The sequence below is a fragment of the Streptomyces sp. NPDC007945 genome, assembly GCF_042958885.1.
Classification (GTDB): domain Bacteria; phylum Actinomycetota; class Actinomycetes; order Streptomycetales; family Streptomycetaceae; genus Streptomyces.
On sequence record NZ_JBIBJV010000006.1, the window covers coordinates 336191 to 449787 of the forward strand.

Annotated in this window: 96 protein-coding genes, 2 tRNA genes and 1 pseudogene (2 of these 99 running past the window's edge); 52 read left to right on the forward strand and 47 right to left on the reverse strand. The window is 73.6% G+C overall.

The features are described 5' to 3' along the window. Positions 1-295 carry the end of a mannose-6-phosphate isomerase, class I gene (gene manA / locus ACFZCF_RS21240; protein ID WP_391287963.1) on the forward strand. It extends 896 nt beyond the left edge of the window, so only the last 295 of its 1191 coding nucleotides appear in the window; the start codon falls outside the window, past its left edge; its stop codon occupies positions 293-295. Positions 296-638: 343 nt separating this feature from the next. After that, positions 639-1946: a cellulase family glycosylhydrolase gene (locus ACFZCF_RS21245; protein ID WP_391287965.1), complete on the forward strand. Its 1308-nt coding sequence runs from the start codon at positions 639-641 to the stop codon at positions 1944-1946. A 168-nt stretch (positions 1947-2114) separates the two neighbouring features. On the opposite strand, the gene ACFZCF_RS21250 is transcribed toward ACFZCF_RS21245, so the two are convergent. After that, entirely contained in the window at positions 2115-3161 is a 1047-nt protein-coding gene (locus tag ACFZCF_RS21250; protein ID WP_391287967.1) for a substrate-binding domain-containing protein, read from the reverse strand. Beyond that, positions 3158-5557 carry a glycoside hydrolase family 2 protein gene (locus tag ACFZCF_RS21255; protein ID WP_391287969.1) on the reverse strand — a complete coding sequence of 800 codons (2400 nt, stop codon included), beginning with the start codon at positions 5555-5557 and terminating at the stop codon, positions 3158-3160. The genes ACFZCF_RS21250 and ACFZCF_RS21255 overlap by 4 nt, the downstream gene beginning before the upstream one ends. Before the next feature lie 276 nt (positions 5558-5833). Between ACFZCF_RS21255 and ACFZCF_RS21260 the strand changes: the two genes are divergently transcribed. The 3 genes from ACFZCF_RS21260 to ACFZCF_RS21270 all read left to right on the forward strand — a co-directional run bounded on the left by ACFZCF_RS21260 (position 5834) and on the right by ACFZCF_RS21270 (position 9130). Further along, the gene (locus tag ACFZCF_RS21260) at positions 5834-7159 is read left to right on the forward strand and encodes an extracellular solute-binding protein (protein WP_391287971.1); all 1326 of its coding nucleotides are present in this window, start codon (positions 5834-5836) and stop codon (positions 7157-7159) included. A gap of 79 nt (positions 7160-7238) precedes the next feature. Next, a complete protein-coding gene (locus tag ACFZCF_RS21265; RefSeq protein WP_388445829.1) occupies positions 7239-8255 on the forward strand; it encodes a carbohydrate ABC transporter permease in 1017 nt (338 codons plus the stop codon). Between the two features lie 26 nt (positions 8256-8281). After that, positions 8282-9130, forward strand: coding sequence for a carbohydrate ABC transporter permease (locus ACFZCF_RS21270; protein WP_388446337.1), 849 nt, complete (start codon positions 8282-8284; stop codon positions 9128-9130). 76 nt (positions 9131-9206) lie between these two features. Here ACFZCF_RS21270 and ACFZCF_RS21275 read toward each other — a convergent pair whose 3' ends face one another. Beyond that, complete coding sequence (locus tag ACFZCF_RS21275) at positions 9207-10235, reverse strand: LacI family DNA-binding transcriptional regulator (protein WP_388446340.1); 1029 nt, start codon at positions 10233-10235, stop codon at positions 9207-9209. A 329-nt stretch (positions 10236-10564) separates the two neighbouring features. Here ACFZCF_RS21275 and ACFZCF_RS21280 point away from each other — a divergent pair, with 329 nt between their 5' ends. Together ACFZCF_RS21280 and ACFZCF_RS21285 are read left to right on the forward strand one after the other, a co-directional pair. After that, a complete protein-coding gene (locus ACFZCF_RS21280; RefSeq protein WP_391287974.1) occupies positions 10565-12169 on the forward strand; it encodes a cellulose binding domain-containing protein in 1605 nt (534 codons plus the stop codon). Between the two features lie 412 nt (positions 12170-12581). Then, positions 12582-14342, forward strand: a complete 1761-nt coding sequence (locus tag ACFZCF_RS21285; RefSeq protein ID WP_391287976.1) for an ATP-binding cassette domain-containing protein — start codon at positions 12582-12584, stop codon at positions 14340-14342. Positions 14343-14406: 64 nt separating this feature from the next. On the opposite strand, the gene ACFZCF_RS21290 is transcribed toward ACFZCF_RS21285, so the two are convergent. The 5 genes from ACFZCF_RS21290 to ACFZCF_RS21310 form a co-directional block, all read right to left on the reverse strand. Further along, positions 14407-15573, reverse strand: a complete 1167-nt coding sequence (locus ACFZCF_RS21290; protein WP_391287978.1) for a cellulase family glycosylhydrolase — start codon at positions 15571-15573, stop codon at positions 14407-14409. Positions 15574-16047: 474 nt separating this feature from the next. Continuing rightward, a complete protein-coding gene (locus ACFZCF_RS21295) occupies positions 16048-17574 on the reverse strand; it encodes an ATP-binding cassette domain-containing protein (protein ID WP_391288252.1) in 1527 nt (508 codons plus the stop codon). Between the two features lie 5 nt (positions 17575-17579). Beyond that, a complete protein-coding gene (locus tag ACFZCF_RS21300; protein ID WP_391287980.1) occupies positions 17580-18419 on the reverse strand; it encodes an ABC transporter permease subunit in 840 nt (279 codons plus the stop codon). Continuing rightward, entirely contained in the window at positions 18416-19459 is a 1044-nt protein-coding gene (locus ACFZCF_RS21305; RefSeq protein WP_391287982.1) for an ABC transporter permease subunit, read from the reverse strand. The genes ACFZCF_RS21300 and ACFZCF_RS21305 overlap by 4 nt, the downstream gene beginning before the upstream one ends. After that, on the reverse strand, positions 19444-21003 hold the full coding sequence (locus tag ACFZCF_RS21310) for an ABC transporter substrate-binding protein (RefSeq protein ID WP_391287984.1): 1560 nt from the start codon (positions 21001-21003) through the stop codon (positions 19444-19446). Before ACFZCF_RS21310 ends, ACFZCF_RS21305 begins: the two co-directional genes overlap by 16 nt. Positions 21004-21352: 349 nt before the next feature. Between ACFZCF_RS21310 and ACFZCF_RS21315 the strand changes: the two genes are divergently transcribed. From ACFZCF_RS21315 to ACFZCF_RS21345, 7 genes are all read left to right on the forward strand, one after another. Then, positions 21353-22348, forward strand: coding sequence for a TauD/TfdA family dioxygenase (locus tag ACFZCF_RS21315; RefSeq protein ID WP_391287985.1), 996 nt, complete (start codon positions 21353-21355; stop codon positions 22346-22348). A 41-nt stretch (positions 22349-22389) separates the two neighbouring features. Then, positions 22390-23415, forward strand: a complete 1026-nt coding sequence (locus ACFZCF_RS21320; protein WP_391287987.1) for an ornithine cyclodeaminase family protein — start codon at positions 22390-22392, stop codon at positions 23413-23415. 20 nt (positions 23416-23435) lie between these two features. After that, a complete protein-coding gene (locus tag ACFZCF_RS21325) occupies positions 23436-24800 on the forward strand; it encodes a Y4yA family PLP-dependent enzyme (RefSeq protein WP_388445869.1) in 1365 nt (454 codons plus the stop codon). A 27-nt stretch (positions 24801-24827) separates the two neighbouring features. After that, the gene (locus tag ACFZCF_RS21330; RefSeq protein WP_391287990.1) at positions 24828-25856 is read left to right on the forward strand and encodes a pyridoxal-phosphate dependent enzyme; all 1029 of its coding nucleotides are present in this window, start codon (positions 24828-24830) and stop codon (positions 25854-25856) included. Between the two features lie 5 nt (positions 25857-25861). After that, positions 25862-27277, forward strand: coding sequence for an MATE family efflux transporter (locus ACFZCF_RS21335; RefSeq protein WP_391287992.1), 1416 nt, complete (start codon positions 25862-25864; stop codon positions 27275-27277). A 194-nt stretch (positions 27278-27471) separates the two neighbouring features. Then, positions 27472-27651, forward strand: coding sequence for a hypothetical protein (locus tag ACFZCF_RS21340; protein ID WP_391287993.1), 180 nt, complete (start codon positions 27472-27474; stop codon positions 27649-27651). Positions 27652-27838: 187 nt separating this feature from the next. Then, positions 27839-29101 carry a serine hydrolase gene (locus ACFZCF_RS21345; protein ID WP_391287994.1) on the forward strand — a complete coding sequence of 421 codons (1263 nt, stop codon included), beginning with the start codon at positions 27839-27841 and terminating at the stop codon, positions 29099-29101. 34 nt (positions 29102-29135) lie between these two features. On the opposite strand, the gene ACFZCF_RS21350 is transcribed toward ACFZCF_RS21345, so the two are convergent. After that, entirely contained in the window at positions 29136-29531 is a 396-nt protein-coding gene (locus ACFZCF_RS21350) for an NTP pyrophosphohydrolase (protein ID WP_391287995.1), read from the reverse strand. Between the two features lie 458 nt (positions 29532-29989). On the opposite strand from ACFZCF_RS21350, the gene ACFZCF_RS21355 reads away from it, so the two are divergent. Genes ACFZCF_RS21355 through ACFZCF_RS21375 form a run of 5 tightly spaced genes read left to right on the forward strand, consistent with a single transcriptional unit; the run spans position 29990 to position 33796 of the window. Continuing rightward, a complete protein-coding gene (locus ACFZCF_RS21355; protein WP_391287997.1) occupies positions 29990-31810 on the forward strand; it encodes an ATP-binding protein in 1821 nt (606 codons plus the stop codon). Positions 31811-31817: 7 nt separating this feature from the next. Next, complete coding sequence (locus tag ACFZCF_RS21360) at positions 31818-32252, forward strand: roadblock/LC7 domain-containing protein (RefSeq protein WP_388445890.1); 435 nt, start codon at positions 31818-31820, stop codon at positions 32250-32252. Further along, positions 32249-32626, forward strand: coding sequence for a DUF742 domain-containing protein (locus ACFZCF_RS21365; protein ID WP_388445893.1), 378 nt, complete (start codon positions 32249-32251; stop codon positions 32624-32626). The genes ACFZCF_RS21360 and ACFZCF_RS21365 overlap by 4 nt, the downstream gene beginning before the upstream one ends. Then, entirely contained in the window at positions 32604-33227 is a 624-nt protein-coding gene (locus tag ACFZCF_RS21370; protein ID WP_189945511.1) for an ATP/GTP-binding protein, read from the forward strand. The genes ACFZCF_RS21365 and ACFZCF_RS21370 overlap by 23 nt, the downstream gene beginning before the upstream one ends. Then, the gene (locus ACFZCF_RS21375; protein ID WP_388445896.1) at positions 33224-33796 is read left to right on the forward strand and encodes a GAF domain-containing protein; all 573 of its coding nucleotides are present in this window, start codon (positions 33224-33226) and stop codon (positions 33794-33796) included. The genes ACFZCF_RS21370 and ACFZCF_RS21375 overlap by 4 nt, the downstream gene beginning before the upstream one ends. A 62-nt stretch (positions 33797-33858) precedes the next feature. On the opposite strand, the gene ACFZCF_RS21380 is transcribed toward ACFZCF_RS21375, so the two are convergent. After that, positions 33859-35067 (reverse strand): acyl-CoA dehydrogenase family protein, encoded by a 1209-nt coding sequence (locus ACFZCF_RS21380; RefSeq protein WP_391287999.1) that lies wholly within the window; start codon positions 35065-35067, stop codon positions 33859-33861. Positions 35068-35439: 372 nt separating this feature from the next. Here ACFZCF_RS21380 and ACFZCF_RS21385 point away from each other — a divergent pair. Next, positions 35440-35513, forward strand: a tRNA-Pro gene (locus ACFZCF_RS21385). A 112-nt stretch (positions 35514-35625) separates the two neighbouring features. On the opposite strand, the gene ACFZCF_RS21390 is transcribed toward ACFZCF_RS21385, so the two are convergent. The 10 genes from ACFZCF_RS21390 to ACFZCF_RS21435 all read right to left on the reverse strand — a co-directional run bounded on the left by ACFZCF_RS21390 (position 35626) and on the right by ACFZCF_RS21435 (position 46692). After that, complete coding sequence (locus tag ACFZCF_RS21390; protein ID WP_391288001.1) at positions 35626-36423, reverse strand: ABC transporter permease; 798 nt, start codon at positions 36421-36423, stop codon at positions 35626-35628. A 36-nt stretch (positions 36424-36459) separates the two neighbouring features. Then, entirely contained in the window at positions 36460-37161 is a 702-nt protein-coding gene (locus ACFZCF_RS21395; RefSeq protein ID WP_388445905.1) for a DUF2470 domain-containing protein, read from the reverse strand. 107 nt (positions 37162-37268) lie between these two features. Continuing rightward, positions 37269-38270: a hypothetical protein gene (locus tag ACFZCF_RS21400; RefSeq protein ID WP_391288003.1), complete on the reverse strand. Its 1002-nt coding sequence runs from the start codon at positions 38268-38270 to the stop codon at positions 37269-37271. A gap of 3 nt (positions 38271-38273) precedes the next feature. Further along, positions 38274-39551, reverse strand: a complete 1278-nt coding sequence (locus ACFZCF_RS21405) for an MFS transporter (RefSeq protein ID WP_391288005.1) — start codon at positions 39549-39551, stop codon at positions 38274-38276. Further along, positions 39551-40888 carry a discoidin domain-containing protein gene (locus ACFZCF_RS21410; protein WP_391288007.1) on the reverse strand — a complete coding sequence of 446 codons (1338 nt, stop codon included), beginning with the start codon at positions 40886-40888 and terminating at the stop codon, positions 39551-39553. The genes ACFZCF_RS21405 and ACFZCF_RS21410 overlap by 1 nt, the downstream gene beginning before the upstream one ends. A gap of 281 nt (positions 40889-41169) precedes the next feature. After that, complete coding sequence (locus ACFZCF_RS21415) at positions 41170-42801, reverse strand: ATP-binding cassette domain-containing protein (protein WP_391288009.1); 1632 nt, start codon at positions 42799-42801, stop codon at positions 41170-41172. 254 nt (positions 42802-43055) lie between these two features. After that, positions 43056-43427, reverse strand: coding sequence for a hypothetical protein (locus tag ACFZCF_RS21420; RefSeq protein ID WP_391288011.1), 372 nt, complete (start codon positions 43425-43427; stop codon positions 43056-43058). Then, positions 43424-44014, reverse strand: coding sequence for a sigma-70 family RNA polymerase sigma factor (locus ACFZCF_RS21425; RefSeq protein WP_391288013.1), 591 nt, complete (start codon positions 44012-44014; stop codon positions 43424-43426). The genes ACFZCF_RS21420 and ACFZCF_RS21425 overlap by 4 nt, the downstream gene beginning before the upstream one ends. Positions 44015-44293: 279 nt before the next feature. Then, entirely contained in the window at positions 44294-45973 is a 1680-nt protein-coding gene (locus ACFZCF_RS21430; protein WP_391288015.1) for an acyl-CoA dehydrogenase family protein, read from the reverse strand. A gap of 110 nt (positions 45974-46083) precedes the next feature. Further along, positions 46084-46692 (reverse strand): TetR/AcrR family transcriptional regulator, encoded by a 609-nt coding sequence (locus tag ACFZCF_RS21435; RefSeq protein WP_382798698.1) that lies wholly within the window; start codon positions 46690-46692, stop codon positions 46084-46086. Positions 46693-46849: 157 nt separating this feature from the next. On the opposite strand from ACFZCF_RS21435, the gene ACFZCF_RS21440 reads away from it, so the two are divergent. Beyond that, complete coding sequence (locus ACFZCF_RS21440) at positions 46850-47809, forward strand: hypothetical protein (RefSeq protein ID WP_388445927.1); 960 nt, start codon at positions 46850-46852, stop codon at positions 47807-47809. Positions 47810-47968: 159 nt separating this feature from the next. On the opposite strand, the gene ACFZCF_RS21445 is transcribed toward ACFZCF_RS21440, so the two are convergent. Both ACFZCF_RS21445 and ACFZCF_RS21450 read right to left on the reverse strand, forming a co-directional pair. Continuing rightward, the gene (locus ACFZCF_RS21445) at positions 47969-49402 is read right to left on the reverse strand and encodes a hypothetical protein (protein ID WP_391288017.1); all 1434 of its coding nucleotides are present in this window, start codon (positions 49400-49402) and stop codon (positions 47969-47971) included. A 166-nt stretch (positions 49403-49568) separates the two neighbouring features. Further along, positions 49569-51035, reverse strand: coding sequence for a cellulose binding domain-containing protein (locus ACFZCF_RS21450; RefSeq protein WP_388445933.1), 1467 nt, complete (start codon positions 51033-51035; stop codon positions 49569-49571). Between the two features lie 351 nt (positions 51036-51386). On the opposite strand from ACFZCF_RS21450, the gene ACFZCF_RS21455 reads away from it, so the two are divergent. The 7 genes from ACFZCF_RS21455 (at position 51387) to ACFZCF_RS21485 (ending at position 60511) form a co-directional block, all read left to right on the forward strand. Continuing rightward, entirely contained in the window at positions 51387-52694 is a 1308-nt protein-coding gene (locus tag ACFZCF_RS21455) for a cytochrome P450 (protein ID WP_388445936.1), read from the forward strand. 63 nt (positions 52695-52757) lie between these two features. Continuing rightward, on the forward strand, positions 52758-53444 hold the full coding sequence (locus tag ACFZCF_RS21460) for a Crp/Fnr family transcriptional regulator (RefSeq protein ID WP_388445939.1): 687 nt from the start codon (positions 52758-52760) through the stop codon (positions 53442-53444). Positions 53445-53645: 201 nt separating this feature from the next. After that, on the forward strand, positions 53646-54542 hold the full coding sequence (locus tag ACFZCF_RS21465; RefSeq protein ID WP_391288020.1) for a hypothetical protein: 897 nt from the start codon (positions 53646-53648) through the stop codon (positions 54540-54542). Then, a complete protein-coding gene (locus tag ACFZCF_RS21470) occupies positions 54539-56917 on the forward strand; it encodes a hypothetical protein (RefSeq protein ID WP_388445945.1) in 2379 nt (792 codons plus the stop codon). The genes ACFZCF_RS21465 and ACFZCF_RS21470 overlap by 4 nt, the downstream gene beginning before the upstream one ends. Next, complete coding sequence (locus tag ACFZCF_RS21475) at positions 56914-58140, forward strand: PE-PGRS family protein (protein ID WP_382945131.1); 1227 nt, start codon at positions 56914-56916, stop codon at positions 58138-58140. The genes ACFZCF_RS21470 and ACFZCF_RS21475 overlap by 4 nt, the downstream gene beginning before the upstream one ends. Further along, positions 58137-58673 (forward strand): Pycsar system effector family protein, encoded by a 537-nt coding sequence (locus ACFZCF_RS21480; protein ID WP_382945133.1) that lies wholly within the window; start codon positions 58137-58139, stop codon positions 58671-58673. The genes ACFZCF_RS21475 and ACFZCF_RS21480 overlap by 4 nt, the downstream gene beginning before the upstream one ends. Positions 58674-59542: 869 nt before the next feature. Further along, on the forward strand, positions 59543-60511 hold the full coding sequence (locus ACFZCF_RS21485; RefSeq protein ID WP_391288023.1) for a M48 family metalloprotease: 969 nt from the start codon (positions 59543-59545) through the stop codon (positions 60509-60511). A 70-nt stretch (positions 60512-60581) separates the two neighbouring features. Here the strand turns inward: ACFZCF_RS21485 and ACFZCF_RS21490 are convergent, their stop codons facing one another. Next, positions 60582-61058, reverse strand: coding sequence for a hypothetical protein (locus tag ACFZCF_RS21490; protein WP_391288025.1), 477 nt, complete (start codon positions 61056-61058; stop codon positions 60582-60584). A gap of 53 nt (positions 61059-61111) precedes the next feature. Beyond that, positions 61112-62434 carry a hypothetical protein gene (locus tag ACFZCF_RS21495; protein ID WP_388445958.1) on the reverse strand — a complete coding sequence of 441 codons (1323 nt, stop codon included), beginning with the start codon at positions 62432-62434 and terminating at the stop codon, positions 61112-61114. Between the two features lie 166 nt (positions 62435-62600). Between ACFZCF_RS21495 and ACFZCF_RS21500 the strand changes: the two genes are divergently transcribed. Beyond that, a complete protein-coding gene (locus tag ACFZCF_RS21500) occupies positions 62601-63284 on the forward strand; it encodes a 1,4-alpha-glucan branching protein (RefSeq protein WP_391288027.1) in 684 nt (227 codons plus the stop codon). An 18-nt stretch (positions 63285-63302) separates the two neighbouring features. Here the strand turns inward: ACFZCF_RS21500 and ACFZCF_RS21505 are convergent, their stop codons facing one another. From ACFZCF_RS21505 to ACFZCF_RS21535, 7 genes are all read right to left on the reverse strand, one after another. After that, the gene (locus tag ACFZCF_RS21505; RefSeq protein WP_391288029.1) at positions 63303-66326 is read right to left on the reverse strand and encodes an AAA family ATPase; all 3024 of its coding nucleotides are present in this window, start codon (positions 66324-66326) and stop codon (positions 63303-63305) included. Positions 66327-66547: 221 nt separating this feature from the next. Further along, entirely contained in the window at positions 66548-68245 is a 1698-nt protein-coding gene (locus ACFZCF_RS21510) for a S8 family serine peptidase (RefSeq protein ID WP_391288254.1), read from the reverse strand. 722 nt (positions 68246-68967) lie between these two features. After that, positions 68968-69840, reverse strand: a complete 873-nt coding sequence (locus ACFZCF_RS21515; RefSeq protein WP_391288031.1) for a GNAT family N-acetyltransferase — start codon at positions 69838-69840, stop codon at positions 68968-68970. Between the two features lie 184 nt (positions 69841-70024). Next, entirely contained in the window at positions 70025-70936 is a 912-nt protein-coding gene (locus tag ACFZCF_RS21520; RefSeq protein ID WP_391288032.1) for a hypothetical protein, read from the reverse strand. Then, on the reverse strand, positions 70933-71958 hold the full coding sequence (locus ACFZCF_RS21525) for an SPFH domain-containing protein (protein WP_388445974.1): 1026 nt from the start codon (positions 71956-71958) through the stop codon (positions 70933-70935). Before ACFZCF_RS21525 ends, ACFZCF_RS21520 begins: the two co-directional genes overlap by 4 nt. A gap of 86 nt (positions 71959-72044) precedes the next feature. Beyond that, positions 72045-73112, reverse strand: coding sequence for a DMT family transporter (locus ACFZCF_RS21530; RefSeq protein ID WP_391288035.1), 1068 nt, complete (start codon positions 73110-73112; stop codon positions 72045-72047). Next, complete coding sequence (locus ACFZCF_RS21535) at positions 73109-73945, reverse strand: phosphatase PAP2 family protein (protein ID WP_391288037.1); 837 nt, start codon at positions 73943-73945, stop codon at positions 73109-73111. Before ACFZCF_RS21535 ends, ACFZCF_RS21530 begins: the two co-directional genes overlap by 4 nt. A 190-nt stretch (positions 73946-74135) precedes the next feature. Between ACFZCF_RS21535 and ACFZCF_RS21540 the strand changes: the two genes are divergently transcribed. Continuing rightward, on the forward strand, positions 74136-74738 hold the full coding sequence (locus ACFZCF_RS21540) for a TetR/AcrR family transcriptional regulator (protein ID WP_388445986.1): 603 nt from the start codon (positions 74136-74138) through the stop codon (positions 74736-74738). Between the two features lie 29 nt (positions 74739-74767). Then, positions 74768-75136, forward strand: coding sequence for a DUF488 family protein (locus tag ACFZCF_RS21545; RefSeq protein WP_391288039.1), 369 nt, complete (start codon positions 74768-74770; stop codon positions 75134-75136). Positions 75137-75342: 206 nt separating this feature from the next. Here ACFZCF_RS21545 and ACFZCF_RS21550 read toward each other — a convergent pair whose 3' ends face one another. Beyond that, on the reverse strand, positions 75343-75900 hold the full coding sequence (locus ACFZCF_RS21550) for a DUF309 domain-containing protein (RefSeq protein ID WP_391288040.1): 558 nt from the start codon (positions 75898-75900) through the stop codon (positions 75343-75345). 106 nt (positions 75901-76006) lie between these two features. On the opposite strand from ACFZCF_RS21550, the gene ACFZCF_RS21555 reads away from it, so the two are divergent. Both ACFZCF_RS21555 and ACFZCF_RS21560 read left to right on the forward strand, forming a co-directional pair. Beyond that, positions 76007-76083 (forward strand) — tRNA-Pro (locus tag ACFZCF_RS21555). 307 nt (positions 76084-76390) lie between these two features. Beyond that, on the forward strand, positions 76391-77242 hold the full coding sequence (locus tag ACFZCF_RS21560) for a DUF72 domain-containing protein (protein ID WP_391288042.1): 852 nt from the start codon (positions 76391-76393) through the stop codon (positions 77240-77242). Positions 77243-77393: 151 nt separating this feature from the next. On the opposite strand, the gene ACFZCF_RS21565 is transcribed toward ACFZCF_RS21560, so the two are convergent. Beyond that, a complete protein-coding gene (locus tag ACFZCF_RS21565) occupies positions 77394-78344 on the reverse strand; it encodes a glycoside hydrolase family 16 protein (RefSeq protein WP_391288044.1) in 951 nt (316 codons plus the stop codon). A gap of 399 nt (positions 78345-78743) precedes the next feature. On the opposite strand from ACFZCF_RS21565, the gene ACFZCF_RS21570 reads away from it, so the two are divergent. From ACFZCF_RS21570 to ACFZCF_RS21585, 4 genes are all read left to right on the forward strand, one after another. Continuing rightward, entirely contained in the window at positions 78744-78953 is a 210-nt protein-coding gene (locus tag ACFZCF_RS21570) for a hypothetical protein (protein ID WP_388446001.1), read from the forward strand. A gap of 234 nt (positions 78954-79187) precedes the next feature. Beyond that, a complete protein-coding gene (locus tag ACFZCF_RS21575; protein ID WP_388446349.1) occupies positions 79188-81263 on the forward strand; it encodes a bifunctional polysaccharide deacetylase/glycosyltransferase family 2 protein in 2076 nt (691 codons plus the stop codon). A 2-nt stretch (positions 81264-81265) separates the two neighbouring features. After that, entirely contained in the window at positions 81266-82531 is a 1266-nt protein-coding gene (locus ACFZCF_RS21580) for an acyltransferase family protein (RefSeq protein WP_391288045.1), read from the forward strand. Between the two features lie 111 nt (positions 82532-82642). Further along, positions 82643-83218 carry a HutD family protein gene (locus tag ACFZCF_RS21585; protein ID WP_388446007.1) on the forward strand — a complete coding sequence of 192 codons (576 nt, stop codon included), beginning with the start codon at positions 82643-82645 and terminating at the stop codon, positions 83216-83218. Here the strand turns inward: ACFZCF_RS21585 and ACFZCF_RS21590 are convergent. After that, the gene (locus tag ACFZCF_RS21590; RefSeq protein WP_388446010.1) at positions 83212-84423 is read right to left on the reverse strand and encodes a pyridoxal phosphate-dependent aminotransferase; all 1212 of its coding nucleotides are present in this window, start codon (positions 84421-84423) and stop codon (positions 83212-83214) included. The two genes, ACFZCF_RS21585 and ACFZCF_RS21590, sit on opposite strands and share 7 nt — an antisense overlap. A 95-nt stretch (positions 84424-84518) precedes the next feature. Here ACFZCF_RS21590 and ACFZCF_RS21595 point away from each other — a divergent pair. From ACFZCF_RS21595 to ACFZCF_RS21610, 4 genes and pseudogenes are all read left to right on the forward strand, one after another. Then, a pseudogene (locus tag ACFZCF_RS21595) lies at positions 84519-84884 on the forward strand (winged helix-turn-helix transcriptional regulator); the annotation flags it as partial. A gap of 155 nt (positions 84885-85039) precedes the next feature. Beyond that, positions 85040-85258: a hypothetical protein gene (locus ACFZCF_RS21600; RefSeq protein ID WP_391288048.1), complete on the forward strand. Its 219-nt coding sequence runs from the start codon at positions 85040-85042 to the stop codon at positions 85256-85258. Positions 85259-85541: 283 nt separating this feature from the next. Beyond that, a complete protein-coding gene (locus ACFZCF_RS21605) occupies positions 85542-85829 on the forward strand; it encodes a hypothetical protein (RefSeq protein ID WP_391288049.1) in 288 nt (95 codons plus the stop codon). Between the two features lie 297 nt (positions 85830-86126). Beyond that, positions 86127-87332: an MFS transporter gene (locus tag ACFZCF_RS21610; protein WP_388446017.1), complete on the forward strand. Its 1206-nt coding sequence runs from the start codon at positions 86127-86129 to the stop codon at positions 87330-87332. 109 nt (positions 87333-87441) lie between these two features. On the opposite strand, the gene ACFZCF_RS21615 is transcribed toward ACFZCF_RS21610, so the two are convergent. Further along, positions 87442-87885, reverse strand: a complete 444-nt coding sequence (locus ACFZCF_RS21615) for a hypothetical protein (protein ID WP_391288051.1) — start codon at positions 87883-87885, stop codon at positions 87442-87444. Next, positions 87882-88484: an SRPBCC family protein gene (locus ACFZCF_RS21620; protein ID WP_391288053.1), complete on the reverse strand. Its 603-nt coding sequence runs from the start codon at positions 88482-88484 to the stop codon at positions 87882-87884. The genes ACFZCF_RS21615 and ACFZCF_RS21620 overlap by 4 nt, the downstream gene beginning before the upstream one ends. 98 nt (positions 88485-88582) lie before the next feature. Here ACFZCF_RS21620 and ACFZCF_RS21625 point away from each other — a divergent pair, with 98 nt between their 5' ends. Next, positions 88583-89251 carry a DNA alkylation repair protein gene (locus ACFZCF_RS21625; RefSeq protein WP_388446027.1) on the forward strand — a complete coding sequence of 223 codons (669 nt, stop codon included), beginning with the start codon at positions 88583-88585 and terminating at the stop codon, positions 89249-89251. Between the two features lie 16 nt (positions 89252-89267). Here the strand turns inward: ACFZCF_RS21625 and ACFZCF_RS21630 are convergent, their stop codons facing one another. Both ACFZCF_RS21630 and ACFZCF_RS21635 read right to left on the reverse strand, forming a co-directional pair. Further along, positions 89268-90152: an aldo/keto reductase gene (locus ACFZCF_RS21630; RefSeq protein WP_391288054.1), complete on the reverse strand. Its 885-nt coding sequence runs from the start codon at positions 90150-90152 to the stop codon at positions 89268-89270. A 17-nt stretch (positions 90153-90169) separates the two neighbouring features. After that, on the reverse strand, positions 90170-91096 hold the full coding sequence (locus tag ACFZCF_RS21635) for an NAD-dependent epimerase/dehydratase family protein (protein WP_391288056.1): 927 nt from the start codon (positions 91094-91096) through the stop codon (positions 90170-90172). Between the two features lie 70 nt (positions 91097-91166). Between ACFZCF_RS21635 and ACFZCF_RS21640 the strand changes: the two genes are divergently transcribed. Together ACFZCF_RS21640 and ACFZCF_RS21645 are read left to right on the forward strand one after the other, a co-directional pair. Continuing rightward, complete coding sequence (locus ACFZCF_RS21640; protein WP_391288058.1) at positions 91167-92075, forward strand: LysR substrate-binding domain-containing protein; 909 nt, start codon at positions 91167-91169, stop codon at positions 92073-92075. A 184-nt stretch (positions 92076-92259) separates the two neighbouring features. Then, on the forward strand, positions 92260-94500 hold the full coding sequence (locus ACFZCF_RS21645; protein ID WP_391288060.1) for a glycoside hydrolase family 9 protein: 2241 nt from the start codon (positions 92260-92262) through the stop codon (positions 94498-94500). Here the strand turns inward: ACFZCF_RS21645 and ACFZCF_RS21650 are convergent. Next, the gene (locus tag ACFZCF_RS21650) at positions 94497-95519 is read right to left on the reverse strand and encodes a helix-turn-helix domain-containing protein (protein ID WP_391288062.1); all 1023 of its coding nucleotides are present in this window, start codon (positions 95517-95519) and stop codon (positions 94497-94499) included. The two genes, ACFZCF_RS21645 and ACFZCF_RS21650, sit on opposite strands and share 4 nt — an antisense overlap. Positions 95520-95589: 70 nt before the next feature. On the opposite strand from ACFZCF_RS21650, the gene ACFZCF_RS21655 reads away from it, so the two are divergent. Then, entirely contained in the window at positions 95590-96852 is a 1263-nt protein-coding gene (locus ACFZCF_RS21655; RefSeq protein ID WP_391288064.1) for an MFS transporter, read from the forward strand. Positions 96853-96861: 9 nt separating this feature from the next. Here the strand turns inward: ACFZCF_RS21655 and ACFZCF_RS21660 are convergent, their stop codons facing one another. After that, positions 96862-97425 carry an NUDIX domain-containing protein gene (locus ACFZCF_RS21660; protein ID WP_388446046.1) on the reverse strand — a complete coding sequence of 188 codons (564 nt, stop codon included), beginning with the start codon at positions 97423-97425 and terminating at the stop codon, positions 96862-96864. A 166-nt stretch (positions 97426-97591) separates the two neighbouring features. On the opposite strand from ACFZCF_RS21660, the gene ACFZCF_RS21665 reads away from it, so the two are divergent. The 4 genes from ACFZCF_RS21665 to ACFZCF_RS21680 all read left to right on the forward strand — a co-directional run bounded on the left by ACFZCF_RS21665 (position 97592) and on the right by ACFZCF_RS21680 (position 102651). Beyond that, on the forward strand, positions 97592-97933 hold the full coding sequence (locus ACFZCF_RS21665; protein ID WP_388446049.1) for a GNAT family N-acetyltransferase: 342 nt from the start codon (positions 97592-97594) through the stop codon (positions 97931-97933). Positions 97934-99012: 1079 nt separating this feature from the next. Next, a complete protein-coding gene (locus tag ACFZCF_RS21670) occupies positions 99013-100422 on the forward strand; it encodes a family 2B encapsulin nanocompartment shell protein (protein ID WP_388446052.1) in 1410 nt (469 codons plus the stop codon). A gap of 57 nt (positions 100423-100479) precedes the next feature. Next, a complete protein-coding gene (locus tag ACFZCF_RS21675; RefSeq protein WP_391288067.1) occupies positions 100480-101742 on the forward strand; it encodes a family 2 encapsulin nanocompartment cargo protein terpene cyclase in 1263 nt (420 codons plus the stop codon). Between the two features lie 30 nt (positions 101743-101772). Then, a complete protein-coding gene (locus ACFZCF_RS21680) occupies positions 101773-102651 on the forward strand; it encodes a geranyl diphosphate 2-C-methyltransferase (RefSeq protein WP_388446058.1) in 879 nt (292 codons plus the stop codon). A gap of 55 nt (positions 102652-102706) precedes the next feature. On the opposite strand, the gene ACFZCF_RS21685 is transcribed toward ACFZCF_RS21680, so the two are convergent. Next, a complete protein-coding gene (locus tag ACFZCF_RS21685; protein ID WP_391288069.1) occupies positions 102707-103543 on the reverse strand; it encodes a glycerophosphodiester phosphodiesterase family protein in 837 nt (278 codons plus the stop codon). A 158-nt stretch (positions 103544-103701) separates the two neighbouring features. Here ACFZCF_RS21685 and ACFZCF_RS21690 point away from each other — a divergent pair, with 158 nt between their 5' ends. Next, positions 103702-104433 (forward strand): helix-turn-helix domain-containing protein, encoded by a 732-nt coding sequence (locus tag ACFZCF_RS21690; RefSeq protein WP_391288071.1) that lies wholly within the window; start codon positions 103702-103704, stop codon positions 104431-104433. 121 nt (positions 104434-104554) lie between these two features. Beyond that, positions 104555-105025, forward strand: coding sequence for a hypothetical protein (locus tag ACFZCF_RS21695; RefSeq protein ID WP_388446067.1), 471 nt, complete (start codon positions 104555-104557; stop codon positions 105023-105025). 64 nt (positions 105026-105089) lie between these two features. Here ACFZCF_RS21695 and ACFZCF_RS21700 read toward each other — a convergent pair whose 3' ends face one another. From ACFZCF_RS21700 to ACFZCF_RS21715, 4 genes are all read right to left on the reverse strand, one after another. Beyond that, positions 105090-106532, reverse strand: a complete 1443-nt coding sequence (locus ACFZCF_RS21700) for a GH1 family beta-glucosidase (RefSeq protein WP_391288074.1) — start codon at positions 106530-106532, stop codon at positions 105090-105092. 126 nt (positions 106533-106658) lie between these two features. Continuing rightward, a complete protein-coding gene (locus ACFZCF_RS21705; protein WP_391288075.1) occupies positions 106659-107573 on the reverse strand; it encodes an ABC transporter permease subunit in 915 nt (304 codons plus the stop codon). Between the two features lie 3 nt (positions 107574-107576). Further along, on the reverse strand, positions 107577-108584 hold the full coding sequence (locus tag ACFZCF_RS21710) for a carbohydrate ABC transporter permease (protein ID WP_388446076.1): 1008 nt from the start codon (positions 108582-108584) through the stop codon (positions 107577-107579). 91 nt (positions 108585-108675) lie between these two features. Continuing rightward, positions 108676-110013 (reverse strand): ABC transporter substrate-binding protein, encoded by a 1338-nt coding sequence (locus tag ACFZCF_RS21715; RefSeq protein WP_388446079.1) that lies wholly within the window; start codon positions 110011-110013, stop codon positions 108676-108678. 357 nt (positions 110014-110370) lie between these two features. Between ACFZCF_RS21715 and ACFZCF_RS21720 the strand changes: the two genes are divergently transcribed. Continuing rightward, positions 110371-111393, forward strand: coding sequence for a LacI family DNA-binding transcriptional regulator (locus ACFZCF_RS21720; protein WP_388446352.1), 1023 nt, complete (start codon positions 110371-110373; stop codon positions 111391-111393). 151 nt (positions 111394-111544) lie between these two features. On the opposite strand, the gene ACFZCF_RS21725 is transcribed toward ACFZCF_RS21720, so the two are convergent. Both ACFZCF_RS21725 and ACFZCF_RS21730 read right to left on the reverse strand, forming a co-directional pair. Continuing rightward, positions 111545-113281, reverse strand: a complete 1737-nt coding sequence (locus ACFZCF_RS21725; RefSeq protein ID WP_388446082.1) for a glycoside hydrolase family 6 protein — start codon at positions 113279-113281, stop codon at positions 111545-111547. Between the two features lie 53 nt (positions 113282-113334). Continuing rightward, positions 113335-113597, reverse strand: the 3' end of a protein-coding gene (locus ACFZCF_RS21730; RefSeq protein WP_391288078.1) for a cellulase family glycosylhydrolase. The gene runs 1303 nt beyond the window's last position; the window shows 263 of its 1566 coding nt (coding positions 1304-1566); its start codon lies off the right edge, out of view; its stop codon occupies positions 113335-113337.

Below are 113597 nucleotides of genomic sequence, written 5' to 3' on the forward strand. Positions count from 1 at the left end.
CCGCGTGCTGACTCCCCGGGACGAGGAGGGCGAGGAGGTGTACCCGGCGCCGGTGGACGACTTCCGCCTGTCGCGGTACCTCCTGCGGGCCGGCGAGCCGCGGCGGCGCCTCACTCTGGACGCCCCGCAGATCCTCCTCTGCACCGCCGGGACCGTGACCGTCACCTCCTCCGGGCAGGGCCTCGGCATCGGCCCGGGACGGGCCGTGTACGTGGCGGCGGGCGTCGAGGCGCGGCTGGAAGGGAGCGGGACGGTGTTCCGCGCCACGACGGGCACCGTGGAACGCCTCGGCTGAACGGTCGGGCCGGTCCACGAAACCCTTATGGACCTTAACCGGTTATGTCCCAGCTCTTGTGATCGGCCAAGACGGCCCCTAGCCTCCAATCGACCGCCGGGAATCGGCAGGAGAAATCGCCGACCGATCGAGGCGACGACCTGAACCGCACCCGCGGAGAATCCCCACCGCCCGGAATCGAGCCGCAGCACCATCCGGGCGGTGGGGCCCGGCGGCTGTCCGCCCGCCACGCGCGGGCCCTTCCCGGGGCCACCGGCCCCCGGTCGGCCGCGATCTCACTCCATGTCAGGCAGCACCGCGCCCGCTCCCCTCGCGGGACGCGGTACCGAATTGGGAGCACCACATGAACAGGACACGGGTCCTCTCGGCGGCGACGCTGCTCGCCCTCGCCGCCACGATCACCTCGATCCCCGCCACCGCCCAGGCCGCCGAGCGCGCGGACGGCTTCCGTGTCGTGGACGGACGACTCGTCGACGCCACCGGCAAGGACTTCGTCCTGCGCGGCGTCAACCACGCCCACACCTGGTACACGGACCGCACCGGACGGTCCCTCGCCGACGTCAAGGCACTCGGCGCCAACTCGGTCCGGGTGGTGCTCTCCACCGGCGCCCGCTGGACGAAGAACGACGCCGCCGACGTCGCGGACGTCGTCGCCCGGTGCAAGGCCAACCGGCTCGTCTGCGTCCTGGAGGCCCACGACACCACCGGCTACGGCGAGCAGAGCGACGCGGCCTCTCTCTCCGAGGCCGTGGACTACTGGCTGGAGGTGGCGGACGCCCTCAAGGGGCAGGAGAAGTACGTCATCGTCAACCTCGGCAACGAGCCGCACGGAAACGCCGGCTACACCGCCTGGCCGCAGGACACCAAGGACGCCATCGGCCGGCTGCGCGCGGCCGGCTTCGACCACACCCTGATGGTCGACGCTCCCAACTGGGGGCAGGACTGGTCCGGCACCATGCGCGAGAACGCCCCCGCCGTCTTCGCCTCCGACCCCGACCGCAACACCGTCTTCTCCATCCACATGTACGGCGTGTACGACACCGCCGCCGAGGTCGAGGAGTACCTCGGCAGCTTCGTCGACCGCGGCCTGCCCATCGTCGTGGGCGAGTTCGGCCACGACCACTCGGACGGCAACCCCGACGAGGACGCCATCATGGCCACCGCCCGCCGACTCGACCTCGGCTACCTCGGCTGGTCCTGGAGCGGCAACGGCGGCGGCGTCGAATACCTCGACCTCGCCACCGGCTTCGACGCCGACCAGCTCACCGGGTGGGGCGAGCGCCTCTTCCACGGTCCCGACGGCATCCGTCAGACCTCCCAGGAGGCCGGCGTGTACCGGCGCGGCTGCTCGGTCGCCTACCGCCTCGACGACTGGGGCACCGGCTTCAACGCCGACGTCAGCGTCCGCAACACCGGCGAACAGCCCCTCAAGGGCTGGAAGCTCGACTTCGCCCTCCCGGAGGGCGCCACGGTGAACTCCGCCTGGAACGCCTCCGTCACCCAGGACGGCCGCCAGGTCCGCGCCACCAGCGAGTCCTGGACCGCGTCCGTCCCGGTCGGCGGGGCCGTGAGCTTCGGCGTCAACGTCACGGGCCCCGGCGCCGTGCCCGCCTCCTTCAGCCTCGACGGCGTCCCCTGCGCCAAGGGCTGACCCCGTACCGCATCCGCCGCACCGGGTGCGAGAGGAGCGGGTTCCGCCGGCACGTCCCTGCCCCGGAACCCGCTCCTCACCCGCTTCCGCCGCCTCCTGAGGGAGGAGGGAGACGACGTTGAGGGGCATACCCGTACGGGTATGCCCCTCAACGTCGTGCGCGACCGCCTACGTGCGGCGAGGCGGCCCCGTCGACCCCCTCGGCGTCAGGGACGGGGTGGGCACCTGGAGGGAGCCGGCACGGGTCCCCTCGATCACCCCGAACAGAGTCCGGGCGACCTCCTCGCCGAAGTGGTGGACGTCGTGGCTCATCGCGGACATCGGCGGATGCGTCAGCCGGCACAGCTGCGAGTCGTCCCAGGCGAGGAGGGAGACGTCGTCGGGGACCGAGAGGCCCATCTCGGAGGCGACCGCCGCTCCGGCGACGGCCATGATGTCGTTGTCGTACAGGATCGCCGTCGGCCGGTCCGGGGACATCAGGAGGCTGCGGGTGGCCCGTGCGCCCTCCTCCCCGACGAAGCCGGTCGCCACCTGCCGCCGTCCGTCCAGGCCCAGTTCGGCCATGGTCGCCTCGAAGGCGGCGGCTCGGATGCCGCTGTGGCCGAGGCCGGCGGGCCCGCCGACCCGGGCGATCCGCCGGTGGCCGAGGGCCGCCAGGTAGCGCACGGCCTCGGCCGCCGCGGAGGCGTCGTCCGTCCAGACGGACGGGAAGCCACCGGTCAGGGACGGGTGGCCGACGGCCACCGCGGGCATGCCGAGCGCCCGCAGTGGCGGGATGCGCGGGTCGTCCCGGTGGAAGTCGACGAGGATCGCCCCGCCGACCGTCCTGCTGCGCCACCACTCCCGGTAGAGGTCGCTCTCCTCGGCCAGGTCGCGGACCAGGCGGAGGAGGAGGGAGCAGGAGCGCTCGGCGAGGACGTCCTCGATGCCGGAGATGAACTCCATGTAGAAGGGTTCGAGGCCGAGGAGCCGGGCGGGGCGGCAGATCGCCAGGCCGATGATGCCCGTCCGCCGGCCGGAGAGGTTCCGCGCCGTCTGGTTCGGGCTCCAGCCGAGCTCCTCGGCGGCCGTGAAGATGCGCTCCCGGGTCGCCGGGGACACCCCGGGCCGGTTGTTGAAGGCGAGGGAGACGGCGCCTTTGGACACCCCGGCCCGCGCGGCGACATCGGTGATCGTGACGCGCGGGCCGGGGAGACGGGGGGAAGGGACGCTCACGCCGCTCCCACGCTGAACAGGGCCGCCCGTACGGCTTCCGGGTCGTCGCCCGCCCAGCCGCGCACCGTGATCCGGACCTCCTCGTCCGGCAGCAGCGTGACCAGTCCGCGGTCGGCGCTCGCCCGCGGGGCGAGGCGGTCGGCCTGGAGCAGGAGGTCGCGCACGACGGTGCGGGCGGTGACGGTCACGACCGAGTCGCCGTCGCCCGCCGGTTCGACCAGGACGTCGTAGATGGGCGCGGGGTAGGCGAACTCCTTCTCGTACACGGGGAGATGGACCGCACGCAGACCGTCCGCGTCGGCGACCAGGAGCTCCTTCGCCGAGGCCGCGTCCGGGAGCAGCGCGCCCGGGACGTCCAGCCGCACCACCGTCCGCGCGGCGGCCTCCACCTCCAGCGCGGCCTCCTTCACCACGGTGCCGTCGGCGGCGACGCGGCGAAGGGCGACGGTGGTGCGCCAGGTGGTGCCGGACTGGTTGTCGACGGCGAGGACCGGACCGTCCGCGGTGGGCACGAGGCTGAGGAGCCGGTCGGCGTAGACGCGGCGCAGCTCGTGGTAGAGCGGCTTGAGCCGGCCGTCGCCGTCGATGGCGGCCCAACTGCTGACCGGCCAGCAGTCGTTGAGCTGCCAGACGACGGTGCCCGCGCAGACCGGCCAGTGGGAGCGCCAGTGCTCGATGCCGGCGGCCACCGCCCGGGCCTGGACGACCTGGGCGAGGTAGTGCCAGCGGTCGAAGTCGCCCTCGGGCAGGCCGAAGTGGCGGTCGATGCCGCGGTTCAGCTTGCCGTTGCCGTCCTCGGCCTTCTGGTGGTGCAGCATGCCGGGGGAGTCCGGGGCCAGTTCCTCGCCGGGCAGGGCGCGCCGCAGGGTGCTGATCGCCGGCGGGGCCTGCCAGCCGAACTCGGCGCAGAAGCGGGGGACGTCGGCGCGGTACTCGGCGTAGTCCTGCCGGTTCCATACCTCCCAGGAGTGGTGGGTGCCGTGCCGGGGGTCGTTGGGGTGGTGGTCCCAGGAGCCGGACCAGGGGCTGCCGGCGGTGTAGGGGCGGGTCGGGTCGAGCTCGGCGACGATCCGGGGCAGGACGCCGAGGTAGTAGCCCTCGCCCCAGGAGTCGCCGGCGAGCGGCCCCTCCCACTCCCAGTCGCGGAAGCCCCAGAGGTTCTCGTTGTTGCCGTTCCAGAGGACGAGGCTGGCGTGCGGCATCAGCCGGACAACGTTGTCGCGCGCCTCCGCCTCCACTTCTCCGCGCAGCGGCTGCTCCTCGGGGTAGGCGGCGCAGGCGAAGAGGAAGTCCTGCCAGACCATCAGGCCCAGCTCGTCGCAGGCGTCGTAGAAGGCGTCGTCCTCGTAGATGCCGCCGCCCCAGATGCGGACGAGGTCGATGTTGGCCTCGGCGGCCTGGGTGAGACGGGCGCGGTAGCGCTCGGGGGTGACGCGGGACGGCAGGACGTCGTCGGGGATCCAGTTGACGCCGCGCGCGAAGATCCGCGTGCCGTTGACGACGAAGGTGAAGCCGGTGCCGTGCTCGTCGGCGGAGCGGTCGACGGTGACGGTGCGGAAGCCGATCCGCCGCGACCAGGAGTCGAGCGGTGCGCCGTCCTCGTCCAGGAGGTCGACGTCGAGCCCGTACAGCGGCTGGGCACCGTAGCCCCGGGGCCACCACAGCTGCGGCTCGGGCACCTCCAGGCGGAGCACGGTTTCCGCGCCCGCGAAGGAGGTCTCGGCGACCACGCCGGCGACCGTGGCGCGCAGGGTGAGTGGGCGGTCCGTGCCGCTCGCGGTCCGGGCGGCCCGGACGCGCAGCTCGACGTGGCCGGTGGGGCCGTCGAGGGTGACCAGCGGGCGGACCTCCGCGAGCCGGGCGGTCGACCAGCGCTCGATCCGCACCGGCCGCCACATGCCGGCGGTGACCACGGTCGGGCCCCAGTCCCAGCCGAAGGAGCAGGCCATCTTGCGGATGTACTGGAACGGCTCGGGGTAGACGTTCGGCCGGTCGCCGGTGAGCGCGCGGACCCGCTCGGCCTCGTCGTACGCCGAGTCGAAGCGCACCTCCAGGCGGCCGCTCCGCCCCGTCACGTCGAAGCGGTGGGCGCGGTGCATGTTCCGGGTCGAGCCGAGCGACTCGCCGGCGACCAGGACCTCCGCGGCGGTGTCCAGTCCCTCGAAGACCAGCTCGCTCCGCTCGTGCCCGCCGTCGGCGGCGGTGAGTTCGGTCTCGTACGACCACGAGCGGCGCCCGACCCAGGCGGTCTCCGTCTCGTTCAGTCCGAGGAACGGGTCCGGGATCACCCCGGCGGCGAGCAGGTCGGTGTGGACACAACCGGGCACCTGCGCGGGGAGCAGCGCGTCCTCGTGGCGCAGGCTCCACCCCTCGTGCAGTCGGGTGACGTCCTTCATGGTGTGCGGCTCCAATCGCCTGGCAGCGGGCGGGATGCGTGTACGGGCCGACAAGCTAGCCGTACATTCACTTAACTGTCCATGAACCGGTGAAGCTCAGGCAGGATGAGGGAGAGCGGATCGAGTGCGTGACGTCATCGGACCCGCGAATGTCGACTGCTCGGAGTAACGATTGGGCATCACGCTGGAAACCAGTACTTTACCGGTTCACGGCTGGCTGACATAGTGCCGTCATCCCACCGATGACCTGAGCCGTGACTTTGAAGGAGTTGGGCCATGGGGAACACGAAGACGACCGCGCTCTCGGGCGCTGTGCTGGCCGCCGTGATGCTCGCGCTGTCGGCGTGCGGCGGCGGAGGCGGTGGTGCCACCGGAGAGGTGGCCGCCCCGCCGTCCGACCCGAAGGAGGTCTCGGGCGAGATCAAGGTCCTCACGCAGCGGACCGACCTGGTGCAGAACGGGACGCTCCAGAAGTACGCGGCGGAGTTCAACAAGATCTACCCCAAGGTGAAGGTGAAGTTCGACGGCATCACCGACTACGAGGGGGAGGTGAAGATCCGCATGAACACCAACGCGTACGGTGACGTGCTCTTCATCCCCGGCGCGGTGGCCAAGAGCGACTACCCGAAGTTCTTCGCCCCCCTCGGCACCACCGCCGAGCTGTCGAAGTACCGCTTCAGCGACAAGGCCGAGGTGGATGGCAAGGTCTACGGCATCGCCCAGTTCGGCACCGCCAACGGCTTCGTCTACAACAAGAAGCTCTGGAAGCGGGCCGGCGTCACCAGCTGGCCGAAGACCCCGGACGAGTTCCTGGCCGGCCTGAAGGCGGTCAAGGAGAAGACCGGCGCCACGCCGTACTACACCAACTTCAAGGACGGCTGGCCGATGGTCCAGTGGACCAGCAACCTCGGCGTCGTCGGCTGCGACGCCCAGGCGGGCAACGCCCTCGCCGGCCCGGTCTCGCCCTGGAAGGCCGGGAGCGAGCTCAACACCATCGACACCCTCCTGTACGACATCGTGAAGCAGGGCCTGTCGGAGAAGGACCCGACCACCACCAACTGGGAGACCTCCAAGGCGCTCCTCGGTGAGGGTGAGATCGCCACGATGATGCTCGGCTCCTGGTCGATCACGCAGATGCGGGACGCGGCGGAGAAGGCCGGCGGCGCGCCGGAGGACATCGGCTTCATGCCCTTCCCGGTCCAGAAGGACGGCAAGCACTGCGCCGGCCTGGTGTCCGACTACCAGCAGGCCGTGAGCATCCACTCGCACAACAAGCCCGCGGCACGCGCCTGGGTGGACTGGTTCACCGAGAAGTCCGGCTTCGCGGAGAAGGAGGGCGTGGTCTCCGCGGTGAAGTCCGCCCCGATGCCCGCCACGCTGAAGGAGTTCGTTGACAACGATGTCAGATTCTTCGACCGCTCCGAGGCGAAGACCGCGGCCGTCAACGACATCGACGAGGCGGCCGAGATCGGCCTCAACAAGCCGGACTACCGCCAGAAGCTGATCGACACGGCCCGCGGCGCCGCCAAGGGCAGCCTGGAGGACTTCTTCGCCGACCTGAACAAGAGGTGGGACGAGGCGGCGAAGACCGGCGGTAGCTGATACCGGCGGAGTGGCCCCGGCCGCACGACACCGGCCGGGGCCCCTGGACCTTCCGCAGCCGCGGACACGAAAGGCCGACATGACCCAGACCACCGACACCGCACCAGAGGGCGCCGCCATGACAGGGCGATCCAGCACGGACAAGGCCGAGGCCGATACGCAGGGGAGGCGGTCTCGCCCGGCGGGCCGCCGGCGCGGCCCCACCGCCGGACGGACGAGATCCTGGCGGGATTCGCCGCTGCGGCGGATCACGCCCTGGCTCTTCCTGGCGGCCCCGCTCGCCCTGCTGATCACGTTCACCTACGTCCCCGTCGCGAGCATGATCTCGTACAGCTTCACCGACTGGGACGGCGTGAGTCCGGACCGGGAGTACGTGGGATTCGACAACTACGTCCGGATCTTCACCCGCCCCGAGCTCTTCCGCGTCTTCTTCGTCAGCGGCTACTACCTCGCGGCCTCCGTGGTCCAGATCGCCGTCGCCCTGTACTTCGCGGTGATCCTCAGTTTCAACCTGCGGTTCCGCAACTTCTTCAAGGGGATCCTCTTCTTCCCCTACCTGATCAACGGCGTCGCGATCGGCTTCGTCTTCCTGTACTTCTTCCAGGACGGCGGCACCCTCGACTCCGTGCTCGCCTGGCTCGGCGTGACCACCGACCATCCCTGGCTCGGTGACCCGACCTCCGCGAACGTCTCCCTCGCGGGCGTCTCCGTCTGGCGGTTCACCGGACTGAACTTCGTCCTCTTCCTCGGCGCGATCCAGTCCATCCCGGGCGAGCTGTACGAGGCGGCGGAGCTGGACGGGGCGGGGAAGTGGAAACAGTTCCGGCACATCATCGCCCCCAGCATCAAGCCCGTCATCAGCCTCAGCGCGATCCTGGCGATCTCCGGCTCGCTGTCGGTCTTCGAGATCCCCTACATCATGACCGGCGGCGCCACCGGCACCCAGACCTTCGTGATCCAGACGATCAAACTCGCCTTCCAGTTCAACAAGACCGGCCTGGCCTCGGCCGCGGCCGTGGTGCTGCTCCTGATCATCCTGCTGATCACCTGGATCCAGCGCCGGCTCGTGCCCGACGACAAGGTGGACCTCGTATGACCTCCTCCGACCTCACCCCCGCCACCATGAAGGGGCCGCGCACCTCCCGCCGCCGGCTGCCCGTCGGAGGCGCCCTGACCTACCTGTCGCTGATCGTGGCGTCCGCGGTCGTCCTGATCCCGCTGGCCGTCGTCTTTCTCACCTCGCTCAAGACGTCGGAGGAGGTCGGCTCGGGCGGTGCGTTCTCCCTGCCCGGGAACTGGTTCAACTTCGAGAACTACGTCACCGCGTTCAACGACGGCAAGATGCTGACGGCGTTCGGGAACACCGCGTTCATCCTCGTCTTCTCGATCGGCGGGACGGTGATCATCGGCTCCATGACCGCGTACGCCGTCGACCGCTTCGACTTCCGGGGCAAGAAGCTCGTCATGGCCGGCTTCCTGACCGCCACCCTCGTGCCCAGCGTCACCACCCAGGTCGCGACCTTCCAGGTGATCAACAGCTTCAGCCTCGTCGACACCCGCTGGGCCCCGATCCTGCTCTACATGGGCACCGACATCGTCTCGGTCTACATCTTCCTGCAGTTCATCCGGGGCATCCCCGTCTCGCTGGACGAAGCCGCCCGGCTCGACGGGGCCAACGCCTTCACGATCTACCGGAAGATCATCTTCCCGCTGCTCAAGCCCGCGATCGCCACCGTCGTCATCATCAAGGGGATCACCACCTACAACGACTTCTACATCCCCTTCCTCTACATGCACTCCGAGGACCTGGGGACGATCTCCACCGCGCTCTTCCGCTTCAAGGGACCCTTCGGGGCGCACTGGGAGGCCATCTCGGCCGGCGCGATCCTCGTCATCGTCCCGACGCTGGTGGTCTTCCTGCTCCTCCAGCGCTGGATCTACAACGGCTTCGCCCAGGGAGCCACCAAGTAGGGAGTGCCATGAAGCGGGGGCCGGGCCGTACGGGGGAGCGGACCGGCTCCCGCACGGTCTCCCCGTGGACGGGCGGTCAGCGGCGGCCGGGCTCCGGCGGCGGAGCCGTACTGCCCCGGGGCACGAAGTGCGCGTACCCCTCGCGGATGCTGTCGATGTCCTCCCCGTCGATCAGGGCGAGCAGCGCGGTCGCGGAGCGGGCCCCGTACGTCGGGATGTCGCGGCTGACGGCCGACAGCGTCGGGCGCACCACCTGCGTCAGCGGCGACTCGTCCCAGGCCACCACCGACAGGTCGGCGGGGATCGACAGGCCCAGTTCCTGGGCCACGGACAGCGCGGCGACCGCCATGATGTCGTTGTCGAACACGATCGCCGTCGGCCGCTCGGGGGCGATCAGCAGGGCCCGCGCGGCCCGCGCGCCCTCGTCCCCGGTGTAGTCGGTGTGCACCACGGTCGCCGCGGGGACGCCTGCCTCCCGGCAGACCTCCGCGAGCGCGGCGTCGCGGACGGCGGTGTGCGCGAGCGCGGCGGGGCCCGCCACCCGCGCGATCCGCCGGTGTCCCAGCGCCGCCAGGTAGCGCACGATCTCGCGCACGCTCTCGCCGTCGTCCGACCAGACGGCCGGCAGTCCCCCGGCGACGTCCGGCGGCCCGATGGCCACCGCGGGCAGCCCCATCTCCCGCACGGCGCCGACCCGGACGTCATCGGTCTGCAGGTCCATGAGGAAGACGCCGTCGACCCGCCGCTCGCCCCACCAGCGCCGGCAGATCTCGATCTCCTGCTCCTGGTCCGTCACCATCTGGAGCATCAGCGCGTACGCGTGCTCGGCGAGCACCGTCTCCACGCCGCTGATGAACTCCATGAAGAACGGCTCGACCCCCAGCGTCCGTGCCGGCCGCCGGACCACCAGCCCGACCGCCTGCGCACGCCCGCCGGTCAGCGCCCGGGCGGCGCTGTTCGGGCGCCAGCCCAGCTCCTCGGCGATGCTCTTGATCGAGGCGCGGGTGGCCTCCGACACTCCGGGCTGGTCGTTGAGCGCGTACGAGACCGCCACCTTCGACACACCCGCCCGACGTGCGATGTCCGCCATCGTCGGCCGTTTCACTGCCACCCCAGCTCCATCCTGAACCCTCGACACCCCGACCCTACCGCCAGGACGCGCCGCGGGCGGCAGAGGTGTGCGGGCACGACGTGAGGCGGGTCCGACCGCGGGTGGGGTGCGGTGGTGCATTTCTCGTCCCAACAGGCGTGCGGGGAAGGTCAGTTGAATCCATTGACATGCACCCGTCTCGTCTCTACGGTTCCCCTCAATCGAGTTAACCGGTTAATTAAAGCTCCGGGTGAGCCGCCCCGGGCCAACCGGTTCCTCCACTCCCTCCAGACGAAAGGGAACCCAGGAGCAGGTCCTCCCACGCCGTTCCACGGGCGGGACGGGTGGGGCCGACGGCCCTCCTCCTCGCGGTGGTCCTGGCCCTCGCCGGCCTCCTCGCCGCCCGCCCCGCACCCGCCGTCGCCGATGACGCCGACTCCTTCGTCACCCGCTGCGGTATCCGCTTCTGCCTCGACGGCAAGGAGTACTTCTTCGCCGGCGCCAACGCCTACGACATGTTCACCTTCGGGTCGGAATCCGGTGACACCGAGACCCAGTACATGGACAAGGCCCGCATCGACGCCCATTTCGCCCGCATGGCGGCCGACGGCGTCGACGTCGCCCGCGTCTGGATGTTCAGCCACGAGAGCTGGCACGGCTTCGAGGAGCGCGAGGGCGAGTTCAACGAGCAGCAGTACGCCGCCTTCGACTACGTCATCGAGTCGGCGAAGGCCCACGGCCTGCGCCTGATCCCCGTCTTCGAGAACTACTGGGAGGCGTACGGGGGCATCGACACCCGCCTGCGCTGGGAGGGCCTCTCCGGCGGCCACCCGGCCCGCGCCGCCTTCTTCGACAAGAACCGCTGCCCGGGCTGCTTCACCTCGTACAAGAACTCCGTCTCCCACGCCCTCAACCGCACCAACCACTACAGCGGCGTGAAGTACAAGGACGAGCCGGCGATCTTCGCCTGGGAGCTCATGAACGAGCCCCGCTACGAAGGCCAGAGCGCCGCCGAGAACGTCGACGGCACGACCCTGCGAGCCTGGGTCGACGAGATGGGCGCCTTCGTGAAGTCCATCGACCCGAACCACCTCCTCGGCGCCGGGATCGAGGGCCACGGCACGAAGTACGGCTTCGGCGGCGACTCGGGCAACCCCTTCGTCCACACCCAGAAGTCCCCGTACATCGATTTCACCTCCGCCCACCCCTACCCGACCGAGCACTGGGCGGACCTGAGCATCGAGGAGACCCAGGATCTCGTCCGCGCCTGGATCCGCGACTCCCACGAGGTCGTCGGCAAGCCCTTCTTCATGGGCGAGTTCAATGTCCACAACGTCGACCGCGCCCTGTGGTGGCGGGAGATCTACACCGCCTTCGAAGAGGCGGGCGGCGACGGCAGCGCCTTCTGGTGGTACCAGGACCGCGGCATCGACGGGAAGTTCGGCGTCTCCCAGGGCGCGCCCGAACTCGCCGTCTTCCGCGCCCACTCCGATCGCATGGCCGCGAAGAGCGGCCTCCCCGGCTCCACGCCGTCCCCCACCCCGACCGACCCGACCACGCCGCCCACCCCCCGTCCGACGGACCCCACGACCCCGCCCACGACTCCGTCCACCACCCCCGCCCCCACCGGCTGCGCCGTCACCTACACGCTCTCCGACTGGGGCGCCACCTTCAACGGCAGCGTGACGATCCGCAACACCGGCTCCACCCCCGTCGAAGGCTGGCAGCTCGTCTTCGCCTTCCCCGGTGACCAGCGGATCACCCAGATGTGGAACGCCGTACCCGCCCAGGACGGCCGGACCGTCACCGCGAGCAACCCGTCCGGCTACAACGTCACCATCGCCCCGGGAGCCGACGTGGACTTCGGTTTCAGCGGCACGTCGGTGGCCGGCACCAACGGGGCGCCGGCCGCGTTCACCCTCAACGGGAAGACCTGCGCGACCGCCTGACCGCACACACCGCAGTGAGGGGTGCCCGCACACGCGGGCACCCCGCTTCGGCATCTCCGCACTCGATGCCCTCCACGGGCGTTTCCGCTCCCGGGCTTCTCCGGTACCGCGGTCCTCCGGCCCGAGACCCCGGACCGGGGCGGACCCGCGAGGGGCCACGGTGGTTTAACCAGGGTTTCGCAAATCTTCCGAGCGTCCCCGCCGGCGCTGGAATCGAGGGGCCCGCGCGCCGCATGCTTCTACGAGAGCACGCCGCCGTCCTCGCCCCAGGGGGACTCCGGCCGTCCCACGGCCGCGGATCCGGGCCGCCCTCGTACGCGTCGGGCCTCCGCCCCTGGCCCACGCGCCGCCACCGGACGCGCGCCACGGCGAGAGGCGCGGCCGGCCCCGACGAAGGAAGCCCGCAGAAACCATGAATCACAGTCCGCTCGACCACCGTTACCGGGACGAACACCCGATCCGTACGGTCCACTACCTCTTCCGGCCCGACCGGACACGGCTCGCCGGGGCCGTCGCGGTCTTCTTCGTCAAGCACGCGCCCGTCTGGCTGCTCCCACCGGTGACGGCGAACGTCATCGACGTCGTCGTCGAGCACCGGCCGATCGCCGAACTGTGGTGGAACTGCGCCGTGATGCTCACGGTCCTCCTCCTGAACCCACCCCTGCACCTGCTGTACGTCCGCTGGACGCACGGGGCGATCCGCCGACTCGGCCGCGACCTCCGGTCCGCCCTCGTGACCCGGATGCAGCAGCTCTCCATCGGCTTCCACAGCCGCACCAGCTCGTCCGTGCTGCACGCCAAGGTGGTCCGGGACGTCGAGACGCTGGAGACGGGACTCCAGCAGACCGCGGACAACGGCCTCACCGCCGTCGCGACCCTGGCGGGCGGCCTCGCCGTCATCGCCGTCGTCACCCCGGTCTTCCTGCCGGTCTTCCTCGTCCTCGTCCCCGTCGCAGTGCTGCTGATCGGCGCCCTGCGCGCGAGGCTGGGCGAGGGGAACACCTCGTACCGCCGCTCGGTCGAGCGCATGTCCGCCTCGGTCAGCGACATGACCACCCTCATCCCCATCACCCGCGCCCACGCCCTGGAGCGCACGGCCCTGGGCCGCGTCGGACGCGAGCTCGACCGGGTGCAGCGGGAGGGGACGCGGCTCGACCTGCTCAACGCCCGCTTCGGCTCCCTGTCCTGGGTCGTCTTCAACGGACTCGGCACGGCCTGCCTCGCGGGCGCGGCGCTCGTCGCGTACTACGGGTGGACGTCGGTGACCCCGGGCGAGGTCGTCATGCTCAGCGCCTACTTCTCCACCCTCACCGGCGCCGTCACGAGCCTGCTCGCGCTGGCCCCCGTCGTGGGCAAGGGAGTGGAGTCCCTCAAGTCCGTCGGCGAGGTCCTCCAGGCGCCCGACCTGGAGGTCAACGACGGCAAGCGGCGGGTGGACGCGGTCGCCGGGGCGTTCCGCTTCGAGGGCGCGGGCCTCACGCACGGGGGCGGCGACGAGCCCGCCCTGCGCGACGTGGACCTGGACGTGCCGGTCGGCACCACCCTCGCGATCGTCGGCGGCTCCGGCGCGGGGAAGTCCACCCTGCTCAACCTGGTGCTCGGCTTCCACCGCCCCACGGCGGGCCGGGTCCTCCTGGACGGCCAGGACATGGCCGACCTCGACCTGCGGAGCTTCCGCAGGTTCGTCTCCGTCGTCCCCCAGGAGTCCGTCCTCTTCGAGGGGAGCGTCCGGGAGAACATCACGTACGGGATGGAGCGCGTCGACGAGGAGACGCTGCGGCGCGCCCTGCGCGACGCCAACGCCGCCGAGTTCGTCGACGCGCTGCCGGACGGCCTCGACACCGTGGTCGGTGAGCGCGGCACCCGGCTCTCGGGCGGCCAGCGCCAGCGGCTCGCCATCGCCCGCGCCCTCATCCGCGACCCCCGGGTGCTGGTGCTCGACGAGGCCACGTCGGCGCTCGACGCCCGCTCCGAGGCGCAGGTCCAGGAGGCGCTCGGGCGTCTCGTCGCCGGCCGGACGGTCTTCGTCGTGGCGCACCGCCTCTCCACCATCAGGCGGGCCGACCGCATCGTGGTGTTGGAGCGGGGGCGGGTGGTCGAGTCTGGAAGCCACCGGGAACTGCTCGGCCGCGACTCGGCCTACGCGCGCCTGCAGGCGACCCAGCTGGCCTGATCCGGAGTACGACGCGGGACGCCCTCCCGCCGGTCGGGACGGGAGGGCGCCTTTCGGGGAGCGGTCAGCGGTCGGCGGCGCTGCCGCGTACGACGCAGGAGCGCTGGTTCTCCCAGCCCCAGCCGTCGCCATCGGGGTCGGAGGAGGAGCCGTTGGCGCAGTACGGATAGCCGTTCGGGGCCGTACCGCCTTCGTTGCCGCCACCCTCGTTGCCGCCGCCTCCGAAGATCGTGGCGCGGGTGGAAGTGGTGGAGATGCCGTCGGCGCCGTTGAAGAACCGGTTGCCCCAGGCGGTCAGGGAGCCCGCGTCGAAGCCGTTGACCATGTCGAGGTACTCGACGCCACTGCCGTTGCCGCTCCAGGACCAGCCGAGGTAGCCGACGCGCAGCGAGCGGGCGGTCGCCATGATGGCGTTCTCGTCGGGGTTGCCGTCGCTGTGGTTGTCGCCGAACTCGCCGACCACGATGGGCAGTTTGTTGGTCACGAAGTGGTTCAGGTAGTCCTGGACCTCGGCGGCCGTGTCGTACACGCCGTACATGTGGATGGAGAAGATGGTGTTGCGGCGGGGGTCGGCGGCGAAGACCGAGGCTGCGTTGGAGCGCATGGTGTTCGACCAGTCCTGACCCCAATTGGGGGCGTCGACCATGAGCGCGTTCTCGATGCCGGCGTTCCGGAGCTTCACGATCGCGTTCTTGGTCGCGTCGGTCCAGGCGGTGTAACCGCTGTTGCCGTAGGGCTCATTGCCGATGTTGACGACGACGTAGTCTTCCTGGCCCTGGAGGGCGCCCTTGATGCCCACCCAGTAGTCGGCGGCCTGAGCGAGGGACGCGGCGGCGCCGTCCTCCCCGTACCCGGTGGTGTCGTGCACCTCCAGGACGCAGATGACCTTGGCGGCCTTGCAGTCGCCGATGATCGAGGACACGTGCGAGGCGCTCGTCTCCGTCCAGCGGTCGCCGCTGGAGAGCACGACGCGGACGGTGTTGGCGCCCTTGGCGGAGATGTCCGCGATGGCGCCGGTCTCGGTCGGGTACCAGGTGTGCGCGTGGTTGACCCCGCGCATCACGAACTCGGTGTTGTTGGCCTCGTAGATCCGGCCGTCGCTGACGTGGATGCCGCCTTCGGCGGCCTGGGCGGCTCCGGCGGTGCCGAAGACGGGCAGCAGCAGGCCCGCGATGCCGGCGAGGGCGCTGCCGGCGGCCGTGAGCCACGTCCTGCGCGGTGACTTGGTCATGCCTCTCCTCGTGAGGAATGGGGAAGGAGCCCCGTTCGCGCAGAACTCCGATGAAGTGGACAACGTTGTCATCGGAGTTCGATGACCGAGCCGCTGGTCTGCTCGCCGGGGGTGTGCACTATGAGGCACCCGTGGCCTGATCTGTGTCAAGCGTGAAGGACGTTTTGATAACGAGGAGAGAGATGGTGGAGTCGGTTCAGCAAAATTGAGCTGAACGTTCGGGCGCTCCTGTGGATCTGTTGCCGATTGACGATGTCCACCTCGTGGTCCAGGCGCTGCTCGATCTCCCAGACCTCCCGGCGCGACCTCGACCTGGCGGGCGACCGGTGGCGTCGGCCGAGGACGGGCTGGGCGTCGGGTGAGGAGGAGCCGGGCAGGGGCGTGGCCCTGCGCGTTCCTCTCTCCGGTGAGGACCGCGACCGCGTGGTGCGCGTGAGCGGCGGGTCGTCGTGGTGGGATCTCGTTCCGAGAGGTTCAGTCGGCCGGTGCCATCGCTCCCAGGAGGGCGGCGGTGGCCGGGTGGGTGGGGCGGGAGAAGAGACGGGACGTGGGGCCGTGTTCGACGGCGTGGCCCTCTGCCAGGACGAGGAGCGTGGCCGTCCGGTCGGCGACCAGGCGGAGGTCGTGGCTGATGAGGACGAGGGCGAGGTTCCGCTTGGTGCGGAGGTCGTCGAGCAGGTTCATGACGGCCTCGGCGGTGTCGGCGTCGAGGGCGGAGGTCACCTCGTCGCAGACGAGGACGTCCGGTTCGGCGGCGAGGGCGCGGGCGATGGACGCGCGCTGGCGCTGGCCGCCCGAGAGCTCGTGGGGGTAGCGGGTCGCGAAGTCGGCGGGGAGGCCGACGTGATCGAGGAGTTCCAGGACGCGCTCGTCCCGCTGGGCGCGGGGGGTGCGGTCGTGGAGGGCGAGCGGGCGGCGGATGGCCGCGCCGACGGTGCGGCTGGGGTTGAGGGTGCCCAGGGGGTTCTGGGGGATGAGCTGCACGCGGCGGCGTTGTTCGCGGCTGCGGCGGGTGGCGGTGGCGTGCAGGGCGGTGCCGTCGAGGGCGACGGTGCCGCCGGTCGCGCGGTGCAGGCCGACGACCGTGCGCATGAGGGTGGTCTTGCCGGATCCCGAGGCGCCGACCACGCCGAGGCTGCCGCCGGCGGGCAGCGCGAAGTCGATGCCGTGCAGGGCGGGGATCCGGCGGCCGCGGTGGGTGAAGGCCGCGGTGAGCCCGGTGACGGAGAGCACCGCGGGCCCGTCGGCGGGGGCGGCCTCCGCGGAGCGGGCCGCGGGGACGGCGGCGGGGCTCGTGGTGAGCCGGGGACGCAGTTCCACGACGTCGTCGGCGAGCCTGCGGACGAGGCCGGCGTCGTGGCAGGACAGGGCGATCGCGATGTGGTGCCGCTCGGCCAGGTGACGAAGGAGTTCGCCGATCTCGTCGCGGACGTGCGCGTCGAGTCCGGCGGTCGGTTCGTCGAGGAGGAGGACGGTGGGGCGGCGGGCCAGCGCGCGGGCGAGGGCGACCCGCCGCTGCTGGCCGCCGGACAGGCCGCCGGGGCGGCGGTCGGCGAGGTCTCCGTCGGTGGGGAGCCGTACCTCGTCGAGGAGCGCGGTGAGCGCCTCAAGGCCGCGGTCCACGGCGATTTCGGCGAGCAGACGGCGGACCTTCATGCGGGGGTTGAGGCCGGAGCCGGGGTCCTGGCCGACGTAGGCGAGGCGGTGGCGGCGCAGCGCGCGCAGCTCCGTGTCGGGCAGGGCGAAGGGGTCGCTGCCGAGGACGTCGACCGTGCCTGCCGTGCGGGCCGCGCCCGGCGGCAGGACGCCGGCGACCGCCCGCAGCAGCGTCGTCTTGCCGCAGCCGGAGGGGCCGGTGAGGGCGGTGACCCGGCCCGTGCGGAGTGCCAGGCCGCCGTTCTCCAGAAGCAGGCGGCCGTCCGGTCCGGCGATGGTGAGGCCGTCGACGCGTACGACGGTCCCGTCCTCGGGTGTCTGCTGGTCCGCGTACCAGCGGGGCATGTGGTTCACAGTGCGGTCACCGCCTTGCGGCCGCCGGGCGGGACGAGCGCCGAGGCGGCCAGGTTGACGCTCATGGCCAGCAGGCCGATGGCGATGCCGGGGGCCAGGACGGCCCAGGGGTTGAGGAGGATGCCGCCGGCGTTCTCCCGGATCATCAGCGCCCAGTCGGCCTCCGGCGGCTGGGGCCCGACCTGGAGGAATCCGGCGGTGGCGACGACGTAGACGGCGGCGACGAACCGCAGTCCGAACAGGGCGAGGAGGGTGGACCGCAGGTTGGGCAGGACCTCTCTGACCACGAGGTGTCCGAGGCGCTCGCCTCCGGCCGCCGCCGCTTCGACGTAGCCGGTCGCCACGACGGGTGCGGCGGCCGCGGCCACCAGTCGCACGGCGTAGGGCACGCCCAGCACGTACGCGGCGGCGATCAGGGCGAGGCGTCCGCCGGCCGGCCAGGACAGGGCGACGAGGAGGATCCCGAGGACGGGGGGCAGCAGCATGAGGACATCGGCGGAACGGTCGATGAGGCGCCCGACGCGGGGGCGCAGCGCCGCGACCGTACCGAGGGCGGCGGCCGTCACGGTGACGAGCGCGGCCACGACGAGGGAGGTGGCGATGAGTTCGCGGCCGCCGGCCAGGAGTCGGGTCCGGACGTCGCGGCCGAGCTGGTCGCCGCCGAGCGGTGCGCCGTCCCCCGCTTCCGCGTACGGGGCGGTGATCGGCGCGTCGATGGCGTGCGGGGCGAGCCAGGGGCCGGCGACGGCGAGGAGGAGCAGGAGCAGTGCCGGGAGGGTGCGCAGCAGCGTGCCGCTCAGGGAGCGGGTGCGGCGTGCGGGGGGTGCGGTGGTCACGGGCGGCCTCCGGATGCCCAGGCCCGGACGAGGTCGGCGAGCAGGAGTACGACGGTGATGACGGCGCCGGTGACGGCGACGACGCCGGCGATGACGGGGCCGTCGCGGTCGGTGACGGCCCCGGCGAGGACGGCGCCGAGTCCGGGGTGGTTGAAGACGGTCTCCACGACGACCGCGCCGCCCAGGAGCATGCCGGTGGAGGTGGCGAGACCGGCGGCGACGGCGGGCAGGGCGCCCGGCAGCACGTGGTGGAGGAGGACGCGGTGGCTGGGCAGGCCGTCGAGGACGGCGGTCTCCACGTGCGGGGCCCGGGCTTCGTCGGCGAGGGCGGCCCGGACGATCCGGGTGTTCCAGCCGATCTGCGGGATCGACAGCGCGACCACCGGAAGGACGAGCATCTGCCAGGACGCGGGGGCGCCTTCGCTGTCGGCCAGGGTGACGGCGGGCAGCCACTCCAGCCACTGGGCGAAGATCAGGACGAGGGCGATCCCGACGACGAACTCGGGCAGCGCGAGTACGGCCGTCGCACTGCCGGAGATCGCCCGGTCCGTCCTGCCGCCGGGCCTGAGAGCGGCCCAGCCGCCGAGGGCCAGTGAGGCGAGGAGCGTGACGAGGAGGGCGAGTCCGCCGAGCAGGAGCGTGTTGGGGAAGGGGCGGGAGAGCAGGTCGGCGACCTCCTCCCCGCGTGCCGACGTCCCCAGGTCGCCGGTGGGCAGGCCGGTCATCCATTCCGCGAAGCGTTCGAGGACCGGCCGGTCGAGGCCGAGCAGTGCGCGTCGCTCGGCGATGTCGGCCGCGCTCTCGCCGCGTTCGGCGGTGGCCGTCGCGGCGTCGCCGGGCAGCAGTTCGACGGCGGCGAAGAGGGTGGCCAGGAGGACGGCGAGCATCAGGGCCCGGCGCGCGAGGAGGCCGAGGAGACGGAGGAGAGGAAAGAGGAGGCGGACATCCGCGAACGGCCGGGGCCGGGACGGCGGGGAGGTCTTCCCTCCGGTCGTCCCGGCGCGCGGCCGTTCGGCGGTGTCCGTCAGCGGTTCAGCCATGCCCGTTCGAGCTGGACCCGGCCGTAGCCGGGGAGGGTGGGCAGGCCACGCACGGCGGCGCCGGCGAGGTCGATGCCGTCGGCCATGCCCCACAGCAGGTAGCCGGAGGCGTCGTACTGGAGCTTCTGCACCTCGTGCAGCAGCTTGGCGCGGGCCGCGGGGTCCTTGGTGGCCATGGCGGTGCGGTAGGCGGTGTCGAAGGCGGGGTTCTTCCAGCCGGTCTCGTTCTGGCCGCTCTCGGAGACGAGGACCTTGCTGGCGAAGAAGACGACGGAGTCGTTGGTGCCCCAGTAGGTGCTGTAGAGGTCGCCCTTGAGCCAGGTCTTGTCCCAGAAGGTGCCGGACTCCTGCTTGACCACCTTGATCTTGACGTCGGCCTCGCGGACCTGGGTGGCGAAGAGGGTGGCCATCTCGGCGAGGCCGGGGATGTCCTCGGTGGTCATGAGTTCGTACGTCTTCGACAGGTCGAAACCGGCCTCCTGGAGCAGCGACTTGGCCTTGGCCAGGTCACGGGCGCGCTGGGGGAGGTCCTTGGCGTAACCGGGGTCGCCGGTGCCGAGGACGTCGTTGGCGACCGTGCCGTATCCGGAGAGCACCTGCTTGACCATGGCCTCCCGGTCGACGGCCAGGCGCAGGGCCTCGCGGACCTTCGGGTCGGCGAAGGGAGAGCCGGCCGCCGTGCGCATGACGATGGGCATCGCCATGTCGTTGGGGCGGCGGACGACCTGGACGTCCTTGCGCTTCTCGGCGGTGCGGGCGGCGACGGCGCCGACGTTGGAGGCGACGTCGATCTGGCCGGCGAGCAGCGCGTTCGCCATGGCCTGCGGGGACTCGAAGATCTTGACCTCGATGGCGTCGAGGAGGACCTTGCCGCCGTACCAGTCGTCGTTGCGGACGAGGCGGGCGTTGCCGCCGCGGAACCACTCCAGCTTGAACGGGCCGGTGCCGGGGGCCTTCTCGATCTCCTTGTCCGTCGTGCCGTTCTTGACGACGAAGGTCGTCAGGCGCATGAGTAGCGGGAGTTCGGCGTTGGCGTAGTCGGAGACGAGGACGACGGTGCCGGTGCCCTCGGCCTTGATGTTCTCGGCCTCGATGCCCGGCAGCCGGGAGGCGCCCGACGGGGTGCCGCGCAGCCGGCGGAGCGAGTAGACGACGTCCTCGGCGGTGACGGGCGTGCCGTCGTGGAACGTCGCGCCCTCGGCGAGGGTGAAGCGCCAGGTCTTCATGTCGTCCGAGGACGTCCAGGAGGACGCGAGGCGGGGGAGGGTGTTGGGCTTGGCGCCGGGGATGGTGAGGGTGTCGTGGACGAGCGAGAGGATCAGGTAGTCGCTCTCGTTGGCCTGGCTGCCGTGCGGGTCGCGGGTGATGGCGTTCGCCCGGCCGAGCGCGCCGACGCGCAGCGTGCCACCGTACCTGGGCTTGGCGGTGCTGTTGTTCGCGGCGTCGGGGGACGACGTGTCGCCGTCGGCTCCGCAGGCGGCGAGCAGGGCGGCGGCACCGATGCCGCCGCCGGCCCACAGCACCTGTCGTCGATTCAGTTCCACGCGTCCGCCCTTGCTCGTTCAGACCGAAAATCCTAAGTACTTAGGTGTGCCTACCCTAAGAATTGTGCCCGTGGCAAGGGGGTACGCGCTTACCGTTCGCAATGTCCGCGACGTCCCGTGCATTGGTCTCGGCCAGGCGATTCAACGGTGAACTAGCCTTCGGTGAAGGTGACTTGATGCTCGTAAGTAAGGGTTGCCTTACCTAAGAAGCGCTGCTACGTTCCGTTCGGCAGCTGACGCGGCCACGTCATTCGCCCTCCCTTTCCCGGGGGCCCTCTACGCATGCGCCCTTCCGGCCCCGCGCCGGCCTCCTCCCGCTCGCCCGCAACGGAAACGGAACACCTCAGCCATGACTTCGGCGCCCGCACCCGCCCCTGTCCGTGCGCTCGATGCCGACACCGTCGACGAACTGACCCGAGCGGCGCGGAAGATCCTCGACGAGTTCGGCGGCTCGGCCACCCGGCCGGAGCTCCTCGGGCGCGTCGCCGAGACCGCGGCCGACCTGAGCGAAACGATCCGTCACCAGTGCCGCCCGGTCGACACCGCCGACGGCCTCTTCGTGCTGCGCGGTCTGCCCCTCGACGACGCCGCGATCGGCTCCACCCCGCTGAGCTGGGCCACCGCCGGCGAGAGCGCGGCAGTGTGGGACGTGCTGCTGCTCCTGCTCGCCACCGTGATGGGCAACCCCATCGCCTGGCCCGGCCAGCAGGACGGCCGGTTCGTCCACAACATCGTCCCCAGCCCCGGCCACGAGCAGGAGCAGACCGGCGCCAGCAGCGCCGTCCTGCTCAGCCCGCACACCGAGGACGCCTTCCACCCCGGCCGCGCCCACCTGCTGATGCTCGGCTGCATGCGCAACCACGACCGGATCGCCACCACCGCGGCCAGCATCCGCAAGGCGCACCTCGCGGACGAGGACGTGGCACTGCTGTCCCGCCCCGAGCTGCCGATCCTGCCGGACGACGCGTACGCCGAGGCCCAGGGCTTCGACGGCCTGCCGCCGAAGGTGCCCACCCTCTGGGAGTCCGAGGACGGCCTCACCCTCCGCTTCGACCCCGCCTACACGCCGCTCGGCGACGCCACCCCCGAACACCGCGCCGCCTACGGCCGACTTCAGGACGAACTCACCCGCGTCTCCGTCGCCGTCAGCCTGGAGCCCGGCGACGTCCTGGTCGTCGACAACGACCTCGTCGTCCACGGCCGCGTGCCCTTCCAGGCCCGCTACGACGGCACCGACCGCTGGCTCAAGCGCGCCTCCGTACGCGTGCCCGACCGCGGCACCCGGCCCGCCGCCGAGGCGAACGAGCACGGCTACGGCCAGGCCGCGATCCAGGCGTACGCGTGATCCGCACGCGCCTTCCCACCACCGGACGAAGGGGGAACCCCATGACCGACCGCACCACGCTCACCGAACCCACCGCGCCGCCCGCCGACGACAAGAGCCTGTGCGTGCTCGGCACCAGCGACATCGCGGGCATCGACATCACGCCGACCGACGTCGTCGACGTCGTCGAGCAGGCGTACCGCACCCTCGCCGACGGCCGGTCGGACAACCCCCGCAAACTGACGGTCAAGCCCGCCGACGGCCACTCCGTCTCGTACGCGATGCTCGGCCGCGACGGCGTCCGCAACGTCGTCGCCATCAAGACCTCGTACAAGCACGGCCTGCACGAGGAGCGCGACAAACAGCACTACTACACCGCGCTCACGATCTACGACGACGTGACCGGCCTGCCCGTCGCCATGATGGACTGCGGCCGCATCGGGGCCCTGCGCACCCCGGCCGTCTCCGCCCTCCTCGCCCGCGAACTCGCCGCCCCCGGCAGCCGCAGCGCGCTCGTCATCGGCACCGGCACACAGGGCCGCCTCGCCCTGCCGTTCCTGCTCACCACGATGCCCGAGCTGGACCGGCTGATGGTCTTCGGCACCCACCCCGACGGCATACGCGCCGTCCGTGAGCAGCTCCACGCCCACTTCCCGGACCGCGAGGCGGAGTTCGTCGACGACCTGCGCGCCGCGGCCGGCGCGGCCGACGTGGTCGTCGCCACCGCCGGTCCCCACACCCCGGCCGAGGTCGAGGCCGACTGGCTCAAGCCCGCCTCCCTCTGCGTCCTCGTCGGGCACGGCATCGGGCCCTCCACGCTCCACCGCGCCGACCGGGTCATCGCCACCAGCGCCGCGCAGATGAAGGTCACCGGCACCGACATGGCCGACGAGCACGGCGAACTCCGGGAAGTGGACGCCGAGTTCCCCGACGTCCTCGCGGGCCGCGCCTCCGGGCGTACCGACGCCGGCCAGAGCGTCTTCGCGTACAACAGCGGGCTCGTCGTCACCGACATCGCGCTCGGCCACCGCTTCGCCCAGCTCGCCCTCGCCCAGGGCGCGGGAACGCGGGTGCCACTGTGGCAGTGACGCCCTCGACGAAGCCCCCCGTGACGCTCCCGCCGAGCCTGCCGGCCCACCCGGATCCGCAGCTCGACGCGATCCTGGCCGGCGACCTGCCGCACGAGCTGGCGTACGCGTTCGGCGGCCCCTTCCACCTGCTGCTGCCCGAACGCTTCGACGCCAACGTCGCCGCCTTCCGGGCCGCCCTCGAAGAGACCGGCGTCGACGGCCGCGTCTACTACGCCAAGAAGGCCAACAAGGCGGCCGCGTGGATCGAGCGGTGCGCCGTGAACGGCACGGGGGTCGACGTGGCCTCCCTCGGCGAGCTGCGCGAAGCGCTGGGCCACGGCGTGCGCGGCGAGAACATCGTGGTCACCGGCCCGGCGAAGGCCGACGACCTGCTGCGCGTCGCCGTCCTCCAGGGCTGCCTGATCGCCGTCGACGCCCTCGACGAACTGGAGCGGGTCATCGCGCCGGCGGCATCCACCCGACCGGCCCGGCTGCTCCTCCGCCGCCTGCCCCCGGCCCAGCCGCACAGCCGCTTCGGCCTGGACGACGCCGAGCTGGCCACGGCGCTCCAGCGGTGCGCGGACGCCGCCGACTCCGTACGGATGGAGGGCTTCTCCTTCCACCTGTCCGGTTACGCCGTCCAGCCCCGCGCCGACCTCGCGGGCGAGCTCGTCGAGCTGTGCCTCAAGGCCCGCGTCATGGGCCTGCAGGCCGACCGGATCAGCATCGGCGGCGGCTTCGCCGTCGACTACGCGGCGGCCGAGGACTGGGAGCGGTTCCTCGCGGAGCAGGGCCCCGCCGACTACCACGCGGGCAAGTCCTTCACGCAGGCCGACTTCTACCCGTACCACTCGCCCGTCGCCGGCGCCGACGCGCTGCGGGCGATCCTCGCCGCCCGGCCGTCCGGGGACGGCGCGCCGCTCGCCGACCGGCTCCGCGAGGCGGGGGTCATGCTGCTGATGGAGCCCGGCCGCGCCCTGCTCGACCGGGCCGGTTGCACGGTCTTCCGCGTCCGGGGCTTCAAGGAGCGCGACGGCTACGGGATCCTCACGGTGGACGGCACCAGCCTGAGCCTGTCCGAGCAGTGGTTCGACAGCGAGTACCTGCCCGACCCGGTACTGCTCGGCGCGGCATCGCCCCGCACGCGGGAACCGGCCGGCGGACCCGTCCGCGCCTGCGTCGGCGGGGCGACCTGCCTGGAGTCGGACATGCTCACCTGGCGCAAGGTGGCCTTCCCCGCACGCCCCCGCACCGGCGACCTGCTCGTCTACCCCAACACCGCCGGGTACCAGATGGACTCCAACGAGTCGCCCTTCCACGACCTGCCGCTGCCACCGAAGGTCGTCGTCGACGAAGCGGACGGGCGCATCCGCTGGCGGCTCGACCGCCGCCAGCCCTCCTGACCTTCCCCCTCACTCCTGGAGCCCCTCATGCACAAGGCCCTGACGCGCCCCGCCGTCGTCAGCCGCGTCTCCGACCTCATCGGCCACACGCCGCTCTTCGAGCTGTGCCGCACCGAGAACGGCAGCCGGCTGCTGCTCAAGCTGGAGCAGTTCAACCCGACCGGCACCGCGAAGATCCGGATGGCCCGCGCCATGGTCGACGCGGCCGAGGAGGCCGGAGAGCTCCGCCCAGGCGGCCGCATCATCGAGTCGACCTCCGGCAACACCGGCCTGGGCCTCGCCGTGATCGCCGCCGAGCGCGGCTACACCTTCACCGCCGTCGTCGACAACCACGCCGCCGCCGACAAGCTGCGCGGCATGAAGGCCATGGGCACCGAGCTCGTCCACGTCGTCGCCGACGGCACCGAGGAGCTCGCCACCGCCGCCCGCGAGGACCTCGCCGAGAAGATGGCCGACGAGGACGACAACGCCGTCTTCACCGAGCAGCACAACAACCCGGCCAACGCCGTCGGCTACTACGCCGTCGGACGTGAACTGGCCGCCGCCCTCGACGGCCGCGTCGACGTCCTGATCGGCGCCGTCGGCACCGGCGGCGGCCTGTGCGGCACCGGCCTCGAACTGCGCCGCACCGTCCCCGACGTCCGCATCGTGGGCGTCGAGCCGAAGGGCTCCATCGCCTTCGGCGGCCCGGCCCACGACTACTACCAGTCCGGTACGGGCACTCCCGAGGGTGCCACCATCGGCGCCCTGGTCGACTTCGACCTCATCGACGAGGGCGTCAAGGTCGGCGACGTCGAAGCCTTCGCCACCGCCCGCGTCGTCGCCCGCAAGACCGGCCTCCTCATCGGCGGCTCCGCCGGCGGCGTCGTGTACGAGGCGCTGACCCGCATGGCGGCCCTCCCTCCCGAGACCACTATGGTCGCCTTCGTCAACGACGGCGGCGAGAAGTACATGGACACCGTCTTCAACGACGACTGGATGCACGCTCGCGACCTCATCGACCCCCGGGCCGAGCGCGAGATCGACGAACTGCTCACCAAGCTCCGCGGGAACTGACACTGATGCCGACACCCCTACGCACCCTGCTGACCGACAGTCGGGCCCTCGCCACCCTGGCCGTACCGCTCGCCCTCACCCAGTTCGCCCAGGTCGCGCTCACCACCACCGACACGGTGATGATGGGCCTCATGGGCGCCGAGGCGCTCGCGGCCGGCGGCCTCGCCATGGTGATCTTCAACCAGCTCCGCACCATGGGCGTCGGCATGGTCACCGCCGTCGGCAACCAGGTCGCCGCCGCGGCCGCCCGCGCCGAGGCGGCCGACACCGACGAGGCACGGGCCGAGGCCGACGAGGACGTACGCGACCTGGTCCGCGCCGCCCTCGCCCTCGCCACCCTCGCCGGCCTCGCCGGCGCGGTCCTCATGGTCGCCATCGGCCACGCCGTCGCCTGGCTCGGCCAGGACGCCTCCGTCGTCGACGCGGCCAAGCCCGTCCTCCACGCCATGGCCCCCGGCCTGATCCCCTGCCTGTGGTTCCAGGCCATCCGGCAGTTCACCGTCGGCATGCGCCGCCCCCAGGCCCTGCTCCAGATCACGATCGCGTCCATCGCCGTCAACGCCGCCCTCAACTGGGGCCTCGTCCACGGCACCTGGATCCTCCCCGAGCTGGGCCTGCCCGGCATCGGCGTCGCCACCTCCCTGGTGTACCTGCTGACCTGCCTGGCCCTCTACGCCTTCACGGCCCGGGACGCCACCCTCGCCCCCCTCCTCGACATCCGCGTCTGGAAGACCCGCCCGGCCACGCTCCGCCGCCTCACCGGTCTGGGCACCCCGATCGCGGCCACCTACGGCTCCGAAGCGGGCTTCTTCTTCGTCGTCGCCCTCATCGTCGGCACCTTCGGCAGCGCCGCCCTCGCCGCCCACACCGCCGTCAACCAACTCGTCTACCTCGTCTTCCAGATAGCCGTCGGGCTCTCCCACGCCGCGTCCATCAACGTCAGCCGGGAGCTGGCCCTCGGCCGGATCGACGCCGCCCGCCGCCTGAAGAACACCGCACTGGCCTGCGCCGCCGCCGTCATGGCCGTCGTCGGCACCGTCTACCTCCTCCTCCCCGAGCTGGTCCTGCGCCCCTTCCTCGCCCCGGACGAGACCCAGGCCCTCGCGATCGCCACCGACCTCCTCCTCATCGCCGCCGTCCTGCAGTTCTTCGACTGCGCCCAGAACATCGGCGTCGGCCTGCTGCGCGGCCTGGACGACACCAAGGGCGGCTTCCACGTCACCCTCGTCGGCTACTGGCTGATCGGCCTCCCGGCCACCTGGATCCTCGGCCGCTTCACCGGCCTCGACAGCACCGGCGTCTGGCTCGGCCTCCTCACCGGCCTCGCCGCCACCGCCCTCCTCCTCCTGCGCCGCTACCACCACGGCCTCGCGGCCCGCGCCGCCTCCTCGGCCGCCGAGGAGGCACCGGCAGCGGTCTGACGAGGTCTGTACGCCGGAACCCTGGCGGGCGCGGGGCACTCGCGTGACGCCCGCGTCCCGGCGAGCCGTTCGCGCCCGCGGGGGAGGCCTCGGTGAAGGTCTGGCACCGAACGTGCTCCGTTCTTCCGTGAGTTGGGTAGGAACGGGGCAGGGGAACGAAGGCACCGTGCGGCAAGGGGGAGACCGTGGGTGAAGTGGTGTTGATCATCGTGGGGATCGTGCTCGTCTGCGCGTTCCTGGGGACCGTCTTCGACTCGTCGTCCGGCAGCACGTCGGCCGCGGAGAAGGACAAGGACGGCGGAGCCGGGAGCGGCGGGAGCGGCGGGAGCAGCTGCGGCGGCTGCGGGGGAGGGTGCGGCGGTTGCGGCGGCTGAGGTCCGTCCGGCGCGTCCGTTCGGTCGAATCCGGCCGGGGCGGGAACCTTTCGGTGCCCGGGGCCCTCATGATCGGTGGGCGGGGGCGCGGCCGCGGTGTTCGTACGCGTGCCGCCGGCCCGCCCCGTCAGCGGGCACCGAGGGGGTGCGCCGCGTCGAGACCCACCCGAGCAGCCGAGGAACCACCTTGTCCCTGACCTCCCGCCGACGCCGGACCGCCGGTGTCGCCGCCGCCCTGATCGCCGCCGTCGTGGCCGGCCCGGCCACCGCCGGTACCGCCGCCGCCGCCGCGCCCGCGCCGGCGTCCGCGTCCGTACCCGCGCCCGACCGGGCCGGCATCGTCGCCGCGCTGAACTCCGCGATGGCCAACGGCGCTCCGGGGGCGATGGCCCGGTTCTCCGGTCCCGGCGGGGTCGAGAGCCTGACCGTCGGCGTCCGGGACCGCGCCTCCGGCGCCCCGATGGACATCCACGCCCGCTTCCGGATCGGCAGCGTCAGCAAGACGTTCTCGACCGTCGTCCTGCTCCAGCTGGTGGAGGAGGGGCGGCTGGAGCTGGACGCGCCGGTCGACCGCTACCTGCCGGGGCTGCTGCCCGACGAGCGGATCACGGTCCGGCACCTCCTCACCCACCGCAGCGGCCTCGCGGACTACACGAACGCCATGTTCGCCGACACGGTGCCCGGCTTCGAGGCCGTCCGGAACCGGGTGTTCAGCTACCAGGAGCTGGTCGACCTCTCCCTGAGCGAGCCGCGCACCACCGAGCCCGGCGTCGCCTACCGCTACTCGAACGCGAACTTCGTGGTCGTCGGCATGCTGATCGAGAAGCTCACCGGACAGCCGGTGGACCGCGCCTACGAGCGGCGGATCTTCAAGCCGCTGAAGCTGCGCGACACCTCCTACGTGCACCCCGACACCCGCATCAAGGGGCTGCGCGTCCGCGGCTATCTCCACCCGGACGCGGCCGGCGAGCCGCTGGTGGACTCCACCGAGCAGACCGTCTCCTGGGCGCAGTCCGCCGGGGCGGTGATCTCCAGCCCCGCCGACCTCAACACCTTCACCAGCGCCCTCATGCGCGGCCGGCTGCTCTCCCCGGCGATGCTGGAGGAGATGACCACGGTCACCCCGACCGACGCCACGAACACCCGCTTCTATGGGCTCGGGCTGCGCCGTTACGACCTCTCCTGCGGCGCCCAGGTGTTCGGCCACACCGGCACGGTGCAGGGCTACTACACGTACGCGTTCTCGACCCGCGACGGCCGGCGCAGCCTGTCGGCGGTCGCCAACACCTCCAACCACGGCGCCGCGAACACGGCGCTCGGCGGCACGCTCGAAGCGGCCTTCTGCGGCCCGAAGCCGGCCCCGGCCGCCTCCGCCCGCTCCGCCTTCGGCGCCGAGGCCGCCGAGACCGCGCCGCTGCCGGCCGAGCGCGACCTGCCCGAGCGGCACTGATCCACCGGCGGCCCCGGCGCCGCTCCCGCCCGGCTCACCCGCCCGGGAGGCTCCGGGGGCCCGCACAGCGGGCGCCCGCCTCCTCCACCCGGCGGCGCAGCTCCCGGTCGGCCGTGATCACCAGACACGGCCGGCCGCGGGCCCCACGGGCCAGTTCGGCGATCAGGTCGTCGCCGCTGCCGGGCGCCTCCTCGACCCGCACCCCCGGCACGGACCCGACGCCCCGGGCGCGGCCCTCGACCACCAGCACGATCTCGTACGGCCCCGGGAACGGCCCCTCGACCGGTCCGCCGTGCGCGGCCAGCCGGTCCCGCAGGCGCTCCGCGGCGCCCCGCCGGTCGCGCCACCAGCCGTCCGGCACGGAGCCCACGACATTGGCCCCGTCCACGACGAGCAGCGGACGGCGGGAGGGCTCGGCTTCGGCGTTCATGGCACCAGGATGACACCCCCACCCCTCCCCAGAGCGTTGACGCTCCGTGATGAGAGGGGGTCGGAGGGGTGGCTCCGACCCCCTTCCGAGGATTCCGCTCGTCGACGGGCCGGGTGTGTTTCCGCAGAGAGGAGAGGTCAATTGGCCTCTCCGCCCTCTTTCGTACGGTTCCGGTCCACGGCAACTCCCGCCCTCCGTAGGCGACTTTCAGCCAATCGATCTCGGCCTCTCGAAGGCGGTCGACAGCGGATTCCCCAGGTCCACGGGCACGTTCGCCAACTGCGCACCGCACAGGAACGGTTGGCGACTACAGTGTGTGGTCGCTGATCATCGGTAGGCTCATCGCACCTGCCTTCCCCGTCCGCAGCCTCCCCGGCACCACCCCGACCCCCCGGTTCCACCAGTCCCCCCAGCACCCCTCAGTACGCCGATTTCCCGGGCACGTACCAAGGACACCCATGTCACAACTTCGCGCACCCGCACCGCGGTCCGACCGCCGCGAGGGCGGGCGGCACGGCCGTTCGGGCGCCCGCACCACGACCACCGGCACCGGCCAGACCAGGCCCGCGACGGCAGCCCCCCTCGAAGTCCGCATACGCCCCCAGCTGTTGCGCACCTCGGTCCTGCCCGCCGTCGCCGTCGCCCTCGGCGGCGCCGCCGCCGTGCTCTTCACCCTGCGCTCCACCGGCACCGCCCCGACGCCCGGCCTGTGGGCCGCGCTCGCCGGCGCGGTCGCCCTCGCCGTCGCCTCGGTGGCGGCCGCCGCGCTCGGCGCCGACCGCGCCGCCCGGGCGGTCCTCGACCGGGTCGGCGCGCTGCGCCGCGAGGCCACCAGGACCCAGGGCGAACTCCACCAGATCGTCGAACGGTTGCGCCTCGGCGAGGAACTGGCCCCCCGGCCCGCCCTCCCCGACACCACCCACGGCGACGAGTTCGACCGGCTCGGCGCCGAGCTGGCCCGCTCCCACGAGGCGGCCGTGGCCGCCGTCGTCCAGGCCTCCCGCCTCTCCTCCAGCGTCGGCAACGAGCAGAAGGTCGAGGTCTTCGTGAACCTCGCCCGCCGGCTCCAGTCCCTCGTCCACCGCGAGATCCAGCTCCTCGACGAACTGGAGAACGAGGTCGAGGACCCCGACCTGCTGAAGGGCCTCTTCCAGGTCGACCACCTGGCCACCCGCATCCGCCGCCACGCCGAGAACCTCGCCGTCCTCGGCGGCGCGATCTCCCGCCGCCAGTGGTCCAACCCGGTCACCATGACCGAGGTGCTCCGGTCCTCCATCGCCGAGGTCGAGCAGTACCCGCGCGTCAAGCTCGTCCCGCCGATCGACGGCACCCTCCGCGGCCACGCCGTCGCCGACGTCATCCACCTCCTCGCCGAGCTCGTCGAGAACGCCACGGTATTCTCCGCGCCGCACACCACCGTGCTGCTGCGCGCCCAGTACGTCACCGCCGGCCTCGCCATCGAGGTCGAGGACCGCGGCCTCGGCATGCCCGTCGTCGAGCAGAACAAGATGAACGCCCTGCTCGCCGACCCCGACCAGGTCAACGTCGCCCACCTCCTCCAGGACGGCCGCATCGGCCTCTTCGTGGTGTCCGCGCTGGCCCGCCGCCACGGCATCGCCGTCCGCCTCCAGTCGAACATCTACGGCGGGATCCAGGCCGTCCTCGTCCTCCCGCAGGGGCTCCTGGGCGCCGACCCCGAGGGCCTCGCCCAGCACGAGCGCCAGACCGCCGCGGTCACCGGCGCCACCCCGCAGCAGCACCCGCAGCACCCCCAGCAGCCGCAGCAGGCCCAGATCCCGGCGCAGGCCCCGGCACCGCACGCTCCGCAGGCACCGGCTCCGCAGCCCTCGCACGCCCCGCGGCCCCCGCACGCCGAGCCGCCGCACCCCCGCGGCGACGCACCCGCCGCGCCGGCCGCCCCCGTGGCCGCGGAGGCCCAGGCCCCGGCTCCGTACGCCTACCAGCCGCCGCCCGCCCCCGCGGCGCCGGCCCCACCGCCCGCGCCGGCCGCCCCCGAACGCCCCTACATCCCGGCGGGGTTCGGCGCCGTGCCGCCGGCGGCGCGCCCGGAGGCGCCCGGCCGGCCGGACCTGCCCAAGCGGCGCGCCCAGGAGCACCTCGTCCCCCAGCTGCGCGACGAGCCGCAGGCCCGTCCCGCCGAGGAGCACGCCCTGCACGACCCCGGCCTGATGGCCGCCTTCCAGCGTGGGATCGGCCTCGCCGAATCCCAGCCCACCCCCCAGGAATCGCTGCGTCACGGCGACGCGCACAAGGAGTAGACACACAATGGCGAGCAATGCGCCGAACGGCCATTCCTCGGATCTCGACTGGCTGCTGAGCGGTCTGGTCCAGCGGGTTCCGTACACCCGCAGCGCGGTCCTGCTCTCCTCCGACGGCCTGGTGAAATCCGTCCACGGTCTCGACCCCGACGCCGCCGACCACATGGCGGCCCTCGCCTCCGGGCTCTACTCGCTCGGCCGCAGCGCCGGCGTCCGGTTCGGCGACGGCGGCGAGGTCCGCCAGGTCGTCGTGGAGCTCGACTCCACCCTGCTCTTCGTCTCCACCGCCGGCTCCGGCACCTGTCTGGCCGTCCTCGCCGGGCGCGAGGCCGACGCCGCCGTCCTCGGCTACGAGATGGCGATGCTGGTCAAGAGCGTCCGCCCGTACCTGACGACGCCCGCCCGGCAGGCGGCCGCAGCGGCGGGTGGCGCCGGTCAGTGAACGCCCCACCCCCGCAGGAAGGGCCCTGGCTCGACGACGCGGCGGGCCGGCTGATCCGTCCCTACACCGTCAGCGGCGGACGGACCCGGCCCACCACCTCGCTGGACCTGCTCTCCCTGGTGATGGCGACCGGCTCCGGGCCGCTGGCCCACATGGGCCCCGAGCACGACATGGCCCTCGGGCTGTGCGACGGGCCCACCTCGGTGGCCGAGATCGCGGCGCACTTAAGGCTGCCGGCGGCCGTCACCAAGGTCCTCCTCTCCGACCTGGTGGACTGTGGGGCCCTCACCGCGCGGGCCCCCCGCTTCCACGCCAATCCATCCGACCGTTCCTTGCTGGAGGCAGTGCTCGATGGCCTACGACAGCGGCTCTGAACGCCATGACGGTCTCGCGGCCGACCCCTTCCCCACCGCCCTGAAGATCCTGGTGGCGGGGGGTTTCGGCGTGGGCAAGACCACCTTCGTCGGAGCGGTCAGCGAGATCGAACCGCTCAGCACGGAGGAGCTGCTGACCTCGGTCAGCGCCGCCACCGACAGCCTGGAGGGCGTGGAGAACAAGACCACGACCACCGTGGCCATGGACTTCGGCCGGATCACCCTCGACGACCGCAACGTCCTCTACCTCTTCGGCACCCCGGGCCAGGAGCGGTTCTGGTTCATGTGGGACGAGCTGTCCGAGGGCGCGCTCGGCGCGGTCGTCCTCGCCGACACCCGCCGCCTCCAGGAATGCTTCTCGGCGATCGACTTCTTCGAACGCCGGGGCATCGCCTTCGTGGTGGCGGTCAACGAGTTCGACGGCGCCTTCCGGTACGACCGGGAGGAGATCCGGCAGGCCCTCGACCTCGACCCCCTGGTGCCGATCGTCCTCTGCGACGCACGCATCTCCAGCTCCGCCATCAGCACGCTGCTGACCCTCGTCCAGCACCTCCTCAACTCGACACCGGCCAGCGAGCCGAGCTTCGGAGTCACGCCATGACCTACGACCCGACCGGTCACCTCCTCCTGACCCCCATCGACAAGGAGGCCCCGGACCGGGTCCGGCGGCTGCGCGAACTGGGCCTCGGGGAACGCCCCGACCCGGCCTTCGACGAGTTCGCGCAGCGGCTCGCCGAGATCACCGGAGCCCCGTTCTCGATGGTCAACTTCATCGACGAGAACCGGCAGTTCTTCGCCGGCCTGCACACCCCGGGCGGCTCCCACTCGGGCAGCGACCTGGGCGCGGCGGCGGCCGGCTCGGGCGGCGTCGGCCGGTTCATGGCGCGTGACCACGGCTACTGCCCGCACGTCGTGGTCCGGCGGAAGGCGCTCGTCCTGGAGGACGTCTGCGACTACCCGCGCTTCGCCGGCAACCCCGTCGTGGACGAGATCGGCATCCGCTCCTACATGGGCGCGCCGCTGATCGACCGGACCGGCGTGGCGCTCGGCACCATCTGCGTGGTCGACACCGACGTCCGGCCCTGGGGCCGCTCCGGCCTGGAGACCATCAAGCAGATGGCGGCGGAGCTGGTCGAGCAGATCCACCGCCGGGAGGACGGCAGGTTCTGATCCGCGCGCACGCGGAGGCGAGGGCCCGTACGGTACGCCGTACGGGCCCTCGCCCTTTCCGGTCAGAGGGCGGCGGGCTCCGGCGCCGGGGTGCGGACCAGCTCGGAGAGCCGCTCCGACCAGCTGCCCTTGTCCTGGCCGAGGGCGACCTCGCCGAGCCGCAGGAGCTGGACGTCGGAGGTGCCGGCCGGCGCGAAGATGTGGTGCGCGTCGCGGAGGTAGCGCTCGACGGAGCGGTCGGTGAAGAGGCCGGCGGCGGCGTGGATCTCCATGGCGTCGCGGCCGGAGTCGATGGCCGACTCGACGTTCACCAGTTTGGCGTTCATCAGCTCGGTGTCGCAGGAAAGGCCCTGGTCGAGCAGGTGCACCGCGTGGTACGCGGCGAGCCGGGCGGTCATCAGGCGCGACTGCATGCGGCCCAGCTTGAGCTTCACCGTGGGCAGCTCCGACAGCGGCTCGCCGTAGCGGATCCGCTCTCCGGCGAAGCGGGTGGTCTCCTCCAGGATCGCCGTGTGGATGCCGAGGGAGACGGCGGTGAGGTTGGCCCGGCCGTAGAGCACGCTGGAGGAGTACGCGACGGCGAGGCCGTCGCCCTCGTCGCCCAGCCGGTTGGCGGCCGGGATCCGGCAGTTCTCGAAGATCAGCTCGCCGAAGCTGAAGCCGTGCAGGCCCATGGCCGGCTGCTGCGGGCCGAGCCGGAAGCCGGGGCGGTCGGACTCGACGAGGAAGGCGGTGAGCCCCTTCGACCCGGGGCCGGTCCTGACCACGACGCCGTGCAGATCGCCGACGTGGCTGTTTCCGACGTAGACCTTGCTGCCGTTGATGATGTAGTCGTCGCCGTCCCGGACGGCGCTCGCCCGCATGCCGAGGACGTGACCGCCGGACTCCGGCTCGGTGACCGCGATCGTCGGCAGGCACTCGCCCGAGGCGATCTTCGGCAGCCAGGTCTTGCGCTGGGCGTCGGAGCCGAAGTGGACGATCTTGGCGGTGCCCAGCTGGGAGGCCTGGACCATGGCGCCCATGGCTCCGCTGACCCGGGACAGCTCCTCGATGATGATCGTCTTGGCGAGGTGGCCCGCGCCCATGCCGCCGTACTCGGGGCTGATCGTCGCCCCCAGCCAGCCCTGGGCCGCGATCAGCCGGGACAGCTCGTGGTGGACCGTGCGGGAGGCCTCCATCTCGGCTATGCGGGGCCGCACCTCCCGTTCGGCGAAATCGCGTACGGTCTCGCGCAGTCGATGATGAAGCCGGCTGCTGAAGTAGCTGTCCATACGAGTACCTCCCTGCGAAACGCCTGTCCGGCGGGGTCCGGACAGGTGGTGCATCGGCGGTGGTCCCGTCCCGAACAGGCCGACCCGTTCATGGTGTTGATCTTTCCGGGGTGGATCAATATCGCCCCCGTATTTGTCCGAAACCTGTACTATTGACGATCACTTCCGACTGTGTTGCGGGTGATCTGGAGCCTCCGCGTCCGTCCGGGGCCCTCACGGAGGGTCGAAATCTCGCCACGTTCCGCACGCATGTGTCGTCCTTGCCGCCGCGCCCCGGAGTGACCCCCGTCAAGCGGTTCGTGACCATCGGGGGAAGTGCGGTATGGTTCTCTTGCACGACGGGCCGGGGGAAACCCCAGGTCAGACGGGCAACGGGACGTGGCGCAGCTTGGTAGCGCACTTGACTGGGGGTCAAGGGGTCGCAGGTTCAAATCCTGTCGTCCCGACTCGAGAGAGTCGTTGATCGAGGGGCCGTTTCAGAGCGATCTGGAACGGCCCCTCGTTCGTTTTCGCAGCCGGGCCCCTGCCGCGGCTCCACGACGCCGCGGGCGACCGCCGTCACGTCCTGGTGTCCGCGTCGTGGCCGGGCCGGCGGTGGATCCGGCCGCGGGCGGCGAGATCCAGGGTGAGGGCGATGGCGAGCGCCTCGACGGCGAGCAGGGCGATGAGCACGAACAGCTGGACCGCGCCGGCCGTGACGGGGGAGGCGCCGCCGAGGAGCATGCCGACGAAGGCTCCCGGCAGCGTCACCAGGCCGACGGTGCGGGTCTGGTCCAGGGCGGGCAGCAGCGCGTCCGAGGCCGCCGCGCGGGCCACTTCGAGCCGTGCCTCCCGCTCCGGGAGGCCGAGCGCGAGCCCGGCCTCGACCTCGCCGTGCCGCCGGTCGAGTTCGTCCAGCGCCCGCCGTCCGGCGAGGACGGTCGCGGTCAGCGCGCCGCCGATCAGGATCCCGGCCACCGGGACGACGGCGATGCCGGGCACGGGCAGCAGTCCCGCCGCGACGAGCCCGGTGACGGTGGGCACCACGGGGGCGGCGATGGGCAGGGCCGCCCACCACCAGGTCCCGTTGCCGGTGATCCGGCGCCCGGCGGTCCTGGTCGCGACGGACAGCATCAGGAGCAGGAACCCGATCAGGCCCGCGGTGCGGTGGACGGCCCAGCCGATCACCGCCGACACCGCGGCGAGCTGCGCCGCCGCCCGCAGTCCGGCCGTCACGATCTCGCGGGCCCGCCCGGACGATCCGTCCGGGGACAGCCGGAACAGCGCCACCGTCCCGGTGGCCACGAGGAGCAGGACGACGAGGGCCGCGGCGAGCGACGTGTCGACGGGCAGCAGGGTGTCGGTGGCGAGTCGCATGGGCCCATCGCTACCCCATGGCCCGGGCGTCGTCGCTCAGGCGGACAGGTGCGCGTGGGCGGCGCGCCGCGCCGCGGTCAGGACGGCGTGGATCTGGAGGCCGACCTGGTCGGCCTCGGTGATCGCGGTGGGGAACGGCAGCCGCACGTCGTGGTGCCGGGTGGCGTGTTCGAGGCGCAGCGTGATGCCGTAGCGGTCGATCGCGAGCGGCAGGGCGCGTTCGAGGCCCCGCGTGTGCGCCGGGTCGGCGAGGCGCAGCAGGCGGGTGACCAGGTCGGGGTGGTCGGCGACGAGGTGGTGGAGCATGGCCGCCTCGCAGCCCGCCAGGGGGTCGGTCTCCGCCGCCTCCAGCTGGGTGAGGGGGACGTACGTGCGGCCGTCGGCGTCCTCCAGGACGGCCTGGCCCAGCTGCACGCACGTGCTCTCGCCGGTCTCCGGGCGGTAGGGCGCCGCGACGAGGCCGGTGAGCGTCACGCGGGCCCGCAGCCGGTCGCGTAGGGGAGCGGGTGCGATGTCGGTGAGTTCGACCCGGATCGGGACGCGGGGCTCCCCTGCGGAACCGGCGCCGTCGGAAGGATCGTGGAGGTGGAGGCGGCCCATCGCGGCCGTGCCGTCCAGGCCGTGGACCTCGTGGCGGTGGCCGTCGGCCACGACGGTCATGGAGTGGGCCACCGTGATGATCGACCGCATCCGCTCGGCGGGGGTCGGACCCGTGGTGCGGGAGGGGCGGAGGCGCATGGGTGCTCCAGAGGGCGTCGTGGCTAACTTAGGTAAGCCTAACTTAACCTGAAGTGCGGGTGCGGGAAAGTCCCCGACGCACCGCCGCGCGCCCGTCTGTCGCGCCGTCAGGAGCCGGACGGCGCCGCGCCGCTCGGGGAGGAGGCGCGGTCGGCGAGGAGGCGGGGGGAGCCCGTGCCGTCGGCCGGGACCGACCAGACCCCGCCCGCCTGCCCGTAGACGAGGGTGCCCGGGTCCTGCCACAGCGCCTGGTCGTCAAAGGCCCGCCGCTCGGCCACCGGGTGCTCGCGGCCGGTGGCCAGGTCGAGGACGTACAGGCGCCACGGCTCGTGCGGGCCGGGGGAGACCCGCTTCTTGAACGCGATCCGGGTGCCGTCGGGGGAGAGGGACGGGCATTCGACGTTCTCGCGGAGCGCGCGGGCGGACCAGGCCGCCATGTCGCCTTCGACGAGGTGCGTACGGCCGCCGGTCGAGACGGTGGCGTAGAAGCGGTTGTCGTCGGCGGCGAAGGTGACGCCCCAGTAGTTGACGTCCGGGGCGTGGTGGCGCCGGCCGCCGAGGGTCAGCGGGAGCTGCTCGATGTTCTTCACCAGGTAGCCCGTGCGCAGGTCCAGGATCGAGGTGCGGGTGGAGAAGGACGAGCGGGCGTACGAGTCGCCGGTGGTGAACATCGTCCAGGCGAGCATCGAGCCGGAGGCGGAGACCCGGGCCCGGCTGGGGATGCCCGGCAGGCCGATCCGGCGCACCTCGCGCAGCGACCGGTCGAGCACGATCGCGTACGAGCGGGCGGGGACGCCCGGGCGGCGCTGGAGGCAGAGGGCGGTGTTCCCGGCCGCGTGGAAGCGGTCGCAGGCCGGGCCGCCCGCCGAACGTCCGCCGGGCGCGGCCGGATCGACGCGGGCGACCCGGCCGGTGGCGGTGTCCCGTGCGTAGAGCGCGCCGGCCCCGCCGTCCAGGACGAAGCCGGGTTCGGCGCCCGCCCCGGTGGCGGCGGCGCGGCCCGAGGCCGTCCGCAGGGTGTAGGCGGTGGCCCCGCCGCCGAGCAGCAGCAGCGCGAGCACGAGGATCCACACACGGGTGCGGGTGGTGGCGTGGGTCAGGGCGGGCATGGGTCAGTCGGTCCTCTCGCGGTGGTCGCGGGGCAAGGGGGCGGGGTCCCGGGGGAGGAGGCGCGCGCAGCAGCAGACGGCGGCCGCGAGCACGACGAGCGCGGAGACGAGCGCGGTCTCCGGGCCGCTCGCGGTCCACAGCGCGCCGAAGGCGACGGCGGCGCCGACCCGGGCCAGCGCCTGGGCGGTCTGGACGAGGGCGAGCCCGCTCGCCTGCCGCCCGTCGGTGAGGAACGGTCCGGCCAGCGCCATCAGGACGCCGTCGGTCGCGGCGTAGAACCCTCCGAGCAGGACGAGGACGCCGGGCAGGACGACCGCGTCGGGCAGCGGCACGAGGAGCAGGCCGTACGCGAGGAACAGCGCGCCGTGCCCCCAGAGCAGGGGGCCGCGCCGGCCGAGGCGGTCGGCGAGTCGGCCGGCCGGGACGGCGAGCAGCAGGAAGACGGCGGCGGCGCCGAGGGGCAGGAAGGGGAACCAGGTCGGGTCGAGCTCCAGTCGGCGCTGGAGCAGCAGGTAGAGGAAGGAGTCGCCGATGGTCGCCGCCCCGAGGAGCCCGGCGCACAGCACGATCCGGCGGAGGCCGGGGGTGCGGAGCGCGGCGAGCGGCCCGCCGCGCGCGCGGCGCGACACCGGCCGCGGTGCGGACGCGGCGCCGCGCCCGCGGCCGGGGACGAGGAGGAGCCACAGCAGCACCCCGAAGGTCCCGGCGCAGAAGCTGACGGCGAAGACGGCGTCGTACGCGTCGGCCGTCGCCCACAGCAGGGCGAAGGCGGCGAGCGGGCCGAGGAGGGCGCCGGTGGTGTCCATGGCCCGGTGGACGCCGAAGGCGCGGCCGAGGTTTTCGGGCGGTGTGTGCAGGGTGATCAGCGCGTCGCGCGGGGCGGTGCGGACGCCCTTGCCGAGCCGGTCGGCGGCGATGGCCCCGGCGATGCCGCCGGTGGCGCCGCCGGCGAGGAGCAGGCCGAGCCGGGAGAGGGCGGAGAGGGCGTAGCCGAGCCCGCCGACCGTCTTGTGCCGACCGCCGCGGTCGGCGGTGGCGCCGCCGAGGAGCCGTACGAGGGCGGTGGCACCGGTCGACACGCCGTCGAGCAGCCCGAACTGGAGGGGCGACAGGCCGAGTCCGAGGACCAGGTACAGCGGCAGGACGGCCGTCACCATCTCGGAGGAGACGTCGGTGACGAGGCTGACCGTGCCGAGGGCGAGGACGGTGCCGGGGACGCGCCGCCGGACCCCCTGGGGGCCGGGCGGCGCGTCCGGGCGACCGGTGGTCGCGAGGTACATCAGTGGCAGGTGTAGGTCGGGGCGGAGTCCTTGACCCGGTCGTCGACGCCGACGTACTGCCAGGTGTAGGTGGTGTCGGTGAGGTCCAGCTTCAGCACCCCGTAGGTGCCGCTGATCCGCTTCTGGCTGTTCGGCTGGACGGTCTCGATGTCGTAGGGCTCGGCGCCGCCCATGCCGCCGACGATCTCGACGATGCCGCCGGCGGTGGCCCGCCCGTCCGGGTCCTGCGGGGCGAAGCGCTCGTAGTGGTGGTCGTGGCCGTTCAGGACCAGGTCGGCCCCGGCCGCGTACAGGATCCGCCAGACCGGCTTGGAGACGGGGTCGTTGCCGTGGCCGCCGGAGGAGTACAGCGGGTGGTGGAAGTAGGCGGCGACGCAGCCCTTGGTGTTCCGCGCCAGGTCGTCCTTGAGCCACTGGATCTGCGCGGGGTCGTCGAAGGAGTTGGAGTCGAGGGCGACGAAGTGCCAGTTGCCCTGGTCGTAGCTGTAGTACGGCTCGCCCTGCGGATAGGCGATCGAGCCGAAGTACGACGCGTAGCCGGCGAGCGGCCCGGCCGGGTCGTACGTCTCGTGGTTGCCGGGGACGGGACGGGTCTTCGCCTTGAAGGCGCCCCAGCTCTTGTCGTAGTAGTTCCGGAAGTCCGACAGCCGGGCGTCGTCGTACTGGTTGTCGCCCATCGTCAGGTAGAAGGCGGGGGCGATGCGCTGGGCGAGGGCCGCCGTCTTCGGGTGGGCGCAGGAGCTGCTGGAGGCCGTGCACTGCGCGGCGATGTCACCGGCGGCGACGACCGTGAAGGCGCCGGTGGGCGGTGTCGTCGTGCCGCTGGTGCCGTACACCTCCACCGAGTAGAGCGAGTAGCCGTACGGGGTGCCCCGTGACGTCCCGTAGACGCGCAGGTGGCGGCCCTGCCCGGTGAGCCCGGTCCAGTCGTCGGTGCCGCCGTTCCCCGCGGTCTCGGTGGCGAGGCGGGTCCAGGTGACGCCGTCGGCGGAGATCTCCACGCGGTACGCCGTGGCGTAGGCGGCCTCCCACACGAGCTTGACGCGGGAGACGGTCGCGGACGGGCCGAGGTCGACGCGGAGCCACTGCGGGTCGACGCCCTCGGCGCTCGCCCAGCGGGTGGCCGGGTCGCCGTCGAAGGCCTTCTCCGGTCCGAAGGTGCCGTCCTCGACGGAGGACGAAGTGGCCGGGCGCCCCTGTGAGATGAGGGTGTCGGCGGCGTCGGCCCGGTCGGGCAGGGCGAGGAGGAGCCCGCCGACGAGCAGCAGCACGGCGGCGAGCGCGAGGGAGAGGGGGGTCGTGGTGCGGCGAGGTGGGGCGGAGGCGAACAGGCGCATACCTGGCTCCCTGGCCTGAGGGGGAGAGCTGGACACCGTGCCGGGGCACCACGGCGTGGGCCGTCCGCGCCCTAGGGCGGAAACCCTGGGACAAGGGCGCGGACGACCGACCGCGTGGCATACGGGACGCCACACGACGGGGTGGTGCTCGGCGGCCGGGTCAGAGCTCTCGCTGAGCGCGTCACGTCCCCGGGGAGGGCCGCCGCGCCGAGCCGCTGCGGGGATGCTAGCGGATAGTAAGGTTTCCTACCAGAGCTGGGGCTCCGGCCCGGGGGCGCCGGTCACTCCGGGGCTCCCACGGTCCGCAGCGCGCCGCCCTCCAGCCGCAGCCGACGGTCCACCCCGATCTCGGCGAGGAACCGCTCGTCATGGCTGACCACGAGGAACGCACCCCGGTACGACTGCAGCGCGCCCTCCAACTGACCCACGCCGACCAGGTCGAGGTTGTTCGTCGGCTCGTCGAGCAGCAGCAGCTGCGGGGCCGGCTCGGCGTACAGCACACAGGCGAGGGTGGCCCGCAGCCGCTCCCCTCCGGAGAGGACCCCGACCGGCAGGTGGGCCCGGGCGCCCCGGAAGAGGAAGCGGGCGAGCAGGTTCATCCGCTCCGCCTCGGGCCGTTCGGGAGCGAACGCGGCGAAGTTCTCCGCCACCGTCCGCTCCGGGTCGAGCAGGTCGAGCCGCTGCGAGAGGACGGCGACGCGCCCGCCGCCCCGCCTGACCTCCCCCGCGTCCGGAGCCAGTTCACCCGCGACGATCCTCATCAGGGTGGTCTTCCCCGAGCCGTTGGGCCCGGTGAGCGCGATCCGCTCGGGTCCGCGCACGGACAGGTCGACACCGCCCGTGCCGAACAGCTCGCGGCCCTCGTGCCGGACCCGCAGCCCCGTGCCGAGGAACAGGTCCCGCCCGGCGGGCACTTGGGTGTCGGGCAGGTCCAGGACCAGACGCTGCTCGTCCCGGAGAGCCCGCCCGGCCTCGTCCAGCCGGGCCTGCGCCTCGCCGACCCGGGAGGCGTGGGTCTGCCCGGCCCGGCCCGCGGACTCCTGCGCGCCGCGCTTCATGGTGCCGGCGAAGATCTTGGGCAGGCCGGCGCTCTTGAGGTTGCGGGCGGCGTTGCTTGCCCGGCGCTCGGCACGCTCGCGGGCCTGCTGCAACTCCCGCTTCTCGCGCTTCAGTTCCTGTTCGGCGTGGCGCACGTTCTTCTCTGCGACGTCCTGCTCGGCGCGCACGGCCTCCTCGTAGGAGGTGAAGTTCCCTCCGTACAGGCGCAGCCGGGACCCGCCGAGCTCGGCGATGGCGTCCATGCGGTCGAGCAGCGCCCGGTCGTGGGCGACGACCAGGAGGAGGCCGTCGAAGTCCGACAGCGCGTCGTACAGCCTGTGCCGGGCCTCCACGTCGAGGTTGTTGGTCGGTTCGTCGAGCAGCAGCACGTCGGGCCGCTTCAGCAGCTGCGCGGCCAGTCCGAGGGAGACGATCCGGCCGCCGCTGAGGGTGCCGAGCGTGCGGTCGAGGGCGAGCCCGCCGAGACCGAGCCGTTCGAGCTGGGCGCGGGTGCGCTCCTCGACGTCCCAGTCGTCGCCGATGGTCGCGAAGTGCTCCTCGGCGACGTCGCCGGACTCGACGGCGTCCAGGGCGCGGATGACGTCGGCGACGCCGAGGACGTCGGCGACGGTGAGGTCGGCCGTCAGCGGGAGGCTCTGCGGCAGGTGGCCGAGGGTGCCGCCGACCGTGACGGAGCCGCCGGTGGGCCGCAGCTCGCCGGCGATGAGCTTCAGGAGGGTGCTCTTCCCGGCGCCGTTGGGCGCGACCAGGCCCGTACGACCCGCGGTCAGGCTGAAGGACAGGTCGTCGAAGACGGGGGTGTCGTCGGGCCAGGAGAAGGAGAGGCCGGAGCAGACGACGGAGGCGTGGGACATGAAGGTGACCTCGCGGGGAGGGAGGGGGCGGAGGCGGACGTGCGGACACGGCTCCGCCCCGGGCAGACGGGGGACTGAGTGCTGGGTACGACGAACGGGCCACCCCGGTGCGCGCTCCTCGGCGCCGTCCGGTGGCCGTCAGATCCGGATCTCACCCGGAGATGTCGTCGTCACCCGCCACGTCTGCTGCTCTCCTCGATACACGATCAACGTCCCCACCAGCCTAACAGCCGCCCCCGAGGACCGTCGGGAATTCATGCCCGGGGCGAGGGCGCGGCGGGGTGCGGAGACGCCTTGGCCAGGGTGCAGACGCCGTCGTCGCACTGCCGCTCCAGACGGCCCCGGGAGATCGTCTGCGCCAGGCCGACCGCCCAGCAGGTGGGGCAGCCGCGGAAGGCGACCAGGGCCAGCGGCGCCGCGAGCAGGCTGACGGGGCCGGTCACCGGCAGCAGCGCGACCGCCCCGGCGACCAGGCAGAATCCGAGCGCGCCGCGCGCTAGGTGACGCGGGACGGACGCGCTGGCGTAGTCGCGGGCGCGGGGGGCCGGCTTCGCGGTGCCGGGGTGGGCGGCGGTGGCGGTGGGGCGGTGGGCGTGGGCGTCGAGGGCGGGCGGGGTGGTGGTCACGGGTGCGGGTCTCCTTCGGTGGAGTGGGCCCCGGGGGCCCGGTCGTCCGGGGCCGCCAGGGCCCGGCGGAGGGTGGTGCGGGCGCGGTGGAGGCGCGACTTCATCGCCGCGTCGCTCAGGCCGAGTGCCTGGGCCACGGTCCTGCCGGGCAGCCCCTGGACGTCCCGCATGATCAGGACCTGCCGCTGGTCGCGGGGGAGCGCGCCGACGGCGGCGGCGATCCGCCGGGCCTCCAGGCGGTGCAGGACGGCCTCCTCGGCGGAGGGTTCCGAGGCCCCCTCGGGCCCGGACGCCGGTTCCTCGCCCCGGACGAGCCGGCGCACCTGCCGGAGGCATTCGTTGCGCACGATGCGGAACATCCACGAGGCGAGCGCCCCGGACGCCCGCAGGGTGCCGATCTTCCGGTACAGGATGATCAGCGCCTCCTGCGCGGCGTCCTCCGCGTCCTGCGGCGAGGCGCACAGGGACAGGGCGAACTTCCGCACGTGCGGCTGCGATTCCATGACGACGGTGGTCAGCGAGGCGACGTCACCGTCCTGCGCCGCCTTGACCAGCCGCTCGTCGGGCCAGGAGAAGGGTCGGTTCATGGGCCAATCCTCGTGGTGTCCAGGGGAGCCGGGTGCGCGGCCAGGTCAGACCCGGCTCCGGTACCGGCGCAGCAGATGCCAGCTGCAGGCTCCGACGAGGACGGCTCCGACGACGAGGGCGGTGACCAGCATGGTGTCTCCTTCCGTGGACCGGCCCGTGCGACCGGTACGGGGATAGGAGACGGCGGCCCCCGGAAAGGATTCGCCCCCGCCGCGGAATTCTTTGCGGCGGGAGCGGATTCCCTTCCGGGGCGGGGGTGTGGCGAGTCGGCGGGTCGGTCAGACCGGCAGGCGGGTCAGGAGGCCCGTGAAGTCCGTGCCGGGCGGGAGGGTGCCGAAGGCGAGGCCCTGGTCGCCTTCGATGCGCGACGCGCAGAAGGCGTCGGCGACCGCTGCCGGGGCGTGCCGGACCAGGAGGGAGCCCTGGAGGACAAGGGCGGCCCGCTCGGCGACCCGGCGGGCGCGCAGCGGGGCGTCCTCGGTGAGGCGCAGCTCGCCCTGGAGGGCGGTCCAGGCCGCGTCGAGCCGCCGGTCCGCGCCGGACGCCGCCTCCACCTCCGTGCGGAAGGCGTCCAGCGCCTCGGGTTCGCGGGCCAGGGCGCGCAGCAGGTCGAGGGCGCTGACGTTGCCGGAGCCCTCCCAGATGCTGTTGAGCGGGGCCTCGCGGTACAGGCGCGGCATGCCTGACGTCTCGTCGTAGCCGTTGCCGCCGAGGCATTCCAGGGCCTCGGCGACCGCGGCGGGCTGCCGCTTGCACACCCAGTACTTGCCGACGGCGGTGGCCAGACGGAGGAAGGCGCGCTCGCGCTCGTCGCCGAGGCGGGCGCGGTCGGCGGCGCCGGCGAGGCGCAGGCCGAGGGTGGTGGCCGCCTCCGATTCGAGGGACAGGTCGGCGAGGACGTTGCGCATCAGCGGCTGGTCGATCAGCGTGGCCCCGAACACTGAGCGGTGGCGGGCGTGGTGGGCCGCCTGCGCGAGCGCGCCTCGGATGCCGGCGGCGGAACCGAGCACGCAGTCCAGGCGGGTCATCGTCACCATGTCGATGATCGTCCGCACGCCCTTGCCCTCGGTGCCGACGAGCCACGCCACCGTGTCGTCGAACTCCGGTTCGCTGGAGGCGTTGGAGCGGTTGCCGAGCTTGTCCTTGAGGCGCTGGATGCGGAAGGTGTTGCGGCTGCCGTCGGGCAGGACGCGCGGGACGAGGAAGCAGGAGAGGCCGCCGGGCGCCTGCGCGAGGACGAGGAACAGGTCGTTCATGGGTGCGCTGGTGAACCACTTGTGGCCGCGCAGGCGCCAGGTGCCGTCGGGGAGTTCGGTGGCGGTCGTGGTGTTGGCGCGGACGTCGCTGCCGCCCTGCTTCTCGGTCATGCCCATCCCGGCGAGCAACCCGCTCTTCTCCGTCGGGGTGCGCAGCCCCGGCTCGTACGACCGGCTGGTGAGCAGGGGCACGTACGTCTTCACGAGCTCGGGGGAGTGGCGCAGCGCCGGGACGACGGCGTACGTCATCGAGACCGGGCACAGGTGGCCCGGTTCCAGCATGGTGGCGAGCATGAAGCCGCCGGCGCGCGCCACGTGGGCGCCGGGCCGGTCGTCGGACCAGGCGGCGCCGGCGAGGCCCTCGCCCACCGAGAGGTCCATCAGGCGGTGGTACGCGGGGTGGAACTCGACCTCGTCGACGCGGTTGCCGTACCGGTCGTGGGTGCGCAGCTCGGGTTCGTTGCGGTTGGCCTGGTCGGCCCAGCGCTGGGCCTCCTCACCGGTGACGACCCGGCCGAAGCGGTGCAGGTCCTCCAGGTGCCACCCGGCGCCCTCCCGGACGACGCCTTCGAGCAGCACCGGGTCGTCGGCGGCGTCGTGGCCTGTGAGCGGCGGGGCCTGGTTGGTGACGGCGTGCGTCACGGCGGTGGGGCGGCTCTGGGGAGTGCTCGGGGCGGGGCCGGAGCCGGGGGTGGTGGTCACGGTGTGCGCTCCTCCGGAAGGCGGTGTCGGGCGGGCGTCGCGGGGCGGACGGTCGTGGGGCGGGCGCGGTGCGGTCGGGCCGGTGGCCGGGTCGGCGCTCGGGTCGGCGCTCAGGACGCGGGGGCGCCCGCGCAGCGCAGCGCCATCGCGGTGAGTTCGGCGAGGAGGGCGTCGGTGCCGGTCGTGCCGGGGTGGCCGAGCGGGTCGACGAGGACCTCGCCGACCGCGCCGGTGAGCGCGGCGGCGGTGATCTCCCCGTTCTGCTCCGGCAGCACCCCGTCCTTGATCCCCTCGCGCACCACTTCGGCGAAGAGCGCGCGGTAGCGGCGCCGGAAGTCGAGCCGCTCGGCGCCCACGGCGGGCTCGGCCGGGGCGGCGAGCAGGGCGTAGGCGAGCCCGCGGTTCTCCAGGGCGCGGCGGGCGAAGACCTGGACGCCGCGGCTCAGCCGCTCGACGGGGTCGCCGGGCGCGGCCAGGACCTCGCCGAGGACCTCGACCTCGCGCCCGGCGGCACGCCGGAAGACCTCCACGGCGAGCGCGGCCTTGGACGGGAAGTGCTGGTAGACGGAGCCGGCCGCGATGCCGGCGGCGTCGGCGACCGCCGTCACGGAGGCCTGGGCCCAGCCCACCTCGGCGACGACGGAGGTGGCGCAGGCGACCAGGTGCTCCCGGGCGGCTTCGAGCCGGCGGAGCTCGGCGGGGGTCTTGCGGTAGGCCATGGAAAAAGTGAACCATCATTCAGAGTTTCCCGCCATGGTCGCGCGTCGCCGCGCGCGGCCGCTCGGGACCGACGCGGTGATCCGACGCGCTGGGGTGCCGCCCCATGGGCCCGGCCACCGGGGCCGGCTGTCGGTGGCGTCTGGTTGCATGCCCGGCGTGAACCTGCCACGCGAGTACGACGAAGCCCCCGCCCGCGTCCCCGCCGAACCCCTCGAAGAGCTCCTCGCCCTTCTGCGGCGCCGGGCCTGGGCGGACACCGACGAGCTCCGGTGTGCGGAGCCCGGGCACCCCGACGGGCACGTCTGCGTGGCGCCGCCGGAGGGCGAGGCCGCCTGCGACGCCCTCCGGCGGGCGCTCGTCGAGCGGTACGGGCGGGCGCGGAACCTCGCGTGGGACGGCGACGTCGACCCGTACGTCACCGACCTCACCGGGCTGCCGCTGCTCACCCCCTTCGGGGACCGGGTCGTCCGCATGCGGGGCTGGTCGCACGGCGGGCGGTGGATCGGCCTCGGAGCCGTACGGGGTCCGCTCGGCGTCCGGCCCGTGCTGGTCGTCGCCGAAGGCAGGAGCGCGGCCGCCGAGCTCCCCGAGGGGTCCGGCTGGCTGGGCGGGATCCTCGCCACGACCGGCCGGGACCTCGCCGCGCCCCGCCGCGCGGTCGACTGGGCGGCGGAGGAGGCCCGGCTCGGCACGGCGCTCCCCGTCGACTACAAGCAGCTCGCCGAGGTCTTCGGCGAGGGCGCCTTCGACGGCTGGCTCCGGCTGTACGTGCCCGGCTCGGGAGGGAACGGCTCGGACCTCGTTGGGAACGCGCTCGGACTCGCCGAGCACGTGCGCGCGCACGGCGGCGCGCTGTGGGAGCCGTACGCGGTGCACCCCGCGCCCGGCGGCCTGCTCCAGTGGGGGGACACGGAGCAGGCCGACACGTTCTACTGGCTCACCGAGGGCCGCGATCCCGACCGCTGGCCGATCGTCGCGGTCGAGGACGACTTCGACTCCTGGGTCAGGTTCGACGGCACGATCACCGAGTTCCTGTACCGCCTGCTCACCGACCGGCACCACCCCTTCTCCACCGCCCGGTACTTCGACCGGCACTGGTTCGAGCCGTACGGGTGAGGAGGGCGGGCCGGACGAGGCGCCGGGGTCGGGGCGGAAGGGGAGCCGGGGCGGAGCCGGCGTCCGGGCCGCACCTGACGAACGGTCAAGGGCCCGAGCCCCCGGCCCGGGCCGGGGGCCGAGGCCGCCCCGCCGGGGCGGGGCGGCCGGCGGGCTCCGTCACTGGGTGACGGAGTACAGCATGCGTTTCCCCGGGAATTCGCTGACGGTCCAGATGAGGTCGGCTCCGTCCCGCGGCCAGACCGAGAGGTCCTCCACGCCGATCGCCGCGACGCGGCGGTCGGGGTCGGCGGTCAGCGTTCCGGTGCTGGTGCCGGGCTGGGTGGCCTTGATCAGGGTGCCCAGCTTCGTGGAACCGTAGCTCTGGCTCAGGTACCAGGTCCCGTCGATCACGGCCGCGCCCTGGACGGTGCCGTTCTGCTCCCATGCGGGGACATAGGGGATGCGGTAGGCCGCGTCGGCCCGCCACATCCCGTTCGCGTCGGTACGCGGGACTCCGCCGCTGGTCTCCATCGGCCAGCGGACGACCCGGCCCGTCTCCTTCGGACCGGACGCGTCGGCTGCCGAGCACCATTCACCGCTCACGATGTGCCGTACGGATCCGGAGCGGTCCAGGCTCGCGTAACTGGTCCTCGGCGTGCGGTCGTCCGCGGTGCACTTCTTGGCCTCGTCCTGCATGTCGCAGCCGGGCAGGCCGCCGGGGATGTCGAAGTCGTCGCATGCGGCGTTGGTCCAGCCGGTGGTCTCGGGGAGGACGTACCGGTAGCCGTGACCGTAGTAGACGCCGTCCTGCCGGCCCACCATGCGCTTCTCGGTCAGGTTGCCCTTGGCGCCCGCGGCCTTGAGGTCCATGATGTCCCGCAGGTCGAACACCCGGAAACCACGGGCCGTGTCGGGCACGTACAGCTTGTACCCGTACCACACGGCGCCGCCGGCGTGCAGGGAACCCTTTCCGTAGTGCTGCGACGTGCGCAGGCTCATGTAGCTGGCGTTCTGGTTGACGTTGTCGTACGGGTAGACCAGCAGGACGTGCGCGTACTTGCCGGTGTTCTTGTCGATGATGCTGATCCGCGCGCCCTTGACGTCGGTGTTCTTTCCGTTCTCGTCAGGGGACTCGGTGACCTCGTCCAGGTGGTACCAGGTGACGATCATCGGCCGGTGCTCGGACGGGTACCAGCCGATGTCGGGTTCGGGATCGCCCCAGACCTGGTCCGCGTCGGCGTCGGCGACGCTCGTCACGCCCTGGGGACGCCACTCGGGGGTGCCGCCGTCGGTTCCCGCGTCGTCGGCGTCGAAGCAGATGCTGCTGTACAGGTTCCCGATGGGGACCCCGGCCGACGCGGACGGGTTGCACGGGCCGGACCGTTCCGGTGTGCCCGTGTTGTTCGCCTCCTGGAGGATCCTGTTGACCCCGACCGTCGGGATGTCGGCCTTCAGCTCGCTCGTGAGCCTGCCCAACGTGGCCTGGTTGCGTACCGGCCGCAGGACGAAGTTGTCCAACGACAGGCCGTAGTCCTCCGCGGCCTGGACACCCTGCTCGGCCTGGGCCTGTGAACCGCCCGGCCGGAGCAGCGCGAGCGCAACGGTCGCCATGCCGGCGGCCATGGCCAAGAAACGCCTCTTCAACTGATTCCTTCCCCGTGGCCGCCGCTCATGGCCCCCGCCGGCGGCGGAGCCTCCGACCTCGGACGCGGTCGGTGCGTGTCACCGGCGACCCTACGCACCGGGTGATCACCCGACAACGACGTCCGGACACGCCCTAGGGGGTGACCGCGATGTTGGTCAGGCCGGTCGTGGCGCCGCGCACCGTGTTCGAGGCGTGGACGACGTTGAGCCGGCCCGGGCACTTCGACGTCGACGTGATCCGGACGGCGTACGCGCCCACCCCGCCCAGGTCCGAGTCGTTGCCGCGCCAGACGTTGCCGCAGCCGTTCGGGAAGGCGGGCGTGGTGGCCGGGTTGTGGGTCTCGTATCCGTTGGCGAAGGTGCCCGGCGCGGTGAACGTGCCGGTGTTGCCCTCGATGAGGTAGTCGACGCCCTTCACGTCGATCCACGAGTCCGCCGAGTTCTGGCCGGTGATCCCGCGCCCGTCGAAGGTGTTCCCGCGGATGACGCCGCCGAAGGTGCCCTCCTTGACGTCGACGGCCTCGGCGGCGACGTTCGGGCCGATGCGGTTGTTCTCCACCAGCACCCGGTCCGAGCGGTCGGCGCCGCCCTCGTTGCCGTGGCAGCCCCAGTTGGAGCCGGCCGAGCCGATGTACACGCCCTCGCCGTAGCCCGGCTGGACCAGCCCCGTCTCCTCGACCGTCGAGTCGCGGAGCACTCCGTCCGAGGAGGAGCGGCGGAAGTGCACGCCCTCCTCCTCGACGCGGTGCACGTACAGCCCGTCCGCCGTCACGTGCGGGGAGGCGTCGACGACCAGCCCCTTCTTGGAGTCCCGGACGGTGAAGCCCTCCAGGTTCCAGTACGGCGCCCGGTACAGCCACAGGCCGTAGCCCGGGTCCCAGCCGGCGGTCGGCACGGGGCACGAGGGGCCGCTGCCGGAGGGTCCGTCGTTGACGAGCACCGCCGTGCGCGGGCCGGTGAGCGTGATCGGCCGGTCCGCCGCGCCGGGCCGCTGTGCGACGAAGGAGCCCCGGTACTCGCCGGGTGCCATCCGGATCGTCTGGCCGGGCGCGGCGGAGGCGAGCGCGGCCTGGAGCTGCGCGGCGGTGGCGACGTCGACGACGGGGCCGGTGGGCGGGGCCGTCGTCGGGGTCGGCGTGGGAGTCGGGGTGGGGGAGGGAGTGGAGGTGGGCGTGGGCGATGGTGTCGGTGTCGGGGTGCCGCCCCCGCAAGGGGCGCCGTTGACCGTGCAGTTGAGCGGGAGGCCGAGGCCGCTCGCGTTGAAGCCGAACCCCTGCGTCCCGCCCGGTGCGACCGAGCCGTTCCAGGAGACGTTGGTGAAGGTGTAGTGCCGGCCGCTCAGGGTCTTCGTCGCCGACCAGTGGCTGGTGACCGAGGTGCCCTCGGGGAGGTCGAACTCGACCGTCCAGCCCGCCGCCGGGGCGTCACCGGCGTTCGCCACGGTCACGTCGGCGCCGTAACCGCTGCTCCAGACGCTCGCCCGGGCGATCGAGGCGGTGAGGGCGGGCGCGGTGTCGGCGCGGGCCGACGGGGTCAGCAGCCCCGCGGCGACCAGGCCGGCGAGGGCCGCGGCTGCCGCGGCCGGGATCGTTCTGCGCATGGGGGTCGTCTCCTCCTGTCGCATGCCAGTCGCCGAAGTCGTCAGCCATCAGTCATCAGCCATCAGCGATCAGCCATCAGTGACCAGTCAGCAGGTGCCGGTTGCCAGTTGTCAGTTGTCAGTAAAGCTTCCTTACTGTTGCGGGCACGTCAACGGAGGCGACGTGTCGATCCTTCTTTCCCCCGGACCCGAACACCCGCCGAACAAAGCCCACTTCACGCCAGAACGGGACGACGCCCGTCCGGCGGCGCGCTGTCGCCCCGCGCCGCCGCGCCCCTACAGTGCGAGGTGACCGCGCGCCACCCCCTCCCCGCACGCGCGGGCGTGCGGGCGCCGAACAGGAGCCGCTCCGTGGGCATCCCCGAACTCGACCCCGACCTCGTGGCCCGGTGGCGCGCCGACGGGGGCGAGCTGGTCGACCTGCTCACCCTCGTGCGCGAACGGCTCGGCGGCATCGGCGCGTTCCGCCCCGCGCCCGGGGCCGCGCCCACCGTGCTCGTCACCGACCCCGACGCCGTCCGGCACGTCCTCGCCCAGCACCCCGACCGGTACGTCAAGCGCTCGCACCGCGCCCGCGTCCTCGTCGGCGACGGCGTCCTCTCCGCCACCGGCGAGGCCTGGCAGCGCCAGCGCCGCCTCCTCCAGTCCCAGTTCACCGGCCCCGGCATGCGCCGCTACGAGGGGCGGATCACCGCCGCCGCCCAGGTGGCGGCCGCGCGCTGGAAGGAGTACGCCCGCACCGGCGAGGCCTTCGACCTCGGCGACGAGATGCGGCGCTTCGCCCTCGACACCATCTGGCGCGCCCTCACCGGCCACCCGCTGGACCCCGCCACCGAGGCGGAACTCGGCGCCGTCGCCCAGGTGGTGGCCGTCCTGCCGAGCCTGCCCGCCGACGCGTTCGCCGCCCGGGCCGCCGTGGCCGCCGACGTCGCCCGCATCGACGCCGTCGCCGAACGGGCCGTCCGCGCCGCCCGTGACGCCGACGCCGGACCCGACGGCCCCGGCCTGCTGCGCGTCCTCGTCGAAGCCGCCGAGAGCAGGCCCGAGTACACCGACCGGCTCATCCGCGACGAACTCGTCACCCTCCTCGTGGCCGGACACGAGACCACCGCCACCACCCTGACCTGGCTGCACCTCCTCCTCGACCGCCACCCCGAGGCCCGTGCCCACGCCCTCGCCGCCGGCCCCGAAGGCTCGCCCGAGCGGCAGCGGGCCGTCCAGGCGCTCGTCCACGAGACGCTCCGGCTCTACCCCTCCGCCTGGATCCTGCCCCGCCACGCCGCCGAGGCCGACACCCTCGCCGGTCACGCCCTGCCGGCCGGCACCGACCTCCTCGTCTGCCCCTACCTCACCCACCGCGACCCCGAACTCTGGCCGGAACCGGAGGACTTCGACCCCACCCGCTTCACCGTCCCCGGCCGACGCCCCGGTCACCCCGGCGCCTACCTGCCCTTCGGCATCGGCCCCCGCGCCTGCCTGGGCCTCCAGTTCGCCCTCCGCGAGTCCGTCACCCTCCTCGAACACCTGTTGCCCGGCCCGGTGCCCCGCTTCCGCTCCCGTCCCCACCGCACCGCCTACGGCCTCACCGTCCGCCCCGACGGCCCCGCCCCCGCCGTCCTCTCCGGCGCCCGGGAGGAACCTTCCGCTCCGATGCGCTAACCTCCCGGCTTGTCCCAGGCGCGGGAACGGCCCAGAAGAGGCGGGCGGGGCGGGAGAAGACAGGTGACGCAGTTCGAGGACCAGGTCCCCTTCGTGGCGCGGCTGGAATCCGACGACAGACAGGCGCTGCTCCGCGGCGGAAGCCCCCTCGCCTTCCCCTCGCGCCAGGTCCTCTTACGCGAGCACGAACCCTCCACCCACGTCCTCGTCCTCCTCTCCGGCTGGGCCAAGGTGACCTCCGCCGCCCCCAACGGCTACGAGGCGCTCCTCGCCCTCCGCGGCCCCGGCGACATCGTCGGCGAGCAGGCCCTCCTCAGCGGCCGGCCCCGGGGCGCCACCGTCACCGCCCTCGAACACGTCGACGCCCTCGCCTTCGACGCCGACCGCTTCGGCGCCCTCCTCGACGAACGCCCGGGCATCGCGCGCAAGTTGCTCGCCCTCACCGCCGACCGCACCCGTGACAGCGACCGCCGCCGCGTCCAGTACGCCTCGCTCAACGTGCAGGAACGCCTCGCGCTGCTGCTCCTCGAACTCATCCGCACCCACGGCGAAGAGTCCGACGACGGCGTCCAGCTCACCGCCGGACTCACCCAGAGCGAACTCGCGGGCTCCGTCGGCGCCTCCCGCGAGGCCGTCGCGCGCCTCCTCAAACAGCTGCGCGAACGCGGGATCGTACGCACCGGCCGGCGAGGCCTCGTCGTCGTGCGACCTGACGTACTCCGCCGGATAGCGCGCGCCGGAACCACCTGAGCGCGCCCCCGGGGAGCCCCCGCGTCACCCCCGCACGCCCCGGACGCCTCCGTACGCCCCGCGACGCACCACCCCGGCGTTCTGTGCACACGGTCACAGAAGCGGTGTGTCCGCTGCCGTCGCCCCGATCCCCCCGCGACTGACATCGTCGCGATGTCCCCCCGGCCCCACCGAAGGCCCCGTCACCAGTGGAAGGCGTCCATGCGCGAGCCTGTCAACCGGACCATCCTGCTCCTCGACATCGAGAAGTTCAGCCGTCGCGACGACGTGGTGCAGGCCGTGCTCCGGCGCCGTCTGAACCATCTCGTCGACCGGACGCTGGAGGCGGCCGGCGTCGAGCCCACCCAGCAGTACCGCGAGGACCGGGGCGACGGCCTGATCGTGCTCCTCAGCGGCGACGTCGCCAAGACCGCCCTGCTGCGCGCCCTCCTCACCACCGCCCCCGACCTGCTCCATGAGCACAACCTGCTCGCCTCGGACAGCGCGCAGATGCGCCTGCGGATGGTCCTCGCCTCCGGCGAGGTCGCCCACGACCCCCACGCCAGGACCACCGGCGGCATCGTGGGCCACGACCTCAACCAGGCCTGCCGGCTGCTCGACGCCGACGTCCTGCGCGCGGCGCTCGCCGCCCGCCCCCGCGAGCACGCCGTCCTCGCCGTCAGCGCGCCCGTCTACGAGGGCATCGTCCGGCACGGGCACCGGGGCGTCAGGCCGGAGCTCTTCCGGCCCGCCGACGTGGAGGTGAAGGACGGCGTGCTGGCCGCGTGGATCCACCAGGGGGACGCGCAGCCGGCGGGCCCCGGGCCGGCGCGGGCGGCGGAGGCGGCGGCCGCGCCCGGTCCCGTACCGCGCCCGTCGTCGGCCGAGGCCGCCCCGCCTTCCCCCGAGCCGGAGGAGAAGACGGAGCCGGAGCCGGAGCCGGAGCCGAAGGCGAAGCCGGAGCCCGAGCCGGAGGCCGCGCGGTCCGCGCCCGTCTTCCACTTCCACGGCAACCCCGTCGTCCACGGCTCCTTCGTCGCCGGGAACCAGCACGGCGTCAGCGGCGGCACCGTCCACGGCGACGTCGTCCTCGGCGGCACCGAAGGGAGCCCGGCATGAGCACCCCCCAGGAGCAGCCCCCCGCCCCCGGCGAGCCGGGCGCGGCACCGCCGTACGCGGCGACCGCCGCCCCGCCGCCGGCCGAGGGCGCGCCCGCCGCCGACGGCGGCACGGCGACGGAGGACGACGGCACCGACGCCGAGACCGAGACCGAGTACGCCTGGCACTCCCGCCGCGACCTCTACCGCCACAGTCCCGGCTTCATGCTCGGCCACTCCGCCCGCATCGGCGGCTCCGTCGTCGCGGGGGACCAGCACGGGGTGAGCGGCGGCCACGTCACCGGCGACGTCGTCCTCGGCGGCAAGGTGGTCGAGTACCACCTCGGCGGTGACACCGAGGAGCGCTCCGGCGAGATCCCCGCCGCCGAAGTCGAGCACCTGGCCCGGCACTTCGTACGGCCGCGCGCGGAAGAGCGGGACGGTGACGGCGACGGGGAGGGGCGGGGGGAGGAGGACGGACCGTTCGGGCGCGCGCTCGACGTGCTGAGGACGCACCGCGTCGTGATCCTCTCCGGACCCGCCACCACCGGCCGCCGCACCGCCGCCCTGATGCTGCTCCGCGAGGCCGGCGCCCGCTCCTACCGCGCCCTCGACCCGGGGCTCGGCGCCGGCCGCCTCGCCGGTGAACTCCGCGACGGCTGCGGCCACTTCGTCGCCGACTTCGCCGCCACCCCCGAGCGCCCCCTGCTCGAACACCATCTGCGCGCCCTCGGCGAACGGCTCCGGGCCACCGACGGCCACCTCGTCCTCGTCACCGGACCGCACCCCGTCGTCCCCGCCGGCACCGGCCACGTGGCGTGGCGTCCGCCCGAGCCCGAGGCCCTCCTCGCCGGACACCTGCGCACCAAGGACCTCGCCGGCCGGGACGTCGCCGAACTCCTCGGACTCGCCGAGGTCAAGGCCGTCCTCGCCCACCACCGGCCGGTCGCCGAGACCGCCCGCTTCGCCGAGCACGTCGCCGGTCACGCCCGCGGCACCGTCACGCTCGCCGCGCTCGGCTCCTTCGGGCACGTCGCCGCCGAACGACAGGTCCGCGCCTGGTTCGACAGCGCCGAACACACCCTGCACGACAAGGCGTTCCTGATCGCCCTCGCCACCTTCGACGAGGCCCCCTACCCCCTCACCGCCGAACTCGGCGACAGCCTGTACGGACTCCTCCAGCGCATCGAGAACCCCGGCGAACCGGCCCGCATCCCCGTCTTCGGCACCTCCAGCGCCCAGCGCGTCGAACAGGCCCTCGCCGAGCGGTACCAGGAGCCGGAGCAGACCGAGTGGGGACCGGTGCTCCAGACCAAGGTCCAGTTCCGCGACAAGCTCACCGCGCTCACCCTGCTCCGCGAGGTCTGGACCGGCCACCCCTCGTCCCGTCCCGCCCTCGTCCGGTGGCTGCGGCTGCTCGCCGACGACCCCCGACCCGTCGTCCGCACCCGGGCCGCCGCCACCGCCGCCGTCATGGCACAGGCCGACCTGCCGTCCGCGATGGCCCTCCTCGTACGAGGCTGGGCCGGCGACCGCAGGCTGCGGGCCCGGCTCGCCGCCGCCAACGCGCTCGCCCTCGCCCACCACCTCGGCGCCCCGCACGTCTCCCGGATCCTCGCCGAGTGGTGCACCGCCTCCGACCACCGGCTGCGCTGGACCGCGGTCCGCGCCTACGCCCTCGTCGGCGACGCCTTCCCCCACGAGGCCCTGCTCGCCCTGACCGAGGCCGTACGGCGCATGGAGGCGCGCGGCGGGCCGGTCCGCGGCTGGGCGGAGGAACGCGACGAGCTCGCCCAGTCCGCCGCCGCCCTCCTCCTCGCGGGCGGACAGGAGGCGGCCGGCCGGGGCGACTGGGGCGCCGCCGCCGACCTGTGGGCCGACCTCCCGGGCCTCGCCCGCGGCACCACCCGCGACTTCGTGCTGCGCACCCTGGTGCACGCCTGCGGCCCCACCGACGGCCCCGACGGCTTCGGCCGCCCGCTGCTGCTCGACCTGTTCGGCCGGGCCGACCCCACCCCCGGCACGGACGGCGCGGCCCTGCGCCAGGACCTCGCCGCGCTCTGGCGCAGCGTCCTCAACGACCCCGTCTGCTCGGCGTCCGGGCTCAACGTGCTGCGCACCTGGGTGCGGGCCGCGGACACCGACCCGGGCGCCGAGACCGCGCTCGCCGGACTGCTGCCGCTCCTCGCCGTCTCCGTCGAGGACCACCGCCGGATCGCCTACCTCCTGGAGAACCTGCGGGCCGAACCGGTGGACACCGCCCTCGGCCCCGTGCCGGTGGCGGTCGCCCTCCGGCTGCGCGACGCCCTCACCGGAGCGCGGCCCGCCGCCCCCACCGGTCCTTCCGACCCCTCCGGCCCCTCGTACGAACCGTTCCAAGGAGCAGCGTCACGATGATGAACCAGCCGCCCCAGTGGCAGCAGGACGCCCACCGCCACACCGTCCTCGTCGATCCCGTGATCACCATCCAGGAGCTGTCCCGCTTCAAGCCGCTGCGGGCCACCCGGATCGACCACGCGCTCGTCTTCACCACCGCGCAGGGCGCGCTCGACGCCTTCCCGCCGCCGAGCCGCCCCAGCCGCACCGAGCTCGCCACCCGCCGCTGGACCAGCGTGTACGAGGTCGACACCGGGCGCCACGAGGCGACCGCCGTGCTCGCGCTCGCCAGCCAGAACGACGCCTTCCTCTTCGAGGTCTCGCTCGACTGCACCTGGCAGGTGACCGACCCGGCCGCGTTCGTCGCCAGCGGGGAGCGCAACGTACCCGCCCTCGTGCAGCGTTCCGTCGAGCAGATCCTCCGGCCGGTGCTCCGCGGCTACGCCATGGAGGACAGCGCCGCCGCCGAACTCCACGCCCGCAAGGCCCTCGAAAGCGCCGGACCCGTCGGCGCCCGAGCCGGGCTCGCGGTCCACTGCGGCCTCCAGATCCGGCGCGACGAGGCCACCCTCGAACAGGCCCGGCGGCTGCGGGAGATCGAGTTCGCCCGGCAGCAGCTCGAACCCCAGCACGTCCTCCTCATGCGCGAGGACGAACTGGCCGCGGAGCGCGCCCTGGCGCAGGGCCGGCAGCAGCACCAGGTCGAGCTCGAACGGCAGGCCCTCGACCACGAGCGCCGGGTCGCGCGCGGGAACCAGGAGCTCGAACTCCAGGCGATCGAGGCGCAGAAGATCGACTTCTACACGTACTACCTGGAGCGCGGCGGCCCCGCCGCCATGGCCTTCCAGCTCGCCCGGCACCCCGAGGACACCCGCCTCGTCATGGAGAACCTGCGGGCCGACCAGCTCCGGCTGATGGACAACCAGCTCAACGTCGCCCTCCAGGCGCTCGGCGGCGGGCCCGGCGGCCTGGAGGAGCACCAGATGGACGAACCGCGGCGGCTCGCGGCGAACGTCATGAAGGAGGTCCTCAGCGCCAAGCTGTACCAGGGAGGGGACCGGCAGCTGCCACCCGGCGCGACCGGGCCGACGGCCCCGGAGGCGGGGCCGGTCCCGCCCCAGGCCCCGCCGCCGCCCGCCGAGCACGCGGAGCGGGCCGGGACCGGGGGGACCGGCGGGGCCGGCGAGGACGGCGGGACCGGCGAGGTCTTCGGCTACCCGGCGCCCCCGAGGCCGCCGCGATGAGCGCCGACCCGCAGCCGCCGACGACGCCCGCCCCGGTGCCGGGGCGGCGCACGGCCGAACGGCTCCTCGCGGAACTGCGCCTGGAGGCCGCCCGCGCCGACACCAAGGGCTCCGTGCTCGTGGCCGCACAGGGCATGGCCGCGGCCGCGCTCGTGGGCGTGCTCGCCGTACGCGGCTGGCACCCCACGCAGCTCGCGGTCCCGGGCCAGATCATGTGGTGGACGGGCGCCGTCTGCTTCCTCGTCTCCCTGGTCGCCCTGCTGATGGCCGTCGTCCCGCGCTACCGAGCCGTCGACTGGAGCCCCGGCGCGCCGCTCACCCACTTCGCCGACATCCGGGGCGCCGCGCGCCACGGCCGGGCGGTCCTGGAGGAAGCGCTGCGGGAGACCGACCGTTCACCGGACTCCGCCGTCCTCACCTCCCTCATCGAGAACAGCCGGATCGTCTCGATCAAGTACGGCTGGCTGCGCGCCGGAATGGCCGGCTTCACCGTGGCCCTGGTCCTCCTCCCGGGCGCCCTCCTGACCGGCTGACCCCTCGCCCCACCCACCCCAGGAGCCCCACCATGTCCGACCCCACACCCCCGGACCCGCCCTTCCACCCGGGCAACACCGCCCCCGCACACCCGGCGGGCGCGCCTCCGCGGTACCCGGGGGAGCCGGCCCCGGCGTATCCGGAAAGCGTGCCCCCGCCACGCCGGGGCGATGTGCTGCTGCCGTTCCCGGGGGAAGCGCCTCCGCCGTATCCGGGGGAAGCACCTCCGCCGTATCCGGGCGAGACGCCCGCCAAGCACCCCGAGACGGCCCCGCCCGCGTACCCGGGCGACGCCCTTCCCGCGTCTCCGGAGCCGGGCCCGCCGGCGTATCCGGTGGACGCCCCCCCGGCGTACCCGGGTGAGGAGCTCCCGGCGTACCCGGAGGATGTCCCCCCTGCGTACCCGGAGGACGTGCCCCCTACGTACCCGGCTGAGGCGCCTCCGTCGTATCCGGAGGGCGTGGCCCCTGTGTACCCGGGTGAGGCGCCCCCGGCGTACCCGGAGGACGTCCCCCCGGCGGACCCGGCTGAGGAGGCCCCGCCGTATGCCGGTGAGGCGCCTCCGCCGTACCCCCTTGAGGCGGCGCCCCCGCCGTACCCGGGCCCTCCGTCCCCCGGGCCCGCCGGGCCGTCGGCCGGCGGGGTCGGCCAGGCCGGTTCGGCCGGACCGGCCGTCGGGGGAGCTCCGCCGTCCGCGGTACCCGGTCGGGAGGCGGTGCCGGGAGCGTCGCCCGTTCCGCCGCCCCTGCCCGTGCCGGCCGCTCCCGTTCCACCCCTTCCCCCCGCTCCGCCCGTTCTTTCCGCCCCGTACGGAGGCGGGTTCGGCGGCGACGACCGGGACGATCTCGCACTGGACACCGGGCGGCGGATGGTGAAGGCGCGTCAGCGAGGCGTCGACGGGGCCGCGTTGTCGCATCTGCTGCTGACCGTGCCGATCGGGCTCGTCAGCCTCGCGGTCGTCACCTTCGCGTCGGCGGTGGTCCACGTCGCGCTCGGAGTCGTGGTGCCGATCGCCTGGCTGCTCTCCGGGCCGCTCGTCTTCAACCGGCGGGTCGAAACGGCCATCGCGCAGCGGATGTTCGGGATGCGGCGGCCGTCGCCGGAGGAGGCGCGGCGGCTCGACGTGGTGTGGGAGCAGGTCACCCGGCGCGCGGGGGTCGACCGGGAGAACTACGAACTCTGGATCCAGGAGCGGGCCGAGCTCAACGCGACCGCGGCCGCGGGCCACATCGTGGCCGTCACCCGGCACGCGCTGGACCGGCTGTCCAACACGCGGCTCGCCGCGGTGCTCGCGCACGAGCTGGGGCACCACGTGGGCGGGCACACCTGGGCCGCGATGCTGGCCGACTGGTACGCGATGCCGGCCCGCGTGGCCGGACGGCTGACCCTCGCGCTGATCGTGTTCCTCTTCGGGGTCGGGAACAGGGCGGGGTTCGCCTGCGGAGGCTGCCTCACCCTGATGATCGGCTGGTTCCTCTTCCAGCTCACCGTCGTCCAGGGCATGTGGTGGCTGGTGGTGCCGGTCACGGTCGCGCCGCTGCTCGTGGCGTGGCTCCACCGCCACGCCGAGTTCAAGGCGGACGCCTACGCCGTGGGCCTCGGTTTCGGGGAGGCGCTGGAGGACGTCCTCGTACGGGAGGGGCGGGGCGAGGCGGCGGCGGAGCTGCCGCCCGGGGCGGTGCCGCCGGCGACACCGGCCCCGACCACACCGGTCCCGGCGGTGCCGACGGCGGCCGTGCCGGACGGCGCCGGGCCCGCCCCCCGGTCCGCCCACGCCAACGTCGAGGCCCGGCTGCGCAACGTACGGCACGTCATGAGCGGGCAGTCGCCCCGTTGAGAGCCCGGTCCGGCGGCCGTGCGCGGGGGGCATGGCCGCCGGACCGATCCGCCCGGTCGGGGACGGCGGGTCAGCGGAGGACGGACGAGAAGGAGTCCAGCTGGATCCAGGTGACCGGGTTGGACGACTGGGGGCCGTACACCTTGAGGGCGCGGGCCGTGTTCGCCTCGACGCGGATCGCGTTGATGCCCAGGTTGTTGTTGCGCGGCACGACGCCGCGGGTCAGCTTGGGCGGCACGATCGTGGCCGGCAGCGTACCGAGGGTGGCGTCGGCGGTGAGGTTGCAGCTGAGGGTGCCGCGCAGCTGGAGGAACTCGGTGCCGGCGAGGCGGATGACCCGCGCCTGGAGCGGGGCGGCGGCGTCGGGGGTGATCCCGGCCGCCGGGGTGATGGCGGTCCAGTCGACGACGGTCTGGCAGCCGTCGAGGCCCTCCGCGGCCGCCGGCGCGGCCGTGGCGAGCGGGACGGCGACGGCGGCGACGGGCGCGGCGAGCGCGGCGGTGAGCAGGGAACGGCGGCTGGTCGACGCCGAGGGCGACGTGTTCATCAAGTGATCCTTCGGGAAAGGGGGGTGGAACGGCGACGGGGGAGGCGGGCGGGTCAGCGCCAGGCGACGGAGACGCCGTCCAGGTCGATCCAGGTGATCGCGTTGTCGGCGTAGGCGCCGTACGCCCACAGCTCGCCGCGGATGTTCGCCTCGACGCGGCACACGCAGCGCCCGGTGTTGTTGTTCCGCGGCACGTTCTGCCGGGTCTGCCGGGTCGGGCGGAGCCGGTGCGGCAGGGTCGCGATCCTGCCGTCCTCGGTGAGGTTGCACGTCAGGGTGCCGCGCAGCTGGAGGTACGTGGTGCCGGCGAGGGCGACGAGCCGGCCGCGCGGGCGCTCGGTGCCCGCGGTGACGCCGGTCGCGAGCGTCAGGTCCTCCCAGTCGGCGAGCACCTTCACGCCGTCGACTGCGGGCTTCGTCGGGTACCAGCAGACCGTGACGTCCCGCGAACCCGTCGTGCCGGGCACGGTGTTGCTGAAGCCGAACAGCAGCCGGGTCTCCTGCGTCGCCGGATCGACCTCGACCGCCACGCCCTCCGGCTCGCGCCGCTCCAGGCCGTCCGCGCCGGTGACGACCTGCCGGTCGAGGCGCTGCCCGGTCGCCCAGTCGTACGAGGTCATGAAGGCGATGCCGGGGAAGGCGCTCGGCACCGTGTCCGGGTACGTCTTCGCGTCGTACGGCGCCCAGTGGTACGCGTACAGCACGTCCCCCAGCGTCTGGTAGCCCTGCGAGGTGAGGGTCTTCTCCAGCGGGTACGGGGACGGCACGGCCGGCGTGACGTCCTCGCCGGCCGGCATGACGAAGGTCGTGCCGACGGGCGTCCAGTCGCCGGTGGCGGCCAGGTTCGCGTCGTACCGGGTGAAGTGTCGCTTTCCGTCCTTGTGGTACATGACGGTGAGCAGGCCGGTGGTCGGGTCGAACGAGGGACCCGTGCCCGCCGTGGAGCCCGGCGGGGTGAACTTCTGCGCCGTCGGGATCGCCGCCGCGTCCAGCACTCCGCCCGCCACGAACTTGAACCGGGTCACGCTCTTCCCGAACGCGACGCCGCTGCTGGTGACGTGCACCGGACCGCACTCGGTCCACAGGTGGCTGTCCGCCCCCACGGGCTGGCAGCCCATCGAGAGCCCGTGGCCGAAGCCCTTCAGCCGCATGGAGCCGGTGACCGCGCCCGTCGTGCGGTCGATCCGGTTCAGGTACATGTTGCCGGAGTCCCCCGGCGCGGTGGCCGACGACTCCAGCTGGAGCACGAAGACGTGCCCGTTGACGGTGTCGGTGGCTATCGCCTGCGGAGCGGGGCCCTGCACCAGGTCCACCGTCTGGATGAGCCTGCCGGTGACACCCGACAGGTCGACGCCGTTGGCGTCCGTGAATCCCATGTTCTCTCTCCCCCGCGGGTCCCCTCCGGACCCGCGTCCCGCAGATCATCACACGAGGGATCCGGCGTCCGACGGCGAGGGCCGGGCGGCCCGGGGCCGGCCCCACGCCCCTCTGTTACGTTGACGGGCGCCACCGGCAGCCCCCTGCGAGAGGAAGCGACCCACCATGGCCCTCATCCACCGGACCACCATGCGGCCGACCAAGCTGGAGCTCCTCGCCGACTGGCTGCCGACCCGTGCCTGGTACGCCGCCGGACCGCACGCCCCTCGGCCGGTGAAGGCCGGCGGGTTCCGCCTCGACGACCCCGAGGGCGAGGTCGGGGTCGAGTTCATGGTCGTCACCGACGGCGAGGGCCCGGACGCCGTCGCGTACCTCGTGCCGATGACGTACCGGGGCAAACCGCTCGACGGTGCCGAGCAGGCCCTCATCGGCACCTCCGAGCACGGTGTCCTCGGCACCCGCTGGATCTACGACGGCGCCCACGACCCGGTCCTCGTCGGCACCCTGTACGCCCTCCTCGCCGGGCGTGCCGTCCCCCAGCAGCAGTCCGTCAGCGACGCCGTCGACCCGACCGTCGCCGCCGTCCTCGACGCCTCGGCCGTCACCCCCGGGGACCCCGAGCCGCTCGGCGCCGTCGACGCCGCGGGCCACACCGACATCCGCGTCCGCGCGGGCGACGGCGCCGAGCCCCTCACCCTGCGCCTCCGGCGCGTCCTGCGGCCGGCCGCCGAGGGCGGGGACGACACCGCCCTCGGCACCGTCACCGCCGAGTGGACGCCCGCCGGCCCGGAGAACAGCCCCGAAAGGACCCCCGTACGAGGCGCGTTCGTGACCGTCCACCGCCCCTGAGGCGGGGCAGGCCCGGGTTCAGGGGCGCAGCGCCGTCGCCAGCTGGGCGCGGGAACGGACGTCCAGCTTCTGGTAGATGCGGGTCAGGCGGGCCTCCACGGTCTTCACGCTGAGGAAGAGCTTGGCCGCCGCCTCCTGGTTGGAGGCCCCCTGGCCCACGAGCCGGGCCAGCCGCAGCTCCGCCTCGGTCAGCGAGGCCAGCGCCGGGGCGGTCTCGTCGCCGCCCGGCGCCGCGCCCGGAAGCTCACCGGCCGGCGCCTCCGTGGCCAGCGCCAGCCACGGCGCCGCCCCCGCCCGCTCGAAGATCGTGGCCGCCGCGTGCAGCGCGGTCTGCGCCGCCGAACGCCGCCGCCGCTTGCGCTCCACCCGGGCCAGCGCCATCAGCGCCCGCCCCTGCTCCAGCGGCAGCCCCGCCTCCGCGAACCGGCCCGCCGTCCCGGTCAGCAGCTCCGCCGCCTCGTCGGTCCGGCCCTCCGCCGCCAGGCACAGCGCCTGCGCCCGGTCGCAGCCCAGGAGAACCGTGGTACGGCCCAGGCGGCGGGCGACCGGACGGACCTCGGCGAGCACCGCGAGCGCTTCCTCCACGGCGTCGTGCGCGAGCAGCGCCTCCGCCAACTCCTCGTGCCAGCGCAGCATCGACGGGTCGACGGTCGACTGCGCCCGCTCGTCGGTCTGCACCCGCCGCAGCGTCTCCAGGGCCGCCGCCACGTCGCCGTTGATCAGCTGGACGCGCCCGAGGGCGTACCGGCTGCGGGAGAGGAAGACCCGGTCGCCCTCCTCCTCCGAGGCCTGCACGCTCCGGCGGGCGTAGCTGGCCGCCCGGCCCAGGCTGCCGCCGGCGGTCTCGGCGAGCGCCAGCGCGTACCAGGCGGGGCCGGGGGAGAGCCCGGCCTCCAGGGTGAGCGCCAGGGACTGGCCGGCGTGCGCGAGCGCCGCCCCGCAGGCCCCGATCCGCGACTCGACCTCCGCGAGCGTGCGGAAGAGCTCGATGGCGTCCTCGACCGAGCCGCGCCGCTGCACCAGCGGCAGCAGCGCGTTCAGCTCGTCGCGGGCGTCGACCAGCCGGTCGTCGAAAAGCGCATGACGGATGGTCAGGATCTGTGCGGCGTTCCGGATCCCCAGCGGCCGCTCCGCGAGCTCCAGTTCGCGGGCGCGGGCGAGGACCTGCTCGGCGTCGGGCCTGCCGAGCGCCCGCTCCATGCGGGCCTGCACCGTCAGCGCCTGCGCCGCCGTGCGCGGGTCGCCGACCGAGGCGGCGAGCGCCGCGGACTCCATCGCCGCCGTCCGGGAGCGCTCCGGATCGCCGTCCGCGAGCACGTACTTGACGGCGAGGCGGAGCTGCACGGCGGCCCGGAGCGCGGTCTCGCCCTCCGAGTCCTCCATGGCGTGCACGTACATGTCGTCGAGGTCGGTGAGACCCTGCCCGGCGGTGTCCAGGACCGCGAGACGGGCCCGCACCCGGTCGGTGGGGGAGGCGTCCCGGGCGAGCAGGTCCGTGGCGGCCCGCATGGCGAGGTCGGCGCGGGCGGCCCTGGCCGCCTCCTCGGCCGCGTCCACGAGGCGGGCGATCCGCCGGGCCCCGTCCCGGCCGGGCGTCGACTCGGCGGCCAGCAGAGCCAGTTCGGCGGCGAGCGCGTTGTTGCCGCGCCGCCGGGCGGTCTCCGCGGCGGCCGCCACCTCGGCGGCCAGCTCCTCGTCGGGCCGGTCGGAGGCGAGCGCCCGGTGGCGCACGGCCTCCACCGGGTCGTCCACGACCTCGGCGAGCGCCGCGTGGCCCGCGCTGCGCTCCGCCCAGCACGCGTCGTGCACCAGCGTGGAGGGCAGCAGTCCGGCGGTGAAGGCGAGCGAGCCGTCCTCGGCGAGCGACACCAGTCCGGCCCGCTCGGCCGCCGCGAGGTCCGCCTCCGCGTTGGGCCGTCCGGCGCGCCGCACCAGCGTCGCCGAGGGGCGCAGGGCCAGGGCCGCGAGCAGCAGGGTGGCCCGCACCGGCGGCGGAGCGGCGCCCAGTAGCTGCCGGGCGAGGTCGCGGGCGCGGCCGGAGAGGGTCAGCGCCTCCGCGTGGTGGACGGGCGTGCGGGCGTCGGCGAGGGAGCGGCCGACGGCGAGCGCGAGCCGCGGGTTGCCGCCGCTGGCGCGGTGGATGCGGCCGGCCATCCGGGACGGCAGCCGGTGGTGGATGAGGAGTTCCGCGATCTCGTCGGCCTGGAGCGGCGGCACGAGCAGCAGATCGGCCTCGGACGGCACCCACAGGTGCGCGGAGTGCCCCGCGCCCGGCCGGCCCGAGAGCCCGGCGGCTCCGGCGCCGGGCTCGGGCGCGTCGGCGCGGTGGGTGTCCCCGTACGGCTCCGGCGTCTCGACCGCGATCACCCGCAGGGACGGCGGAGCGAGGTGCAGGGCGAAGCGGAGCAGGTCGGTGCTGTCGGGGTCGAGGAACTCGGCGCCGTCGACGACGAGCAGCACGGGACCGCGCGAGGTCAGCACGCGCAGGATGCGGGCGATGCCCAGCCGCAGCGCGATCGGGTCCCAGCCGCCCTGCTGGATGGGGGCCTCGCGGCAGAGCATCGCGACGGCGGTGCGCTGCGGCCCCGGCAGGTCGTCGAAGACGCCGGAGGTGAACACCCCGGCGGGGAGCGCCTCGGTGGCGGCCGCCAGGCCGCCGGGGGCGGCGGCGGGCCCGGGGCCCTCCGCGGCCGCGAACCGCTCGCCGGCGCGCGGGACGGTCCCGGCGGCGCGCGGGCCGGGCCAGGCGACGGTGCTGGCGACGGAGGCCACCAGGGCGGCCGCGGCGGCGCCGGGTATCGCACGGTCGGCGGGGAGCGCCGCGAGCCACAGCACGGTCTCGCCGCGGGCCTCGGCCCGGGCGGCGGCGGCCAGGGCGACCTCCGTCTTGCCGACGCCCGCGGGGCCGGTGAGCAGGGCGCGGCCGCGTGCGTGGAGGACGGATTCGAGGCGGGCGAGCAGCTCCTCGCGCCCCACCGGGGCCGGGGGGCCGGCCGTGCCGGGAGCGCGTGCGGGCAGGGGGCCGTTCGGAACCGTCGTCACCTGGTGCCACCTCCGCCCGTGGGCCCCGCCCATGAGCCCTGCGCAGAGAATACGGAGCCCACCGCGTCCGTCCAGGGTTCGTGTCCGGCATACGGACACCCGATACCGGGCGGATAGCTTTCCGGAACCCGGCGACGCCCCCGTGGTGTAGACCACGAGGGCGCCGCTGACCAGCGGTGATGCTGGTGTGGGGGGTGGTGTCAGTTCGCTTGAGCGGAGGCTCAGAAGGTGAGACTCCAGGAGTCGATGTAGCCGGTGTCACCCGTGGCCACATCGCGGACCCGCAGCTGCCAGGTGCCGTTGGCGACCTCGCTGGAGGCGTCGACCGTGTACGTCGTGAGGACGTTGTCGGCGCTGTCCGAGCCGGAGGAGGCCTTCAGGTTGCGGACCGTGCCGTCGGGGGCGACCAGGTCGATGACCAGGTCGCCGCGCCAGGTGTGCTTGATGTCCACGCCGACCTTGAGGGTGGTGGGGGCGTTGCCGGTGCGGCCGGTGACGGCGATCGAGGAGGACACGGTGGCGTTGTCCACGATCGTCACGTCGTTCGTGTTGGTGAAGACGGTGCCCGGCTGGGTGGTGGTGCCGGTGACCGCGGTCACGGTCTTCGCCGCGTCGGCGATGCCGGTGCCGCAGCCGCCGGAGCAGGTGCCGGGCAGCGGGCGGGCGTTGCTCTTGATCGCCGACTCGATCTCGGCCGGGGTGAGCGTGCTCTTGGCCGACTTCAGGAGGGCGGCGAGGCCGGCGATGTGCGGCGCGGCCATGGAGGTGCCCTGGTAGGGCTTGTAGTTCTCCGTCGACTGGGTCGTCGTGCCCGAGTTCAGCGTGGAGTAGATCGCGTTCTCGGGGGTGGTGACGGTGCCGGGCGTGTCGGTGGCGTTGCGGGTCTCGCCGCCGGGGGCGGCCACGTCCACGAGGGTGCCGTAGTTGGAGTAGTACGACCGGGAGCCGGCGCGGTTGGTCGACGCCACGGTGATGACGTTCGAGCAGTTCGCGGGCGTGAAGCCGGAGGTGTTGGCGTTGCTGTTGCCCGCGGCGACGACGACGGTGGTGCCGCGCGAGACGGCGCCGTTGATCGCGGTCTGGTAGACGCTCGGGCAGGTGGAGCTGGCGCCGCCGAGGCTCAGGTTGATGACCTTGGCCGGCGTCGGGTTGGCCGGGACGCCCGAGACGGTGCCACCGGAGGCCCAGGTGATGGCGTCGGCGATGTCGGACGACGAGCCGCCGCACTTGCCGAGCACCCGCACGGGCTGGATCTTCGCGTTGTACGCGATGCCCGCGATGCCCTTGGTGTTGTTCGTGACGGCGCCGATGGTGCCGGCCACGTGGGTGCCGTGCCAGGAGGAGCTCGACGCCTTGGAGCCGGTGCCGCACTCGCCGTCGGTGGCGTTCCAGTCGCCCTCGTCCTTGGCGTCCGCGTCACGGCCGTTGCCGTCGCGGGCGTCGGTGGAGGTGGAGATGAAGTCGTAGCCGGCGACCACGTTGGACGCCAGGTCCGAGTGGGCCGCGTAGCCGGTGTCGATGACGGCGACGGTGACACCGGAGCCGGTCGTCTTGTCCCAGGCCGACGGCACGTTCATGCCGCCGGTGGCCTCGAAGAGGTCCCACTGCTTGGCGTAGTCGGTGTCGTTCGGGGCCACGGCCATGGCGTAGGCGCGGACGTCCGGCTCGACGGTCGCGACGGACGGGTCGGCGCGGAAGGCGGCCATGACCTCGTTCACGTCCTGCGGCGTGGCGGACTCGCCCAGGTCGACCAGGGCGCCGCCGCCGGAGAGGCGGCGCTCGAAGGAGAGCCGCTCGCCCGTCTTCGCCGCCTTCTCGGCGGTGTCGGTCTTCGCGGCCGCGTTCGAACCGGCCTCGGCGGCCTGGCTCTTGTAGGTCACGATGACCTTCTCCACCGGCGCGGTGGGGAGCGTCTGCATGCTCTGCGAAGCCGGAGCCGGAGCGGGCTTCGGCGAGGGAGCGGCCGGGGCGGCGGCGAACGCCCCGGTGGTGGTGGCAGTGGCACCGATGATCGCCGCGGTGGCGACCACGGATATGACTCTCCGCCTGGAACCGTTCAAAGTGCTGGCCCTTTCGAGTACGACGTGGTTGCGGGCAGTGGCGGCGGCGCGGGAGGCACGGTGCGGAGTGGGGTCGCGGCCGTGGTCCCTGGGCTGGGGTGCCCGTGCGCCGCCACCGGCGCCGACGGCCCGGGTCAAGGCCGTCACCGGCGGGGTCTCCCCGCATGCACCTGACAGATGTCGGATGCGATGCGGGGGATGATATCCGCCGGTGCGGAGGACAGTAGGGAACGGGAAGGTGAACGCGATACGGGGAAAACCCTTGTCGCCCCTCACCCCCCGGGGAGGGGTCCCCCCGCCGGAGCCGCCCGGAAAGCCCGAGGTCCCGGGCGCGATCCGCCCCGAGCGCCACCGATGAGCCCCCCGAGCGCCCCTCCCGTAGTCGAAGTGGCCGAATCCGACCCGTTCGCGGGCACACGAAGGGTCGCGCGAGGGGAGCGTACGCCGCCGGGCGCGAGGGCGGTGCGGGCGGGGGTGGTGGAGGGGCGAGGGGTGAGGGGCGCGCGCGATCCGGACGTCCGCATGCCGGATTCACCCACCCCACGGCTCAGGCGCCCGCCGCCCGCGTCTTCTCCCCGGCCTCAGCCGAGTTCGAGCGTCGTCACCCCGAAGACCCGCTCGCGGGCGACCGGTCGTACCGGACCCGTGTACATGCGGGCCGTCTCGAAGGTCGGCGTGAGGCCGCGTTCCTCGGCGATGCGGGCGGCGGCCGGGTTCGTGTCGGGCATGTCGACGGCGACGGACCGCGCTCCGAAGTCCCGGGCCGCCTCCGCGAGGGCGTCGAGCAGGACGGCCGCGTCCTCGGGGCCGTCCGCGAACAGCGGCCCGACGCGGGCCTCGTCCTGGCAGGGGCGGACGACGCCGTAGCCGGTCACGCGCCCGTCGACGACCCGTGCGAGCGCGCGGTGCCCCGGCGTCGCCAGCCAGGCGGAGAGGAACCGGGGCCGGTCGGCGTGGTGGCAGGCGGAGTCGTACGCCGCGAGCAGCGCGGGATCGACCCGCTCGGCCGGCACCACACCGGTCACCGGGCGCTCCGGGGGTGGGACTTCTCCGACATAGCGGGCGGTCCGGTAGGCGGTGACGAAGCCGGAGCGCCGGTAGTTGTCCTGCTGCGCCGGCACCCCGTCGAGCCCCACCGACCGTCCGCCCGCGTGGGCCAGGCCCGCCCGCCAGGTGGCGATCCCGAGGCCCCGGCCGCGCAGTTCGGGGCGGACGAGGTAGAAGCCGAGGAAGGCGTACGCCTCCCCGTAGGTGACGACGGAGACGGCGGAGACCGGCTCCCCGTCGAGCCGCCCCAGGAAGAAGCCGGCCGGGTCCTGCGCGAAGAAGGCGTCCGCGTCCGCCCGGCCGGGGTTCCAGCCCTCCTCCGCGGCCCAGGACCGCACGAGCTCCCACTCGGCGCGGGTGGCGGGGGCGACGGCGACGGTACCGGGGGAGGGGGAGGAAGAGGTCATGGCCGGCCTTCCGGGGAGGGGAGGGAGGACGGCGTGTCCCGTACGGCCGCCGTTTCGCGCCGCCGCCGGCACTCGCCCGGGGACACGCCGCCGCGCCCCGAATCGGTCAAAGCGCCTCACCGTAGCGCTCCCTGAGGGGCGACCGGGAGGGCCGTCGATCGTTTCCGGCCGGGTCGGTCCGGGCTCAGCCCACCAGGCGCAGACGGGTGTCGGCGACGGTGAGGCGGACGGTCTGGCCCCAGGTCAGGTCGAGCGCGTCGGACTCGACGCCGTCGCCGAAGGCGACCAGGCGGTCGGACTCGACGGTGACCCGCAGTCCCTGTCCGGGGCCGATGAGGCCCTCGACCCGGCTGGTGCCGGTCGTCGGCGAGGGCCACGCCTCGCGCACGAACCAGGCGAGGCGCGGGTCCGCCGGTCCGGGCAGGGCGAGGCCGCTGGAGCGCTGCTGCCACAGCGAGCGGAGCCAGCCCGTGGCGCCGGTCCCGGTCCCCGCGAGCACCCCGGAGGACGCCTGCGCCTCGGGCGCGTCGCCGTCCCCACCGCCGCCCGCCGGGGCGTCGAGGACGTAGCGGGCGGTCTGGTGGCCGGGCGGGCCCACGTAGATCTCGTTGAGCGCGAGCAGCCGCTGCCCGTCGTCGGTGGCCGCCGCGACCATGGTGAGCTCGTCGGCGGTGACCCCGGCGCCGGCCGCGTGGGGCAGCAGTCGGCGGGCGTCGTCGGGCCGGTGCCGGACGAGGACGCCGGCGTTGCGGCCCGGGTCGGCGTCGATGCCGACGACGGGCTGCCCGGCGAGGTACTTGGCGGTGTTGGCGACGAGCCCGTCCTGGCCGACGACCACGACGACGTCCTCGGGACCGAACAGGAACCTGTCCAGATCCGCGCGCTCGACCCGGGTCTGCCGCCAGGTCAGCGGGACGGCGGCGGCGACGGCCGCCAGGGCCCGCCGCGTCCGCTCGTGCCGTTCGCGGACCTCGTCGGCCGAGCGTCCGCGCGCGGCGAGGAAGAACGCGGCCTGCCCGTGCGTGCCGTGCCGGGCGAGCAGCTCCTCGTACTCCGTCCTGCGGTGCACCAGGACCGCCCGGGGCGCGAGGCTCACGCGCCCGCCCCGCCGCCGTGTCCGCCGCTGCCGCCGCCGAGCTTCGCGAGGAGGCCCGTGAGGACGTCGGGGGAGAGGGTGAGGTGGTCGATCCGGGGCAGCTGCTCGGCGGCCCGGGTGAGGGCCAGGGCCCGCAGGACGGCCGGGTCCGCGGTGGCGTGCGCCTGGAGCCAGGCCGTCTGCGCGGCGGCCCGCGCCTCGCCGACCTCCCGCGCCGCCTCGGCCTCGGCCCGGGCCAGTCGCACCTTCCGTACGGCCTCGGCCTCGGCCCGGACCGCGTCGGCGGCGGCGGACTCCTCGGCCTCGCGCCGGGCGTTGGTGCCGCGCTGCTCGACGAGCCGCTCCTCCTGGCGGGCGAGCTCGATCTTGCTGGCGAGCTCGTTCTCGGCGATGGTCCGTTCGCGCTCGACCGCGACGGCGCGGCGCTCGTACGTGGCCCGGTCGGCCTCCTGCTGGATCTGCTCGCGGGCGGGGGTGCGCAGGGCGCGCTCGACCTCGGGTTCCGGCCGGAGGGCGACGACGCGGACGGCGACCACCTCGATGCCGGTGGCGGGCAGCCGGGGCTCGGCGGCGAGTCCGTCCGTGATCCGCTCGCGCACCGCCGCCACGCCGTCCACGAGCGCCTCGGCGAGCGAGGTGCGCGCGAGGACGTCGAGGGCGTGCTGCTGGGCGGTCTCGGTGAGCAGGGTCGCGATCTGCTCCAGCGGGGTGCCGCGCCAGACGCCGGTGTCGGGGTCGATGGAGAAGTCGAGCCGGGCGGCGGCGGTCGCAGGGTCCCCGATCCGGTACGTGACGGTGGACTGCACGCTCACGTCCTGGAAGTCTGCGGTCCTCGCGTGGAAGGCCATCGCGAGTTCCCGGTCGTCCACGGGCACCTCGGAGAGCGCGGCGCTCAGCGGCCGGAACCAGAAGCTGAGACCGGCCCCGTCGTGCGCGAGCCTGCCGCCCCGCTGGTGCCGGATGTGGGCGGTGGGCGCGGAGCGGAGATGGCGCCAGCCGGCCCGACGGGTGATGTCGGCCATGAGAGAACCCCCTTGTCGTCGCTATGACGATAGGGCGCCGTGGCGTTTTTCGTCAAGGTGACGTTAAGGGGGTTGTGGCAGGGGGCTCAGCGCACGCACTCCGCCTCCGGTACGGAGGCGAGCGCCCCGCCCAGCGCCTCGGCGAGGCCCGTCGACCCGGTCGGCGTCCCGCCCGGTCCCGGCGGTACGACGCCGGAGGCCGCGGCGTCTGCCCGGACGGGCGCCCGCGTCTGCGCCGGCACGGGCGAGGACGCGGCTTCCGTCGAGGCCGGCGCGCCCGTCGTGAGCAGGACCACGCCGCGGGCCGCCACCAGCGCCGCCGCCGCGGCGACCAGCCAGCCCCAGGCGCCCGCCCTGAAGGTCTCGCCGAGCAGTGCCACGCCGAGGACGGCCGCCGCGGCCGGGTTGGCGAGGTTCACGACCGCGAGCGGCGCGGCCAGGCCGCCCCGGTAGGCGGTCTGGGACAGGAGCAGGCCGCCCATGGCGAAGGCGGAGATCAGCAGGGCGAGCGTGGCCGTCTGCCACCAGGCCGGACTGCCGCCGGGGAGGCCGAGGGTGAGCGCGGCCGTGAGGGTCTGGGTGAGGGCCGAGGCCACGCCCGAGGCGACGCCGGAGGCCGTGGCGTGGCCGAGCCCGCCGGCCCGTACCCCGCCGCGCGCCGTGCCGTCCGCCGTGCGCCCGCCCCGCCGACCGCCCGCGAGCGCCGCGATCAGCAGCGCCGTCGCCGCGGCGACCACCAGGGACTCGCGCAGGCTCAGCGCCTCGCCGGGCGCGGCCGGACCGGTCACCGCGACCAGGCCGAAGAGGCCGGCCAGGGTCCACAGCGCACCCCGCCACTCGGCGCGGGTCACCCGCCGACGGGCGGTGTAGGCGCCCAGCGGCAGCGCCGCCACCAGCGTCAGCGCGCCGAGCGGCTGCACCAGCGTCAGGGGCCCGTAGTGGAGGGCGGCGACGTGGGCGAGGGCGCCCGCCGCATTGAGGCCGACGGCCCACCACCACTGGCCGCGCGCGAGCAGCGCCCGCAGCGCCCCGCGCCCCGAGGGGGCGGAGGGGGCGGCGGCGAGCCGGACCTGGGCGACGGCGGCGAGCGCGTACCCGGCGGCGGAGACGAGGGAGAGCAGCACCGCGAGGACGGTGCCCGTGACGCCGTTCATCGCCGCGCTCCGGCCGGTACGGCCCCGGTCCTCCCGGCGGGCTCCCGCCGGGGGAGGGGCGGCGGCGCGTCGGCGGTCTCGCCGGGCGCCTCGGCGGGCCGCCGGGGCGACGGCACGACGAGCAGCGCGAGGCCGAGCAGGATCGCCGCGGCGACCGCGTCCAGCCAGTAGTGGTTGGCCGTGCCGACGATCACCAGCAGCGTGACGGCCGGGTGCAGCAGCCACCACCAGCGCAGCGGCGAGCGGGTCGCGGCGATCAGGCCGATCGCCACCATGAGCGCCCAGCCGAAGTGGAGCGACGGCATCGCGGCGAACTGGTTCGCCATCGAGTCGGTCTCCGGGACCGCGCCGTAGACGGACGGACCGTAGATCCGCGCGGTGTCCACCAGACCGCTCGCCGCGAGCAGCCTGGGCGGCGCGAGCGGGATCAGGATGTGCAGGGCCAGCGCCGCGCCGGTGACCAGCGCCAGGACGCGCCGGGACCAGACGTAGTGGGCGGGGTGGCGCCAGTACAGCCAGGCGAGGAAGGCGATCGTGGCCGGGAAGTGGACGACCGCGTAATAGGTGTTCGCGGTCCGGATCAGCGGTTCGCCGTGCAGCAGGAGCTGCTGGACCGCGCCCTCGCCGGGGAAGTGGAGGGCGCGCTCGGCGTCCCACACGAGGTCGGCGTTGCGGAAGGCGCGGGACTCGTGGCCGTTGGCGAGCAGCCGGCCGAACTTGTAGACGAGGAAGAGCCCGGTGACGAGCAGCAGCTCGCGCGGCAGCGGCGGTCGCCCGCCCTCCGCCGGGGAAGCGGGGCGGAGTCCGAGGGCCCCGCGTATCCGGGTGGCCATGGCGCGGCACTTCCCATCCGTCAATCGGTCAAATGTGCAACAAACGGAGGAACTCTAGATCCGATTTCATCGAGACGCAAGCGTCTCGATACGTTTGCGTCTCGATTGTGCACCCCCTACCCTCGTATGTGCAGGGATGAGGGAGCTCGCGCCCCGTGCGCCGAGCCACGGAGGTGTCCGGGAGGGACCGATGTCGACGCAGGCCGCCACCGCCGCCGCCCGCCGCAGCAAGATCACGCCGGAGCGCGAGGCGGAGCTGTACGAGGCCGTGCTCTGCCTCCTGCGCGAAGGCGGCTACGATGCGGTGACCATGGAGGGCGTCGCGGCCCGCACCAAGTGCGGCAAGGCCACGCTCTACCGGCAGTGGGGCACGAAGCCGCAGCTCGTCACCGCCGCCCTCGCCGCCCGCCGCTGCGGCGTCTTCACCGGCATCGACACCGGCAGCCTCGCCGGCGACCTCCACGAGGCCGCCCGCGTCGCCTCGGCCCGCCACGAGCGCGACACCGCACTCATGGAGGCCGTCGCCCAGGCGTACCTCCGCCACCCCGAGCTGCGCGGCCGCATCCGCGAGACCGTCCTGGCCCCCGAGGTCGCGGCCATCGATGCCGTCGTCCAGCGCGCCGTCGACCGGGGCGAGGTCGCCCCCGACAACCCGGCCATCGCCTTCGTCGCCCCCAGCTTCATGGGCCTGCTCCGCATCGAACGGCTCCTGGAGGACCGCTTCCCCGACGCCTCCGCCGCCCGCGCGTTCGTCGACGCCGTGCTGCTGCCCGTCCTGCGCGTCGACGGGTGACGCGCCCCGGGGTCACGCACCCTGGAACCATGCCCGCCACCACCCCCGACGTCCGCGTCCGCCGCGTCTACGACGCCCCGTCCCCCGACGACGGGGTCCGCGTCCTCGTCGACCGCCTCTGGCCGCGCGGCCTCGCCAAGGCCGACGCCCACATCGACGAATGGCCCAAGGCCCTCACCCCGTCCACGGAGCTGCGCCACTGGTACCACGGCCCCGGCGAGGGCGACTACGAGGAGTTCCGCCGCCGCTACGAGGCCGAACTCGCCGCTCCCGACGCGGCCACCTCCCTCGACCGCCTCCGCACCCTGGCCACGACCGAGACGCTCACCCTCCTCACCGCCACCAAACACCCCGACACCAGCCATACGACGGTGCTGCGGGAGCTGTTGACGGGGTAGCGGGGTTCGGGGCTGGTGGTCCGGCCCCCGGTCCGGCCCAGGCCCGGGCGAAGCCGTCACCCTGGGTCCGCCTCCCCCGGTCGGGCCGGGAGCCGCCGGAATCGCCGGGCCGCCAGACCGCCTTCAGGCGCCCGACCCCCTCAGCCGTCCGGCCCGCTGGGCGCGCCTCAGCCGCCCGGCCGGCCTCAGGCGCTGACGGACCCGCCTCAGCCGTCCGACCCGCCCTCGCCGTCGGCCCCGTCCCGGCGTGCCGGTGGACGCCCGCCCGTCAGTCGGGGGGACTCGGCGGCGGCGTCCACCGGCGCGCCCCGCTCCACTCGGGCGGCCAGGCCGTCGGCCCAGTGCAGTAGCCCGGCGACGTCCACCCCGTGCGTGTCGCCGCCCCCGTCGGCGTACCCCTCGACCCGCCCGGCGCCCCGTCGCAGCAGCCGCGCCCCGCCCGTCGCGTTCCCCCGGGCGGCGTGCGTCAGCCCCACGGCCAGCTGTGCGAGGCCCTGCCACAACTCCCGCTCGCCGCCGGGCCCCGACTTCCACGCGTCCTCGAACACCTCGTGCGCGTGGAACGGCATCCCGGCGTCCAGCAGTCGCTGCGCCTCCCGTACGGACTCGCCGGGGGCCCGCACCACCCCCTCGGGCTGCCGGGCCACCCCCGCCGCCCCGTACGGCAGCGGCCGCCCCAGTCCGTCCCTGGGCCGGGCGCTGCGCGCCCGCCCCTCCGCGTCACGGTCCCGGCCGTACGCCGGTCCTCCGGATTCCTCGCTCACCCGGCCATTCTCCGCCCCGCCACCCGGGAGTGTGATCGTCACCCGTGGAGTGAGGTAATGTTCTCCTGCACGCCGACGCGGGGAACGCCCCGCCGCCGACGCGCACCGGGACGTGGCGCAGCTTGGTAGCGCACTTGACTGGGGGTCAAGGGGTCGCAGGTTCAAATCCTGTCGTCCCGACCATGCTTTATGCAGGTCGGAGGCCGTTCTCTCATTAATGGGAGGGCGGCCTTTGGTGTGTCCGGGGCCATGGTGGTCGCAATGCGGTCGCAGCCACGCCGGACGGCGCGTTTCGGAGCCGGCATGCCGGGCTCCGGTGAGCGTGCGGTCGGTGAACACCTGCTGCACAGCCCGGGGCTTGGCTGTTCGGCGGCGGCCTCTCGATGAGAGGAACGAGCACTCGTCCCGACGGGAACCTCGGGGAGCCGGCGCGGTGGAGCGCAAGGCCCGGCTCATGGGGTAAACGGGCCGTGACGAAGGGACGGCCGGTATGGGCGAGCTGCTGATCGGGACGTGTTCATGGACGGACAAGGCGCTGGTCGCCAGCGGATGGTATCCGGCCGGGCGGCGTGATGCGGAGGGGAGGCTGCGGCACTACGCCGAGCGCTTCTCCGTCGTAGAGGTCGATGCCGGCTACTACGCTCTCCCCAGCGTGCGCAACAGCGTGCTCTGGAGCGAACGCACACCGTCGGGCTTCCGGTTCGACATCAAGGCGTTCTCCCTCCTCACCGGTCATCCGACTCGCAAGGAGGCCCTGCCCCCGGACCTTCGCGGCCACGACCTCGGGGACCCGGAGCTGCTCGACGAGGTCTGGCACCGTTTCGGCGCGGCCCTACGGCCGCTGCGCGAGTCCGGCCGACTGGGCGCCGTACTGTTTCAGTTCCCTCCGTGGTTCGCGCCGGGCGCGCGGGCCGAGAACATGCTCCATGCGACCAGGAAACGGGCGCACCCATGGCCGATGGCCGTGGAGTTCCGCCATCCCGACTGGTGGCGCGAGGACCGGCGGGAGCGAACAGCCGCCCTGTTGAGGGACCTGGACGTCACCGCGGTGGCCGTGGACACTGCCCAAGGCCTGCCCACCTCGATGCCCCGCGTCACCCCCGTCACGTCCTCAAGGCTCGCCGTGGTCCGCTTCCACGGCCGCAACGCCGCCTGGGGGACCGGAAGCAAGGAGGACCGCTTCCGCCACACCTACACGCCGGAGGAACTGGCCGCATGGCTGCCGCGCCTCCGCTTCCTGGCGGACCGGGCCGAGCACGTGCACGTGCTGTTCAACAACTGCTGCGGAGACGCCGCCGTACGAGCCGCCGAGACGCTGCTCGGTCTCTTGGCGGGTTCCTGAAGCGGGCTTCCGGCCCGGCGGTGGGCACGCTTTCTGCAGGACCGCGGTGGCTGGCCCATGCCGATGCGCTCGATCCCCTGGATCCGGCCGATCCCCTCGATCCGGTCGACGCGCGCGTCGACCGGATCACCGTACGTTCCGCCGGGCGGGGTCAGCCCTTCGGGACCGTGTCGACGTGGGCGGTGCCGGCGGTGCGGAAGTCGGCCACCGTCTTCCGGAGGTCCGCCGGGGCGACGGCCTCGTCGGCCTTGTAGTAGACCCAGTCGACCTTCATGTCCCAGCTGCGCGGACCGCCGGCGAAGGGGAGGTCGATGAACCAGTTGCTGAAGTGGACGTCCATCCGGTCGCGCGGGACGTACTTGCCGGAGCTCGTGAACAGCTTCTTGCCGTCCAGGGAGTACGTCACCTCGCCGTCCATGGCGGTGATCATCAGGGTGTGCCAGCCGCCGAGGCGCCGCTTCAGGGTCTGGTGGACCCGGTCCGGCGGGTCGGCCTTGTGCCAGCTGACGGTGTCGAGCTGCGGACCCACCGAACCCCAGCCGCCGTTCGGCAGGTACTCGAAGTCGAGTTCGCTGTAGTTCTCCGACGCGTCCGAGGGGGAGATCGGGAAGAAGGTCTGGACGACGTGGTCGCCGTCGCGTCCGCTCGCGGGCTCGTCGCTGAAGTGGACCCGGGCGGCGAAGGTCCCCGTGAAGAAGTTACGGCTGGTGGTCTGGACCTCGACCTGCGTGGTGCCCTGCTTCGTGCCGTCGGTGGAGGAGCGCAGGCGCAGGACCTTGCCGCCCTCGGCCGTCGGATCGGAGAGGAAGGAGGCGCCGTCGGCGCTCCAGGTGCCCTTGATCCCCGGGCCGCCCCCGCCGGTGCGGAGCTGCCAGCCGTGCGCGGCGAAGGACGGGTCGTAGACGCCCGTGTAGTCGAAGTCGTCGAACAGGGTGCCCGGCGGTCCGGTGGGCGTCGGCGAGGCCTCCCGCGCGGGCCCCGCGGCGTCGGAGGCCCCGCCGGTCCCGGGGTCGCCGGAACACGCGGCGAGCACGCACAGCAGGGCGGGCAGCACGAGCGCCGTCCGCACACGGCGACGAGAGATGCGGCGGGGCTGGCTCACGCGGGCTCCTTGAGGCGTGGGGCGTCGAGAGGGGGAGGCGTCGGGGGAGAGCGGCGCACACCCCTTGCGCGGGCGTCGGACGCTGTTCCCCTGAAGTGAGGCGTCATCCTAGCGAAGGGTTTCGGACACTCTTTCGCGTGTGCCCGCGTCGGCGGTCCGGAGGCCCGCACGCTCCCATCGACATACCGATCCGATTACGGGCAGGCGATCCGGTCATGTCAAAGCGGACATCTGCCGTCAATCGATCAGGGCTGTTCGATACGGTTCGCTCTACGCTTCAGCCGTCACCATCCCTGCACAAAAAGGCCACACGAGTTGCGCCAGACCTCCGCACCCTTCGGGCGTACACCGGCATACCCGGCAAGCCTCGGTGTGACTGAATCCAGTCCCCAGGAGCCTGTGCCGGCACCGGTGTTCGTCGACCAGTCGGGTCTCCGCAGCCGTCTGTTCCGCCGCCTCGGCTGGCCGGTCTCCGTGGTCGGCGCGATCCTGGCGGCCGCCATGGGCGGCAGCCTGATCGGCACGCAGTCGGACGCCCCGGCGATGGAGATCCCCCCGAAGCCCGCGTACCTGCCCACCGGTGGACCGCTGCCCCCCTTCTGGCCCTAGAAGGCGCGGACCGCGAGACCCCCAGCCCGAAGAGTCCGGCCGTCCCGCCGGACGCCATGACATTCCCTGGCACACCCCGACCCCCGCGTCGCCCGGAGCAGCGCCGCGGGCCGGCCGGGCGCGCCTGATCGTCCGCACCGCCCATCTCCAGGAGCGCCCTTGTCCCGCCACCAGCGCCGTCGGCAGTCCCTGCTGAGACCGCGCCGACTGGCCGCGCCGCCGCTGCGCTTCTTCATGCCGCTGTCCCTGCTGGCCTGCCTGCTCGCGCTCCTGGTCCTGCGCGGCCTCGCCACCAACGAGGCGTTCCACGACACCCGGATCGCGACCTCGGTCGACAAGACGACGGTGCCGGAGACCCTCCTCAAGGGCGGCCCGATCATCGACGCGCGCGGCGACAAGAACGAGCACCCGGTGAGCTACCAGGTCCCCGATCGCACCGTCGTGCTGAGTTTTGACGACGGCCCCTCGCCGGAGTGGACCCCGAAGATTCTGGACGTGCTCGCGGCCCGCGACGTCCACGCCGTCTTCTTCGTGACCGGCGCGATGACCACGCGCCACCCGGATCTGATCCGGCAGATCGTCGCGGCCGGCCACGAGATCGGCGTGCACACCTTCACCCACCCCGACCTCGTGTACCAGTCCGAGACACGGATCAGCTGGGAGCTGGCGCAGACGCAGCTGGCGTTGGCCGGCGTCGCCGGCATCCACAGCGCGCTGTTCCGCCCGCCGTACTCCTCCGACGCCTCGGCGCTGGACGACTGGAACTACCCGGTGATCAAGTACGTGGGTTCCCGCGGCTACCTCACCGCGTTCATCGACCGCGACACCGACGACTGGAAGCGCCCCGGCGTCGACGCGATCGTCGAGGCGGCGATGCCGCGGAAGCCGGGCGCGGGCGCGCTGGTCCTGCTGCACGACGCGGGTGGCGACCGTACCGAGACCCTCGCCGCGCTCGAACGGATCATCGACAAGCTGCAGGGCGAGGGCTACCGCTTCGCCACCGTCTCCGAGGCGCTCGGCGCCACCGACGCCAACGTGCCGGTGCACGGCTACCGGCTGTGGGCGGGCAAGGTGTTCATCTGGGCCAGTCAGGCCGCCGTGCTCACCCTGCCGGTCCTGGTCGCGCTGCTCGCCGTCGTCGGCTTCCTCAACTTCGGCCGGTTCGCGCTGATGCTCGTCCTCGCACCGCTCCACGCCCGGCGCTCCCGGCGGCGCGACGCCTGGGGGCCACCCGTCACCGAGCCGGTCACGGTCCTCGTCCCGGCCTACAACGAACGCGAGTGCATCGCCAACACCCTCAACTCGCTGGCGTCCAGTGACCATCCGATCGAGGTCATCGTCATCGACGACGGCTCCACGGACGGCACGGCGGACATCGTCGAGGCGATGGCCCTGCCGTTCGTGCGGCTGATCCGCCAGGCCAACGGCGGCAAGTCCAGCGCGCTCAACACCGGCATCGCCGCCGCGTCGCACGACATCGTCGTGATGATGGACGGCGACACCGTCTTCGAGCCGTCCACCGTTCGCGAGCTGGTCCAGCCCTTCGGCGACGCGACGATCGGCGCGGTCGCGGGCAACGCCAAGGTCGGCAACCGCGACAGCCTGATCGGCGCCTGGCAGCACATCGAGTACGTCCTCGGCCACAACCTGGACCGCCGGATGTACGACATGCTCAACGTCATCCCGACCATCCCCGGCGCCGTCGGCGCCTTCCGCAAGGAGGCCCTGCGGCGGGTCGGCGGGATGAGCGACGACACCCTCGCCGAGGACACCGACATCACCATGGCGGTGCTCTGCGACGGCTGGCGGATCGTCTACGCCGAGCGCGCCCGCGCCTGGACCGAGGCCCCCGCCAGCATCCAGCAGCTCTGGTCCCAGCGGTACCGCTGGAGCTACGGCAGCATGCAGGCGATGTGGAAGCACCGCCGTGCCGTGACCTCCCGCGGTCCGGCCGGCCGCTTCGGCCGGCTCGGGCTCCCGCTCGTCGTGCTGTTCGGCGTGGTCGCCCCGCTGCTCGCGCCGCTGGTCGACATGTTCCTGCTGTACGGCGTGCTGTTCGCGGACGCGCCGATCACCCTCGCCAGCTGGGGCGGCTTCATCCTGCTCCAGGCCCTGCTGTCGTGGTACGCCTTCCGGCTCGACGGCGAGAAGCCCCTGCACCTGATCAGCCTGCCGATCCAGCAGCTGGTCTACCGACAGCTGATGTACATCGTCCTGCTGCAGTCCACGATCACGGCGCTGACCGGTGGCCGGCTGCGCTGGCAGAAGCTCCGGCGCACCGGCGAGGTCGCCGCACCGGTGGAGGCCTGACCATGACCGCGCCCTTCGAGTCCGTGGGCACCCACGACACCCTCCGGCTCCGCGTCCCCGCCTTTCCGCGTCCGAAAGAGGCGCCGCAGGCGGAGTCCGTCCCGACGGCACCGTCCGGCGCCAAGGGCGGCCGGGACCGCTACCTCGACATGCTGCGCGCCCTGGCGCTGGTGCGCGTGGTGGTCTACCACAACTTCGGCTGGTTCTGGCTGCCCCTCGTCTTCCCGTCGATGGGCGTGATGTTCGCGCTGGCGGGGTCGCTGATGGCCCGCTCCCTCAGCCGGCCCGCCCTCGGCGTCATCCGGGGCCGGCTGCGCCGCCTGCTGCCCCCGCTGTGGCTGTTCGGCGCGATCGTCGTCACCGCGCAGATCCTCGACGGCGACGGGCCCGACGCCGAGGGGCACCCCGAATGGTGGTGGGGCAAGCTGCTGTTCTGGATCCTGCCGCTGAGCACCCCGCCGTACGCCGAAGCGCTGAGCGGCTTCGACCACCTGGTGGGGCAGGGCTGGGCCGTGCAGATCATCGTGCCGCTCTGGTACATCCGCGCGTACCTCTGGTTCGTCCTGCTGTCCCCGCTGATGCTGTGGGCGCTGCGGCGGATGCCGGTGGTGACGCTGTGCGCGCCGCTCGCCCTGGTGATCGTCATGCACACGTTCTTCATCGACCAGGAGTTCCTCTACGGCCGGGTCTGGGAGAACGCCAGCGACTTCGCCACCTTCGGCTCCTGCTGGATCCTCGGCATGGCCCACCAGGAGGGCCTGCTCAAGAAGCTCCCGCAGTACGTCGTGCCGTCCGTCGCGCCGCTGGTCATGGTGGCCGGCTGGTGGTACCTCCAGACCCGACCGGTCGACCCGACCGTGCACACCGACATCGAGAGCTGGCCGGTCGCCCAGGCCCTGTGGTCCCTCGGCTTCGTCGCCCTCCTGCTCCACATCAGCCCCTCCTGGGAGCGGTGGCCCCAGCCGCTGGAACGCTGGAACGGCCTGATCAGCCTGCTCAACGCACGCGCCGTCAGCGTCTACCTCTGGCACCAGACCGCGCTGGTGGCCGCCATCCCCCTGATCGACCCCCTGTGGTCCGTCGGCTTCTTCTACGAGCACTTCCGGTGGCTGCTGGCCAGCCAGTGGTTCCCGCTGATGGTGGCGGTCCCGCTGACCGGACTGCTCGTGCTGACCTTCGGCTGGGTCGAGGACCTGGCCGCGAAGCGCTCCCCGCGCCTCTTCCCGTACCCGCGCCGCGTACGGGGCCGCCGCCGGGCCGGCACCTGACGCGGTCCAGGCGGGGCTCGGCGCGAGCGGGGCAGGGCCCGGCACGGTCGGAGGCCGGCGCGGGTTAGGATCCTGCGGCCCTCGACCGTCCGCAGCCCAGGAGTCAGCCTCATGCGCCGTTTCGAAGTCGAGAGCCTGGCGGCGGGCCGGTGGCGCAACGGCGGGGGCGTGACGCGGGAGATCGTCTCCTGGCCGGTGGGTGCCGCGGACTTCGCGTGGCGGGCGAGCGTCGCCGACATCGAGGCGGCCGGGCCGTTCTCGGCGTTCCCCGGCGTGGACCGGACCTTTACGCTGCTCGCGGGCGGGGGCGTACGGCTGACGGCGCCGGGGGGCTTCGACCGCACGGCGCGGCTGGAGGAGCCGCTCGCCTTTCCCGGCGAGCTGGAACCGACCGCCGCACCGCTCGACGGCGCCTGCCGCGTGCTGAACCTCATGGTGCGCAGGGGGCACGGGACGGTCCGGGTGGAGCGGGTCACCGGCACCGTCGCGCCGCCGGCCGGACACGCCGGGGTGCTCCTCGTGCGGGGCGGGCGCTGGCGCGCCGGCGGTGAGGGGCGTCCGGTGGCCGAGGGGCAGGGCGTGTGGTGGGGAGGGGGCGAGGGCGTCGGCGCGGAGGAGGAGCTCGTGCCGCTCGGCCCCGACGCCGTCGCCCTCTGGGCGGACCTCGCACCGGCGACCGGCTACTGACGGTACGTCGACAGGAAGCGGCCGATGCGGTTGATGGCGGTCTCCAGGTCGTCGGCGCGCGGCAGCGTGACGAAGCGGAAGTGGTCCGGGCGCGGCCAGTTGAAGCCGGTGCCCTGCACGATGTGGATCTTCTCGCGGAGCAGCAGGTCGAGGACCAGCCGCTCGTCGTCGACGATCTTGTGCACGGCGGGGTCCAGCCTGGCGAAGGCGTAGAGGGCGCCCTTGGGCTTGACGCAGCTGACGCCCGGGATCTCGTTCAGCGCCTGCCAGGCGACGTCGCGCTGCTCGGTGAGCCGGCCGGTCGGCAGGGTCAGGTCGTGGATCGACTGGTGACCGCCGAGCGCGGCCTGCACGGCGTACTGCGCCGGCACATTGGGGCACAGGCGCATGCCGGCCAGCATGGTCAGGCCCTCCAGGTAGTCCGCGGCCCGGTCCTTGGGGCCGGAGACGACCAGCCAGCCGCTGCGGAACCCGGCCACCCGGTAGGACTTCGACAGGCCGTTGAAGGTGAGCGTCAGCACGTCGTCGGCGAGCGCGGCCAGGCAGTGGTGTTCGGCGCCGTCGTAGAGGATCTTGTCGTAGATCTCGTCGGCGAGCACCATCAGGCCGTGGCGGCGGGCGAGTTCGAGGATGCCCTCCAGGAGCTCCTTCGAATAGACCGCGCCCGTGGGGTTGTTCGGGTTGATGACGACGATGGCCTTGGTGCGGTCGGTGATCTTCGCGGCGATGTCGTCGAGGTCGGGGAACCAGTCCGCGTCCTCGTCGCACAGGTAGTGCACGGCCCGGCCGCCGGCGAAGCGCACCACCGCCGTCCACAACGGGTAGTCGGGCATCGGCACCAGGACCTCGTCGCCGTCGTCCACCAGGGCCTGCACGGCCATCTGGATCAACTCGGAGGCGCCGTTGCCGAGATAGACGTCGTCGACGGTCACGCCCGCGACGCCGCGCTGCTGGTAGTACTGCATCACGGCGCGCCGGGCCGGGAGGATGCCCCGGGAGTCGCTGTAGCCGTGGGCGTTCGGCAGGTTGCGGATGATGTCCTGGAGGATCTCCTCCGGCACCTCGAAGCCGAACGGCGCCGGGTTGCCGGTGTTCAGCCGCAGGACGCTGTGACCCGCCTCCTCCAGGGCGTTGGCCTGGTCGACGACCGGGCCACGGATCTCGTAGCACACGTCCTTCAACTTGCTGGACTGTCGAAACGTCATCTGCGGCCTCCCGACCGTCACTGTCACCGTCATCCACGCCGCCGTGGCTGCTTCGTTCTACCAAGTACTCACTTGGAAAGTCCAACCTTTTGGTTATGCTGAGCCCCATGCCACGCCGAAGCTACGACCAGTACTGCGCCGTCGCCCGGGCCCTCGACGCGGTCGGGGAGCGCTGGAGTCTGCTGATCGTCCGGGAGCTGCTGCACGGCCCGCGGCGGTACACCGACCTCCACGCCGACCTCCCCGGCGTCTCCACCGACATCCTCGCCAGCAGGCTCAAGCAGCTGGAGGGCGAGGAACTGGTCGAACGTCGCCGCCTGGAGCGCCCCGCCAACGCGACCGTCTACCAGCTCACCGCGCGCGGCGCCGAACTCCGCCCGGTCGTCGAGGCCTTGGCCGTCTGGGGCCTCGACGCCCTCGGCGCCCCCCGGCCGACGGACGCCGTCCGCACCCACTGGTTCACCGGGGAGCGGGGCGAGTCGGCGGAGTGAGACGGCAGGGGGGCGGGACGGGACGATGGGGAGCGGGGAAAGCAGAGCAAGGGAACCTTTCCTCCCTCCCCGCCGTCCTTCCTTCCGAAGCGGTGATCCATCGTGTGCGAGCCGAGTGAGGTGCCATGCGGACGAACGACCCGAACACCCTGGGGACCACCCTGGCCGACGGCCGGCGGATGACTCTCTCCCTCCCCGCCACGGGCGCCGGCTGGGCCGCCGACGGAGTCGCGGCGCTGCGCCCCGTGCGCCCCACCCACGCCGGCCGGGGCGAGGAGCCGCCCGCCCTGCCCGAGCGGCCGGCCCTCCCGCTGGAGGTCGCCCTCCTGGGCTTCGCCCTCTAGGGCCTGTCGTCGAACTCTCGCCTGCCCCACGACGCCCTGCACGCACTCTCGCCGCACCGGGCACAAGGCCGAGTACGTCCCGTACGAGGCCTCGCGCCCGGCACGCCGAGAGCACGCACCTGACGCCGCGGGGCCGCCCTCCGGGCGACGGCGGGAGTTCGACGACAGGCCCTAGTCCTCGCGCACGGGCCAACCCCCGCGGCGGAGCGGGTGCCGGACCCGCTCCGCCGTGGTCTGCTGGTAGTGAGGGGGGCGGACCGTCGCCTCACGAGGAGGAAGGGCCATGGCGATCCTCGTCCACGCCGTCCTCGACGGAATCACCACCGATCAGTACGACACGCTCAACACCCGGCTCCAGTCGACCCCCGACATCTTCGACGGGTGCATCGCGCACGCCTGCGTGGCGACCGAGAGCGGCCTGGAGATCTTCGACCTCTGGGAGAGCGAAGCGCAGATGCGGGCCTTCGCCGACAGGATGATGCCCATCGCGACGAGCCTCGGCTGGCCGGACGGGCCCATGCCGCGGATCGCCGAAGTCCACAACCACTGGGTGCCCGGCGCCGGCGGCTGACGGACGCAGGTCACGGTCCCGGGTCCGCAGTGCCCCCGGGGCCTCGGGAGCGAGTACCGGGAGCACTCGAGCAGCGCCGGAGACGGAGCTTGGAAGAGCCGCCCCGCTGAGCGGCGGCACGTGCCCGCGGCGCCCGCCCCCATGTGCCCGCGCCCCCCCCGCGCCCGCCCTCGGCGGGCCCGGCGCCCGCACGACACCCGCCACCCTCCCCGTACCCCACCGCTCCGTACGGCAACGGTGTGGCCGGTCTGCCGTGCCGTCGGGGTCGGACGGGGCGGGCGGGATACCGTCGCCGGTATGGCCGATGACCGACGCGGATGGCCGCGGTGTCTGCTCGCCGGAGCGGTGTTCGCGGTGTGCATGGCCGGCACCACGCTCCCCACCCCGCTGTACCCCCTCTACCAGGAGGAGTTCGGCTTCTCCGAACTCGTCGTCACCGTCGTGTACGCCGTGTACGCCTTCGGCGTCCTCGCCGTGCTCCTCCTCGCGGGCAACGCCTCCGACACCATCGGCCGGCGCCCCACCTTGCGCTGGGGCCTCGCCTTCGCCGCCCTGAGCGCCGTCTGCTTCCTCTGCGCCGACGCCCTGGGCTGGCTGTACGCGGGCCGGCTGCTCTCCGGCCTCTCCGCGGGCCTCTTCACCGGCGCCGCCACCGCCTACGTCATCGAGCTCGCCCCGCCCGGCGGCGCCGCCCGCGCGACCCTCGTCGCGACCGCCGCGAACATGGGCGGCCTCGGCTGCGGCCCCCTCCTCGCAGGGCTGCTCGCCGAGTACGCGCCCGAGCCGCTCCTGCTGCCGTTCGCCGTCCACCTGGCCCTCGTGGCGCTCTCCGCCCTCGTCCTGCGGTGGCTGCCCGAAACCGTGGAGGAACGCCGGCCCCTCACCGCGGTGCGCCCCCGCAGGCCCGCCCTGCCGGCCCGCGTGCGGGCCGTGTTCGTACCCGCGGCCGTCGCCTCCTTCGTGGGCTTCGCCCTCTTCGGCGTCTTCACCTCCGTCAGCCCCGCCTTCCTCGCCCGCTACCTCCACGTCGAGGACCACGCCGTCAGCGGCCTCGTCGTCGCCCTCGCCTTCTTCTCCTCCATCGCCGGACAGGCCGCCGCGGGGCGGGTCGGCGCCGAGCGCTCCCTGCCGCTGGGCTGCGCCGTCCTCCTCGCCGGACTGGTCCTGCTGGCGCTCGCCCTCGCCACCGACCACCTGCTCTTCATCGTGCTGGCCGCCCTCGTCGGCGGCACCGGTCAGGGCCTCACCTTCCGCGCCGCGCTCTCCGCCGTGGCCGCCGCCTCGCCGCCCGACCAGCGGGCCGCCGTCATCTCCTCGCTCTTCGTCGTCGCGTACACCGGCATCTCCCTCCCCGTGATCGGCGTCGGCCTGCTGGCCGACCCCCTCGGCCTGGAGGGCGCGGGCCTCGTCTTCATCGCCTGCATGCTGGTCCTCGCCGTCGCGGCGGGCGCCTACCTCCTGCGGCGCGCCCGCGCCGGGACCGGCGCCGACCCCGCGCCGTGAACCTCCGGGCCGCAGGCACCCCGCCTCCGACTCCTGACACCCCACCGCTCCCTGCGCCGACCGTGCCCGCACCGGCGACCGGCCCCACACCGCCGGGCGGCCGTTCGGTTCACGAGGCGTCCGGGACGGTCCGGTTCTCCGGCGTCCCCGTCAGGTGGACGATCATCAGCTCGTGGTCCGCGCGCGCCAGCTCGCGGCCCTCGCCGTCGGTGAGCCTGCCCGTCACCTGGTAGAGGCCGCAGTGGGCCCGCCCGACGGGCATCCGCCGGGGCGGCAGCCGCACCTCGTACGGTCCGCCGCGGCGGAAGCCGCCGAGCGTCGTCCGGGTGGTGACCGGCAGGTGGTCGTCACCGGTGCGCCGCTCCTCGAAGGCGAGCCCGTCGACCGCGCGGTCCACCAGGAAGGTCAGCCCGACGCTCACCACCGCGCCCTCCGCGACCCGGAGCGGGCCCGGCCCGTCGGCCTCGGCGTCCAGGGCCACCGCGAGCCGCCCCCGTTCCTCCGTGTACAGGGACACGTCGAGGAGCCGGAGACCGGTCCCCGAACCGCTCACGGTGCCGCGGGTCCGCTGAAAGGCGGCGGGTCGTCACGCCGCGGCAGCCCGCCCGGCGCGCCCGGCGGCATGCCGTGCCCCGACCCCTCGTCGCCCGGTGGCGCGCCGTACTCCGGCAGGTCGCCGCCCGGGGCGCCGCCGGCGCTGTCGCTGGGACGCAGCCGTCCGCGCCAACCGCCCGTCGCGTGCGCGCGGTCCTCGATGAACTCCTTGAACCGGTGCAGGTCGCCCTCGATCCGCTGCTCCACCAGGCCCAACGCCTGCCCGATCCGGTCGGTCGTGCCGGAGGGCTCCACCTCCATCCTCAGCCGTACGCGGGTGTGCTCGTCGTCGACCCGCTCGAAGGTGACGACGCCCTGCTGCCGCACGTCCCCGCCGACCGTCCGCCACGCGATCCGCTCGTCGGGCAGCTGGTCGACGATCTCCGTGTCGAACTCGCGGGTCGCGCCCGCGACCTTGGTCCGCCAGTGGCAGAGCCGGTCGTCGAGCTGCCGGACCTCCTCGACCCCGTCCATGAAACGCGGAAACTCCTCGAACTGCGTCCACTGGTCGTAGACCTGCCGCAGCGGGGCCTCCACCTCGATCGTGTCGTACACCATGCCCGTCATCTCCCTGTTCGCGGCGCGGCTACCCGTCCCCGGATCCCGTAACCGTCGGGCCGTAGGGTGAGGAGGAGGCGAGCGGACAGGAGGACCGGATGGCCGGGGAGACGGTGGACGAGGTGCTGGCCGAGCTGGCCGCCCTGGACGACCCCCGGGCGCGCGAGGTCAACGCGCGGCGCGGCGACGACCACGGGGTGAACCTCTCCGGGCTGCGCGCGGTCGCCAAGCGGCTCGGGAAGCGGCCCCCGCTCGCCCGAGAGCTCTGGGCGACGGGCGACACCGCCGCCCGGCTCCTCGCCACGCTCGTCTGCCGGCCCAAGGAGTACGGGCGGGAGGAGCTCGACGCGATGCTCCGCGAGGCCCGCGCCCCCAAGGTCCACGACTGGCTCCTCACCCACGTGGTGAAGAAGAGCCCGCACGTCGAGGAGCTCCGCCCGGCCTGGCTCGCCGACGCCGACCCGGTCGTCGCGAGCGCCGGCTGGGCGCTCACCACCGACCGGGTCGCGAAGCGGCCCGAGGGACTCGACCTCGACGGCCTCCTCGACACGATCGAGGCGGAGATGAAGGACGCCCCCGATCGGCTCCAGTGGGCCATGAACCACTGCCTCGCGCAGATCGGCATCGAACACCCCGCCCTCCGTCCGCGGGCCCTCGCCGTCGGCGAGCGCCTGGCGGTCCTCCAGGACTACCCGACCCCCAAGGGCTGCACCTCGCCCTACGCCCCCGTCTGGATCACCGAGATGGTCCGCCGCCGCGAGGGCTAGGCCGGAGGCGACCGGCTCAGCCGGGCAGCCCGCCGTCCAGCTCCTCGAGCTCCCGCGCGTCCAGGGCGAGGTCCGCCGCCTTGGCGGAGTCGGTGATGGAGGCCGGGCGTCCGGCTCCCGGCACCGGGAGCATCGCGGGGGAGCGGGCGAGCAGCCAGGCCAGGGCGACCCGCTGCGGGCTGATCCCGCGTGCCGCGGCGACGCGGTGGAAGGCCGTGCCGGCCGAGGTGGGGCCCGAGGGGCCGTCCAGGGAGCTGCGGGAGATGCCGCCGAGGGGGCTCCAGGGCAGGAAGACGAGGCCCAGCCGCTCGCACAGCCGCAGCTGGGGCTCGCTGTCGCGGACCGCGGGCGAGTACCGGTTCTGCACGGAGACGAGCCCGTCGCCGAGGATCCGGTGCGCCTCGTGGATCTGGGCCGTCGTGACGTTGGAGACGCCGGCGGCGCGGATCGTGCCGGCGTCGAGCAGCTCGCGCAGCGCGCCGACGGATTCCGCCCAGGGCACGGCCGGGTCCGGCTTGTGCAGCTGGTACAGGCCGATCGCGTCGACGCCGAGGCGCGCGGCGGAGGCTTCGGCGGCCCGCTTCAGGTGGGCGGGACGGGCGTCGACCGTCCAGCTGCCGTCGCCGGGGCGGCCGCGGCCGCCCTTCGTGGCCACCAGGACCCGGGAGGTGTCGCCGCCGTACCGGGCCAGGGCGCGGGCGACGAGGAGCTCGTTGTGGCCCGTCTCGCCGGCGTGCCAGTGGTAGCTGTCGGCGGTGTCGACGAGGGTGACGCCGGCGTCGAGGGCGGCGTGGAGGGTGGCGAGGGCCCGGGCCTCGTCGGGGCGGTGCTCGATGGACAGCGGCATGGCGCCCAGGCCGATGGCGCTGACGGTGGTGTGGGCGAGGGTGCGGTAGCGCATCGTGAGCCGTTCGTGTGTCAGGAGGTGGCGGCGAGGGCCTCGGCGGCGGCGCCGGGCAGCCAGTCGGCGGTGCGGGAGAAGCGGAAGCCGAGCGCCTTCGCGCGGGCGTTGTCCATGGCGTAGTGGCGGTCGAAGGAGAACGGCGAGGCCTCGGCGCCGGCCGGCACGGTCCGGTACACGGCCTTCCGGCCGGCCGCGGCGGCGACGGTCCCGGCGAGGCCGTACACGTCGAGCGCACCGTCGGAGCAGGCGTTGACCGGGCCGGTGAAGGCGGCCGTGGCCGCCCACTCCAGCAGCGCCGCCAGCTCCTCGTGGTGGATGAAGACCGTGGGCAGCGCGTGCGCGTGCACGGCGATCTCCTCGCCGCGGGCCACGCGGTCCGCGTAGTGGGCCAGGCGGCCGGTGAACTCCCGCGCGCCGCCGCCGAGGACGTGCGCGCCGCGCACGGCCGCGAAGGCGAAGCCGCCCGCACGGGCGAGCACCGCCTCGGCCTGCCGCTTGCCCTCGGCGTAGTGCGCCTCCAGGTAGGCGGCGTCGTGCCAGGGGAGGTCCGGGGCCACCGGCCAGGTGGCCGGGTCGACGCTCTCCTCCCGCACCGGCGTCCCCGGCGGCAGCGCCGGCAGGGCGGCGGTCGCGGGGTCGTAGACCTCGATCGTGGAGGTCATGACGTACCGCCGGGTGCGGCCGGCGAAGGCGCGGGCGGCGACGGCCGCCTGGACGGGGGTGTAGCAGACCTGGTCGACCACGGTGTCGAAGGAGCGGTCGGCGAGCGCGGCGGCCAGGGCGGCCTCGTCGTCGCGGTCGACGACGAGGTGCCCGACGCCTGCGGGCGGCGCGGAGGAGCCCCGGTTGATCACGGTGACCTCGTGGCCCGCCGCCCGCAGGCGTTCGACCAGCAGTTTTCCGAAGTATCGGCTTCCGCCGACGACGCAGATCCTTTGCATGCCCTCATCGTGGGCACCTATCGTCGCCAGCAGAAGTCCCGGCTTTCTGCCTGCGTATGAAGGAAAACTGTTGATCGATGTCCAGCGGCTCCGTGTCCTGCGTGCGGTGGCGGAGCACGGCAGCTTCAACCGGGCCGCCGCGGCCCTCTGCCTCACCCCCTCGGCGGTCTCCCAGCAGGTGGCCGCGCTGGAGCGGGGCCTGGGCGCCCGGGTGGTGGCCCGCAGCACCCGCGGTGTGACGCTCACCCGGGCCGGGCGGATCATGGTGGGCGCCGCCGAGTCCGTCGCGGCGGAGCTCGCCGAGGCGCGCCGGCGCATCGCCGCGCTCGACACCGGCCGCACCCAGCTGACCGTCGCCGCCTTCACCAGCGGCGGCAGGCTCCTGCTGCCCGACGCCCTCGCCCGGCTCATGGCGGCCCACCCGCGCACCGTGCTCCACGTGAGGGAGGGCGAGCCCGAGGACACCCTTCCGCTGGTCCGCCAGGGCGCCGTGGACCTCGCCCTCGCCTACCACTTCGACGGCCCGCTGCCCGTCGGCCCCGGCACCGGCCGGGGCCTGGAGTGGACGCCGCTCCTGGAGGACCCGCTGCACGTCGTCCTGCCGGAGGGGCACCGGCTCGCCCGCCGCGCCGCGCTCGACCTGGTGGACCTGGCGGCCGAACCCTGGGTGCTCGGCTGCCTGAAGACCGAGGCGTACCTGCGGCGCTTCGCCGAGCGCGCGGGCTTCGACCCGGAGATCCGCGGGACCACCACCGACTACTTCTTCGCCCGTTCCCTCGTCGCCGCGGGCCTGGGGATCTCCCTGGTCCCCTCCATCGCGCTCGACCCCGAGGTGCCGGGCGTGCGCGCCGTCCCGATCGCGCCGCCGGGCCCGGTCCGGCACATCGGCGTCGCCACGATCGGCGGCCGTGACCGGCCGCACGTCACCGCGCTCGTCGAAGCCCTGCGCGTGGGGGCGGGGCGGCACGGCGGGGGGTGATCCGCCGACCGGCGGCGGTATTTCCCCGCGCGGGGCCGTATTTCCCGTGCGGGGGCCGTCCGGACCGTTGACGGCCCCGCGGTCCGGCCACAAGGATGTCCACGACTCGCTTGGGAGCGCTCCCACACCGGTCGCGACGGCGTACCGGAGGGGGCGTTCCACCGACCCCCACGAGGAGCGGACGTTGAACCGACGCAGAACCGCCCTGCTGTCCCTGACGGCCCTGCTGGCGGCCGGCCTGACCGCCGTGCCCGCGGGCACGGCCGGCGCGGATCCGGTGGAGCAGATCGTGAACGGCACCTTCGACGACGGCACCGCTCCCTGGTGGACGAGCGGCGTCACCGCCGCCCCGGCCGACGGCGGGCTCTGCGCCGACGTGCCCGGCGGCACCGTGAACCGCTGGGACGCCGCGGTCGGCCAGAACGACCTCACGCTCGCCGCCGGGGAGACGTACCGCTTCGCCTTCCGCGCCGGCGGCACCCCGGCCGGCCACTCCGTCCGCGCCGTCGTCGGACTCCAAGTCGCCCCGTACGACGCCTACTACGAGGTCGTGCCCCAGCTCAGCGTCTCCGGCGACACCTACGCCTACACCTTCACCTCCCCGGTCGACACCACTCAGGGGCAGGTCGCCTTCCAGCTCGGCGGCGCCGCCGACGCCTGGCGGTTCTGCCTCGACGACGTCTCCCTGCTCGGCGGGGTGCCACCGGAGAAGTACGAGCCCGACACCGGCCCCCGCGTCCGGGTCAACCAGGTCGGCTATCTGCCCCGGGGGCCCAAGAACGCCACCCTCGTCACCGAGGCGACCACCCGGCTCCCCTGGCGGCTCGACGACGCCGGCGGCACCGCCGTCGCGCGCGGCTGGACGGTCCCCCGCGGAATCGACGGCTCCTCCGGGCAGAACGTCCACTCCATCGACTTCGGCCGCCACCGGACGCCCGGCGCCGGCTTCACCCTCACCGTCGACGGCGAGACCAGCCACCCCTTCGACATCGGCACCGCCGCCTACGACCGACTGCGCCTGGACGCCGCGAAGTTCTACTACACCCAGCGCAGCGGCACCCCCATCCGCGACGACCTGCGCCCCGGCTACGGCCGCGCGGCCGGCCACGTCGGCACCGCCCCCAACCAGGGCGACACCCGGGTCCCCTGCCAGCCCGGCGTCTGCGACTACACCCTCGACGTGAGCGGCGGCTGGTACGACGCCGGCGACCACGGCAAGTACGTCGTCAACGGCGGCATCTCCGTCTGGCAGCTCCTCTCCACCTACGAGCGCGCCCGGCACGCCCGCACCGGCGACGCCGACGCGCTCGGCGACGACACCCTCGCCCTCCCCGAGAGCGGCAACGGCGTCCCCGACCTCCTCGACGAGGCCCGCTGGGAGCTGGACTTCCTCCTGAAGATGCAGGTCCCCGAAGGCGAACCGCTCGCCGGCATGGCCCACCACAAGATCCACGACGAGCAGTGGACCGGCCTGCCGCTGCTGCCCGCCGACGACCCGCAGAAGCGCGAGCTCCACCCGCCGACCACGGCCGCCACCCTCAACCTCGCCGCCACCGCCGCCCAGGCGGCCCGCGTCTACAAGAAGTTCGACTCCCGGTTCGCCGCCACCGCGCTGACCGCCGCCCGCAAGGCCTGGGCCGCCGCCCTCGCCCACCCCGACGTCCTCGCCTCCGAGAGCGACGGCGTCGGCGGCGGCGCCTACCCCGACGCCGACGTCTCCGACGAGTTCTACTGGGCCGCCGCCGAGCTCTACCTCACCACCGGGGAGAAGGCGTTCAAGGACCACGTCCTGGCCTCCCCCGTCCACACCGCCGACATCTTCGGCGCCGTCGGCTTCGACTGGGCCCGCACCGCCGTCCCCGCCCGCCTCGACCTCGCCACCGTCCCCAACCGCCTGCCCGGCCGCGACAAGGTCCGCGCCTCGGTCCGCGCCGGGGCCGACCGCTACCTGGCCACCCTCAGGGCCCACCCCTACGGCATGCCGTACGCCCCCGAGGGCCAGCGGTACGACTGGGGCTCCACCCACCAGATCCTCAACAACGCCGTCGTCCTCGCCACCGCCTATGACCTCACCGGCGCCGCCGCCTACCGCGACGGGGCGGTCCAGAGCATGGACTACCTCCTCGGCCGCAACGCCCTGAACCTCTCCTACGTCACCGGCTACGGCGAGGTCAGCGCCCGGAACCAGCACAGCCGCTGGTACGCCCACCAGCTCGACCCCAAACTGCCGCACCCGCCCGCCGGCTCGCTTTCCGGCGGCCCGAACTCCAGCATCCAGGACCCGGTGGCCCAGGCCAGACTCCAGGGCTGCACCGGCCAGTTCTGCTACATCGACGACATCCAGTCCTGGTCCACCAACGAACTGACCATCAACTGGAACTCCGCCCTGACCTGGATGGCGTCCTTCGTCGCCGACCAGGGCTAGGAACCGGCCGCCGCGTCCGCTCCCGCCGCTGCCCGCGCCCCCTCCGCCCGGAAGGCGCGCCGGTAGGCGGCGGGGGTGGTGCGCAGGGCCTCGTGGAAACGACGGCGGAGGTTGACGGCCGAGGACAGGCCCACCCGGCGGGCGATGGTCTCCACCGGCAGGTCCGTCTCCTCCAGGAGCGCCCGCGTCGCGGCGACGCGCCGGTCGAGGAGCCAACGGCCCGGGCTGATGCCCAGCTGCTCGCCGAAGCGCCGGGTCAGCGTCCGGGGCGAGACCCGCGCGCGAGCCGCCATGTCCGCGACCGACAGCGGCTGTTCGAGCCGCTCGCCCAGCCACTCCAGGAGCGGCGCCAGGGAGTCGGCCGCGGGCCCGGCGGCCGGCAGCTCCGCGTACTGCAGCTGGCATCCCTCCCGGTGCGGCGGCATCACCATCCGCCGCGCGAGCCGCGCCGCGTACCCGGCGCCCTGGTCAGCGCTGACCAGGTGCAGGCACAGGTCCACGCCCGCCGCGCCGCCCGCGCTGGTGGCCACGTCGCCGTGGTCCACGTACAGCACCGCCGGGTCGACCCGCACCCGGGGGAAGCGGGAGGCCAGTTCGGCGGCGCGGGCCCCGTGGGTGGCGGCCCGCCGCCCGTCCAGGAGCCCGGCGGCGGCCGGCACGAACGCCCCCGCGCACAGGCCGACGACCCGCGCCCCGCGCGCGTGCGCCCGCCGCACCGCCGCCACCACCGCGGGCGGCACCTCGCCCCCGGCGGACGGCCCCCAGCCCGGCACCAGCACCGTGTCCGCGCCCTCCAGCGCGTCGAGGCCGGCCGCGACCAGCAGGTCGTAGCCGGCATCGGTCCGGACCGTCCCCGGCCGCTCGGCGCAGACCCGGAAGGCGTACCGCACCGGCACCGCCGTCCCGTGGTCGCCGAACACCTCCGAGGCGCAGGCCAGCGGGAACGCGGGCTGCGGTGGCATCAGCAGCGCCACCACCCGGTGCGGGGCGGGGAGTTCGGGCCGGGGCGGCGGGGTCATGGCGCGAAAGTACCCCATCGCGTCGGTCGGGACACTGGGGGCCGCCGAAAGTCCGGACCAGCATCGTCGGGTGACCACCGAGCAGCCAGCACAGCAGACCCGCGCCCTCCCCGCCGACCCCGACGGCGCACCGGCCCCCTTGTGGGACCGCCGGTTCGGCCTCTACTTCACCGCCCGCGCCGTCTCCCTCCTCGGGGACGCGATGATGCCCGTGGCCGCCGCGCTCGCCGTCGGCGCGCTGTACGGCGTGACCGGCGTCGGCCTCGTCCTCGGGGCCTGGACCGGCACCTTCGTCCTCCTCGTCCTCTTCGGCGGGGTCCTCTCCGACCGCTTCGGCGCCCGCCGCATGATGGTCGGCGCCGACCTCGTACGCGTCGCCACCCAAGGGGTGCTGGCCGTCGCCTTCTTCACCGGGCGGCCCGCGTTCTGGCTGCTCGTCACCATGGCGGCGGTGGCCGGGGCGGCCGTCGCGATGTTCCTGCCCGGGGTGAACGGCATGGTCCCGCACGTCACCCGCGACCCGCACCGGGCCAACGCCACCCTCAAGGTCGCCGACGCGCTCGCCCACCTCCTCGGCCCCGCCCTCGCCGGCCTGCTGATCGCCGTCACCGACGCCGGCACGGTCTACGCCGTCGACGCGGCCACCTTCCTCGTCAGCGCCCTCTGCCTGGCCCTGCTGCGCCTCGCCCCGCGGCCTGCCGACTCACCTTCGGGCGGCGGGGGTTCACTCCGGCGCGACCTGCGTCAGGGATGGCGGGAGTTCCGCGCCCGCACCTGGATGTGGGCCGTCGTCCTCATCTGGGTCGTCCACGGCGTGCTCGTCTTCGGCCCCCTGGTGCCGCTCGGCTCCACCCTGATCGGCACCCGCCTCGGCCCGGACGCCTACGGCCTGGCGGTCTCCGCCCTCGGCGCGGGCACCGTCCTGGGCGGACTCCTGGCCCTCCGGCTGCGCCCCGCCCGCCCCCTCGCCGCCGGTGCCGGCGCGATGCTCCTCTACGGCGCGATGCCCCTCGCGATCGCCCTGGACGCCGGGCTGCCCGCCCTCCTCGCCGCACACGCCGTCGCGGGGGCGGCGCTCGCCTTCTGGTCAGTGATGTGGGCCACCAGCGTGCAGACCCACACCCCGCCCGAGGTCCTCAACCGCGTCAGCGCCTACGAACTCGCCGGCTCGGTCTCCGGGATCTCCGCCGGCCAGCTGCTCGCCGGTCCGGCCGCGGCCCTCACCACCCCCCACCACTTCCTCCTCCTCTCGGCGGCCACCTGCGTGGCGGCGAGCGCCGCCCTGCTGGCCGTCCCGGCGATCCGCACCCTCCGCCGCGCCCGGGCCGACTGAACGCGGGGCCTACTCCTCTCCGGCGGGCGGTTCGTCCCAGTCCCAGGCGCCCACATAGGCGGCCGTGCCGGTGCGCCGGGCCTCCGCGAAGGCGGTCAGACGGGCGAAGTCGCGTGGCGGCATCAGCGGCCGCCACCGGGGGAGCGGCAGGACGCGCACCTCGTCGTGCTCCTCCGGGTCGAGGACGAGCCCCTCGATCTGCCGGTCGGTGAGCCGCCCGCCGTCGAAGACGTACCCGGCCGTCGCCAGCGGCCACGCGGCGCCCGGCAGCCCGAAGACGGCGGCCAGGAGCCGGGGCGGGCCGGGCACCACGAGACCCGTCTCCTCCTCCGTCTCCCGCACGGCGGTCCGCCACGGCCGCTCCCCCGCCTCGGCGGTGCCGCCCGGCAGCTGCCAGGGGTGGTCCGGGCTGTACACGGCGTGGAGCTGCACGGGCCGGTCGTCCATGTCGGTGAAGTACACCGCACCGAAGAGGGTCGCCTTCGGCAGCGTCGCGACGAACTCGTCGACCGGGAGCATCGCCCGGCACCCCGCCGGGGCGGTGGCGGGAGCGGGGGAGGGCAGGGGGTGCATGTCGGGCCTCCGGGGTGGGGGAGTGTGGAGCGGCTTCACCGGGTCCAACGAGCCCGACCCCCTCGGAGTGCACAGCGGTTTCGGCCGCGCCGCCCGCCCGCCACCTGCGGATACCGAGGCGTAGGGTGGGACCGCGTCCGACCTCCTCGACTCCGAAAGGCCGCCCATGAGCGAGCAGACCGTCGCCCCCGTTGTCCGCCGCGTCGACGAGCGCCACCGCTACGAGATCCTCGTCGACGGCGCCCGCGCCGGGCTGACCGCCTACCGGGACCGCGACGACCGCCGCGTCTTCTTCCACACCGAGGTCGACGAGGCCTACGCGGGCCAGGGCCTGGCGGGGATCCTCGTCCAGCACGCCCTCGACGACGTACGCGCCTCCGGCATGCGGATCGTGCCGGTCTGCCCGTACGTCGCCAAGTTCCTCAAGAAGCACGAGGAGTTCGCCGACATCACCGACCCGGTCACCCCCGAGCTCCTCCAGTGGCTGGACGCCCACCTGGGCCGCTAGCGCACACATCCCGGGCCTCCGGAACCGAAGGCCCTCCGGGCGGGCGGGCCCCGCCCGGGCCGGGTCCCGGGGGCCAGCCGTGCACGTGCGCCACGCTCCTGGCCCAGGGGCCAGCCGCGGGCGGGCGCCGCCCTGCCGGCCCGGCCCGGGAACCAGCCGTACACATGCGCCGCGCTTCGGCCCGCCGCCGGCCAGTCGTCCGCGCGCGAGGGGCGGCCCGGGGACCAGCCGCGCGCACGAGGAGCAGCCCGCGCCGAGCCAGAATCCTCGCGCGTTTCCCGTCGTCGCCCCCCCGGCCGGCACGCGGTCCACGCCGTGCTCGGCGCGCGGGCGCCACCGCCCCGCGTCCCGCGAGTGCCCCGCCGAGCCGCCGCGCGCCCGTCGGCGACGACGCCGTGCCCGCCCCGTCCCCGGCGGCGGACCCTGGACGCCGGGCACGGCCCGCGTCCCGTTCCCCCCCCGACCACCACCGGGAGCCCCCACCAGGCCTCCTCGCGCGCGCCCGCCCCCGGCTCCCGGGCCGCGCGGCCCCGCCCCCTCGCGCGCGGGCGGGCGGGCGGGAGAAAGTAGCGCGCACCGCCTCAATACCGCCTCGGTGCGGCGTCCCCCCGTGGGACCGGGCGTCCGCCCGGCTCGGCGGGGCGTCCGCCGGGGCGACGGTGAGGACCCCTTCGAGGCGTCGAATCCGCGTTGACGTCCGCGGTTGACTTGTGTGACGGGGGTGGGCTGTCAAGAGGGCGCGGGCGGGGCCGAGATGGCCTGAACGCATGCCGTCCGATCGGGGCACCGGGGCTCCCCGACGCCCCCACCGGCCCACTTGTCGGTGCGGCCCCCGCGCCCGTGGCGGAAACGCGACCGGAGGGGCGGTAAACCGACCCGGGAGCAAGATCACCGCATCGAGGTAATGGCCCTCGGCTCCTCAGGCGCGGCGCGGTGACGGGCCGTTACTGTTCCCCGGGTCTGGACGGACGGCCTGACCACCTCCCCCAGGCCCCCTCCCTCCGTACCCCCATTCCTCCCCTCGACCGGTCCGGCGTGCCGCCGTGCCCGGTCACCCTCGCTAAGGAGAGACCGGTCCGATGACCGTCGACACCAGCCCGGAAGCCCAGGCGGCACCCCCGCAGCAGTCCCTCAGCACCCACGCCGCGCGGAACCTCGCCTCGACCACCAAGTCGGCGCCGCAGATGCAGGAGATCACCTCCCGCTGGCTGCTGCGGACGCTCCCCTGGGTGGAGACCAAGGGCGGCGCCTACCGGGTCAACCGCCGGCTCACCTACACCGTCGGGGACGGCCGCGTCGAGTTCGTCCAGGACGGCGCCACCGTCCGCGTCATCCCCCGCGAGCTCGGCGAACTCGCCCTGCTCCGCGGCTTCGACGACGTCGACGTGCTCACCGCGCTGGCCGATCGCTGCGTCCAGCGCGACTTCTCCGCCGGCGAGGTCCTCGTGACCCGCGGCAACCCGGCCGGCGAGATCCACCTCCTCGCGCACGGCCGGGTCACGCAGACCTCCGAGGGCCCCTACGACGAGGACATCGCCGTCGCCGTGCTCGGCGACGGCGACCGCTTCGGCGAGAACGCCCTCCTCGACGCCGACGCCACCTGGGACTACACGGCCACCGCCGACACCGCGGGCACCCTCCTCACCCTCTCCCGCGCCGACTTCGCCGCCGTCATGGCGAACGCGCCGGCCCTCCAGGCCCACATCCAGGCGTTCTCCAGCCTCCCCGAGCAGGCGCAGAACAAGCACGGCGAGGCCGAGATCGCCATGTCCTCCGGGCACGTCGGCGAGGCCGTCCTCCCCGGCGCGTTCGTGGACTACGAGCTCAAGCCGCGCGAGTACGAGCTCTCCGTCGCGCAGACCATCCTCAAGGTCCACACCCGCGTCGCCGACCTCTACAACGGCCCGCACAACCAGACGGAGGAGCAGCTCCGCCTGACCATCGAGGCGCTCCGCGAGCGGCAGGAGTACGAGCTCGTCAACAACCGCGAGTTCGGCCTCCTGCACAACGCCGACTTCAAGCAGCGGATCCAGACCCACTCCGGCCCGCCCACCCCGGACGACATGGACGAGCTGCTCAGCCGCCGCCGGGGCACCAAGCTGTTCCTCGCCCACCCGCGCACCATCGCCGCCATCGGACGCGAGTTCAACGCCCGCGGGCTCTACCCGGACCACGTCGACCTCGGCGGCCAGTCCGTGCCGGCCTGGCGCGGCGTCCCGATCCTGCCCTGCAACAAGATCCCGATCTCCAAGGAGCAGACCAGCTCCATCATCGCCATGCGCACCGGCGAGGAGAACCAGGGCGTCATCGGTCTGCGCCAGACCGGCATCCCGGAGGAGATCGAGCCCGGCCTCTCCGTCCGCTTCATGGGCATCAGCGAGCAGGCGATCATGTCGTACCTCGTCACCACGTACTACTCCGCCGCCGTCCTCGTGCCGGACGCGCTCGGCGTGATGGAGAACGTGCAGATCGCCCGCCGCCGCGACTGACACCCCGTCCGTCCCGGTTCCGGGACGGACCACCCCACCCCAGCAAGGAGCTGACGGATGCCCGACCCCGGGCTCTCCCCCCTGCCGGCGCACCCGCCCGCGGCGGCGGCCCGCCTCGGGGCCGCCGTCCTCGCCGCCGTCCTCGCCGGCCCGGCCGCAGAGGCGCCCGCGCCGGCCGCCGCGCCCCGCTGGATCCCCGGCGGGCCCAGCGGACTCGGCACGTCCACCCTCTCCCTGGCCCGCCCGGCGGCGGTCCCGGACGCGCTCGCGGCGCCGGCCCCGGCGCCGACCGGGCTCCCGGCGCCCGCCGGGCCGCCGTCCGCCGCCTCCTCGGCGGCGGAGGGCAGGCCCGTCCCCGGCCTCTACTTCCACCCCGTCCCCGACCCCGACCCCGTCCGCGTGGACGAGGTCAGCCGCCGGATCAAGGCCTGGGCCGTGGACGAGATCCAGCTCTACCCGGACGAGTGGGAAGGGCAGTTCGACGGCTTCCACGTCGGGCGCTACATGGTGGCCTGCCACCCCGACGCCCCCACCGTCGACCACCTGATGCTGGCCACCCGGCTCATGGTCGCGGAGAACGCCGTCGACGACTGCTACTGCGAGGACCACGGCGGCTCGCCCATCGGCCTCGGCGGGCGCCTCCTCATGGCGCACACCGCGCTCGACCCCGTCCACACCACACCGGAGTACGCGCCGGCGTGGGCGGAGTCGCTCGGCTCGGACGCCCCGCGCCGCGCCTACCGCTCCGCCATGGACTACTTCGTCCGCGCGGCCTCGCCCTCCCAGGCCGACCGCTTCCGGCACGACATGGCCCGGCTCCACATGGGGTACCTCGCCGAGGCGGCCTGGGCCGAGACCGGCCACGTGCCCGAGGTGTGGGAGTACCTGGCCATGCGCCAGTTCAACAACTTCCGCCCCTGCCCCACCATCACCGACACCGTCGGCGGCTACGAACTGCCGGCGGACCTGCACGCCCGGCCGGAGACGCAGCGGGTCATCGCGCTCGCGAGCAACGCGACGACCATCGTCAACGACCTGTACTCCTACACCAAGGAACTCTCCAGCCCCGGCGTCCACCTCAACCTGCCGGTGGTGCTCGCCGAGCGCGAGAAGCTCTCCGAGCGCGACGCCTACCTCAAGGCGATCGAGGTCCACAACGACCTCATGCACGCCTTCGAGGCCGCCGCCGCCGACCTGGCCGCCGCCTTCCCCGTCCCCACCGTGCTGCGCTTCCTCAAGGGCGTCGCCGCCTGGGTCGACGGCAACCACTACTGGCACCAGACCAACACGTTCCGCTACAGCCTGCCCGACTTCTGGTAACCACCGTCCCGTGAGAAAGGGAACTCCTCTGTGACCACCGAGCTGACCTCCACCGACGCCTCCGCGATGATCCCCGGCCCGGCGACGCCGTACCAGGGCGACATCGCCCGCTACTGGAACGCCGAGGCGCGGCCCGTCAACCTGCGCCTCGGTGACGTGGACGGCCTCTACCACCACCACTACGGCATCGGCGCCGTCGACCACGCCGCCCTCGGCACCCCCGAGGACAGCGAGTACGAGAAGAAGCTCATCGCCGAGCTGCACCGCCTTGAGTCCGCCCAGACCGAGGTGCTCCTCGACCACCTCGGCACCGTCACCCCCGCCGACACCCTCGTCGACGCCGGCTGCGGCCGCGGCGGCTCCAGCGTCATGGCCCACCAGCGCTTCGGCTGCAAGGTCGAGGGCGTCACCCTGTCCTCCACCCAGGCGGAGTTCGGCAACAAGCGCGCCCGCGAGCTCGGCATCGACGGCCACGTCCGCGCCCAGGTCTGCAACATGCTCGACACCCCGTTCGAGAAGGGCAGCATCACCGCCTCCTGGAACAACGAGTCCAGCATGTACGTCGACCTCGACGACCTGATGGCCGAGCACTCCCGCTTCCTCAAGGTCGGCGGCCGCTACGTCACCATCACCGGCTGCTGGAACCCGAAGTACGGCCAGCCCTCCAAGTGGGTCTCCCAGATCAACGCCCACTTCGAGTGCAACATCCACTCGCGCCGCGAGTACCTGAAGGCGATGGCCGACAACCGCCTGGTGCCCCAGGCCGTCATCGACCTGACCCCCGACACGCTGCCCTACTGGGAGCTGCGCGCCACCTCGTCGCTGGTCACCGGCATCGAAGAGGCGTTCATCGAGTCGTACAAGGACGGCTCCTTCCAGTACGTGCTGATCGCCGCCGACCGCGTCTGATCCCCTGCGCGGCCGGTCACCGGGCCGGGCCCGTCCCTCGCGACGGACCCGGCCCTCAGCGCTTCCCGGCCCGCGCCGCGTTCCACCCGGCCAGCTCCGTCGGCCGGTCCGTGATCACCCCGTCCACCCCCAGATCGGCGAGCGCACGCCAGCGCGCCGGCGCGTCGACCGTCCACACGTTCACCGCCACCCCCGCCGCGCGCAGCTCCGCCACCGCGCCCGGACGGGCCGCCAGACCCCGGTCGGAGACGTGGTACGCGGCCAGCCCCAGCTCCCTCGCCACCGCCACCGGATCCGCGTCGAGCCGGTCCCGCAGCAGCGCCCGCGGCAGCTCCGGCGCCGCCTCCCGCACATACCGCAGGGTCACCGGCTCGAAGCTCTGCACCACCACCCGCTCCGCCATCCGCTGCTCCCGCACGTCCCGCACGATCCGCGCCACCTCCGCCCGGGAGTGCGCGCCCTTCACCTCCAGGAGCAGCCGCCCGCCCCGCTCCCGCAGGTCCGCCAGCTGCGCGGCGAGCCTCGGGACCCGGGCACCGGCGAAGGACGGCGCGAACCAGGCGCCCGCGTCCAGCGAGTCCAGCTGCGTCGAGGTCAACTCCCGTACCGCGCCCGAACCGTCGGTCGTCCGGTCCACCGTCGCGTCGTGCACCACGTACGGCACCCCGTCCCGGCTCGGCCGGACGTCGTTCTCGATCCACTCTGCCCCGCCCCGGCGCGCCACCTCGCCGGCGACCAGCGTGTTCTCGGGCGCCGCAGAGGACGCGCCCCGGTGGGCGATCACCGTGAGGGTACGGGCCGGGGCCACCGGCGGCGCCGGGGCGGCCACCAGGAGCGCGGCCAGCGCGGCGCCCGCGGGCGCGGCGCGGCGGAGGAGGCGTACGGGAGTCACGGCCGGTGACGCTACCCGGGCCCCGGACGGACCGGGACGCGACGCACCGGCGCGGAACCCTTCGGTGGTTCGTCCGGGTCTGCGGCATCGTGGGAGGGTGCCCGGAGCCGTGCCATGGGGGACACCGGCCGGGCCGAGAGACGAGGGGAACGCCACCCATGGACCACGCGACACCACCGAGAGCCGTCGACGCGCGGCGGAACGGGACGACCGACGACCGGCCGGGACGCGGCCGGGGCGTGCTCGAAGGCGCCTTCGCCCTCCTCGACGCGCTGCGCCGGTGCGGCGACGAGGCCGGCGTCACCGAACTCGCCCTCGCCTGCGGGGTGCCCAAGGGCAGTGCCCACCGGCTGCTCGACCAGCTCGTCGCCGTCGGCGCGGTGGAGCGGTGCGGCTCCCGCTACCGCGTGGGACCGCAGCTCTACTGCCTCGGGCAGGCCTGGGAACCGCACCCGGGCCTCCGCCTCGCCGCCCGGCTGCCCGTGCAGCGGCTGCGGGCCGCGACCGGCGCCAGCGTCGTCCTCGCCGTGCTCCGCGAGGACCGGGCCCTCGTCGTCGCCTCCGCGCCGGGCGAGCTGGAACCGCTGGTGCCGGTGCGCAACGGCACCGCGTTCCGCCTCGACACCGCCGCCGGAACCGCGCTGCGCGGCCCCCTGCGGGGCGGTCCGGTCCTCGACCGGGAGGACGTGATGGACGGCGTCTGCTGCGCCGCCTTCCCCGTCCGGGGCCGGGACGGGCGGACCGTCGCCGCGCTCGCCGCGATGGTGCCGGCCGGACGGCGGCTCGACGCGCTCGCCGAGGCCGTCGCCGGAGCGGGGGCGGCCCTCGGCCGCGCGCTGGCCCGCGGGGTGCCGCGCCGCTCGATCCCGCCCGCCGCGCTCGCCCCCTGACGCCGGTTCCGTTGAGTGGAACGCGCGTACAACGAGGCCGGGGTCCGACGGCACAGTAGGGGACGTGCCGGGGGAACGGCACGGAAGAGAAGCGAACGAACACCTTCGGGGGAGACACACCATGCGCAAGAACCGGATCGCGCGTATCGCCGCCACCGCCCTCCTCGGACTCGGCAGCCTCGCGGCCTTCGCCGGCACCGCCCACGCCGAGCCGATCGACTACGTGCGGATCGAACTCGTCGAGCTGCACTGCCAGAAGAACAGCGAGGGCGACCACGACGAGGCCTACCTCAAGATCACCGACGCCAACGGCAACGCCGTCAAGGTCTGGCCGGGCAGCGGCCTCAAGTACCAGACCATGGGCACCGGTTACGTCCGCTCCATGGCCGACGGCAACGGCAACGCCGCCCTCATCCTCGGCAAGGAGCAGGCCCGCACCCTGACGCTGTGGGACTACGACTCCACCAGCGGCGACGACAAGCTGGGCGCCACCCTCGTCACCGGCAGCGAGGTCGGCGCCGAGACCCAGTGGCGCAGCGTGGAGGGTTCCGGCGGGATCTACGTCATCGGCTACCGGGTCGTCGACATCTGATCGTTCCTCAGGAACGCCTGATGGCCGTGCCGGTGAGGACCGGCACGGCCACCGGGTCGTGGGCTCAGACCGCGTCGGGTGCCGACAGTTCGCCCGAGCGGACCACGCCCGAGTACCAGCGGGCACTCGTCTTCGGGGTGCGCCGCAGGGTGTCGTAGTCGACGTGGACCATGCCGAACCGCTTAGCGTAGCCGTACGCCCACTCGAAGTTGTCCAGCAGCGACCACAGGTAGTAGCCGCGGACGTCGATGCCGTCGCCGATCGCCCGGTGCACCTCCGCGAGGTGGGCGTGCACGTAGGCGGTGCGCTCGGGGTCGTGCACCCCGCCGTCCTCGCCGACCACGTCCTCGTACGCGGCCCCGTTCTCGCTGATCACCAGCGGCAGGCCCGGGTACGCCTCCGAGGTCCGGCGCAGCAGGTCGTACAGGCCGGTCGGGTCCACCGGCCAGCCCATCGCCGTCCGCTCGCCGGGCGCACGGTGGAAGGCCACCGAGTCGGCGCCCGGCCACGGCGAGTGGGCGCTGTCGCCGTGCCCGTCGTCCTGCGGCTTCTCCTCGCCCTCGGCGACGTGCGCCACCAGGGTGGGCGCGTAGTAGTTGATGGCGAGGAAGTCCAGCGGCTGGTTCGCCGTCGCCGTGTCACCGGGCTGGACGAAGGACCAGTCGGTGAGGTGGCGGGTGTCGGCGATCAGGTCCTCCGGGTAGGCGCCCTCCAGCATCGGGCCGAGCCAGACGCGGTTGCCGACGGCGTCGATCCGGCGGGCCGCCTCCAGGTCCTCGGCGGAGGTGCTGCGCGCCCGCACCTCGTGCAGGTTGAGCGAGACCGCGATCTGGCGGTCCGCCGGCAGCGAGGCGCGCAGGGCCTGGACGGCGAGGCCGTGGCCGAGGTTGAGGTGGTGGGCGGCGCGCAGCGCGGCGACCGGGTCGGTGCGGCCCGGGGCGTGCACCCCGGAGCCGTATCCGAGGAAGGCGCTGCACCAGGGCTCGTTGAGGGTGGTCCACCGCTTGACGCGGTCGCCGACGGCGTCCGCGACGATTCCGGCGTACTCGGCGAACCGCTCGGCCGTGGCGCGCTCGGGCCAGCCGCCCGCGTCCTCCAGCTCCTGCGGGAGGTCCCAGTGGTAGAGGGTCAGGGCCGGCTCGATGCCGGCGGCGAGCAGCTCGTCGACGAGCGCCCGGTAGAAGTCCAGGCCCTTCTGGACGGCGGGGCCCCGCCCGGTGGGCTGGACGCGGGACCAGGAGACGGAGAACCGGTAGGCGTTCAGGCCGAGTTCGGCCATGAGCGCGACGTCCTCGCGGAAGCGGTGGTAGTGGTCGACGGCCACGTCGCCGGTGTGGCCCTCGAAGACCTTGCCGGGGGTGTGGGAGAAGGTGTCCCAGATGGACGGGGTGCGGCCGTCCTCACGGGCCGCCCCCTCGATCTGGTAGGCGGCGGTCGCCGCGCCCCAGAGGAAGTCGGACGGGAACGGGCGGGTGGCGGTGAGCGGCCGGGTCTCGGACGCGGTCATAGGAGGGCGCTCCCAACGCGGGGTACGGGTCGGCCGTGACGGGTCCGGCGACTGCGGCGGACCCGTGCGGCCGACGGGAAGGCGGTACGGACGGGGGTGGGCGGGCGGCCCGTGGCCGCGGCCCGGTCAGCTCTTGACCGCGCCGGCGGTGATGCCGCCCACGATGTGCTTGCCCAGGAAGGCGAAGACCAGCAGCAGCGGCACGGTCGATATCAGCGCGCCGGTCAGGACGATCGCGTGGTCGACGGTGTGGTTGCCGGCACCCAGGCCGGCGAGCGCGACCTGGAGGGTCGGGTTGCCGTCCGGGGTGAGCGCGATGAAGGGCCAGAAGAAGTCGTTCCAGGCCTGCACGAAGACGAGCATGCCGAGCACCGCCATCGCCGGACGGGCCACCGGGAAGACCACGTGCCAGATGATCCGCAGGCTGTGCGCCCCGTCCATGCGGGCCGCCTCGACCAGCTCCACGGGAAGCGCCTCGACGAGGAACTGGCGCATGAAGAAGACGCCGAAGGCGGCGACGAGCGAGGGCAGCACGACCGACTGGAGCTGGTCGAACCAGCCCAGGTCGGTGATGATCTGGTACAGCGGGATGACGCTGAGCTGCGGCGGGATGGTCATCGTGGCGACGACCAGCGAGAGCAGCATGCCGCGTCCCTTGAAGGGCAGCTTGGCGAAGGCGAAGCCGGCGAGGGTGGAGAAGAGGACGGTGGACGCGGCGACCAGGCTCGCCACGACCGTGGTGTTGATCAGCGCCTCGCCCATGTCGACCTGGTCCCAGGCGAAGGTGAGGTTGTCGAGGAGGCGGGAGCCGGGCAGCAGGGGCGCGGGGGCCTGGACGACCCGCTCGCCGGTGTGCGAGGCGGCGACCACGTTCCAGTACAGCGGGAAGAGCGAGACCACCGTGGCGATGACGAGCAGCACGTAGGTGAGCGGTCCCGCGTGGTGCTGCCGGCCCGCGGTCTGGCGGAAGCGGCGGCGGGTCGGGGGCTCCTCGGCCGTCTTCGGCTCGACGGCGGGCGTGGTGTCGAGGGTGCGGGCCATGGGTCAGTCCCCCAGCTTCTTGCGGTTCCGGCGGGAGACGAGGGCCTGGATGCCGCCGACGAGCAGCAGGAGCGCCAGCATGACCCAGGCGATCGCCGAGGCGGAGCCCAGCGCGCCGGTGATCCAGCCCTTTTCGTACATCAGGAGGCTCAGCGTCTGGAACTGGTGGCCGCTGCCGCCGCTGATGCCGACGCTGCCGCCGAAGAGCATCGGCTCGCCGAAGAGCTGGGTGGCGCCGATGGTGGAGACGATGATCGTGAAGAAGATCGTCGGCCGGATGGAGGGGATGGTGACGCTGAGGAACTGGCGCCAGCGGGAGGCGCCGTCGAGCGAGGCGGCCTCGTAGAGGTCCTGCGGCACGGCCTGCATGGCGGCCAGGTAGATCAGCGCGTTGTAGCCGGTCCAGCGCCAGGTGACGATGACCGAGATCGCGATCTGGGCCGGCCACTTGGAGGTGTTCCAGTCGATCGGTCCGATCCCCACCCAGTCGAGCAGGCTGTTGATCATGCCGTAGTCGGTGTTGAAGAGCTGGGCGAAGACCAGCGTCGCCGCGGCGATCGAGGTGGCGTAGGGGGCGAGGATGGCGACCCGGAAGAAGCCGCGGCCGCGGAGCTTGTAGTTCAGCAGGTGGGCGAGGCCGAGGGCCATCAGCAGCTGCGGGACGGTGGAGATGACACCGATGGTGAAGGTGTTGAGGAGCGCGTTCCAGAAGAACTCGCTGGTGGCGAGGTCGGTGTAGTTCTCCAGGCCCTTCCACTCGGGGGTGCCGCCGAGCTCGACCCGGTTGAGGGAGAGCCAGCCCGTGTAGATCAGCGGGAAGAGGCCGAAGGCGGCGAAGGTGAGGAAGAAGGGGGTGATGAAGACGTACGGGATCGCCTTGACGTCCCAGCGGTAGAGGGTGCTGCGCCAGCCGCCCGGGCCTCGGCGGCGGTGGCCGCGCGGGGCGGGCGGGGAGGGCGGTGCGGGAGGCGGCGGGGTGCCGCCCCGCTCCGCCCGTACGGAGGTGGCCACGGGTGGCGTCCTTCCAGGTCGATGCGTGCGGTGGTGCGGACGGCGCCGGCCCGCCGCCGGCAGGTGGCGGCGGGCCGGCACGCGGTCCCCGCTACTGGTCGATCTTGTCGTCGACCAGCTTCTTGACGTTCTCCCAGGCCTTGGCCGGGTCGGTGCCCCGCTGCTCGATGTCGAGGATGCCGTTGTCGGTGAGGAAGGTCTTCACCTGGCCGTCGTAGCGGCTGATGACAGCGGGCTTGATGCCGGCCGCCGCCGAGGAGAAGATCTTGCCGACCGGCGTGTCGCCGAAGTACGGCATCTTGGCGTTCTGCACCGCGGGGGAGAGCAGGGTGTCCTTGGTGGACGGGATGTTGCCGTTCACCCCGAAGACCTTGGCGTGCTGCTCGGGAGCGGTCAGCCAGGCGGCGAGCTCGGCGGCCTCCTTGGTGTGCTTGCCCGCCTTGGGCACGGCGAGGAAGGAGCCGCCCCAGTTGCCGGCGACCGGCGGCGCGGCGATGTCCCACTTGCCCTGGTTGGCGGGACCGGCCTGGTCCTTGATGATGCCGGTCATCCAGGAGGGGCAGGCGACGGTGGCGAACTTGGAGTTCTTGAAGGCGGCGTTCCAGGTGCCCTTCTCGTCGAACTGGCGCAGCTTGGCGGTGAGTCCGCCCTGGGCGGCCTTGACGCCGAGCTCCCAGGCCTTCCGCACGCCGGGGCTGTTCTCCCAGTCGAGCTTGCCGCTGGAGTCGGCGTACTGGACGGGGTCGCTGGAGAGCACCGCGTTGAAGAGGCCGCTGGCGGAGTCGTGGAAGGCGGTGCCGGCGGGGGCGTTCTTCTTGTATGTCTCGCCGGTCTCGACGAACTTCGACCAGTCGCCGGACCAGAGCTTGGCGACGTCCTCGCGGGCGGTGGGCAGCTTGGCCTGGGCGAAGAGGTCCTTGTTGTAGCAGATGGCCATCGGGCCGATGTCGGTGCCGAGGGCGATGATCCTGCCGTCGGCGGTGGAGGCCTGCTTGATCTTCCAGTCGAGGAACTTGGAGGTGTCGGCGCCGCCCTCCTTGCCGAGGTCCACCCACTTGTCGGCCATGCTGGTGCCGGTGGCCTCGGCGATGTAGCCGACCTCGATCGCCTGGATGTCGGCGACGCCGCTGTTCTGGGAGAGGCGGAGCTTCAGGGTGTCCCAGTACTTCTGACCGTCGGAGACGTTCGACTCCTCGATCTTGATGTTCGGGTGGAGCCGCTCGTACTCGGCGTAGAGCTTCGCGCCGGTCTTGTTGTCGTAGCCGAACGAGCCGAAGGTGCCGACGCGCAGGGTGATCTTCCCGCCGTCCTTCCCGGCCTCGTCGTCCTCGTCGCTTCCGCAACCGGTGAGCAGGACCGTCCCGGTCACCACTGCGGCGATCGCCGCGGCGGCCGTACGGCGTCCGCGTCTGCTGCTGGAAGTGCCCATTCCACTCTCCTCGTCCAAGGTGGTGCTCGTTGTAGCGCCAAGAGGTCCGGTCGGCTGCTCGCGGCTCGGCGGGCCCTGCCCGGACCTGATGCAGGCTGTGCCCGCCCGATGGGAGCGCTCCCACGTCGTTGCCGGAAGGTTGCCGCCGGGTGGGTGGGGGTGTCAAGACATGAACGCGGATTCGTTACCGGAAGGTGTTCGCCGGGTTTCCGGAGGCCTCGGCGCCGCTCTTCACGTCATCTCCTGAACGCGCGCGTGGCGGATTCGCGTCGCCGTGCTCTAGGGTGGGAGCGCTCCCATACCGGTGTGGCCGGCTCTGGCGAGCTGCACGAGTCCGACGAGGGGAGCACGGCGACGGTGAACGGACGGCAGAACAGCAGACCCACCCTGGAGCAGGTCGCGGCCCGCGCCGGAGTGGGCCGGGGCACCGTCTCGCGGGTCATCAACGGCTCCCCGCGCGTCAGCGAGCAGACCCGCGCCGCGGTGGCCCGGGCCGTCGCCGAGCTCGGGTACGTGCCCAACCAGGCCGCCCGCGCCCTCGCCGGCAGCCGTACGGACGCCGTCGCCCTCGTCATCCCCGAGGCCGAGGCGCGGCTCTTCGCCGAGCCGTACTTCCTCGACCTCATCCGCGGCGTCAGCGCCGAACTGGCCGACGCAGACAAGCAGTTGCTGCTCACCCTGGTCCGCAGTGAGCAGGAGCGGCAGCGCTTCGAGCAGTACCTCGCCGCCCAGCGCGTCGACGGCGTCCTGCTCGCCTCCGTGCACGGCGACGACCCGCTTCCCGACCGCGTCCGCGAGCTCGGCATCCCGGTCGTCATGAACGGACGCCGCTCCGAGGCCGAATCCGTCCCGTACGTCGACTCCGACAACATCGGCGCCGGCCGCGCCGCCGTCGCCCACCTCGTCGGCCGCGGCCGGCAGCGCATCGCCACCGTCACCGGCCCCCTGGACATGTACGTGGCACGGGCCCGCCTCGGCGGCTACCGCGCCGGACTGGCGGAGGCGGGCCACGCGCCCGACGAGGGCCTGGTGGCCGCCGGGGACTTCACCGAGGACGGCGGGCGCGCGGCCATGCGGGAGCTCCTGGAGCGCCGCCCCGGCCTGGACGCGGTCTTCGCCGCCTCCGACGTCATGGCCGCCGGAGCCCGGGCCGCCCTCCGCGAGGCGGGCCGCCGGGTCCCGGACGACGTGGCGCTCGTGGGCGTCGACGACTCCGCCGTCGCCCGGCTCATGGACCCGCCGCTCACCAGCGTCCGCCAGCCCATCGAGGAGATGGGCCGCACCATGGCCCGGATGCTCCTCGGCGGCGCCCCGGGCGGCCGCCAGGACACCCTGAAGCGCGTCCTGCCGACGGACCTGGTGGTGCGGGAGTCCTGCTGACGGGCCTCGTGCCGAGGTGCCCGCGGGTGGGCGGACCGGTGGACGGCACGCGTGAGGCCGGACGGGGTTCCCGGGCCCGTCCGGCCTTGGTCGCTCCCTCAGGGGGCGCCGTCCCGGCCCCGCCGGGCCGGCACGGCACCCCCGCGAGGGGTTACAGCGCGGGGTGCGCGTTCTTCATGAGCTCCTGGAACTGGGCCGAGAACCACTGCCCGGCGAGCGGGGCGTCGGGGAGGGCGCCGGACATGCTGTTGCCGTTGCGGACGTTGCCCGTGTACGTCGGGTCGCACATGCGGTCGAAGCCCTTGCCCTGGTCGTTCGGGATCTCCTTCGACGCGCCGTCGGACTCGCCCGGGGGCTTCATCCAGACGTACGCGTCGATGCCCGCGGCGGGAGCCGCCTGCGGCCGCTCGCCGAGGCCGGCGCCGGCCTGGTTGCACCAGTTGCCGAGGTGGAAGCGACGGTCGTACCGGCCGCCGTTCACGTAGGTGTCGACGCTGGTCAGGGCGCCCGGTCCGGTGGGCCGGGCGGTGCCGCCCCAGCCGTTGCGGGAGGTGTCGATCAGCATGCCCAGCTTGCTGTCGAAGCCGAGCGAGACGAGCTTGTCGCGCATCGCCTGGGCGTAGGACAGCTCGTCCGTGTACTGGTTCCAGTCGATCCACTTCGAGGTGCGCACGGAGGTGCCGTTGACGCTGTCGGTGACCTTGAAGTGGTCCTCCTTCAGGGCGCTGTAGTTGGCCGTGTTCACGATGAAGCCGTGGACGTTGGCGACCGTGGAGCCCTCGGCCGTCGCGGCCGTCTTGAACAGCTCCGCGGAGGGACCGAAGTTGGAGTCCCAGCCCAGCCAGCCGTGGTGGCCCGCGTCGACGTAGTTGTAGACGTTCGGGATCGCGCCGAGCTTGTTGAGCGCGTAGCCGACGCCCTTGATGTAGTTGCCGTTGGCCTTCATCACGTCGCAGTTCGCGGTCGCGGTGTCGCGGCCGGAGACGTTGGTGACGAGGTTCGGGAGCGAGTCGATCTCGACCGTGGTGACGATCCGCAGGCCCGCGTACTTCGGGTCGGCGAGGATCGCGGCGATCGGGTCGATGTACTGCGTCTTGTAGCGGTCGATCTCCGTCGGGCCGAGCTCGCCGTTGGAGGCGAGCGCGGCACAGTCACGGCCGGGCAGGTTGTAGATGACCAGCTGGACGACCAGCTCGCCGGTGCCCTTCTGCACCAGGGCCTCGTCGAGGTGGGCGCGCAGGCCCCGGGCGCCCGGCGTGCCGTTGATGGCGGCGATGCGGTCCAGCCAGACGCCGGTGGGCTGGTCGGCGATCCTGCTGCCGCCCGGCTCGGCCATGGCCTTGGCGCGCCAGTCCGGGTTGACGTACACCTTGGCCCCGGCGTAGGGGTTGTCGGCCTTCGCGCCCGGGGTGGTGGGCGGGGTCGTCGGCGGGGTGGTGGGCGGGGTGGTCGGCGGGTCGGTCGGCTGGGTGGCGGTGTTGCAGGTGACGCCGTTCAGCTTGAAGGTGGCGGGCACCGCGTTGGTGCCGCTGTAGGAACCGTTGAAGCCGAAGGAGGTCGAACCGCCGGTCGCGAGTGCCCCGTTGTAGGACATGCTCTTGGCGGTCACGGCGGAACCGGACTGGGTGAGGGTGGCGTTCCAGCCCTGGGTCACCTGCTGGTTGCCGGCGTAGGACCACTCCAGGGTCCACGAGGACGTCGGGTCACCGGTGTTGGTGACGACGACGTTGGCGCCGAAGCCGGTGCTCCACTGGTTGGTGACGGAGTAGTCCACCTTGCAGCCGGGGGTGGCTGCGCCGGCGGTGGAGCCGAAGACCGTGGCGGTCGCTCCGGACGCTGCGATGAGGCCGAGGGCCGCCAGGAGGGCGGTACGGCTGGTGCGGCTCATGGGGGTGGGTGTTCCTCTCTGGGGATTCTTCGGATGTGCGGGACCCGCGGGGGTCACGGGGCGAGGGCGCGCAGGTGGTCGCGCAGTCCGACGCCGAATGCGGTGGGGGTGCCGTCGTACGAGGTGATCAGCGCGGGACCCGAGTTGCAGTTCCAGGTGTTCCAGGTCCAGCCCAGGTACGAGAGGCCGCGGTCGTCGAACCACTTCATGACGCGGTCGATGAACGCGTGTCCGCAGGTGTTCTCACCGATCTCGCCCGCGAGGAGGGGCACGTGGGCGGCCACGGGGGCGAGGGTGTCGTTCCAGCACGTCTCGG

Coding starts and splice junctions, on each gene's coding strand:
- ACFZCF_RS21245 (WP_391287965.1), top strand. CDS start 639: ATGAACAGGACACGGGTCCTCTCGGCGGCGACGCTGCTCGCCCTCGCC.
- ACFZCF_RS21255 (WP_391287969.1), bottom strand. CDS start 5,557: ATGAAGGACGTCACCCGACTGCACGAGGGGTGGAGCCTGCGCCACGAG.
- ACFZCF_RS21260 (WP_391287971.1), top strand. CDS start 5,834: ATGGGGAACACGAAGACGACCGCGCTCTCGGGCGCTGTGCTGGCCGCC.
- ACFZCF_RS21265 (WP_388445829.1), top strand. CDS start 7,239: ATGACCCAGACCACCGACACCGCACCAGAGGGCGCCGCCATGACAGGG.
- ACFZCF_RS21270 (WP_388446337.1), top strand. CDS start 8,282: ATGAAGGGGCCGCGCACCTCCCGCCGCCGGCTGCCCGTCGGAGGCGCC.
- ACFZCF_RS21285 (WP_391287976.1), top strand. CDS start 12,582: ATGAATCACAGTCCGCTCGACCACCGTTACCGGGACGAACACCCGATC.
- ACFZCF_RS21290 (WP_391287978.1), bottom strand. CDS start 15,573: ATGACCAAGTCACCGCGCAGGACGTGGCTCACGGCCGCCGGCAGCGCC.
- ACFZCF_RS21295 (WP_391288252.1), bottom strand. CDS start 17,574: ATGCCCCGCTGGTACGCGGACCAGCAGACACCCGAGGACGGGACCGTC.
- ACFZCF_RS21305 (WP_391287982.1), bottom strand. CDS start 19,459: ATGGCTGAACCGCTGACGGACACCGCCGAACGGCCGCGCGCCGGGACG.
- ACFZCF_RS21315 (WP_391287985.1), top strand. CDS start 21,353: ATGACTTCGGCGCCCGCACCCGCCCCTGTCCGTGCGCTCGATGCCGAC.
- ACFZCF_RS21320 (WP_391287987.1), top strand. CDS start 22,390: ATGACCGACCGCACCACGCTCACCGAACCCACCGCGCCGCCCGCCGAC.
- ACFZCF_RS21330 (WP_391287990.1), top strand. CDS start 24,828: ATGCACAAGGCCCTGACGCGCCCCGCCGTCGTCAGCCGCGTCTCCGAC.
- ACFZCF_RS21335 (WP_391287992.1), top strand. CDS start 25,862: ATGCCGACACCCCTACGCACCCTGCTGACCGACAGTCGGGCCCTCGCC.
- ACFZCF_RS21350 (WP_391287995.1), bottom strand. CDS start 29,531: ATGAACGCCGAAGCCGAGCCCTCCCGCCGTCCGCTGCTCGTCGTGGAC.
- ACFZCF_RS21355 (WP_391287997.1), top strand. CDS start 29,990: ATGTCACAACTTCGCGCACCCGCACCGCGGTCCGACCGCCGCGAGGGC.
- ACFZCF_RS21360 (WP_388445890.1), top strand. CDS start 31,818: ATGGCGAGCAATGCGCCGAACGGCCATTCCTCGGATCTCGACTGGCTG.
- ACFZCF_RS21370 (WP_189945511.1), top strand. CDS start 32,604: ATGGCCTACGACAGCGGCTCTGAACGCCATGACGGTCTCGCGGCCGAC.
- ACFZCF_RS21375 (WP_388445896.1), top strand. CDS start 33,224: ATGACCTACGACCCGACCGGTCACCTCCTCCTGACCCCCATCGACAAG.
- ACFZCF_RS21380 (WP_391287999.1), bottom strand. CDS start 35,067: ATGGACAGCTACTTCAGCAGCCGGCTTCATCATCGACTGCGCGAGACC.
- ACFZCF_RS21390 (WP_391288001.1), bottom strand. CDS start 36,423: ATGCGACTCGCCACCGACACCCTGCTGCCCGTCGACACGTCGCTCGCC.
- ACFZCF_RS21395 (WP_388445905.1), bottom strand. CDS start 37,161: ATGCGCCTCCGCCCCTCCCGCACCACGGGTCCGACCCCCGCCGAGCGG.
- ACFZCF_RS21400 (WP_391288003.1), bottom strand. CDS start 38,270: ATGCCCGCCCTGACCCACGCCACCACCCGCACCCGTGTGTGGATCCTC.
- ACFZCF_RS21405 (WP_391288005.1), bottom strand. CDS start 39,551: ATGTACCTCGCGACCACCGGTCGCCCGGACGCGCCGCCCGGCCCCCAG.
- ACFZCF_RS21410 (WP_391288007.1), bottom strand. CDS start 40,888: ATGCGCCTGTTCGCCTCCGCCCCACCTCGCCGCACCACGACCCCCCTC.
- ACFZCF_RS21415 (WP_391288009.1), bottom strand. CDS start 42,801: ATGTCCCACGCCTCCGTCGTCTGCTCCGGCCTCTCCTTCTCCTGGCCC.
- ACFZCF_RS21425 (WP_391288013.1), bottom strand. CDS start 44,014: ATGAACCGACCCTTCTCCTGGCCCGACGAGCGGCTGGTCAAGGCGGCG.
- ACFZCF_RS21435 (WP_382798698.1), bottom strand. CDS start 46,692: ATGGCCTACCGCAAGACCCCCGCCGAGCTCCGCCGGCTCGAAGCCGCC.
- ACFZCF_RS21445 (WP_391288017.1), bottom strand. CDS start 49,402: ATGGCGACCGTTGCGCTCGCGCTGCTCCGGCCGGGCGGTTCACAGGCC.
- ACFZCF_RS21450 (WP_388445933.1), bottom strand. CDS start 51,035: ATGCGCAGAACGATCCCGGCCGCGGCAGCCGCGGCCCTCGCCGGCCTG.
- ACFZCF_RS21465 (WP_391288020.1), top strand. CDS start 53,646: ATGCGCGAGCCTGTCAACCGGACCATCCTGCTCCTCGACATCGAGAAG.
- ACFZCF_RS21470 (WP_388445945.1), top strand. CDS start 54,539: ATGAGCACCCCCCAGGAGCAGCCCCCCGCCCCCGGCGAGCCGGGCGCG.
- ACFZCF_RS21475 (WP_382945131.1), top strand. CDS start 56,914: ATGATGAACCAGCCGCCCCAGTGGCAGCAGGACGCCCACCGCCACACC.
- ACFZCF_RS21480 (WP_382945133.1), top strand. CDS start 58,137: ATGAGCGCCGACCCGCAGCCGCCGACGACGCCCGCCCCGGTGCCGGGG.
- ACFZCF_RS21485 (WP_391288023.1), top strand. CDS start 59,543: ATGGTGAAGGCGCGTCAGCGAGGCGTCGACGGGGCCGCGTTGTCGCAT.
- ACFZCF_RS21490 (WP_391288025.1), bottom strand. CDS start 61,058: ATGAACACGTCGCCCTCGGCGTCGACCAGCCGCCGTTCCCTGCTCACC.
- ACFZCF_RS21495 (WP_388445958.1), bottom strand. CDS start 62,434: ATGGGATTCACGGACGCCAACGGCGTCGACCTGTCGGGTGTCACCGGC.
- ACFZCF_RS21500 (WP_391288027.1), top strand. CDS start 62,601: ATGGCCCTCATCCACCGGACCACCATGCGGCCGACCAAGCTGGAGCTC.
- ACFZCF_RS21510 (WP_391288254.1), bottom strand. CDS start 68,245: ATGCAGACGCTCCCCACCGCGCCGGTGGAGAAGGTCATCGTGACCTAC.
- ACFZCF_RS21515 (WP_391288031.1), bottom strand. CDS start 69,840: ATGACCTCTTCCTCCCCCTCCCCCGGTACCGTCGCCGTCGCCCCCGCC.
- ACFZCF_RS21525 (WP_388445974.1), bottom strand. CDS start 71,958: ATGGCCGACATCACCCGTCGGGCCGGCTGGCGCCATCTCCGCTCCGCG.
- ACFZCF_RS21530 (WP_391288035.1), bottom strand. CDS start 73,112: ATGAACGGCGTCACGGGCACCGTCCTCGCGGTGCTGCTCTCCCTCGTC.
- ACFZCF_RS21535 (WP_391288037.1), bottom strand. CDS start 73,945: ATGGCCACCCGGATACGCGGGGCCCTCGGACTCCGCCCCGCTTCCCCG.
- ACFZCF_RS21540 (WP_388445986.1), top strand. CDS start 74,136: ATGTCGACGCAGGCCGCCACCGCCGCCGCCCGCCGCAGCAAGATCACG.
- ACFZCF_RS21545 (WP_391288039.1), top strand. CDS start 74,768: ATGCCCGCCACCACCCCCGACGTCCGCGTCCGCCGCGTCTACGACGCC.
- ACFZCF_RS21560 (WP_391288042.1), top strand. CDS start 76,391: ATGGGCGAGCTGCTGATCGGGACGTGTTCATGGACGGACAAGGCGCTG.
- ACFZCF_RS21575 (WP_388446349.1), top strand. CDS start 79,188: ATGCCGCTGTCCCTGCTGGCCTGCCTGCTCGCGCTCCTGGTCCTGCGC.
- ACFZCF_RS21580 (WP_391288045.1), top strand. CDS start 81,266: ATGACCGCGCCCTTCGAGTCCGTGGGCACCCACGACACCCTCCGGCTC.
- ACFZCF_RS21585 (WP_388446007.1), top strand. CDS start 82,643: ATGCGCCGTTTCGAAGTCGAGAGCCTGGCGGCGGGCCGGTGGCGCAAC.
- ACFZCF_RS21590 (WP_388446010.1), bottom strand. CDS start 84,423: ATGACGTTTCGACAGTCCAGCAAGTTGAAGGACGTGTGCTACGAGATC.
- ACFZCF_RS21600 (WP_391288048.1), top strand. CDS start 85,040: ATGCGGACGAACGACCCGAACACCCTGGGGACCACCCTGGCCGACGGC.
- ACFZCF_RS21605 (WP_391288049.1), top strand. CDS start 85,542: ATGGCGATCCTCGTCCACGCCGTCCTCGACGGAATCACCACCGATCAG.
- ACFZCF_RS21610 (WP_388446017.1), top strand. CDS start 86,127: ATGGCCGATGACCGACGCGGATGGCCGCGGTGTCTGCTCGCCGGAGCG.
- ACFZCF_RS21620 (WP_391288053.1), bottom strand. CDS start 88,484: ATGGTGTACGACACGATCGAGGTGGAGGCCCCGCTGCGGCAGGTCTAC.
- ACFZCF_RS21625 (WP_388446027.1), top strand. CDS start 88,583: ATGGCCGGGGAGACGGTGGACGAGGTGCTGGCCGAGCTGGCCGCCCTG.
- ACFZCF_RS21630 (WP_391288054.1), bottom strand. CDS start 90,152: ATGCGCTACCGCACCCTCGCCCACACCACCGTCAGCGCCATCGGCCTG.
- ACFZCF_RS21635 (WP_391288056.1), bottom strand. CDS start 91,096: ATGCAAAGGATCTGCGTCGTCGGCGGAAGCCGATACTTCGGAAAACTG.
- ACFZCF_RS21650 (WP_391288062.1), bottom strand. CDS start 95,519: ATGACCCCGCCGCCCCGGCCCGAACTCCCCGCCCCGCACCGGGTGGTG.
- ACFZCF_RS21660 (WP_388446046.1), bottom strand. CDS start 97,425: ATGCACCCCCTGCCCTCCCCCGCTCCCGCCACCGCCCCGGCGGGGTGC.
- ACFZCF_RS21665 (WP_388446049.1), top strand. CDS start 97,592: ATGAGCGAGCAGACCGTCGCCCCCGTTGTCCGCCGCGTCGACGAGCGC.
- ACFZCF_RS21670 (WP_388446052.1), top strand. CDS start 99,013: ATGACCGTCGACACCAGCCCGGAAGCCCAGGCGGCACCCCCGCAGCAG.
- ACFZCF_RS21675 (WP_391288067.1), top strand. CDS start 100,480: ATGCCCGACCCCGGGCTCTCCCCCCTGCCGGCGCACCCGCCCGCGGCG.
- ACFZCF_RS21690 (WP_391288071.1), top strand. CDS start 103,702: ATGGACCACGCGACACCACCGAGAGCCGTCGACGCGCGGCGGAACGGG.
- ACFZCF_RS21695 (WP_388446067.1), top strand. CDS start 104,555: ATGCGCAAGAACCGGATCGCGCGTATCGCCGCCACCGCCCTCCTCGGA.
- ACFZCF_RS21700 (WP_391288074.1), bottom strand. CDS start 106,532: ATGACCGCGTCCGAGACCCGGCCGCTCACCGCCACCCGCCCGTTCCCG.
- ACFZCF_RS21705 (WP_391288075.1), bottom strand. CDS start 107,573: ATGGCCCGCACCCTCGACACCACGCCCGCCGTCGAGCCGAAGACGGCC.
- ACFZCF_RS21715 (WP_388446079.1), bottom strand. CDS start 110,013: ATGGGCACTTCCAGCAGCAGACGCGGACGCCGTACGGCCGCCGCGGCG.
- ACFZCF_RS21725 (WP_388446082.1), bottom strand. CDS start 113,281: ATGAGCCGCACCAGCCGTACCGCCCTCCTGGCGGCCCTCGGCCTCATC.